This window comes from Massilia sp. Root133, from assembly GCF_001426525.1.
In the GTDB taxonomy this organism is placed as follows: domain Bacteria; phylum Pseudomonadota; class Gammaproteobacteria; order Burkholderiales; family Burkholderiaceae_D; genus Telluria; species Telluria orientalis.
The window spans coordinates 1-115,343 of the sequence record NZ_LMEW01000008.1 but is presented as its reverse complement, the minus strand read 5'-3'; the positions used below and the strand labels follow the sequence as shown (position 1 = coordinate 115,343).

The window sequence follows — 115,343 nt, the reverse complement described above, 5'->3', positions numbered from 1 at the left end:
AATCCACCGTTGCCGCCGCAGCTTATTGCGTGCGGCAGCGTGCCCGCGCGTCCGCGCGCTTCGCAACAGGAACACAACGACCATGATAGCCTTCGATATCGCGGCACTGCGCCGCATCGGACTCACCAACCCCATCGCCGCACGCCTCGCCCTGCACGACCGCGGACGACCCGCGCGCGTGGCGAGCGTGCACCGCACGTCGCTCGTCCTGCACGACGGCCTGCGCGAATTCCCCGCCCGGCCGCATCCATCCCTCGACGCCTCGCTTGCCGTCGGCGACTGGGTGCTGTTCGACCTCAACGAGCAAGACGAAGCGTGGGTCCACACGCTCGTCGACCCGCTGAATGAACTGGTCCGGCGCGATGCCCACGGCACGCGCCAGCGGCTCGCGGCCAACGTCGACACTGCCTTGCTGGTGATGGGCCTCGACGGCGATTTCAATCTGCGCCGGCTGGAGCGCTACCTGATGGTGGCCAGCTCCTGCGACGTGGCGCCCGTGATCGTGCTGACGAAGGGCGATCTCGTGCCCGACGCGGATACGAAAGCGGCGCAAGTGGGCGCGCGCCTGCCGGCGACGGTGCCCGTGGTGCGCGCGCATCCGCAGGAAGCCGGCGCGGCCGACACGCTGGCGCCATGGACGGGAGAAGGCCAGACGCTCGTCCTGCTCGGCACGTCCGGCGTGGGCAAGTCGACGCTCACGAACACGCTGACCGGCGCGCAGCAGCAGACGGGCGGCGTACGCAAGGGCGACGACCGCGGCCGCCACACGACGACGTCACGCTCGCTGCACCTGTGCGCGGGCGGCGCCTGCGTGATCGATACGCCGGGCCTGCGCAGCTGGCAGCCGGACGCCGACGAGGACGACGTCAACGCGGCGTTCGACGACATCGAGACGCTGGCGGCGCACTGCCGCTTCCACGACTGCACGCACGTGGAGGAACCGGGATGCGCGGTGCGCGGCGCCGTGGATGCGGACCGGCTGCGCAACTACCACAAGCTGTTGCGCGAGGTGCGGCATGCGGCGGCGACGCCGCTGGACCGCATCGCGGAGCGGGCCAGGTGGAAGGTGTTGAACAAGATGGCGAGGGCGCGGGCACAGGCAAAGCGTTAGCGCCACGTTAATACCGCTGCGTAAAAACGTCATCCCCGCGCAGGCGGGGATCCAAGCTCTGCATGCGCCGCGTTGACGCGTGCAACTTGGGTCCCCGCCTTCGCGGGGACGACGGATCGGAGGTCAACGCATCAATCGCAGCCCGTACAACCCACCCGCCATCGAGCCTTCCTTCGCGACGAACTTGACTTCCAGCTTGCCGTTCGCGCCCTGCACCAGCGCGGGCGGCAGCGCGAAGTCGCGCGTATAGAATTCCTGCGCCTCGCCGGCTGCCAGTTCCACTTCGGCGATCCGCTGCCCATCGACGACGATGTCGAACCTGCGGCCCGCGTCCCCGCGCGCGAACGTCAGGCGCAGCGCCTTCGCTTCGTGCCTGGGATCGTTCAACTGGTAGCTGAACCACTTGGTGGCATGGCGCCAGTGGCGGCCGTTGTTGAGGCCCGCGTCCGCGCCCTCGCCCTTGAAGCCGTGGTCCGATTCCGGCTGTTGCTCACCCGGCGCCACCTGGTCGATGGTCTGCGCGTCCAGCGCCAGGCGCTCCGCTTCGTTCGCCGCGTTCTCTTCTTTCATGCGGGCGAATTCGGCCGGGGTGCTCTGCTGCCAGTAGATCATGTAGCGCGAGTCGTGCAGGCGGAAGAACGGGATGAATTCCGTCGACGACCCCGCCCCGCCCTGCACGACGCCGGACGCCGTGAACGTCAGCGGCTTGCCTTTTACCGGCTTGAAGCGCCGGGTGAAATCCTTGCTGTCCGAGACGAAGGTCGGCGCCGCCTCCAGCGGGCATACCTGGCCGGACGGGCTGTGGCCCATGCGCGAATCGTCCGCGAGGAAGTTCAGGTGCTCGGTCGGGAACGGATTCGTCTTCGCGGCCAGCACGACGGGCCCGTACAGCACCGCGTAGTAATTCGACTTGTCCGGCATCTGCTCGAGGCGCATCGTCATCGGCAGGCTGACGTCGACGCGGTCGCCCTTCTTCCACGCACGCTCGATGCTGACGTAGCTGCCCGGTGCCGCATCGACCTTCACGGCCTTGCCGTTCACCTTAACGGCCAGCTTGCCCGGCGCGACCCAGGCCGGATAGCGGATCTTCAGCGCGAACCTGGCATCGCCGTCGACAGTGATGCGCGTGCTGGCCTGGTCGGGGAAGTTGTTCGCCTGCGTGACCTTGACGTTCTTCTCGCGCCAGTCGAGCGTCGACGGGATGAACAGGTTCACGAACAGCGCCGCCTTTCCATCCCTCTCTTCATGCGCGTAGATGAATTCGCCGTACTTCGCATGGCTCTCGATGCCGGAGCCCACGCAGCACCACATCGCCTGGTCCACCTGCGAATACACGCGGTATTGGTTCGGACGCATCGGCGTGAAGTACACGAAGCCGCCCGTGCCCGGGTGTTCGGACGCGAGGATGTGGTTGTACAGCGCGCGCTCGTAGTAGTCGGCGTAGGAGGCCTTGTCCGAGGTCTCGAACAGCATCTCCGTCAGCTTCAGCATGTTGTACGTGTTGCAGGTCTCCGGCCCCTCGACCTCGTTGATCATGGGGCTGAAATCTTTGTCGTCATGGAAGTGCTCCCTGACGCTGTTGCCGCCGATGGCCACCGTGCGGTGGTCGACGACGGTCTGCCAGAAGAACGCGGCGGCATCCGCCATGTCCTTGCGGCCTGTGAGTTCGCCGATGCGCTTGAAGCCGATGACTTTCGGGATCTGCGTGTTCGCGTGCAGACCCGTCAGCTTGTCCTCGTGCTGTTCCAGCGGCTGCAGGATGGCCTGGTGCGAGAACCTCAGCGCCAGGTCCATGTAGCGCGAATCGCCCGTCATCTGGGCGACGTCGGCCAGCACCTCGTTCATGCCGCCGTGTTCGGCCTTCAGCATCTGCTGCATCTGCTCGTCCGTCAGGCGGCTGGTCAGGCGCAGCGCCCAGTCGGCCATCGCGATCAGCATCGCCTTCGCATCTTCGTTGCCGGCATAGCGGTACGCGTCGCGCAGCCCCGCGTAGACCTTGTGCAGGTTGTACCACGGGACCCACTTGCCGTTGACGGAGAAGTTGTCCGCATGGAGCTTGCCCGCGGCGACATCGCGCCACGCGGCGCGGCCACCGGGCACGCCGCCCACGTAACCGTCGCCGTTGGCCGTCTGCGCGCGCTTCAGCTCCGCGACAAAATAATCGAGGCGCTTCTTGACTTCCGCATCGCCGGTCGACGCGTACATCAACGCCAGGGCCGACAGGTAGTGCCCGCCCATGTGGCCGTCCAGGCCCGACGATTCCCAGTTGCCGTAGCTGGGCTGCTTCGGCGTGAGCCCCGCTTCGCGCAGGAACGGCGCCAGCAGGCGGTCCGGCTCCATCGCCATCAGGTAGTTCAGGTCCGTCGTCTGGGCATCGAGGAAGGGGCTGGGCCCCAGGCGCACGGCCTGCAGCGGGAACAGGTCGGCGGCCTGGGCGCACGTCGCGCCCAGGGTGAACAACAGCGCGGCGATCCGGGTCAGCTTCATTTCAGTTCTTCGCTCACATACTTGTTGAGGTCTTTGGCGTCCACCGTGGGCCAGCCATCCTTGTCCCAGCGGATGTCCATCACTTTCAGCTTCTGCTTGTACTTGTCGGCCGTCTCGTAGGCGTGCAGCACGAGGTAGTCCTTGCCGTCGAACGTGTAGGCGCTGTTGTGGCCGAGGCCCTTCCAGTCCTTGTCGCCCTTGACGACGAGCGAGCCGCCGCCTTTCGCCATATCCTTGCCCTGGCGGTCGAGGTACGGCCCCTTGACGTCCTGTGCGCGTCCCACGACGACGTGGTACGTGCTCTTCGGCCCGCGGCAGCACAGGCCCCACGAGACGAACAGGTAATAGTAACCGTTCTTCTTGAAGATGAACGGTCCTTCGATCTCGGCCGGTGCCGCGTCCTCGTCCGGCGTGAACGCGGGACGCTCGCGGCGCGCGATCGTGTGCCATTCCTGCGGTTCGGCGAGCTTCGTCCAGCTGTCGTCCAGCTTCACGAGCTTGATGCCGCCCCAGAACGAGCCGAAGCTCATCCAGCCCTGCCCCTTGTCGTCCTCGACGACGTTCGGGTCGATGGCGTTCCACAGGTCGCGGCCCGGCACCGACTGCACCATCATGCCCTGGTCTTCCCAGCGGTAGTTCGGCGCGCGCGGGTCGAGCGTCGCATTGGCCGTCACGCCGATGCCCGACGTGTTCTTGCCGAAGCCGGACACCGAGTAGTACAGCAGCCAGCGGCCGTTGTGCTTGTGAACGTCCGGCGCCCAGATATGGTCGTTGAACGTAGGTGCCGCACGCTTCGCCCACGTGGGTTCGCCCGCGAACACGCGGCCTTCCGGCTTCCAGTGCAGCATGTCGGGCGACGAGTAGAACGTGATGCCGGGGCCGGTGCTGTACAGGTAGTACGTGTTGCCGTCCTTCGCCATCACGGGGTCGTGCACGCCGACCTGGGCGGCGTGGGCCGCCCCGGCCAGCAGCATCGTTGCCGCGATTGCGTGCACCTTCACGCGTCAGCCTTCCACAGCCACGACCAGCACCGACTTGGCCGGCACCTTGATCGTCAGCTTGCCGCCGCTGGCGGTGGCGCTGAACGGCACCGGCTTCACGGCGTCCTTGTGCTCGAAGGTGTTGTGGGCGTCCATCGCATCGGCCGTCAGCAGCTGGCCGCGCACGGCACCGACGTTCTGGCCGGCGACGTTCAGGACCACGTCGGTTGCCTCATGCGGGTTCGTGTTGACGAGGGCGACGTAGGTCTTGCCATCCTTCGCCTTCGCGGCGGACGCGCTGATGCCCGGCACGCCCTGGCCGTTCGAGCCGTAGGTCGTGTTGTTCGACAGCGAAACCGGCAGCGACGTCGCGCCCTGGAACGGCACGTACATCTTGAAGGCGTGGTAGGTCGGCGTCAGCAGCATCTTCTCGTTGTCGGTGATGATCATCGCCTGCAGCACGTTGACCATCTGCGCGATGTTCGTCATGCGCACGCGGTCGGCGTGGGCATGGAAGATGTTGAAGTTGAGCGCGGCCACGACGGCGTCGCGGATCGTGTTACGCTGGAACAGGAAGCCCGGGTTGGTGCCCTTCTCGACGTCGTACCAGGTGCCCCACTCGTCCACGTCGAAGCCGATCTTCTTCTCCGGGTCGTTCTTGTCGAGGATCGCGACGTTCTTGCGGACGAAGTCTTCCATGCGCAAAGTCTGCGACATCGTCGAGAACCATTCCGATTCCGGGAAACCGGTGGCGGCGCCCTTCACTTCCCATTTACCGGTCGGCAGCGTGTAGTAGTGGAAGCTGATGCCGTCCGTGCGGCCCTTCAGGTCGCGCGACAGGATGTCGGTCCATGCCGTGTCGTCGCCGGTGCCGCCGCTGGCGATCATCTTCGGACGCAGGTGCTGCGGCGCCTTCAGGAACGTGTTCCACTGGCGGTACAGGTCGGCGTAGTACTCGGGACGCATGTTGCCGCCGCAGCCCCACGACTCGTTGCCGATGGCGAAATAGGCGACCTTGAACGGCGCCGGATGGCCGTTCTTCGCGCGCAGTTCAGCCAGCGTCGACTTGCCTTCCGACGTCATGTACTCGATCCACTCGGCCGCTTCCTGCGGCGTGCCGGTGCCCAGGTTGCCGTTGACGTAGGCGTCCGCGCCCAGCATCTCGACGAGGTCGAAGAATTCATGCGTACCGACCGCATTGTTTTCCGGCACACCGCCCCAGTTCGTGTTGACCTTCACCGGACGCTTGTTGCGCGGGCCGATGCCTTCGCGCCAGTGGTATTCGTCGGCGAAGCAGCCGCCCGGCCAGCGGACCAGCGGCACGTGCATGTCCTTCAGCGCGCCGACGACGTCGTTGCGCCACCCTTTGGTGTTCGGGATCTTCGAATCCGGGCCAACCCACAGGCCGCCGTAGATGCCGGTGCCGAGGTGCTCGGCGAACTGGCCGTAGACGTCCTTGTCGATCACCGCGCCCGGCTTGGACGCGTCGACGGTGACGTTCACCTGGGCGAACGCGGCGCCGGCGCAGAATGCGGCGGCAAGGCCGAGGGCGAGAACTTTGGGTTGGAATGCCTTCATGTGGTCTCCGTTTGTTTTGGTCGTTAAGGTGATTGCATTAACAGCCGTCATTCCCGCGGAAGCGGGAATCCATAGGACACGTGCCGGAGAGGCTCAGTATGGATTCCCGCGTGCGCGGGAATGACGGTCTTGAAGGTAGTGACGGGATCGGAAATGCGACGGTATATCCGTCACACCCACCCGGCATCGACGATGAATTCCTGCCCCGTGCACATCTTGCTGTCGTCGGCGGACAGGAACAGCACCATCGCGGCGATATCCTCGGGCATCAGCTTGCCCGGCAGGCATTGCGAACGCGCGATCTCGGCCTCGCCCGCCTCGTCCAGCCACAGGTCGATCTGGCGCTGGGTCATCACCCAGCCCGGCGTCACGGTGTTGACGCGGATGTTGAATTGTCCCAGGTCGCGCGCGAGGCAGCGCGTCAGGCCGATCACGGATGCCTTCGTGGTCGCATAAATCGGGTAGTTCGGGTTCTTGGCGTGCCACGACATCGAACTGAAGTTGATGACGGAGCCGCCGCCGCGGCGCTTCATGCCTTCCAGCGCGGCCTGCACGGTGAAGAACATCGGACGCTGGTTGATGGCGATGCGCTCGTCCCAGTATTCGACCGACACGTCGCCGATCTGGTGGCGCTGGTCGTTGGCGGCGTTGTTGACGATGACGTCGAAGTCGCCCAGCTTGGCGGCCATCTCGGCCATCACGGCCTGCAGGCTCGGGATGTCGGTGATGTCGCAGTAGCGGTAGATCGGGGCCGTGTGGCCAGCCGCTGCCAGCCGCGCCACCAATGCCTCGCTGGCATCGCGCATGATGTCGACGAAGCCGACCAGCGCACCCTGCTCCACCAGCGCGGCGACGATCGCTTCACCGATCCCGCTGCCGCCGCCCGTCACGAATACCCGTTTGCCTTCGAGGCTACCGTACTTGGCTAAAGGTCCCATCGTCGTCTCCTAAATCTTATTGTAAGCGGCACCAGGATCCCCCCCGGCGCCGCCATCTTTCGTACTTATTCCTTGCCCAGCGCGCCGTCGCGGCGGCGCCAGATGCCGCGCGGGTTCTCGTCGCGCAGCACCGCCGGCAGCAGGGCCTGCGGCAGGTTCTGGTACGCCACGGGGCGCAGGAAGCGGAAGATCGCGCCCGTGCCCACCGAGGTGCTGCGGCCGTCCGCCGTGGCCGGGAACGGACCGCCGTGCACCATCGCGTGCGCCACTTCCACGCCGGTGCCGAAGCCGTTGGCCAGGATGCGGCCGACCTTGCGCTCCAGCGTCGGCAGCAGGACCTGCGCCGCTGCGATGTCGCCCTCTTCCAGGTGGATCGCGGCCGTCAGCTGGCCTTCCAGGTGCTCGACGATGGCGCGCATCTGCTCGACGTCCTTGCACACGACCAGCAGCGAGGCCGGGCCGAACACTTCTTCGTGCAGCTCCTTGCGGGCCAGGAAGGCATCGCCTTCCACGCGGAACAGCGCGGCGTGGCCCTGGTTCTCTTCGTGCTCCAGGCGCAGCAGCGTGGTCACCGCTTCGTTGCTGCCCAGCGCGGCGACGCCGCGGCGGAAGCTCGACGCGATACCGGCGGACAGCATCGTGGCTGGCTGCGTGTCGTTCAGCGCGGCCGTGGCGGCGGCGCAGAACGTGGACAGGCCCGGGCCGTCGATCGCCAGCACGAGGCCGGGGTTGGTGCAGAACTGGCCGACGCCCAAGGTCAGCGACGCGGCGAATTCGCGGCCGATGCGCTCGGCGTGCTGTTCCAGCGCCTGCGGCAGCAGGAACACCGGGTTAATGCTGCTCATCTCGGCGTAGACCGGGATCGGCTGCTGGCGGCCCGCGGCGACGGCCATCAGTGCGGTGCCGCCAGAACGCGAACCGGTGAAGCCGACGGCCTGGATGGCCGGATGCGCGACGAGCGCCTGGCCGATGCCGTTGCCCGTGCCGGTCAGCAGCGCGAACGTGCCGGCCGGCAGGCCGCACAGTTCGACGGCTTTCACGACGGCGCGCGCCACCAGTTCCGACGTGCCCGGATGGGCCGAGTGGGCCTTCAGGACGACCGGGCAGCCGGCCGCGAAGGCGGATGCCGTGTCGCCGCCGGCGACGGAGAACGCGAGCGGGAAGTTCGATGCGGCAAACACGGCGACAGGGCCGACGCCGATCAGGCGGCTGCGCAGGTCCGGACGCGGCGGCGTGCGCTGCGGCAGGGCCGGGTCGATGCGCGGATCCTGCCACGACCCTTCGCGCAGCAGGCTGGCGAACAGTTTCAGCTGGGTGCAGGTGCGGCCACGCTCGCCTTCGATACGGCCGCGCGGCAGGCCGGTTTCCGCCATCGCGCGCTCGACCAGGGCATCGCCCAGGGCCATGATCTGCTCGGCGACCGTGTCGAGGAACGCAGCGCGCTCGTCGTCGGTCGTGTTGCGGAAGACGTCGAACGCCTTGCCGGCCAGGCTGCAGGCCTGGTCGATCTGGCCGATGTCGACCATGTTGAAGGCGGGTTCGATGTGCGTGCGCGCGCCCGGATTCCAGGCCTTGAACGAGCCGCCGGCGCCGCGCTGGGCGACGCCGCCGATGAGGGCTTCGCCCGTGATTTGTGCGATGGTCATAACGTGTTAACTTTTGCGAATTGGGTGGACTGGACGGCGAGCTTGTTGCGCAGCGCGGGGCCGAATTGCGGCGATTCGACTTCGAACGTCTCGCCGGCCTGCACGCTGATATTGTCGGCGAAGCTCAGGGTCGCGGTGCCGAAGAAGTGGATGTGCACGTCGCCCGGGCGGTTGAACAGGCCGTACTTGAAGTGGTGGTATTCCAGGTTGCCGATGGTGTGCGACATGTTCTGCTCACCCGACACGAACGCTTTTTCCCAGCGCACGGCACCGTCGGCTGCGCGGATGCGCGACACGCCTTCGACGTGGGCCGGCAGTTCGCCGACCAGCAGCGCCGGGCCGACGCCGCAGTTGCGCAGCTTGGAGTGCGCGAGGTACAGGTAGTTCTGGCGTTCCGTCACGTGGTCCGAGAACTCGTTGCCGATCGCGAAACCGACGCGGTACGGCTGGCCGTCGTCGCCGATCACGTACAGGCCGGCGATCTCCGGCTCTTCGCCGCCGTCCAGCGAGAAGTCCGGCATTTCCATGTCCTGGCCGCTGGCGCGCACGATCGAGCCGTCGCCTTTGTAGAACCATTCCGGCTGCACGCCGGCCTTGCCCGCTTCCGGCTTGCCGCCTTCGACGCCCATGCGGAACATCTTCATGGAGTCCGACAGCGACTCGACGTCGCCGCCGATCTTCTTGTGCATGGCGTCGCGCGCGTCGGCGCTGCCCAGGTGCGTCAGGCCCGTGCCGGTGACGTAGGTGTGGGCGGCGTCCGGGTGGTCGATCGGGGCCAGCACGCGGCCTGCCTGCGCGATCGCTTCGTAGGAATCTTTGTCGCCGGTGGCGGATGCGTCGGCCAGCGCGGCGAGGCTCTTGCCCTGCGCGATGGCGGCCTTGGCCAGTTCCAGCGTGGTGGCGTAGCCGGTGATGGCGGTGACGGTGTCGCCGTTCAGGATGCCGACGCGGCGGTCGCCGGCGGCTGATTTGTATTGGATGAGCAGCATGGTGGAATCCGTTCGTTCAGAATGACATGGACGCGGGAACGGCCAAGCCGTTCACGCGTCCAGCGTCAAGCTATCAATGGGAATGCTTGGGCACGGCCGAACCGCGGCAGCCGACGAGGAAGTCGAAGTCGCAACCCTCGTCCGCCTGCAGCACGTGATCCAGGTACAGGCCCGCGTAACCGGTACGCGGCGCTTCCTTCTGGTTCTCGGCGCGGTCCGCGAGACGGGTCTTGATCTCGTCTTCCGGCACGTCCAGGTGCAGGCGGCCGGCCTTGCAATCGAGTTCGATGAAGTCGCCGTCCTTGACGATGCCCAGCGGGCCGCCGGCCATCGCTTCCGGCGCCACGTGCAGCACGACGGTGCCGTAGGCGGTGCCGCTCATGCGCGCGTCGGAGATGCGGACCATGTCGGTGATGCCCTTCGCCAGCAGCTTCGGCGGCAGCCCCATGTTGCCCACTTCGGCCATGCCCGGGTAACCCTTCGGACCGCAGTTCTTCATCACGAGGATCGAGTTCTCGTCGACGTCCAGGTCGGGATCGACGATGCGCGCCTTGTAGTGGTCGAAGTCCTCGAACACGACGGCCTTGCCGCGGTGCTTCATCAGGTGCGGCGATGCGGCCGACGGCTTCAGCACGGCGCCGCGCGGGGCCAGGTTGCCGCGCAGGATGCAGATGCCGCCGTCGTCGATCAGCGGGTTGTCGATCTTGCGGATCACTTCGTCGTTGTAGATCGGCGCGTCCTGGACGTTTTCCCAGATCGTCCTGCCGTTCACGGTCAGCGCGTCCTTGTGCGGCAGCAGGTTGCTCTCGCCCAGGCGGCGCAGCACGCCCGGCAGGCCGCCGGCGTAATAGAACTCTTCCATCAGGAAGCGGCCGGACGGCTGCAGGTCGACGATGGTCGGGGTGCCCTTGCCGACGGCGGTCCAGTCTTCCAGTTCCAGCGGCACGCCCATGCGGCCGGCGATGGCTTTCAGGTGGATCACGGCGTTGGTCGAGCCGCCGATCGCGGCGTTCGTGCGGATCGCGTTCTCGAAGTTCTCGCGCTTGAGGATCTTCGACAGCTTCAGGTCTTCGTTGACCATCTCGACGATGCGCATGCCCGACATGTGCGCCAGCACGTAGCGGCGCGCATCCACGGCGGGGATCGCGGCATTGTGCGGCAGCGAGACGCCGAGCGATTCGGCCATGCAGGCCATCGTCGACGCGGTGCCCATCGTGTTGCAGGTGCCGGCCGAGCGCGCATGGCCGGCTTCGGCGGCGAGGAAGTCGTGCATCGAGATCTGGCCGCCCTTGGCCTGCTCGTGCAGTTTCCAGACGGCGGTGCCGGAGCCGATGTCCTGTCCGTTCAGCTTACCGTTCAGCATCGGGCCGCCGGTGACGACGATGGCCGGAATGTCGACGCTCGCGGCGCCCATCAGCAGGGCCGGCGTGGTCTTGTCGCAGCCGACCAGCAGGACGACGCCGTCCATCGGGTTGCCGCGAATGGATTCTTCGACGTCCATGCTGGCCAGGTTACGGGTCAGCATGGCGGTCGGGCGCAGGTTCGACTCGCCGTTCGAGAAGACGGGGAATTCGACCGGGAAGCCGCCCGCCTCCAGGATGCCGCGCTTGACGTGCTCGGCCAGCTTGCGGAAATGGGCGTTGCAGGGCGTGAGTTCGGACCAGGTGTTGCAGATGCCGATGATCGGCTTGCCCTGGAATTCATGATCGGGGATACCCTGGTTCTTCATCCAGCTCCGGTACATGAAGCCGTTCTTGTCCTGGGTACCGAACCACGCTGCGGAACGCAGGGTGGGCTTCTTTTTTGTCTCGGACATTCTTCCTCCGTCGTTTTTGTAATCTGAGCGACCCTTGTCGTCGTCCAGCTCAGCGATGAAGGAAGTCTAAAGGCCGCTAAGATAACTTTCCAATCAATTTTTAGCAGCAATCGATATCGTTATCGACATCGCTGTTACCGCTATCGGCGCTGACCAGCGAATTTGACCTCTGCCAAGCCCTTAATTGTTAGCGATTTTGCAAACACACCGCCCGATTTTGGTGCATCCGCCAGTTGGCCGGCGCGCAGGCCGACTGTTGCGGAAGTGACATACAACATGTCCAGGCCGGGGCCGCCGAACGCCGGGCAGGTCGGCTGCGGCGCCGGCAGCGTCAATACACGGTCGACAGTACCGTCCGGGGCGAAGCGCACGACCTGCCCCGCGCCCCAGCGCGTGCTCCACAGATAGCCGTCCGCATCGATCGTCGAGCCGTCCGGATCGCCCGGGGCCGCGTCGGCCGCCGCGAATTCGCGCAGGTTAGCCACTGCGCCGGTGTCCGGGTCGTAGTCGCAGCAACGGATCTCGCGCGTGCCGGAGTCCGCGTAATACATCGTGCGGCCGTCCGGGCTGAAGCAGATGCTGTTGGCGATGGCGACGCCGCCCAGCGGCAGGCGCTCCAGCGACAGGTCGTGGTTCAGACGGTAGAAGCCGCCGATCGGCTCCTTCGGGTTCTCGGCCTGGTTGAACACGCCGAACACGAAGCGGCCCTGGCGGTCGGTACGGCCGTCGTTGAGACGCGTGGTGGGCAGGTCTGCCTCGACGTCGCAGATGCGGTCGAGGTCTCCGCTGGCGAGATCGAAGAACGCCAGGCCGGAGGCGAGGCCCAGCAGCAGGCGGCCGTCGTCGTGCGTCAGCGCCATCGAGCACAGGCGCTCGGGCAGCGGCCAGCGCTGCAACGCGCCTGTCGCGGGGGCGTGCGACCACAGTTCGCTGCCTTCGATATCGGTCCAGAACAGGTACGCGCCCTTGTCGTCCCAGATGATTCCCTCGCCGAGTACATTTCGGCCATCCACCGCCAGTTCCATCATGTAGCGTCTCTCCTGATTGACTTATTGCGCCACCGAGAAGCGGAAGCGCGATTCCGTTTCATAGACCTCGCCCGGACGCAGGATCGTGTTCGGGTACGTCGGCTGGTTCGGCGAATCCGGGTAGTGTTCCGGCTCGATGCAGAAGCCGCTGCGGAAAATCCAGGGATGGCCCTTGCCGCTCAGCGAGCCGTCGAGGAAGTTACCGCTGTAGAACTGCACGCCCGGTTCCTGCGTGAACAGTTCGAGCACGCGGCCCGTCGTGGGCTCGAACACGTGGACGGCGCGCTTCAGGCCCTTGTCGCCCAGGTGCTTGTTCAGCACCCAGCAATGGTCGTAGCCGGTGCCGTGGCGCAGTTGCTTGTCCGGTTGCGTGATGCGCTCGCCGATCGCGCGCGGCTTGCGGAAATCGAACGGCGTGCCCGTCACGGGGGCCAGTTCGCCGAACGGGATGGATTCCGCATCGATGGGCACGAATTTATCCGCGTCGATCGTGATCTCGTGGGCGAGGATGTCGCCCTGCCCTGCTCCGGCCAGGTTGAAATAGCTGTGCTGGGTGAGGTTGACGGGGGTCGGCTGGTCGGTGACGGCGTGGAAGCGCACGACGATCTCGTTGTCGTCGGTCAGCACATACGTGGCGGTGGCGTCGAGGTTGCCGGGATAGCCCTGCTCGCCGTCCGGGCTGTGGTAGCGCAGGACGAGGCTGTCGCCTTCGGCAGCGGCCGTCCACAACACCTTGTCGTAGCCCGGATCGCCGCCATGCAGGTGGTTGTTGCCGTTGTTGGTCGTCAGCTGGACCTCCTTGCCGTCGAGCGTGAAGCGGCCCTTGCCGATGCGGTTGCCGTAGCGGCCGATCAGCGCGCCGAAATACGGGCTGTCCTTGACATAGGGCCCGAGCGTTTCGAAGCCGAGCGCGACGTCGGCAAAGACGCCATCGCGGTCCGGGACGTGGATCTCGGTGATGATGCCGCCGAAGTCCAGCACCTTGACGACCATGCCGTTATTGTTCTTGAGCGTGTACTGGTTGACTTGCCGACCGTCGGGCAAGGTCCCGAACGGCGCTTGGGTAATTCCGTTTTGCACGTTGTTATTCCTCAGAGGGTAGATGGCCGCCCGAATACCGGCATGCCGTTCTCGTCCCAACGCAGCGGTTTGACGAAGGTATGGCGGTCCGGGTTCCACAACGGATCGCCGACGATTTCCGTATAAGTGCGCGCGTGGTAGACGAGCATGACGGTGTCGCCATCTTCAGCATAGGTAAAGCTGTTGTGGCCGGGTCCGTAGATGCCGTGATCGTAGCATGTACGGAACACGGGCTCGCGCGACTTTGTCCATACGGCCGGATCGAGCAGGTCCGCATTCTCGTCGGCCCACAGCAGGCCCATCGCGTAATTCTCGTCGGTGGCGCTGGCGGAATACGAGATGAAGATCTTGCCGTTGCGGCGCAGGACGGACGGGCCTTCGTTGACCCAGAAGCCGCGGATCTCCCAATCGTGTTCGGGCTTCGACAGCAGCACGGGCTTGCCTTCGATCTGCCACGGCGTCTTCATCTTCGCGATGTACAGGTTCGAATTGCCTTCGATCTCATTGTCCTTCTGCGCCCACAGGTAGTACAGCTGGCCGTTGTGGTTGAACGTGGTCGCGTCCAGGCAGAACGTGTCGATGCCCGTGTCGACCTGGCCCATGAATTCCCACGTGCCTTCGAGCGGATTCGCGTTGGTATTGCGGATCGCGTACATGCGGTGCTGGAACAGCTTGTACTTGATCTCGCGGCTCGGCGCGGCGGCGAAATAGACGTACCACGCGCCCATGTTGAAGTGCAGTTCGGGCGCCCAGATCAGCTCGCTGTACGGGCCCGTGTCCGGCTTGATCCACGCGTCGACGGTGGGCGCGGCGGCCAGTTCCGCGATCGTCTTCGCGCGGCGCAGCTCGATGCGGTCGTATTGCGGGACCGAGGCGGTGAAGTAGTAATAGCCGTCCGTGTGCTTGTAGATATATGGGTCGGCGCGTTGTTCGATGAGGGGTTTCAGTATGGTGTCTTGCATATTGGTCTCGCTGGTGAATCACGCGCTGGCGCGGAGGTCTTCCTTGACGGTAGAGTAATACTCATCGCTGATACGGTACTTGAACATCAGCGCCCCCATCAGGAAATGGAAGAAGCCGGGAATCACGGACAGCATCAGGGCGATGCCCTGCAGCGCCAGCGCGCTCTGTTCCTGGTTCGGCTGGTAGTGGAAATAATTCAGCAGCAGGCCGACCATGCCGCCCGCGAGTCCCATGCCGGCCTTCTGCGCGACCGAGATGCCGCCGAACGCGAAGCCCGACACGCGCTTGCCCGTTTTCACTTGGCCATAGTCGATGGTTTCGGCGATCGCGGACCAGAATACCGGCGCGTGCAGGTCGACGACGAGCGACAGCAGGAAGTACAGGAAGAAGGCCAGCGCCGTGTCGCCCGGCTTGACCAGGAAATAGATCATCACGGACAGCACCGCCACCATCAGCTGCGTGTAGCGGAACAGTTTGACCTTGCAATAGAACTTGGTCACCCACGTCGACACGACCATCGCGATGATCGCGGCCGCGACGCCCGTCGACAGGAAGGCGGACACGGTCTCCGTGTCGCCGTGCAGATAATACTTGGCATAATAGATCGCGACGGAGCCGCGGATCACGTAGCCGATGGTGCCCGTCACGCAGACCGCGCACAGGATCAGCCACTGGTCGTTCTGGGCCAGCACCGCGATCTGTTCCAGCAGCGGCTGGCGCTTCGTTTTATAGACGACGCGTTCGGTCGTCGTGAAGAACGTGAACAGGAACAGCACGACGCCCAGCACCGCCATCAGGGCCATCGCCGCCTGGTAGCCGGCGGCCTGGTTGCCGTGGCCCCAGCGCTGCGCGAGGATCGGCACGACGATCGTGACCATGAACGCGCCGACCTTCGCGAGGAACAGCCGGTAGCCGTTGGCCGACAGGCGCTCCTGCGGGTCGCTCGTCAGGCCGCTGATCAGCGAGATGTACGGCACGCCCACGCCCGACGTCATCAGCGTCATGATGACGTAGGTGGAATAGGCCCACACGAGCTTGGCGTCGTAATTCCAGTCCGGCGTGCTGAACACGGCGTACACGGACAGGCCGTACGGGATCGCGAGGAACAGGAAATACGGCCGATAGCGGCCCCAGCGGGACAGGAAACTGTCCGTCATCTGGCCGACGACCAGGTCGGACATCGCGCCCACGATCTTGACGAGCACGAACAGCAGCGCGAGGTCGGTCGTCTTGAGTCCATAGACGTCCGTGTAGAAGAAAGTGATGATCAGCATCATCGATGAGATCACCACGTTGAGCGCCATGTCGCCGGCGCCGAAGCCCACTTTTTCGAGCGTGGAGAGTTTCTGGGTGTGCATACGGACCTCTTTCCAAACGACAAAGGTGCTACCCGGATTCGTTCCGCGCAGCACCCTGATTATTGCCTAGTGATTAGAAACCTGAATCAGTGTTTCCAACGGAGGGCAAAGCCCACGATTCTGTCGTAACGGCCCGATGCAAAGGTGCGGGCGGCGGGCGCGAAACGGCCCGATGCGGAGGGTTCCATATCGTCTCCAATTTCCATATAAGTATTGTTATGTTTTCGAAGCCCTGAACGGCTTCTGAACTGGCATGCTCATCGGTAATGTTAGGCGCAACATCGAGAACGATCCAATCAATTTTTCCGCAACTTCGATATCGTTTTTTATATGTGTAGGCGCGGATCGGGCAGTATGACAACGATTTCACGTGGCACAATGCGAGGTATCCTCACTTTTGACAATTTCATGCAGGCGACCTTTTCCACGTTCCGCGACCTCATCCTGGACACCGATCCCGACCTCGCGACCACGCCCGCCCAGATCCCGGCCGGCTTCCTGCTGGCGCGCGCGGGCACCATCAGCGCGCACTACATCCCGTTCGATTACGTGAACCACGGGGCGCGGCTCGTCCTTGTCGGCATCTCGCCCGGCTTCGTGCAATGGAAGAACGCCGTGCGCGAGGCGCGGCGCCTGCTGGCGCAAGGTGCCGCGCAGGACGAGGTGCTGAAGGCGGCCAAGTACACCGGCGCGTTTTCCGGGGCGATCCGGCCGAACCTCGTCGCCCTGCTCGACCACGTGGGCCTGCAGCGCTGGCTCGGCATCGCCAGTTGCGCGTCGCTGTTCGGCGCGCACGCGCACCTGATGCACGTGACGGCCGTGCTGCGCCACCCCGTGTTCGTCAAGGACAAGAACTACAACGGCGCGGCGCCGAACATGCTGACGACGCCGCTGCTGCAGGCCCAGCTGCTCGACTATTTCGCGGCCGAAGCGGCGTCGCTGCCCGATGCGGTGTACGTGCCGCTGGGCCCGAAAGTCGGCCTCGCGCTCGACTGGCTCGCGGCGCGCGGCGTGCTGGATGCGGACCGGATCCTGCACGGCATCCCGCACCCGTCCGGCGCCAACGCCGAGCGCATCGCGTACTTCCTCGGCCGCAAGGACAAGGCCGCGCTGTCGCGCCAGACGAACGGCGCGCAGATCGATGCGGACCGGCTGGCGCTACGGGCGAAAATGGCGGCGCTTGGCGTGGATTGAACCGGTCCCATCCCATAGGCAACAACCTGCGGACGCCGCTGTCTTTCGTGCTGCATGCCGGCCTCAGGCGGCGTTACACTGGTAACGTCCAGCGCCAAGGTAGACGATCATGCAGAATTGTTCTCCCGAAGAAGTCCGCTCCCTCCTCGACAAGATCGAACAGTTGCCGGTGCCGTTCTTCAAGCGACTGATCGAGGCGAGCAACACGGGCATCATCATTTCCGACGCGAGCCTGCCGGACAATCCCATCGCCTACGTCAACCCCGCGTTCGAACGGATGACGGGTTACGCGCTGTACGAAGTCGTCGGCCGCAACTGCCGCTTCCTGCAGCGCGACGACCGCGACCAGCCCGAGATCGCGCTGATCCGCCACTGCGTCGAGCGCGCCGAGATCTGCACCGCGCTGCTGCGCAACTACCGCAAGGACGGCACCCCGTTCTGGTGCCGCATGCACCTGTTTCCCGTGCGCGAGAACGGGGACACGCCCACCCACTTCGTCGCCTTCCTGCAGGACGTGACGGAAGTCGTCGAAGCCGAGCAGGCCGCCGTGCAGGCGCGCGAACGCCTGAGCACCGTCCTTGAGAGCATCTCCGACGGCTGCGTGTCGCTCGACCGCGAGTGGCGCTTCACGTACGTCAACGCGCGCGGCGCGGCCTGGATCGACCGTCGCCCGGAAGACCTGGTCGGCAAGAACATGTGGACTGAGTTCCCGGAAGCCGTCGGCGGCCCGTTCTACGACGCCTACCAGCACGCGATGCACGACCGCGAAGTCGCCCGTTGCGAGAACTTCTACGCGCCGCTGGGCATCTGGCTCGAATTGCGCGTGTACCCGTCGCGCGAAGGCGTCACCGCGTTCTTCGCCGACGTCACCGAGCGCAAGGAAGCGGAGACGCGGCTGCTGCACCTGGCCACGCACGACAGCCTGACGGGCCTGCACAACCGCCTCAGTTGCCTGCGCGCGCTCGACGAGGCGCTGGCACGATCGGTCGAGGACGAGCGCCCGGTCGGCGTCCTGTTCGTCGACCTCGACCACTTCAAGGAAGTCAACGACGCCCATGGCCACCGCGCGGGCGACATGGCCTTGCAGGAAATCGGACGGCGCCTGGGCAGCCTCGCCGGCGCCGGCATCACGGTCGCGCGCATCAGCGGCGACGAGTTCGTGGTCGTCCTCGAAGGCATGAACGCCGATGGCGCGAAGGGTGTGGCCGCGGCCGTCCTGCAGCACCTCGCGACGCCCATCGCCGTCGACGGCCATTACGTGACGGTGGGCGGCAGCATCGGCATCGCGATCGGCAACGGCCGCGAGTATTCGGCCGACGAGCTGCTCAACAACGCGGACGCGGCGATGTACGAGGCCAAGGACAATGGCCGCCACACATACGCCATCTTCTCGACGGCCGCGCGCCACCTGCTCAAGCAGCGCCTGGAACTGCGCCAGGACGTGTTCTCCGCCCTTGAGCGCCGCCAGTTCGTGCTGTTCTACCAGCCGCAGGTGAGCGCCGTGAACGGCGCCGTCGTCGGTGCGGAGGCGCTGCTGCGCTGGGAACATCCGCGCCTCGGGCTGCTCGCCCCCGACCTGTTCCTGCCGATGCTGGAAGGCTCGCCCGCCATCACGGCCGTCGGCGCCTGGGTGTGCGAAGAAGCGTGCCGCCAGGCGCGCGAATGGGAATTGCTGGGCTACCGGCTGCGCATGGCGGTGAACGTCTCGCCGCGCCAGCTGACGGACGAAAACCTGCCGCCGCTGCTGAAGAACCTCGTCAACCGCTACGACCTGGACCCCGAGTGCATCAAGCTGGAAGTCACCGAGAGCATGCTGATGCAGGACATCGACAAGGCGGCGGCGGTGCTGCGCTCACTGCAGCGCGACGGTTTCCGCATCGCGCTCGACGACTTCGGCACCGGCTATTCGAACCTGTCGTACCTGCGCACGTTGCCGATCACCGCGATCAAGATCGACCGCTCGTTCGTGCGCGAGATCGAGCAGGACCGGCGCTGCCTGGACATCGTCAACGGTGTCATCGCCTTCGCCAAGTCGCTCAAGCTGGACGTGATCTGCGAGGGGATCGAGACGGAGCTGCAGAAGGAAGCCATCCGCTCGACCGGATGCGACGTGTTGCAGGGCTATTTGATCGGCAAGCCGATGCGGTCGGACGATTTCCGGGCGCTGCTGCTGGCGCAGACCGCGGCGCCAAACCAGGCCGGTCCAGGATGCAAGCCCTAGGACCATGAAAAAGGGCGTTGCGGGTATGAACCGAGCAACGCCCTGTCCGGCTGGCGGGGTCGTTCGACCCCAGGGTCTTACAACTTCCAGCGCAGGCCAACCGCGACCGAACGTCCAATCTGGAGCGTACCGAAATTGGTCAGCTGCGCGTTACCCGCGGTGCCGAAGTGGTAATAGGCCTGCTGCACTTCGTTGGTCAGGTTGACACCACTGATGTCGAGCGTCGTGTTGTCGTTGATCTTGTAGGAGATCTGCATGTCCACGCTCTTCTCCGGATGACGCCAGATACCGATCGGATTGGCAAACAACGCGGCTTCGTTGGAGGCCAGGAAGCCCGAGCGCCAGACCTGGGACAAGCGCGCGCTGATCGGGCCCTTTTCGTACGCCAGCGTGGCGTTGTAGGACTTGTTGGACACGCCGAAGAACGGTGTCTCGAGCTGCGAGACGATGACACCGGCATCATTAACCTCGGGCACGTTCTGCGACGAGGTGAGGCGCGTATAGCTGGCCTGGATGCCGAAGCCGTCCAGCGCGCTCGGCAGCCACTTCGGGAAGTAGATCAAGCCGAGCTCGGCGCCCTTCATGGTGCCGTCGGATGCGTTCGCCGGCGAGCTGATGACATAGTCATAGCCGTTCGTATGGTCGCCGCCTCCGGTCGAGTTGCGGAACGGGTCGTCCGCCGGATCGACGTGAACCTTGCGACGCGTATTCACGATCAGGCCGTCGATCTTGCGCTTGAACAGCGTACCGTAGAGTGCACTGTCCTTCTGGAAGTACCACTCAGCCGTCAGGTCGAGGTTCTTGGAGTGCGTGGGTTTCAGGTCGGGATTGCCGCCGCTGCCCGAGCCATAACCGACCCGCGAGACGTCATCACCGAGTTGATAGACAGGATTCAGATCACCGAAGCTCGGGCGGCGCAGGGTTTCACCATAGTTGAAGCGCAGCACGACGTCCTTGGATGGGTCGTAAATCAGGGTCATGCTCGGCAGGAACTTGTTGGTCGACTTGCTGGCGCTGGACGCCGTGACCGCCTTGGTGGTCGCATCCACCTTGTAGAAGTTCATGTCGGTCTTGACCTTGACGTAGCGCACGCCGAAATTGCCGCGCAGGCGATGGCCGAACAGGTCGTTCTGGGTATTCCCCATCAGGAACAGGTTGGTCGTCTTTTCATCGACGTCGAACGTCTTCTGCAGGCTCAGTTTGTCCGACGTCAGGAAGTTCGCATCGACCGAGTTATAAAGCTTGCGCCAGTCATCGATATGGTCACGGATGTAGTAGGCATTGGCCTCCACCCATGAGCGCGGAACGTCCGAGATCGCCGTGCCGAAGTTCGAGTTGACGGAGGCATACTCCGGCCCCAGGGAGGCGAGGCTGCGGCCCAGGAAGGCCGATTGCGCCCGGTTGGCCTCCGACGCCTTGCGGTCGTCGAAGCGCGCGCCGAACTGGAGCGTCTGCAGCGCACCCCAGTCGGCATCGAAGACGCCCGCCAGGCTGGCCGTCGCGGCGCTGCCCTTGTTGCGGTTGGCGTTATCGTAGAACTGCGCGACATTCCACTTGCTCGGGTCGGTCAGGTCGGCATCGTTGTTGAAATGGAACGCCGTGTTGTTGTTGCCGTCATTAAACTTGACGTTGATGGACGGCGCAACGCGATCGATGCGGGTGGCGGTGAATTCCGAGTGATAGGTACTCGTCTGGTACGACACGTCACCTTCCAGCTTCAGGCGGTCGCCAAGGTCCCATTTGCCGTTCAGGGCATACACGTAGGAATCGGTTGCCGACGTGGTGTAGTCGCCGCTGTTGAAGCCATAGACGTTGTTGACCGTACGGCTCTGGATGATGTTCGTTCCCGGGAACGTCGTGATCGACCCCGCGGGGTTGGCGCCGAGATCGCCCCACCAGTCGACGAAGCTGAACAACAGCTTGTTGAAGGTCTTGTTACGATAACCGTTGTACATCGATTCGAAGGTGTAGATCGAATCGCTGTTCGGTTTCCACTGCAGGGCGATGTTGGCGGAAGGACGCTCGCGCTCGCCCTGAAGGTCGTTCTGGAAAATGGCGTCACGCGACAGGTAGTACGGATACGCCTTGCCGTTGAAATCCAGCGTCGAACCCGCCGCGCTCGGCAAGCCGGGACGCGTACCAGGCGTCCAGATACTGGTATCGGTGATGCGCTGCAAGGGCGTATAACCGGCGGGGTCTTCGGCGGCATTGGGGCTGACGAACGGCACCATCGCACCCGGCGCCACGCTTTCATTGCGGTATTTCGTCTTGGTATCCGACAGATTGACCAGGGCGCCGAATTCGCCGAAGCCGGTTTGCCAGCGGTTGCTCAACATGCCGCTGAGCTGCGGGTTCCCCTTCTTCGCGGGATCGAGATAGGTTTCACGCGCCGACAGCGACACCTTCGAACCCTTGAAATCGAACGGCCGCAGCGACTTGACGTCAATCTGGCCTGCGATACCGGTTTCCAGCTGGCTGGCATCGCGCGTCTTGTAGACGTCGATCTGGCGCACCAGGGTCGACGGAATGTCCTGCAGCGCGACCTGCGTGCCGGAGGCGGTAAAAATGGTGCGGCCGTTCCAGGTGGTCTGCACGTCGGGCATGCCGCGGATGGACAGGGTGCCGACTTCGCCGCCGGCGCGGTCGGTGACCTGGATGCCCGTCACGCGCTGCAGCGCTTCGACGACATTGTTATCTGGCAGCTTGCCGATGTCGTCGGCAACGACCGATTCCACGACCTGGTCGTTGGTGCGCTTGATCGCCAGGCTCTTGATCAGCGATGCCTTGACGCCGGTGACCACCACGGTCTCGACCGGCTCTGTCTTTTCGGGGGCCGCTTGCGCCCATACCGAGGCGCTGGTGAGCAGGCCGGCGCCCATCAACGCAGTCACGGACACCTTCAGGGCCAAAGGACGTGCAGATAATTGCGATTTCATACGTCTCCTGTGTTTCTAGTTATAGAAATATTGACTTCTCAACTGGCATGTTTTGAATGTTAGAGACCCGGCAATGATCGATCCAATGATTTTTTCTGGGTTTCCCATATCGGTTTTGATATCAAACCAAACTTTGTGACAACAAATTGAAAGTCGATTTTGCGCGCCATCAAATGGCGCAAAAGTCGGTTTCCCATAGGGAAAACGCGGTGGGATGAGCGGAAAAAGGGAGACGATCCGCCGCACATGGGGCAGCGGTGACGAGGCGGCACAGGGAATGCCGCCATCAGGGCGGGATAGGTCAGAACGTAGCGGATCAGCAACAAAGATGTTTTTGCAGATCCGTGAAGCAAGTCAAATCAACTCGTGCGGCCGGGCCGTCCAGGCCGCGCCGGCGGTCTTTTCCACCTGCCGCTTGAACGCATGCAGGCTCACCACCATCAGCACGATCGGCACGAGCGTCAGGTAGAACGCGAAGTGCCCGTTCACGTGCCCGAACACATACCCCGTGATCAGCGACCCCGTGGTGCCGCCGAGGGCCGAGAAGATCACGAGCAGGCCCGTCATCGGTGCGTGCTGGTGGCGCGGCAGGGAACTCAGCATCACGGAATTGATGCCCGGGTAGATCGGCGCCATGAACAGGCCGATGAGCGGGAACAGGAAAGCGGCGACAGGTGCCGTCGACCACGTCACGTTCGGATCGTGATTGACGCCGTGCGTGAGCGGCAGCGTAAGAAGAACCGTCGCGCCCATCGCCAGCATGCACGCGGTCAGCACGGGATACCAGTTCAGGCGGCGCATCACGACGCCGGCCAGCAGGCGTCCCACCGCGAGGCAGCCCGCGAAGATGCTCGTCACCTGCACGCTCATCGTGGCGGGCAGCATCAGGATCTCGTTGTTGAACGTGGGGAGCCAGGAGCCGATCGCCTGCTCGACGAGGACGGACAGGAACGCCGTCAGCACGAACACGTACACGAGCGGCCGCACGAACAGGCGCAGCATCTGCAGGAAGTCGGCCGCCGGCCCGCGGCTGTCCGGCGGCGCGGCACCGACTTCGTCGAAGGTCGTCGCCAGCACGAGCGCAAACGTGGCCGCGCACAGGACGGACAACAGCCAGTAGACGTTCAGCCAGCTCGTCGACGCGGGATGCTCGGCATCGATGAAGAAGCCGAAGATCCAGTACGCCGACAGTACGCCGACCATGAAGAAGCCCTCCAGCATGTTCGTGATGCCCGCATGGTGCTTGCGGTCGCGCGCGACGAGGCCGATGGTCGAGTACACGGACACCTTCACCAGCGCGAACGCGACGCCCACGCACAGGAACAGCAGTTTCGCCGTCGCGAAGGCCGGGATCAGCGGCATCGCGAGCGTGGCGGCGGCGACGATCGCCAGCGCCACCAGCATCGCCTTCTTGTAGCCGAAGCGCGGCAGGGTCGACGCGACGAAGAACGACACGATCGCGATCGGCAGGTCCTTGAACCCTTCCAGCACGCTCGCCGCGCCCTTGTCGACGCCGTAGGTGTGAATGACCTGCAGGATCACCGTCCCCACGCTGTTGAGCAGGATGGCGAACACGAAATAAATCATGAACAGGGCGAGCAGGATGCGTCGTTGGTTCATGTTGTCTCCAGTTTTATAGTGGTTTTTTTAGTAGTCCTGCAGCCGGAACGCTTCCATCGACGGTATCACACGGTCGGCGCGATGCAGCACCGCGGGACTGCCGACACCGACGGCGAACATGCCCGCATCCTTGATCGACGCGACGCCCGCCGCGGCATCTTCCACGCCCAGGCAATCCCCGGGATCGACGCCCAGGTGCGCGGCCGCGGTGAGGAAAATCTCGGGATCGGGCTTGCCGTTGACGATGGTCGCGGCGTCGACGACGTCGTCGAAGCGGTCGCGTATGCCCAGGCGGTCCAGCACCGTGAACGCGTTGCGGCTGACCGACGCGAGGCCGATCTGGAGTCCGGCCGCGCGCACCTCTTCCAGCGCGCGCAGGGCGCCCGGCAGCAAATCGTCCGGCGTCATCGTCGCGATCAGTTCCTGGTAATGCGTGTTCTTCGCATCGGCCAGCGCGCGCTTTTCCTCGGGCGTGTACGTGCGCGGTGCGCGCGCGAGGATCAGGTCCAGGGAACCCATGCGGTCGACGCCCTTCAGTTGTTCGTTGAACGCTTCGTCGAAGGGCGCATCGACGCTGTCCGCGAGGCGCTTCCACGCCAGGTAGTGGTAGTGCGCCGTGTCGGTGATGACGCCGTCGAGGTCGAAGATGACGGCTTTGAATCGTGAAGTCATTGTGGGTTCTCCATGCGGATGTGGGCGCGCTGCGCGTCCAGGGCGATCGTGGTGCCGGCGTGCGCGAAGGTGAGACCGGCGCCGCGCAGCAGGCGGTAGTCGGTGCCGGTGCCGTCGACCGCGACTTCCAGCAGCGCACCGCGCACCTGCGCCTTGAAGCGGTAGCCCGTCCACCGGTCGGGAAGCGTCGGCGCGAAGCGCAGGCCCGCGTCGTCGAGGCGCATGCCGGCGAAGCCGTAGGCGACGCCGAGCCACGTGCCGGCCATCGCGGCCGTGTGTACGCCGTACTGCGTGTTCGCGTGCGTGTTGTCGAGGTCCAGGCGCGCCGTCTCCATGAAGTAGCCGTACGCCTTGTCGCGGTAGCCGATCTCGCTCGCGACGATGCTGAAGATGCACGAGGACAGTGAGGAATCGTGCGTCGTCACGCCCTCATAGAAATCGAAGTCGCGGCGCTTGTCGTCGAGCGAGAACTGGTTCGACAGCAGCAGCAGCGCCAGCACGACGTCGGCCTGCTTGCACACCTGGTGGCGATAAATCACCAGCGGGTGGTAGTGCAGCAGCAACGGGTAATTCTCCTTCGGCGTGTTCGCGAAATCCCACGGTTTCTTGGACAGGAAGCTGTCGTCCTGCTCGTGGATGCCGAGCGCGTCGTCGTACGGCAGGCGCATCGCGGCGCTGGCCGCGCGCCAAGCCTGGATCTCGGCGTCCTCGAGGCCGATGGCGTGCGCCACGCGCGCGTAGTCGGCTGGACGCTCGGCACGCAGGCGCTCGGCGACGTCCGCCGCGAACGTCATGTGCATGCGCGCCATTGCGTTCGTGTAGTAGTTGTTGTTGACGATGGCCGTGTATTCGTCCGGTCCCGTCACCGCGTTGATGCAAAAGCGGTGCGCGCGGTCGTAGCTGCCGATGCCCGTCCAGATGCGCGCCGTTTCCAGCACGATCTCGGCGCCCTGCTCCGCCATGAAGTCGAAGTCGCCGGTCGCCAGCAGGTATAAACGGATCGAGTACGCGACGTCCGCGTTGATGTGGTATTGCGCCGTCCCGGCCGGGAAGTAGGCCGAGCATTCCTCGCCCGCGATCGTGCGCCACGGGTACAGCGCGCCTTTCGCATGCGCCATCTGGCGGGCGCGCTCGCGTGCCTTCGGCAGGCCGTTGTAGCGGTACTGCAGCAGCGCGCGCGCGATCTCGGGACGCGAGTACAGGAAGAACGGGAAGACATAGATTTCCGTGTCCCAGAAATAGTGGCCTTCGTAGCCTTCGCCGGTCACGCCCTTGGCCGCGATATTCGTCTTGCCGTCGCGGCCGACCGATTGCAGCAGGTGGAACTGGTTGAAGTGCACGCCCTGCTGCAGGGCGTCGTCGCCGGCGATGGCCACGTCGGCGTCTTCCCAGAAGCGCGCGAGGTACCCGGCCTGTTCGCGCGCCAGCGCATCGAAGCCGGCGGCGCGGGCCTGCGCCAGCTCGGCGTGCGCGTGCGGGCCGACGGCGTCGGCCGCCATGTCGCGCGAGCTCGCGTAGGCGACGTATTTGTGCACGGTGAACGTGGCGCCCTGCGCGACATCGGCATCGAACGCGTGGCCCAGTCCGACCTGCTCGACGCGGGCGGCGCTGGACGGCACGGCATCCGTCGCCGTGGCCAGCGTAAAACCGCTGTGGCGCGTGCGCTGCAGCAGCAGCACGTCGTGTGCGCCGGGCTCGCTGCCCACCTTGCGCTGCGTCTCGATCAGCGACGCCCCCGTCAGCGCGGAACCGACGCGCGGGTCGTCGCCGGCCTGCAGGTTCGTCACGTCCGCATCGATGTCGGCGACGATGCGCACGGCGCCCGAGAAATTCAGCGGCGTGACGGCGTATTCGATCGCGGCGACGTGCTTGCGGCCGAGGGACACGAGACGGCGGCTGGCGATGCGCACGCGCTTGCCGCTGGCGGTCTCCCATTCGACCGTGCGCTCGAGCAGGCCGGTGCGGAAGTCGAGCGTGCGTTCCCACGCGAGCACGTTGCAGGCGTCCAGCGCAAAGCGTTCGCCATCGATGACGGCCGCGATGCGCTTGGCGTTCGGCACGTTCAGCATGAATTCGTTGATGCGGGCCAGGCCGTAGGCGTTTTCCGGATAGCGGATGGCTTCGGTGTCGTGGAAGCCGTTCAGGTACGTGCCTTCCAGGGTGTCGCCCGCACCGCCGACGGTGCCCTCGTCCGGCGTGCCGCGCATGCCGATCCAGCCATTCCCCAGGGTGAACAGGGTCTCGTGCAGGAAGGCGCGCGAAGACTCCAGCGTATCTTCGCGGATGCGCCACGGTTCGGCCGCCAGTCCGTTATTGTTATCGATGTCATTGGTGTTATCGATGTCATCTTTCACTTCAGTTTCCTCGTCTCGTGCGCGGAGCGCGTTCTTCAAGCTTATGGGTGATGTAGCGTGATCAGGTGTGGCGTACGATCAGCGTGGTCGGCAGCATTTCCGATTGCGCCGGCTGGCCTTCGATCATGGCCAGCATTTTTTTCGCGAGCAGCACGCCGCCGTCGCGCAGGTATTGGTGGACGCTCGTGAGCGGCGGCACGAAGCTGGCGGCGCCCGGCGTGTCGTCGTAGCCGATCACGGAAATATCGTCGGGCACGCGCAGGCCCGCTTCCGTCAGCGCGCGGATGGCGCCCATGGCCAGCAGGTCGCTGGCGGCGAACAGGCCGTCGATGCTGTGGCCGTTCTTCTTTTTCAGGATCGACGTCACGCAGTCGAAGCCCGCTTCGAACGTGAACGCCTTCGGACGCAGGATGTGCACGGTGGCGCGGCCGGACAGCGCGTCGATGAAGCCGGCGCAGCGTTCCTGCACCTCGGCGTGGTCGACGTCGCCGACGAAGATCAGCTTGCGCCGGCCCTGCTCCAGGAAGCGCTCGGCGACGCTGGCGCCGCCCTTGCGGTTGTCGGAGCCGACGACCGTGTACGTGGCGCCCTCTTCCGGCGCGCCCCATACGACGAGCGGCAGCGTGGTCTGCTGCAAGGCCTTCACCGCCTCGCCGTGCGAGCCCTGGCCCAGCAGGATCAGGCCGTCGGCGCCCTGTACCGGGGCCGTGTCGAGCAGCTGCTTGGACGTGAGCACGACGCTGTAGCCGGCGGTGGTGAGTTCCTGGGTGATACCGCCCAGGAGTTCGAGCGGATACGGGTCGGACATCGGCCGGCCCTTCACGGGCGTCATCTCGACGACGACGGCGACGGAATACGACCGGCGCATGCGCAGGTTGCGGGCGCTGATGTTGAAGCGGTAGCCCTGCTCCTGCGCGATCTTGCGGATCTTTTCCCGCGTGTTTTCCGTCACGAGCGGACTGTCGCGCAATGCCCGCGACACCGTGATCGTGGAGACCCCGGCGATCTTCGCCAGGTCTTCCATCGTCACGGCGGTATCGCCGGGCTGGTTTTTTTTCGCTTGCGCCATGTCGTTCGTGAGCAATAGGTCGTGAGAAATAAGCTTGGGGTAGCGGTAACAGATTACTTGAGCGGGATGGATTATGACAGATTTTTTTGTCGTGTCGACAAAAAATGACATCGATAGCATTTTGATTGACATCGATGTCAATCCGATGTTTCAATGGCCGCAGTTTCCTTGTCGAACCATCAATCGCCAGGAAAACCGGGGAGGAGACGCCCCGCAGCCGGTTCCCAATCACAAGAGAGCACAACATGAAAAACACCATGCAGTTCCCGCAACCGTCAGCAATTGCCCTCGCTGTCCTCGCCCTCGTTGCCCAGTCCCAGGCGGTCGCTCAGGACAATGTCCAGAAAGAAATCCAGCAAGTCGTCGTCACCGGTACGGCATCGGCCTCCGGCACGCGCAAGATCGACACGAGCTTCTCGATCACGACCGCGACCGAAGAACAACTGAAGCAGGCCGCGCCGTCCAGCACGGCCGACGTGCTGAAGATCGTGCCGGGCGTGTATGCCGAAGCGACGGGCGGCCAGTCCGGCGCCAACATCGAAGTGCGCGGCTTCCCGTCGGGCAGCGACTCGCCGTTCGTCTCCGTGCAGATGAACGGCAACCCGATCTTCCCCGTGCCCGTGCTGTCGTTCTTCGAAGGCTCGTCCGCGTTCCGCCTGGATGACACGATCGAGCGCGTGGAAGTGCTGCGCGGCGGTCCGAGCACGATTTACTCGAGCGGCCAGCCGGGCGCCACGATGAACTTTATCATGAAGAAAGGCGGCGACGAGCCGGAAGGCAGCCTGCGCTTCACGACCGGTACCGGCAGCCTGCGCCGCTTCGACGGCGTCTACAGCGGCAAGATCGCCGACGGCTGGTACGGCATGATCGGCGGCTTCTACCGCACGACGAACGGCGTGCGCGACGCCGGCTTCCCGGCCGACGACGGCGGCCAGCTTTCCGCCTCGCTGACCCGCAAGCTGGACCAGGGCGAACTGACGGTCTACGCCCGCTCGACGTCGGACAAGAACGCCTTCTACACGGGCGTGCCGCTGATCTCGTCGAACAACGGCCACACGATCTCGTCGTTCCCCGGCTTCGACCCGCTGCGCGGCACCCTGATGAGCAACGAGATGCGCAACTTCACGGTGGAAGCGGGTCCGGGCAAGACCCTGACGTACGACCTGGGCGACGGCCGCGGCCTCTCGTCGAACCTGGTCGGCGCGGACTTCCAGCAAAAGCTCAACGGCTGGGACGTGTCGAACAAGTTCAACTACTTCAAGGGCGACCTGAACACGATCGCCATGTTCACGGGTAACAACCCGCTGAGCGCGGCCGACTACGTGAGCCAGGCCATCACGTCCGCCAACGGCAATGCGGCCGTGGTCGCGGCAGCAGGCGCGCCGGCTACCAGCGGCGCCATCACCTACACGAACGGCGGCGGCACCGTCGCGGGCAACCAGCAGGTGGTGCAGGCGGGCCTGTGGGCCGTCGAGAAGAAGCTGCGCTCGTTCACGGACGAGTTCCGCGTCTCGAAAGACATCGGCAACGACAACACGATCACCGCCGGCGCTTACATCGCGAACTACTCGTCGCACGACGTCTGGTATCTGGGCAACAGCCACCTGATGACGGCGACGCCGAACGCGCGCCTCATCGACGTCAAGCTGAACAACGGTGCCGTCGTCTCCAAGAACGGCACGGACGGCAACGTGTTCTACGCGCCGATCGCCTCGTACGACGGCCGCAACACGGCGGTGTTCATCGCCGACGAATGGCGCATCAACGACCGCATCAAGGTCGACGCCGGCATGCGCCACGAGAAGCAGCACATCTCGGGCTCGATCTCGAACCTGACCTCGGTCGATCCGGACAACAATGCGCTGACGGTCTACAACAACGGCACATCGACGCCGAGCGGCAGCTTCACGGGCCTGTCGCGCGACGACACCGCGAACTCGTTCACCGCGGGCGGCCTGTACAAGCTGACCAAGGATTCCAGCGTGTTCGTGCGCGCCAACCAGGGCCACACGTTCATCTACTTCGACGACCTGCGCAACGCCGGCACGCAGGATGTCGTGAACGATCGCAATCGCGTCCCGACGCCGAAAGTCACGCAGTACGAGATCGGCTACAAGACGGCGACGCCGCTGTACAGCGCCTACGTGAACGCATTCTTCACGGACTTCACGGGCATCTCGTTCCAGCAGATCACGACGTCGGGCGTGCTGTATTCGGTGAGCGGCTCGCACGGCAAGGGCGTGGAATTCGAACTGGCCCTCCGTCCGCTCAAGGGCCTGCAACTGCAGCTGACGGGCGACTGGCAGGATTCGACGTACAAGGACAATCCGACCATCGCCGGCAACCAGGTGCAGCGCCAGCCGAAGTTCCAGTACCGCTTCTCGCCGAGCTACCGCCTGCCGATCGGCGACTACGCGCTGCGCTTCTACGGCACCTACTCGCACATCGGCGCGCGCTGGGCGGACCAGCAGAACACCCAGTACCTGCCGTCGTATAACACGCTGGACCTGGGCATCCTGGCCGAGCTGTCCGACAAGCTGGAATTCCGCGTCACGGGCACCAACGTGAACAATTCGCTGGGCCTGACGGAAGGTAACTCGCGCCTCGTCGGCGCCAGCACCGGCCCGATCAACGCCCGTCCGATCTTCGGCCGCGCGTGGGAGGCGTCGCTGACCTACCGCTTCTGATGTAACGCTTTACCTCCTCTTCTGCTGTACCCTCTTGGCGGGACTTCGGTCCCGCCCTTTTTATGGCTGCGCGCCCCGGCAATAAGTCCGAGGCAGTTATCGTGCAGGCTGAAAAGCCCGTTGGCTTTCATGAGCATCCATGCTCGTTTGCCAGATTGCGTCGAAGCGTTTTTGCGCGCGTGCGATTTCATCCGGGCTGAGATTTGCAAATTGATTCGTGTTGCCGCCCCATACTGGGTTATTGCTATCGCCGACTTTTTCCGCTACCAGCCGCCAGGCGTAAGCTTCCACAAGATCGTTCTCGTCAAAACTGTGTTTCGCGAGTACAGATGCAGCGCGGCTGAAACCAGCGCCAAAGGCATCGGTCAAATACTGCTTGGCGATGGCTTTTGGATCCCCGTTCTTCGGAAACTCGGGATCGGAATAGATGATATTTGCCTCGTTATAATATTGCTCAGCGAGCTGCAGCATGGCGTCGCCATCGTGCAGCTTGGCCAGCTTTTTTAACGTCTTCAAATCCATCTCGTAGTATTCGGGGGGCGACCCATATCCAAGGCTTTCCATTTTCTTTTGGCGGGCGTGGATATGAGCGGGTTGCGGTGGTGCGCTCGTTGCATCGGCCTGGCCGAATCGTTCGTCCAACCAGGCCAGCGATCCATGGTCTGTCGAACGTGGCTGCTCGACATTGCGTGGGGCTACCGCTGCGATATCCGCATCGGCAGCGGCGCGTTGCGGCGCGTGCGTCCCATGAAAGAACCATGCGATAAGTGCTACGAACAGGGCGCCTGCACAATAGATTTTCTTTGATGTCATGGCGGTTTGACACATGTGTTGCAAACGGCAGGCCACATGGCAATCGCCGGGCCTGCATCGTCGATCTGACCGCGAGCGGGTCGTAGATCAGTGGCACGTCCCCATCACGGCACCGGCGTTCACAAACTGGCTGGCCAATACTTGCGCCTGTGCATAGGTACATGCGTAGACATAGCTGTTGGACTGATAATTCGTCCCTGGACGCATGCAGATCGGGTAAGCCGTCTTGGCATTACCGTCCGGACACACAGTACTGTCCCCAGGCGTGGACCAGTAAGGCACGCCCTGCGAAGTCGATGTCATCAGCGTCAGCTTTCCGTCCGGCCAAATCGTCAATCGTGCACTGGGGTCGTTGACGCCCGCTTGGGCCGTGCCGGATGACCATGCCGCCGTCCCAAAAGCCGGGTAAGGACCGCTATACACGACAAAATTCTTGTCGGTCTGAACGACGGCCCAGGCGCCAGCGCCGGCCGGCTTTCCGGTCGTCCAGATCACTTTCCCGTCCGCCTTGCGGTAGACGACCAGGTTGCCGTCCGTGCCCTGCATGACGAGCATGTATTTTCCGTTCCCGGATTCCAGCGTTTGACCAGCCGTCAGGGGGACGAGCGCACTCAGCGAATCACCTGCTTGAGCAAAACCGGTAGCGGCCATGGCAGCGGCGAAAACGCCCCCCAAAATTAAGCGTTTCATAAATCTCACTTTCAAATCGCGGTTGAATAAATGTGTCCAGTCCGACCAAAGTCGGCGCCGAGATTGTTACACAAAAATATGAATTTCGTCCGCAATTTGATTCATGGATTTTACGTTTTTATTCGCTATCCGCGATTATTTGTGATATTCAAGAATACCTTTTTCAATCTGAATTTCACATTATCCAATAGCACAGGCGCGATTATCGACTACAGCGACATTCACAAATAGTTTCAGTTGCCAGACAAATGGGAACACAGCCTTTTTTTGTCTTTCAGGATTCGCGCGTCAGCGCCACGGCTGCGGCCAGCACGACGATCGCCGCCACCGCATACGGCGCACTCGCCGCGACGCCGTACAGCCAGGCCGACGCCAGCGGACCCGCCGTCCGGGCGATGGCCTGCTGCGCCTGGTTTGCGCCCTGCACTTCGCCCTGCCGTTCCGCCGGCGCGGCATTGGCGATCAACGCGCTCGCGGATGGCTGGAACAGGCCGTCGCCGAACGTGAAGATCGCGATCCCGGCCGCGAGCAGCGGCACGATGGCGTGCAGCGGCAGCAGCGCGACGATGGCGAGGCCGAGTCCATTGATCGCGAGGCCGGCAGCGGCGACGCGGCGCTCGCCGAAGCGGGTTTGCAGCCGCGGCGCGGCGAAGCCCTGGCTGACGATGTCCATCACGCCGACGCCGGCCAGCACCAGCCCGATGCTGCCGGGCTGGAAGGCCAGCAAGTCCTTGAGCAGCACCGTCAGGTTCGCCTGCAGCACCGTGCCGCCCAGCGCGAAGCAGAACACGACCGCGAACAGCAGGCGCAGGCGCGTTTCGCGCAGCGCGCGCAGCAGTTGGCCCACGGCGTTGAACTGGCCCCAATGCAGGCGTACGCTGCGGCGCGCGTGCGGATGGCTTTCCGGCATGCAGAACCAGACGAGCACACAATTCAGCAGCGCCACGGCGGCAGCGCCATACAGCGGCGCCGCCAGCGACACCTGGCCGAGCGCCCCGCCGAGGATGGGCCCCACCATGAATCCAAGGCCCCCGGCAGCGCCGAGCATGCCGAACGCCGGGCCGCGTTCGGCGGGGCCGTGGGTGTCGGCGACATACGCATACAGTGCCGAGATGCTGCCGGCCGTCAGGCCTTCGATCACGCGGCCCAGCACCAGAACCCATAACGCCCCGCCGACGCCGAACACGGCGAATCCCAGCGCGGAACCGCACAGCGACACCAGCATCACCGGCCGCCGCCCGAAGCGATCGCTCAGCGCGCCGAGCACGGGCGCGGCGACGAACGAACAGAGCGCGTACAGGGCGAGGATCAGCGACACCCACCAGGCGACGTCCGGTGCGGCGACGTAGCGCGCCACCGAAAACGGCAGCACGGGAATGATCAGGGTAAAGCCGGCGAAATTGAAGAAGACGGACACGGCGATGATGCCGGTGCGTCCGGTGAAACGAGGGATGATTGAGGATGACGATGCGTCCATGGACTGCTCCTTGATCGTCTGTTCGACCGGAGCAGTGCATCGACATGACGACCACACGGACGAACAGTTGGCGCCAACCGGCGCCAGTGTTCGTCGAGGGTTCGCATGCGCGGACGCATGAAACAGAGCTTTCGTTTCCGAAAGGACTTGGGCCTACCTATAACCAAGTCTGCCTTTTCCGACTCTGCGAGTCTAACGTGGTTTTGCTTACCCGGCAATCAGAAGCCGACCTTCACCCCCGCCGACCACACGCCCGCGCGCGCGCCGAAGTCCTTGCGCTTGCCGTAGTTCTCGTACTCGCCGACGAGGGACAGCGTGTCGTTCAGCTTGTACTGCGCGCCCACGCCGGCATACACGTCGTTGTCGTTCTCCGTTGCCGAGTAGCCGATGTCGTTGTTCCACTTGCGCTGGCTGTGCGCGAGGCCCAGCTTGCCGTACGCGGAAAAGCGGTCGGTGATGGGCACCGTGTACTTCGCGGCGACGTACGCGCCGTATCCCTTCGTCGTCGTCTTCACGCCGCCCGGGACGCCCGTCAACGCTTCCGAATACTGGCGGTCGCGGCTGGAGAAATTGACGTAGCCCGCTTCCACGCCCAGGTTGTTCGAGAAGTCCACGCCGCCGAAGATTTTCGCGTCGGCATTACGGCTGTCGGTATCCCGGTTGCTGGTGCTCGCGACGCCCGCGCCGATATACGGCCTGAACGTCGTCGACTGCTGCGCGTGGGCGGCGGTGCCGGCAACAAGCGTGGCAGTGGCGAGGGCGAAGGTCAGTGCTTTCATTGCTATCTCCTGTGGTGGTGTGAGGCCGCCACGATAGCAATGTGTTCAAGAACGAAATATTGGGGATTGGTAAGGATCTGTTACCGCTGTGCATATAGATGACCCGCAGATCAAATATGCATGCAGACAAGCAAAAGTGCGTTGCAAGCCGTAGCGCGGCGTTGGCTGCACGATCCCAGCCATACGCCGACGCTACTTCTGTTTCACTTGCTTACGATTGTGAGGATCATTTAACGCCATTGCTCACGTTGATGAACGGGACCGCGCCACCGGCCACGCTGGGCAGCTTGCCATCCCACTTCTCGATGGCCATGCGCTGGTTTTCCATCTCGCGCAGGCGGATCAGTTCCGGCGTCACCTGCTGGCGCTGCACGGCCAGCGATTCGGCTTCGGCCCTGGCCTGGGCGACGCGCTGCTTCGCCTCCACCTCGATGCGCTGCAGGTCGCGTTCCGCCTTCAGCTTGAGCTGTTCGGCCGTCGTCTTCGCTTCGATCGCCTCATTGAACGAGCGCGAGAAATTGAAGTTCACGATCGAGAACTCGTCCACCACGATGCCGTGGCGCGCCAGCCGTTCGCGCAGCTGGGTGACGATCTGGTCGCGCACCTCGGTACGCTTGGCGATCAGTTCCTCGGCCGTGAAGCGGGCCGTGACGGCCTTCACCGCTTCCTGCACGGCGGGGATGATGATGCGCTGGCCCGGCTCGTTGCCCAGGTCGCGGAACACCGTCATCGCGGCATCCGGACGGACATGGTAGTTCAGCGCCACGCGGGTGTGCACGGTCTGCAGGTCGCGCGAGGCGGCATCGCCATCGCCTTCGCCCTTCTGGATCGAAACGTTGACGAGGTTGAGCTTCTGCGCGATCGGCACGCGGAAGTGGATGCCCTCGCTCAGCACCTGGTCGCTCGGGCTGCCGAACGTCGTCATCACGCCGCGATGGCCGGCCGGCACCGTCCCGAACGGCGCCAGCGCGAACAGCAGGATCAGCACGACGACGGCGATGACAAGCTTCACGCCCGCGTTCAATGACACTCGATTCATTTCAATTCCCTTTCAGCTCTGGTTCCGCCGATCGACTCTGGATCGGCAGGTCGTCTTATATTGACGACGGACAAAGTGTAAAGCTGTCAGAGGAACAATAGAATCAGAAATATCAGAAGCAGAAGTTCGGGAAAGCCGAAGCGCTGGATTCAGGCCGCCGCGATGGCAGCGGCGAAGGCGCGATAGCTGCGCAGCGGACGGCCCAGCAGCGCGGTCAGGCGTGCGACGTCGCCGGCTTCCGGCACCATGCCGTCGGTGGCGAAGCGCTCGCTCATCAGGCGCATGTCGTAGGCCATCCAGGCCGGCATGAACTGGCGCAGGTTCTGTTCGAAGGCGGCCGTGTCGTCGCCGCCGTACGCGATCGGACGCTGCAAGACGTCGGACCAGATCGCGGCGATGTCGGTCCCCGTCAGCGTGTCCGGGCCGACGACGTTGATGCGTTCGAGCGGCAACGGCTGCGCGGCATCGTGGCGGCGGATCAGCTCGATGGCGGCCACCTCCGCGATGTCGCGCGCATCGACCATCGCGAGGCCCCTGGCGCCGACCGGCATCGGATACACGCCGTAGCCCAGCACCACGTCCTTGATCGTGACGTCGTTGTCGATGAAATAGGCCGGACGCAGGATGGTGGCGGCAAAGCCCATCTGCTCGATCATCCGCTCGACGCCGAATTTACCGGCGAAGTGCGGCACGTTCACGTACAGGTCGCTGTGGATGACGGACAGGTAGACGACGCGCTGCACGCCCGCTTCCCGCGCCACGTTCAGCGTGACGAGCGCCTGCGTGAATTCGTCCGGGACGACGGCATTCAGCAGGAACAGCGTCGATACGCCGTCGAATGCGCGGCGCAGGGCATCCACGTCGAGGAGGTCGCCCTGGACGACGTCGACGCCGCTCGGAAAGTCGGCCTTGGCGGGATTGCGGACGAGTGCGCGCACGGGGGCGCCGCGCTGCACGAGCTGGTTGACGACGTGGTGGCCGATGTTGCCGGTGGCGCCGGTGACGAGAATGGTCATGATGTGTGCTCCTGTTGGGTTGTGAAAAGTGTCGGTTGACGCTTCACAGATTAGCCATCCCGCAGGCGGACCGATAGACGGTAATATTGGACATCCCGTCTCACAGGTGGAACACATGGACTTGCTTGCCCTCGCCGATTTCAATCTCGTCGCCCGCCACGGCGGCTTCGGCCGCGCCGCCCGGGAGACGGGCCGGCCGAAGGCGACCCTGTCGCGCCGCGTCGCGGAGCTGGAAGCGGATCTCGGCCTGCGCCTGTTCGAACGGGGCGCGCGCCTGCTGAAGCTGACGCAGGAAGGACGCGCGCTGTACGAGCGGACCGGGGCACTCCTCGCGGAGATCGACGAGACGGCGGCGGCCCTCGCCTCGGGCGGCGACCGGCCGCGCGGCCGGCTGCGCATCAGCGCCCCGCTGCTGTTCTCGCAGACGGCGATGGGCACGCTGGCCGCAGGCTTCGCGCGGGCGTATCCCGACGTGCGGCTGGAGGTGACGACGGAAGACCGGCCGGTGGACATGGTCGAGGAAGGCTACGACCTCGTCATCCGCGTGAATCCCGATCCGGACGAAAACCTCGTCGGCCGCATCTTCCTGCGCGACCGGCTCGTCGTCGTGGCGGCACCGCATCTGGCGCGGCCGGCCGATGGGGCGCCCGTGCCCGCCGTCGTGCGGCCCGTGGGCGACCAGGCGACGTGGCAAGTGGCGGGCGCGCCGGACATCGCGATCGACCCGATACTGCGCCTGTCGTCGCTCGTCATGGTGCGCGACGCGGTGCGGGCCGGCGTCGGTGCGGGCTGTTTGCCCGCGTCGGTCGTCAGTCACGATCTCGCGGCGGGGCGGCTGGTGCGCTGGGGCGACGTGGCCGGGCCCGAGATCGCGCTGTGGGCGCTGTACCCGTCGCGCAGGCTGCTGAGCGCGCGCGTGTCGGCCTTCCTCGATTTTCTGAAAGCGGCGTTTCCGAAAGGGACGCCGGACGAGCTGGCTGCCTATCTCGCGCCGTGATCAGCGCACGAGCCGCGGTGCCACGCCTTCGTTCGTCATGACCACGGGCCGGATCGTGCCGTCGTCGTTGAAGTAGAGGCGCTCGACGGCCAGCTCGCGATGGTTGCCGTCGGTCTCGCCCAGCGGGCGGCGGTGGTAGGCGATGTACCACTCGTCGGTGCCGGGCACGTTGACGATCGAGTGGTGGCCCGCGCCACGCGCGATCTTGCCATCCTGCGCGAGGATCGTGCCGATGCGCTTGAACGGTCCGAATGGCGACGGGCCCATCGCATACGCGACGCGGTAGTCCGGCCCGGTCCACTCCCCTTCCGACCACATGAAGTAGTACACGCCACGGCGCTTGGCCATGAACGGACCTTCCACGTAGTCCGGATCGGGCGTGATGTCCTTGTACGTGGTCCCGTCCGGGAGCGGCACGACACCGAGCAGGTCCGGCGCGAGTTTCACGACGTTGGCGTGCTTCCAGCCGCCGTAGACCATGTACGCCTGGCCGTCGTCGTCCTTGAATACCATCTGGTCGATCGGCTGCGCGCCATTGTGGATCCGGCCGATCAGCGGCTTGCCGAGGGCATCCTTGAACGGACCATCGGGCCGGTCGCTGACGGCCACGCCGATGCCGCCCAGCTGGTCGTTGCTCTTGATGTCGTTCGCGCCGAAGAACAGGTAGTACTTGCCGTCGTGCGCGATGGCCGACGGCGCCCACACGGCGTACGCGGCCCAGGCCACGTGCGCGACGTCGAGCACGCGCTCGTGCCGCGTCCAGTGCACGAGGTCGCGCGACGAGAACGCGTCGAAGAAGGTCTGCTTCAGGAACGGCGCCCAGATCAGGTCCGAGCGGGCCCGCATCCGCTGCTGGTCCGGCGTGAAGGCCGTCGGCCGCGCCGGTTGTTCGTAGTCCGCGGAATACGTCGGATAGATCCAGTACGTGTCGCCGAACAGGCGGATTTCCGGATCGGCATACCAGCCCTTGACGATCGGGTTGGCCGCCTGCGCGTGCAGCGCGACGGCGGCGGCCGTGGCCAGCAAGGCGCGCTTCATCGCGGCAGCGTGAAGCGGAACGTGGGTTCGATGCCGCGCGCGTGCAGGACGCGCACGATGTCTTCCAGCGTCGCGTCCTCCAGCAGCAGGCCGTCGGCGGCAAGAGGCGGCGGCGCGGCGGCAGGTGCCGCGGGGGTCTCGAGCCGCGCCAGCGCGGCGCTGAACTGGCCGGGCGCGATGCTGTCCAGGCTTTCCAGGAACGCGACCTGCCCCGTCGCGGGCGGCGCCATGTCGAGCCCGGACTCGTCCGCGAACGACGCGCCCATGCCCGGATGGATGAACGCGGCCCACGTCCCGGCCGCCGCGTTCGGGCACGGCGGCAGTTCCACGGGGACGCCGATGGTGTCGGCGGGCGGCAGCGTGTCCGGCCACAACCGGCCCAGGCCGGCGACAAAGCGGCGCGCGTCGGCGACTGGCACGGGCGCCGCCAGCGACAGCCACAGCATGAAGCCGCCGGTGCTCGTCACGCTCACCGCGGGGGCCGGGAAGCCGAAGTCGGCCTGCAGTCCGTTCGCGACGGTGCACAGGCGTTCCCAGTGCTGGGCGTCCGCGCCGGGCGCCTTGCGGAACGGGATCGCGATGGCGCGCACGAGGCCCGCGCCGGAGACGAGGTCCGCGGCCGGGCCGGGGCCGCGCTGCGCCGCCGGGCTGTCCGGCAGCAGGTACAGGCGGTTCAATTCAGAGAGCAGTTTATCCATGCCCGCGATTGTGACACAGGCTCAGAAACCCATCTTGAACTTGGCCTGCAGGCCCGAGTTATTGGTCTCGCTGCCCCATTTCTTCGCGCTGTTGCCGTACTGCTCGTAGCCCGCCGTCACGGACGCCTTCTCGCTGACCTTGTAGCGCGCGCCCATGCCTACGTACGGGCCGACGTCCGTGTCCGACACGGTGTTGCGGAGACTCTTGTCGTGGGCCACCCGCTCGCTGACGGCGACGCCCAGCTTGCCGTAGGCGGAGAACTGGTCGTTGACGGGCACGTTGAGCCGCGCCGCCAGGTAGCTGTTGGCGCCCTTGGTGCCGAGCGCGCCGTTCACCTCGTCGGGCCGGGCGTAATCGGCGAAGTGGAAGCCGCGCGTGTACAGGTTCGCGTAGCCCGTCTCGATGGCGAAGTTCGGCGCCAGGTTGACGCCCGCGAACAGCTTGGGATCGGAGACGTAGACGCCGAACGCGCTCTTGTCCTGGTGGCGCAGGCCATCGGTTTCCGCCGCATTGCCCATGTACGTGCGCGGGACGGGCTGGATCTTCGCGAACGGCGGGGACAGCGTGCGCGTGGCCGACAAGTCCTTCGATGCCGCCGCGCTGTCCAGCAGCTGCGCGTGCGCGCCGCCAGCGGCGAGCAGCCCAGCGGCCAATGCGAGATGGATGGTGTTCATGCGTGTCCCCTTTGTCATGGAAGCCTCCGATCAGGATAGCAGTCCGTGTTCAAGATCGCATCATCCGGCGCGTAAGCGTTTGTGACTAAAAATATGCATTATTCAAGGGTGGTCGGCCAGTTTGCCGCGCAGCATGTCCAGCTGCCGCTTGAGCGCAGCGAGATCGGACGGTTCGCACGTGGTGGCGCACAGCACGCCGTCGTGGATCGCGGCGGCTTCCTGCTCCAGCGCGCGGCCGGCGGGACTCAGAGCCACGACGACCTGCCGTTCGTCGGCGGCGGAACGGGTCCGGCTCACCAGGCCGGCCGCCTCCAGCCGCTTGAGCAGCGGCGTCAGCGTGGCCGAGTCCAGGAACAGCCGGGCGCCGATCTCGGACACCGTCTGCTCGTCCTTTTCCCACAGCACCAGCATGACGAGGTATTGCGGGTAAGTCAGGTCCAGCTTGCGCAGCAGCTTGCGGTACACCTTGTTCATCGCCAGACCGGTCGAATACAGCGCAAAGCACAACTGGTCGTCGAGCAGCGGGGTCCGCTTGCCTTGCTTGGTCGATGTGTCGTTCGCTTCCATGGTTTGCCTATCGGATCGAGGCAGCCTCCACATCAGTGTAGACCTTTTACGGCCGGCCAGCGCACGGCATCACGCGGCCGCCTCGTGTCCCTCGCGCGACACGACGCGGTTGCGGCCGGCATCCTTGGCCTCGTACAACAGTCGGTCGGCCACGTCGACCCAGGCCAGCGGATCGTCGCGCTCGGCCAGCGCCGGATGGCCCACGTACAGGCCCATGCTGAGGGTGACGCGGCCGGTCGGGTTGTCCGCGTGGCGCAGGTCCAGGTCCACCACGGCCGCGCGGATCGTGTCGGCCACCGCGTTGGCGCCGGTGAGGTCGGTGTCGGCGAGGATGATGGCGAATTCCTCGCCGCCGTAGCGCGCGGCCAGGTCGCCCGGCCGCCGCGCCCCGCTCTCGATGGCACCGGCCACCTTGCGCAGGCACTCGTCGCCGGCGGCGTGGCCGTAGCGGTCGCTGTACTGCTTGAAGTGGTCGACGTCGGCCAGGATGAGGGCGAACGGCGCCCCGCTGCGGCGCGCGCGCTCGTATTCGCGCACGAGGCGGTCTTCGAACAGGCGGCGGTTGGCCAGGCCCGTCAGCGCATCGCTGTCGGCCAGGTTCTGCAGCGACGCGTTGTGGCGCCTGAGCGAGACGCCCACGCGGATCAGGTCGCGCTCGAGCCGTTCGCGGACGCGGATCTGGCGCACGAGGATCACGCCGCCGCACGCCAGCAGGAGCATTGCCGCCGCGCCCAGGATCGCCGTCTGCACCGTGGTGCGGCGCCATCCGGACAGGACCTCGTCCGTCGCCTGCCCGCTGGCGACGAACAGCGGATAGCCCACCAGGTGCCGGTAGCTGTACAGGCGCTCGACGTTGTCGATCCGGGGCGTCGCCACCATCGAGCCGGCCTGGCCGTCGCGCTGGATCTGCTGCCAGATGGTGCCGTTGCGGATGTCCATGCCGACCTGGTCGTCGTGGAACGGCCGGCGGTAGATCAGCGTGCCGTTGTCGAGCGCGAACAGGATCGTGCCGTTCTCGCCGACATCGAAACTGTCGTAGAAGCGGCCGAACCACGCCAGGTTCAGCGTGGCCAGCACCACGCCGGCAAAGCTGCCGTCGGGTGCTTCGAGGCGGCGCGACAGTGGCAGGATCCACACCCCGGTCGACCGGCTGCGCACGGGCACGCCCACGTGCGTCCCGCGCCCGCTGTGCAGCAGGTGGAACTGGAAGTATTCGCGGTCGAAATTATTGCCCTGCATGGGGCGCGGCAGCGACGATGTCAGCCACTTGCCGTCCGGCCCGTACACGAACAGGCCGTGCAGTTCGCCCATGTCGTGCGTGATCGCGCGCAGCCGTCCCGTCAGGCGTGCCGTGGCGGCCTCGCCCAGGCCATCGTGCTCGACGCGCTCGACCATCTCGGTCAGCACGGCGTCCCCCAACCGGATCGACGTCTCCGCATGCGTCGCGAGCGCCCGCGCCATATTGGCCGTGGCGACGCGGCTGTCTTCCCGTTCGGCCTCATAGGCATGCCAGGCGCTCCAGCCCTGCAGGCCGCCCAGCAGCAGGCAGAAGCAGGCGAGCAGCCCGACAGCCAGCGCGACCAGCGGCCGGCGCTGGCCGTCGGGCGCGGACAATCCCTGGCCGTCGTGGTCGGCGGCGCTGTGGTTGGCATCGTGCATGGTGCGGACTCCCCTCCGGCTCCAGCTTATCCGCGTCGGCGCCCGCCGTCCACATTCGCACGAGCGGCGCCGCTAGATTTCCACCTGCGTGCCCAGCTCGATGACCCGATTGGTCGGAATGCGGTAGTAGTCGGCGGCATCGCGGGCGTTGCGCTGCATCGCGACGAACAGGTGCTCGCGCCACGGCGCCATACCCCCGCCCGGCGTCGAGATCACGGTCTGGCGCGCGACGAAGAACGAGGTCTGCATCATGTCGAACGCCAGGCCATGCGCCGCGCACTGGTCGAGGATGCCGGGGATGTCCGGCTCGTCCTTGAAACCGAATTTCACGTCGACCTGGTGGCAGCCGTGTCCAAGATCGGTAATGCGGATCCGGGACGCCGCATCGACGTACGGCTCGTCGGCGATGTACACGGTGAGAAACACGACGCGCTCGTGCAGCACCTTGTTGTGCAGCAGGTTGTGCAGCATCGCATGCGGCACGCCATCGCTTTCGCCGCGCAGGAAGATGGCCGTGCCGGCGACCCGCGTCGGCGGCGCGATAAACAATGATTCGAGGAAAGCGTCGAGCGGGATGGCGTGCTTCTGCAGGTTCTCGAACATCTGCGCGCGGCCGCGGCGCCACGTGAGCATCAACGTGAACAGCAGCACACCCAGCGTCAGCGGGAACCAGCCGCCGTGCAGCAGTTTCAGCACGTTGGCCGAAAAGAACGCCGCGTCGATCACGAAGAAGAAGCCGGTCGCGCCCAGGCACAGCAGCAGATTCATGCGCCAGCGGTAGCGGATCACGAAGTAAGTGAGGATCGTCGTCGCCAGCATCGTCGCCGTGACCGCGATGCCGTAGGCGGACGCCAGCGCGTCGGACGAGCCGAACCCGACGACGGCCAGCAGCACGGCGATCAGTTGCAGCCAGTTGATGACGGGGAGATAAACCTGGCCGATCTCGCGCTCCGACGTGTGCACGGTGCGCATGCGCGGCAGGAAGCCGAGCGCGATCGCTTCCTTCGTCATCGAGAACGTGCCCGAGATCGTCGCCTGCGACGCGATCACGGTGGCGATGGTGGACAGCACGACGAGCGGATAGACGCTCCAGCTGCCCAGTTGCTGGTAGAACGGATTGGCGATCGCGTCCGGCCGCGCGAGCAGCAGCCCGCCCTGGCCGAGATAGTTCAGCGCGAGGGCCGGAAAGGCGACGGCGAACCACGCGAGCCGGATCGGTGTCCTGCCGAAATGGCCCATGTCCGCATACAGCGCCTCGGCGCCCGTGAAGGCCAGCACGACCGCGCCCAGCGCCAGGAAGCCGAGGCCGCGGTTGTCGAGGAAGAAGCGCACCGCGTGCCACGGATTGAGCGCGACGAGGATGCCGGGATTGCGCACGATGTTCAGCACGCCCATCGCCGCCAGCGCCGCGAACCACACCAGCATGACGGGGCCGAACCAGCGGCCGATGCCGGCCGTGCCGTGGCGCTGCGCCGCGTACAGGCAGATCAGGACGACGATCGTCAGCGGCACGACATAGGGCTGCAGCGCCGGGGTCGCGACTTCGAGCCCCTCGATGGCGGACAGCACCGAGATCGCGGGCGTGATCACGCTGTCGCCGTAGAACAGCGACGCGCCGAACACGCCGATCAGCAGCAGCCCGAGGTGCATCCGCCTGCGGTCGCCGACGGCGCCCAGCGCGAGCGCCAGCAGGGCCATGATGCCGCCCTCGCCGCGGTTGTCGGCGCGCAGCACGAGCGTCACGTACTTGAACGAGACGATGACGGACAGGCCCCAGAAGATCAGCGACACGACGCCGACCAGGTTGGCGGGCGTGAGGGGCAGTCCGTGCGCCGGGTCGAAGACGGTCTTCAGCGAATACAACGGACTCGTGCCGATGTCGCCGTACACGATGCCGACGGCGGCCAGCGCGAGGCCGGCGATGTTCTTGTTCTGCGTATCCAACCAGGTTCTCCAGCAATGATCGTGCTGGCATCGTACCGGCGGGGCCGTAAAGATTTTGTAAAAAGGGCGCCGCCCAGCCTAATGCCGGTCAGTTAGGCGCTGCTGAATCGATCGCAGGGTGGACTCCCGAGCCCATAAAGCGCATGCGATCCGCAAACGTGTGGCGGGCACGGGGTGCCCACCCTACGGCTCTTCTTAACTGACTGGCATTGGCCGCCCAGCCCCATAAACGACGCCTTTATCCAGACCCGTCGTCTTTTTAGAAAATTTTTACGTGGCGTTTTCTACACTTCCTGCATCGCAATCGACGCCCAAGGAGCTCACATGCACGCCGTGCGGTCCAACGTGGACAGACATCCGATCGGAGCGCCACGGCCATGAACGTCACGATCGTTCCCGCCGCTCTGCGCGCCGTACGCGGCCCCGGTTTTTCCGCAGAAGGAGAGCGCATCGCCCCGTCCATGCCGCGGGACGGGTCGCTATTGGAAAAATAAGACAAGAACAAGGAATCAACGTCAATCATGAAAAACATAGTCTTCACCCTGGCTTCGCCATTCATCCTCGCGGCGCTGGCGGCACCGCTGCACGCCCAGGAAACCCAGGCGGCCCGGACTGCCCAGCCGGACGACACCGTGACATTCAACGCCGCGCTCACGTCCGATTACCGCTACCGCGGCATCTCGCAGACGCGCCTGCAGCCCGCGCTGCAGGGCGGCGCGGACTGGACGCACGATCCGACCGGCGTGTACGCCGGCACGTGGCTGTCCACCATCAAGTGGACGAAGGACGCGGGCGGCGGCGGCGACGTCGAGTGGGACTTGTATGCCGGCAAGCGCGGCCAGCTGACCACCGACGTGAGCTACGACGTCGGCGTGCTGGGCTACGTCTATCCGGCCAACGGCCTGAAGGACGTGCCCGGTTCGGCCGACGCGAACACGGCGGAACTCTACGGCCAGCTCGGCTACGGTCCCGCGTACGTGAAGTATTCGTCGGCGCTCACTAACCTGTTCGGCTTCACCGACAGCCGGCATAGCGGCTACCTGGACGTCGGCGCCAACGTCGACCTGGGCAACACCTTCACGCTGAACCTGCACGCCGGCCGCCAGGACGTGCGCCACCACGACGCCGCCAGCTACACGGACTACAAGATCGGCGTCACGAAGGACTTCGGCATCGCGAGCGTGACGGCGGCCCTCGTCGGCACGAACGCCGGCGAGGCGGCCTACGCGTCGCCCGCGAACGGCAGGTTCCTCGGCCGGAAGGCGCTCGTCGCCAGCGTCGGCAAGACATTCTGATCAACCCACACGAGGTCACCATGGATATCGTCTTCATCGGCGCGATCGTCCTGTTCGCCGTGCTGATCGCCGGCATGGCGAACGGCTGCGCCAAACTGGGAGAACGAAAATGACACTGTTCTACTTGATCGGCGCGCTCGCATCGGGCGCGCTGCTCGCGTACCTGCTGTACGCCATGTTCTGCGCGGAGGATTTGTGATGGACATGCATTCGCTGGCGCTATTGGCGCTGTTTTTCGTGATCCTGCTTGCCCTGTCGTGGCCGCTCGGCATCCTGCTCGCGCGCGTGGCCGAAGGCGGTCGCGTGCCCGGCGTCGGCTGGCTGTATCGCATCGAGGCCGCCTTGTACCGCGCCGCCGGCGTCGCCGCGGGCACGGGCATGCACTGGAAAACCTATGCGCTGTCCCTGCTCGCATTCAACGCGCTCGGCACGCTGGTCGTCTACCTGCTGCAGCGGGTCCAGGGCTGGCTGCCCTTCAATCCCCAGGGCCTCGCCAACATCGGCCCCGATTCGGCGTTCAACACCGCCGTCAGCTTCGCCAGCAACACCAATTGGCAGGGCTATGGCGGCGAACAGACGATGAGCTACCTCACGCAGATGCTCGCCTTCACGTGCCAGAACTTCTTCTCGGCCGCCACCGGCATCGCCGTCGTGTTCGCGCTGATCCGCGGCTTCTCGTCGAAGTCGGCGCGCGCCATCGGCAATTTCTGGGTCGACCTCGTGCGCACCACCCTGTACGTGCTGCTGCCGCTGTCGCTCGTGTTCGCCGTGTTCCTGATGGGCCAGGGCGTCATCCAGAATTTCTCGGGCTACCAGGAGGTGCAGTTGCTCGAACCGCTCACCTACACGCAGCCGAAGGCGGGCACGCACGGCCAGCCCGTGCTCGATGCGCAAGGCCAGCCCGTGACGGAGTCCGTGACCACGACGACGCAGACGATCGCGATGGGCCCGGTCGCCTCGCAGGAAGCGATCAAGATGCTGGGCACGAACGGCGGCGGCTTCTTCAACGCGAACTCCGCGCACCCGTATGAAAACCCGACCCCGCTGTCGAACCTGTTCCAGATGGTGTCGATCTTCCTGATCCCGGCCGCCCTGTGCTTCGCGTTCGGCCGCCTCGTCGGCGACCGCCGCCAGGGCTGGGCGATCCTGGCGGCGATGACGGTGCTGTTCGTCGTGATGACGGCCGGCGTGATGACGGCCGAGCACCAGGCCCACCCGGCGCTGGCCGCGCTGGGCGTCGACCAGAACGCCGGCGCCCTGCAGGCGGGCGGCAACATGGAGGGCAAGGAAACGCGCTTCGGCATCGACGCCTCCGCGCTGTTCGCCGCCGTCACCACGGCCGCGTCGTGCGGCGCGGTCAACGCGATGCACGACTCGTTCACGCCGCTGGGCGGCGCGGTGCCGCTCATGCTGATGCAGTTCGGCGAGGTCATCTTCGGCGGCGTCGGCTCCGGCCTGTACGGCATGCTGGTCTTCGCGATCATGGCCGTGTTCATCGCCGGGCTGATGATCGGCCGCACGCCGGAATACCTCGGCAAGAAGATCCAGGCCTACGAGATGAAGATGACGTCGGTCGCCATCCTCGTCACGCCCGTGCTGGTACTGGCCGGCACCGCCATCGCCGTGCTGGCGGCCGCGGGCAGGGCCGGCGTCGCCAATCCCGGCGCGCACGGCTTCTCGGAAATCCTGTACGCGTTCAGCTCGGCCGCCAACAACAACGGCAGCGCGTTCGCGGGCCTGTCCGCCAACACCCCGTTCTACAACTGGATGCTGGCGATCGCGATGTGGTTCGGACGCTTCGGCGTGATCGTGCCGGTGCTGGCGATCGCCGGTTCGCTCGCGGCCAAGCAGCGCCTGCAGACGACGGCCGGCACCATGCCCACGCACGGCCCGATGTTCGTGGGCCTGCTGGTCGGCGTGGTCGTGCTGGTCGGCGTGCTCAACTACGTGCCGGCGCTCGCGCTCGGCCCCGTCGTCGAACACCTGCAACTGTTTACCAAATAACCCGGAGTCGCCATGAACCAAATGAAATCCCCGGCGACGGCGCCCATCGCCGCGCCGGCCGACGCGGCGCCGGGCCGGCACCTGTCGATGTTCGACACGACGCTGGCCGGCCCCGCCCTCGTCGACGCCTTCAGGAAGCTCGGCGTGCGCACCCAGCTGCGCAGCCCCGTCATGTTCGTTGTGTACGTCGGCAGCATCATCACGACGCTGCTGTACGTGCAGGCCCTGGCCGGCACGGGCGAAGCGCCTTCCGGCTTCATCCTCGCCTGCGCCGTGTGGCTGTGGTTCACGGTGCTGTTCGCGAACTTCGCGGAAGCGCTGGCCGAAGGCCGCAGCAAGGCCCAGGCGGCCTCGCTGCGCGGCCTGAAGGAAGCCGTCACGGCGAAGAAGCTGGCGGTGCCGAAGCACGGCACCACATGGCTGCCCTGCCCCGCCGGCGACCTGCGCAAGGGTAACCACGTGCTGATCGAAGCCGGCGACGTCGTGCCCATCGACGGCGAGGTCGTCGAAGGTGTCGCATCGGTGGACGAGAGCGCGATCACGGGCGAATCCGCCCCGGTGATCCGCGAATCCGGCGGCGACTTTTCCGCCGTCACGGGCGGCACCCGCGTGCTGTCCGACTGGCTCGTCGTGAAGGTGACGACGAACCCGGGCGAGACCTTCCTCGACCGCATGATCGCGATGGTCGAAGGCGCCAAGCGTAAGAAGACGCCCAACGAGATCGCGCTGACGATCCTGCTGGTGGCGCTCACCATCGTGTTCCTCGTCGTGACGGTGACCCTGCTGCCGTTCTCGCTGTACGCGGTCGACGTCGCCAAGGCCGGCACACCGGTTACGATCACCGTGCTGATCGCGCTGCTCGTGTGCCTGATCCCGACGACCATCGGCGGCCTGCTGTCGGCCATCGGCGTCGCGGGCATGAGCCGCATGATGCGCGCCAACGTGATCGCGACGTCGGGCCGCGCCGTGGAAGCGGCCGGCGACGTCGACGTCCTGCTGCTCGACAAGACCGGCACCATCACGCTCGGCAACCGCCAGGCGGCCGCGTTCCTGCCCGCTACCGGCGTGGCCGAGCGCGACCTGGCCGACGTGGCGCAACTCGCGTCGCTGGCGGACGAGACGCCGGAAGGCCGCAGCATCGTCGTGCTCGCCAAGCGCTTCGGCATCCGGCAGCGCGAGCTGGAAAGCCTGCACGCCGTGTTCGTGCCGTTTTCCGCGCAGACCCGCATGAGCGGCGTCGATTGCGGCGAGCGCCGCATCCGCAAGGGCGCCTACGACGCCGTGCGCCGCCACGTCGAATCGCTCGGCGAAACGTTCCCGGCCGACGTCGTGCGCAGCGCGGAAGACGCCGCGCGCCGCGGCAGCACCCCGCTCGTCGTGGCCGAGGACGGCCGGGTGCTGGGCGTCGTGGAGCTGAAGGACATCGTCAAGGGCGGCATCAAGGAACGCTTCGCGGAACTGCGCCGCATGGGCATCAAGACCGTCATGATCACGGGCGACAACAAGCTCACGGCCGCCGCCATCGCCGCCGAGGCCGGGGTCGACGACTTCCTCGCCGAGGCCACGCCGGAGGACAAGCTGAAGCTGATCCGCACTTACCAGTCGGAAGGCCGCATGGTGGCGATGACGGGCGACGGCACCAACGACGCCCCGGCGCTCGCGCAGGCCGACGTGGCCGTGGCGATGAACTCGGGCACGCAGGCGGCCAAGGAAGCGGGCAACATGGTGGACCTCGACTCGAATCCGACCAAGCTGCTGGAGATCGTCGAGATCGGCAAGCAGATGCTCATGACGCGCGGCGCGCTGACCACGTTCTCGATCGCGAACGACGTGGCCAAGTATTTCGCGATCATCCCCGCCGCCTTCGTCGGCACCTATCCGCAGCTGCGGGCGCTCGACGTGATGCACCTCGCGAGTCCGGCGTCGGCGATCATGTCCGCGCTGATCTTCAATGCGCTGATCATCGTGTTCCTGATCCCGCTCGCGCTGCGCGGCGTGCGCTTCCGCGCGATCGGCGCCACCGCCCTGCTGCGCCGCAACCTGCTCGTCTACGGCGTCGGCGGTATCATTCTGCCGTTCATCGGCATCAAGCTGATCGACATGCTGCTCGCGGCGCTGAACCTCGTCTGAACCTGGAGACCACCATGACCTCCCTGTTTCGTCCCACGCTCGTCCTGTTCGGCGCCCTGACGCTGCTGTGCGGCGTGCTCTACCCGGCCGCCGTCACCGGTATCGGCCGCGCCGTCTTCCCGCACCAGGCCGGCGGCAGCCTGATCGAAGCGAACGGCAAGGCCGTCGGCTCGACCCTGATCGGCCAGCCGTTCTCCGCGCCCGGCCATTTCTGGGGCCGCCCGTCGGCCACTGCGCCGATGGCGGACAATGCGGCCGGCTCCGGCGGCTCCAACCAGGGGCCGACCAATCCCGCGCTGCTGGACGCCGTCAAGGCCCGCATCGACGCGCTCAAGGCGCTCGCCCCCGGCAACCATGCGCCCATCCCCGTCGACCTCGTCACCGCGTCCGCCAGCGGCCTCGATCCCGAGATCAGCGTGGCGGCCGCCGAATACCAGGCCGCGCGCGTCGCCGCGGCGCGCAGGCTGCCCGTGGCGCAGGTGCGCGCCCTGATCGACCGCTACCGGCAAGACCCGGCCCTGGGCTTCCTCGGCGAGGCGCGCGTCAACGTGCTGGCGCTGAACCTCGCTCTGGACGGCAAGGCACCATGAGGACGAAAGCGTGAGCGTGCCCGGGGACGAGGTGCGGCGCGATCCGGACGCGTTGCTGGCCCGCGTGCAGGAAGAAGAACTGCGCGCGGCGCGCGGCCGGCTGCGCATCTACTTCGGCGCGTCGGCCGGCGTCGGCAAGACGTACGCGATGCTGTCCGCGGCGCGCCAGCTCGCCGCCACGCGCGCCGTGCTGGTCGGCGTCGTCGAGACGCATGGCCGCGCCGAAACGGAAGCGCTGCTGGACGGCATGGAGGTCCTGCCCCGCCGCCAGATTGCCTACCGCGGCAAAGTGCTGCCGGAATTCGACATCGACGCTGCGCTGGACCGGCGCCCGGCACTGGTGCTCGTCGACGAGCTGGCGCATTCGAACGTCCCCGGCTCGCGCCATCCGAAGCGCTGGCAGGACGTCGACGAGCTGCTGGCCGCGGGCATCGACGTGTTCACGACGGTGAACGTGCAGCACCTGGAGAGCCTGAACGACGTGGTCGGCGGCATCACGGGCGTGCGCGTAGGCGAGACGGTGCCGGACTCCGTGTTCGACGCGGCCGACGAGGTCGTGCTGGTCGACCTGCCGGCGGACGAGCTGCTGGCGCGCCTGAAACTCGGCAAGGTGTACCAGCCGGCGCAGGCCGAGCGGGCGGGCCGCAATTTCTTCCGCAAGGGGAACCTCATCGCGTTACGCGAACTGGCGTTGCGGCGCACGGCGGAGCGCATCGGCGACGACGTGCGCGCCTACCGCGTCGAACAGTCGATCGATGCCGTGTGGCGCACCGGGACGGCATTCCTCGCCTGCGTCGGCCCCGGACCGGGCGCGGAAGGGATCGTGCGCAGCGCCGCGCGCCTCGCGGCCCAGTTGGGCGCCGACTGGCACTTGGTCTACGTCGAGACGCCGGCCCTGCAACGTCTCGACGCGGCCCGGCGCGAGCGCATCCTGGACACGTTCAAGCTGGCGCGCAGCCTCGGCGCGGTCACCGCGGTCCTGTCGGGCGACAGTGTGGAAGCCACGGTCGTCGACTACGCGCGCGACCACAACCTGGCCCGCATCGCGCTCGGCCGGAGCCAGGCGCGCTGGCCGTGGCAGGTCGCGTGCGGCCGGCGCATCGCCCGGCTGGCGCCCGACGTCGAACTGCTCGAAGTCGCCGTGCTGCCGGCACCGACGCCGGACACCGTCCGGCCGGTCCCCGTCGCGCGTTCCGCCGACGTCCGCGCCGCCGTCGCGGCCCATGGCGCGGCGGTCCTGTCCAGCCTCGGCATGGCGCTCGCGTTGACGCCCGCCGTGGGCCACCTGGACCTGGCCAACATCGCCATGCTGTTCCTGCTCGTCGTGCTGCTGGTGGCGGTGCGCCTCGGACGCGGTCCGTCCGTCACCGCGACCTGCGTCAGCGTGGCCTGCTTCGACTTCTTCTTTGTCCCGCCGCGCTTCACGTTCGCGATCTCGGACATCCAGTACCTGGTGGCGTTCGGCGTGATGCTGGCGGTCGGCCTGATCACGGGACACCTCACGGCCGGCTTGCGCTTCCAGGCGCACGTCGCCGCGCGGCGCGAAAGCCGCACGCGCGCGTTGTACGAATTCGCCCGTGCCCTGTCCGGCGTGCTGCAGACGGAGCAGATCCAGGAGGCGACGCGCGACGCCATCGGACGCACGTTCGGCGCACGCACGGTCCTGCTGGTGCCGGACGCGGCCGGTCGCATGACCGTGTCCGGCGGCGACGCCATCGCGGCGCTCGACACCGGCATCGCGCAATGGGCGTTCGACCACGGCGCCAGCGCGGGCATGGGCACCGACACCCTGCCCGGCAGCCCCGTCTTCTACATGCCGCTGGTCGCGCCCATGCGCACGCGGGGCGTGCTCGCGATCGAGGCGACCACGCCGCACTGGCTGACGGCGCCGGAGCAACGCCAGCAGCTCGACACGTTCGCGGCGCTGGCCGCCATCGCGCTGGAACGGGTGCACTACATCGAGGTCGCTCAGGACGCGCTGGTCCGCATCGAATCGGAGCGGCTGCGCAATTCGCTGCTGGCGGCGCTGTCGCACGACCTGCGCACGCCGCTCACGTCGCTGATGGCGCAGGCCGAGGCGCTGGCGGGCTCCGCGCCACCGCTGGCGCCCGGACAGCGCGCGATGGCGGACGCGTTGCGCGAGGAAACGGTGCGCATGGGGCGGCTCGTCACGAATCTGCTCGACATGGCGCGCATCGAGAGCGGCGACGTGAAGCTGAGGCTCCAGTGGCAGCCGGTCGAGGAAGTCATCGGCAGCGCCCTGGCGGCCAGCCGCGGCGCGCTGGCCGGCCGCGTCGTGGAAACGCACGTGCCGGCCGACCTCCCGCTCGTGCAGTACGATGCCGTGCTGGTCGAACGCGTGCTGTCCAACCTGCTGGAAAACGCGGGCAAGTACACGCCACCCGGCAGCACGGTGGCCGTGTCCGCGGAACGGCACGGGCAGTGGCTGAACGTCGCGGTGACGGACGACGGCCCGGGCCTGCCGCCCGGCCAGGAGGACGCCGTGTTCGAGAAATTCACGCGCGGCGAACGGGAATCGGCCAAGCCCGGCGTGGGGCTCGGCCTGGCCATCTGCCGTGCGATCGTGGGCGCGCACGGCGGCACGATCCGCGCGGCCAACCGCCCCGGAGGCGGCGTCGCGTTCACGTTCGCGCTGCCGCTCGGGACGCCCCCGGCACTGCCGCCGGACGACGACATGGAGGACGGCGATGAGTGATTTTACCGGCACGGCCCTGCTCGTGGAAGACGAGCCCCACATCCGCCGCTTCGTGCGCGGCGCGCTGGAACGGGAAGGCTGGCAGGTGCACGAGGCCGCGACGCTCGAACGCGGCCTGACGGAGGCCGGCACGCGCAAGCCGGACGTGGTCATCCTCGACCTCGGCCTGCCGGACGGCGACGGCACCGACTTCATCGCCGACCTGCGCAAGTGGTCGGGGGTGCCGGTCATCGTGCTGTCGGCCCGCGTGAACGAGGACGAAAAGATCCGTGCGCTCGACCGCGGCGCCGACGACTATCTGACGAAACCGTTCGGGGTCGGCGAACTGCTGGCGCGCGTGCGCGCGTCGCAACGGCGCCTGCGCGGCCCCGCGACGGGCGGCGACGGCAAGGTGAGGTTCGGGGATGTCGTGGTGGACGCGCAGAACCGGCGCGTCACGAAGGGCGGCGCCGCCGTCAGATTGACGCCGACGGAGCATCGCCTGCTGGCCGTCCTCGTGGCCAACGCGGGCAAGGTCATGACGACGCCGCAGCTGCTGCGCAGCGTGTGGGGACCGAACCAGTCCGACCATGCGCACTACCTGCGGATCTACATGGGCCACCTGCGCCACAAGCTGGAAGACAATCCGGCCCAGCCCCGCTACCTCGTCACCGAGACCGGCGTCGGCTACCGGTTCCAGCTGCCGTGATTCAGGCGCCCGCGACGAGCACCGACGCCGTATCGCGTCCCGCATGCTTCGAGCGGTACAACCCGTCGTCCGCCGCATGGGCCATTGCGGCCTGCTCCGGCCGCGCGCTCCACGCGATGCCGATGCTGCTCGTGACCGAAAGCAGATGCCCGTCCAGCGCGAACGGGGCGCGGATCGCGTCGAGCAGCTTGGCCGCGATGCGCTCGCACTCCAGCGGCGAGCCGACCTGCTCCAGCACGATGACGAATTCGTCGCCGGCCAGGCGCGCCACCGTGTCCGTGGCGCGCACCGTGGCGCCGAGGCGGCGCGCGAACTCGCGCAGCACGGCGTCGCCGACCGCGTGGCCGAGGCTGTCGTTGATCTGCTTGAAGTGGTCGATGTCGAGGTAGGCCAGCGCCAGCGGCGCGGCGCCGCGGCGCGCGCGCGCGATGGCCTGCGCGAAGCGCTCCTCGTAGCTGCGCCGGTTCGGCAGGCCGGTCAGGTGGTCGGAATGGGCGAGCGCGTGCAGCTGGCGCTCGTATTCGCGCGCGGAGGTCGCATCCGTCGACAGCACGTAGATGCCCTGCACGATGCCGTCGCGGATGTGCGGCAGATAAGTCGAGCTGATCACGCGCGTGCGGCCGCGGCGCTGTTCCTCGATCTCCAGGTGCGACGCGTGCCCGGCCAGGCAGCGCTCCAGCGCTTCGCGGCGCGGTGCGTAGAACCCCTCTCCCATCGCGTCCAGCACCGTCCTGCCGATCATGTCGCTGGTCTTCACGCCGAACCATTCGCGATAGCGTTCGTTGGCGAAGCGGTAGCGCATGTCGGTGTCGACGTAGGCGATCAGCGCCGGCACGTTGTCGGCGATGGTGCGCAGCCATTCGCCGCTTTCGGCCAGGCGTGCGCGCGACGCATCCAGTTCCGTCACGTCCTTCATCGCGACGACGGCGCCCAGCGGCTCGCCGGTGGTGCCGTGCAGCGCGCGGCCGCTCGCGAGCAGGCGGCGCGGCGCCTCGCCCGCCACGTGGATCGTCATGCCGGCGTCCTTCACGCGCTCGCCACGCAGCGCGCGCACCAGCGGGACGTCGTCCGCTGCCAGCGGCGTGAGGCCATCCTCGCCGTACAGATCGTAGTGCGCGGGCCAGGCGGCCTGCGGCAACGCGCTGTCCGCGTCGAGGCCGTGGAAAGCACGCGCCGCGCGGTTGAACAGCATCAGGTGGCCGTCGGCGTCGCACGCGACCACGCCCACGTCCACCGTTTCCAGCACGGCGTCCAGCAATTCCTGCTTCTGGCGCAGGGCCTGCTCGGCCGTCTCGCGCAGCCGCATCGTCAGTTCGAGCGTGGCGTTCTTGTCCTGCAGTTCGCGCGTGCGGTTGGCGACCAGCACGTCGCGGTTCAATTCGTCCTGCACCAGTTGCGCGAGGTCGCGCAGCATGCGCCGGTCGGCGTCGCCGAAGGTGCGGGGACGCCTGTCGATGATGCACAGGGTGCCGAGCGGCTGGCCGTCCACGCTGTGCAGCGGCTGGCCGGCATAGAAGCGGATGCGGGGCGCGCCCGTCACGTGCGGGTGCGCGGCGAACCGCTCGTCGAGGAGCGTGTCCGGCACGACCAGCATGTCGTTCAGGGCGATGGCGTGGCTGCAGAAGGCGAGCGAGCGCGGCGTCTCGCAGTAGTCGAGGCCCGCCTGCGACTTGAACCACTGGCGCTCGCGGTCGACGAGCGACACGAGGGCGATCGGGACGTCGAACGCGGCGGTGGCGAGGCGGGTGAACCGGTCGAACCGGTCTTCGCGGGGCGTGTCGAGCAACCCCAGCGCGTGAAGGGCCTGGAGGCGTGCTTCTTCAGCGAGATCTTGTTGACTGAGCATGGGCATCCTTGATCGGCGAAGCACGCAGCCTGTGCAGCAAATTCTATCCGATTATCACCAATCTGTGCGGTAGAGCCACATCCGTTGCATTCCGGGTACATCCCGTGCCGCTGTAAAATTTTGAAAACATTCTACTTCGAAATAATTGATGAGAATTCACCTTTTATGCAAAAACCATGCTGACTGCTGCACAAATGACACACCACATTTCCAGATCGATCATATTGTGTGTGACCTAACCGAACGGTGGTGGCCGGAACCGTAAGGTGTGGCCTTTGCCCCGACAAGGACGGCCATGGACGCTTACCGGCAGTACCCCATCCGCCTGCGCATCAACGGCGAAGACCGCGCATTCGACGTCGAATCCACGGTGACGCTGCTCGACCTGCTGCGCGACCGCGCCGGCCTCACCGGCACCAAGAAGGGCTGCGACCACGGCCAGTGCGGCGCCTGCACGGTGCTGCTGGACGGCCGCCGCATCAACGCCTGCCTCACCCTCGGCGTCATGCAGAACGGCCACGAGGTCACGACGATCGAGGGCCTGGCCGACGGCGACACGCTGCATCCGCTGCAGCAGGCCTTCATCGACCACGATGCCTTCCAGTGCGGCTACTGCACGCCCGGCCAGATCTGTTCGGCCGCCGGCCTCGTCGCCGAGGGCCAGGCGCAGACGGTCGACGACGTGCGCGAACTGATGAGCGGGAACGTGTGCCGCTGCGGCGCGTATCCGCAGATCGTACAGGCCGTGTGCGAAGTGATGGGGATCGCCAAATGAATCCGTTCGACTTCACCCAGCCCGCCGACGTCGACGCCGCGCTGGCCGCCCTCGCCGCGCCGGGCGCGCGTCCCATCGCCGGCGGCACCAACCTGCTCGACCTGATCAAGGAGGGCGTCATGCAGCCGTCCGGCCTCGTCGACATCAACCCGATCGCGGGCCTCGACACGATCGAGGAAGACGGCACGGGCCTGCGCCTGGGCGCCCTCGCCCGCAACGCGGACACGGCCTGTCACCCGCTCGTGCGCGAACGCTATCCGCTGCTGGCCGCCGCGATCCTGGCCGGCGCGTCGCCCCAGTTGCGCAACATGGCGACGAACGGCGGCAACCTGCTGCAGCGCACCCGCTGCGTCTATTTCTACGACGTGGGCACGCCGTGCACCAAGCGCGAGCCGGGTACGGGCTGTCCCGCCAAGGCCGGCATCAACCGCCAGCTCGCGATCCTCGGCACGAGCGCGCAGTGCATCGCCACGCATCCGTCCGACATGTGCGTGGCTCTGCGCGCGCTCGACGCGACCGTGCACGTGCGCGCGGTGAACGGCGAGCGGACGATCCCCTTCGCCGGCTTCCACCGCCTGCCGGGCGACACGCCCGACGTCGACACGACGCTGCAGCCCGGCGAACTGATCACGCATATCACCCTGCCCGATGCGCGCCGCTTCGCGCAGCGCTGCGAGTACGTGAAGGTGCGCGACCGGCTGTCGTATGCGTTCGCGCTCGTCTCGGTGGCCGCCGCGCTGGACCTCGCCGCCGACGGCACCGTGCGCGCGGCCCGCATCGCGCTGGGCGGCGTCGCGCACAAGCCGTGGCGGGTCGAGGAAGCGGAAGAGCTGCTCGTGGGCCGCCCCGCCGGCGAGACCGCGTTCGAACAGGCCGCGGAGCGCATCCTGCGCGGCGCGCGCGGCTACGGTCAGAACGATTTCAAGATACCGTTGGCGCGGAACGCCATCGTCCAGGCGTTGACGAACGCCGCGAGGAAGGGAGACAAGCCATGACCGACCTGATCCCCGACCTGCGCACGCCGACGGCCCCCGAAGGCACGGGCCGCGTGCACAGCGGCATGGCCGTGTCGCGCACCGACGGCCGCGCCAAGGTGACGGGCACCGCGCACTACGCGGCCGAGATCCCGGCGCCGGACCTCGCGTATGGCGTCGTCGTCAGCGGCACCGTCGCGCGCGGCCACATCAAGGCCATCGATACGGAAGCGGCACGCGGCGTGCCCGGCGTGATCGACGTGATCACGCACGAGAACCGGCCTAAGATGCGCGGCAACGACCTCGCGTACAAGGACATGACGGCGCCCGGCGGCTCGCCGTTCCGTCCCCTGTTTTCAAGCCGCGTGTTCTGGAGCGGCCAGCCGGTCGCGCTCGTCGTGGCCGAGACCTTCGAGGCCGCACGCTACGCGGCGAGCCTCGTGCGCGTCACGTACGACATCGAGGAGCACGACACGAACCTGCTCGCGACCTTGAACAGGGCCTACAAGCCGCGCCCGATGAAGGCCGGATTCACGCCGCCAGGCTCGAAAGGCGACGCGGACCAGGCGTTCGCCGCGGCGCCCGTAAAGATCGAGGCGGAGTACTACAACGCCGTCGAGCACCACAGCCCGATGGAGATGTTCGCCTCCACCGTCGTCTACGGCGAGGACGGCCACCTGACCATCTACGACAAGACCCAGAGTTCGCAGAACAGCCGCTGGTACGTGTCGCACGTGTTCGGGCTGTCGAAGAACAAGGTCACGGTGCGCAACCCGTACGTGGGCGGCGCGTTCGGGTCCGGGCTGCGTCCGCAATACCAGTTGCCGCTCGCGGTGATGGGCGCCTTGAAACTGAAGCGTTCCGTGCGCGTCGTGCTCACGCGCCGGCAGATGTTCAGCTTCGGCCACCGGCCGGAGACGTGGCACAAGATCAAACTGGCGGCCGACAGGGACGGCAAGTTGCAGGCGGTGTGGCACGAGGCGATCCAGGAGACATCGCGCCTGGAAGATTACGTGGAGGTCGTCGTCAACTGGTCCGGGCAGCTGTACGCGTGCGACAACATCCACCTCGGCTACCAGCTCGTCGAGCAGGACCGCGCGACGCCCATCGACATGCGCGCGCCGGGCGCCGCGCACGGCGTGCATGCGCTGGAAGTGGCGATGGACGAACTGGCGTACGAACTGCGCATGGACCCGCTCGCGTTCCGCCTGAAGAACTACGCGGAGCACAACCACCTGGAGGACAAGCCGTTCTCCAGCAAGGAACTGCGCCAGTGCTACCGGCTCGGGGCCGAGCGCTTCGGCTGGAAGGACCGGCCCGTCGAGCCCCGTTCGATGCGCGACGGCGATGAACTCGTCGGCTGGGGCATGGCGACCGGCATCTGGGATTCGCTCGTGATGATCGCGCGCGTGTCGGCCGTGCTGCATGCGGACGGGCGCCTCGTCGTGTCGAGCGCGGCATCCGACATCGGCACCGGTACGTACACCGTGATGGCGATGATCGCGGCGGAGCGTCTCGGCCTGCCGCTCGAACGGGTGACGTTCCAGCTGGGCGATTCCACCCTGCCGCTCGCCCCCGTGGAAGGCGGCTCGTCGCACGTGACGACGGTAGGCGGCGGCGTGGCCGGCGCCTGCGACAAGCTGAAAGCCACGCTGCTGAAGCTCGCACAGAAGGCCCCTGCGTTCAAGGGCCTCAAGTTGAAGGACGTCGAATTCAACGACGGCCGCATCCACCCGCACGGGCAGCCGGAGCAAGGCATCCTGCTGTCCGACCTGCTGGCGCAGGCGGGGCGCGAGCGCATCGAGGAAAAATACCTCATGACGCCGCAGATGCTCAAGCAGCGCAAGTTTTCGCGCGCCGTGCACTCGGCCGTGTTCGTCGAGGTGCGCGTGAACGAGCGGCTCGGCATGGTGCGCGTCACGCGGGCCGTGTCCGCCGTCGCGGCCGGCCGCATCATCAATGCGAAGACGGCCGCGAGCCAGGTCAGCGGCGCCGTCGTGTGGGGCATCAGCCAGGCGCTGCACGAGGAGACGTTCACGGACCACCGCCTCGGCCGCTTCATGAACCATAACTACGCCGAGTACCACGTCGCGGTCAACAAGGACATCCCCGCCATCGAGGTGATCTTCGCGGACGAGGAAGACCGCATCGTCAGCAAGCAGCTCGGTGCCAAGGGCGTGGGGGAAATCGGCATCGTGGGCGTGGCGGCGGCCGTCGCGAACGCCGTGTTCCACGCGACCGGCAAGCGCCTGCGCACGACGCCGATCACGCCCGACAAAGTGCTGCTGGGGGATCACGAAGTGCCTGTCGGCAAGTAAAAATTTTCCACTCGGAATTTGAATCGTCGCATCGGCAACACGGGGCAAACGAAATCTCACGAAAACTCATCTTTCGCTTGCCCAGCGAAACAATCTGACCCTATTCTTCCCGTTCGCGGTTCAGCCGCGGAGAGTCTGCCCGGAATGACAACGGACGAGAAGACATGACGCATAACGACACGGGCAATGTCGAGGTGACCCTCGACGAAGTCTTGATCACGCACGAACTCGCACGCCGCCCGGTGCGTGCACCCGATCACCGCGCGGAGAGCCGCGCCCTCACGCTGCTCGGCCAGGAGCTCGTGACCCATCCGCGCGGCGTCGTGCAGCGGCTCGCCGAACTCGCGTTGCAGCTGTGCCGTGCCGGCACGGCCGGCGTCAGCGTCCTGGAGTCCGGTCCCCATGGCGACGTCTTCCGCTGGCACGCGCTGGCCGGCGCGCACGCCGCTGCGCTCGGCGGCGCGGTGCCGCGCGGAGACAGCCCGTGCGGCGTCGTCATCGAACGCAATACGACCTTGCTGTTCGATGGGCCGGCACGCCGCTTCGCCTCTTTGCGCTGCGACGGCCCGCCGCTGCTCGAATGCCTGCTCGTGCCCTGGGCGATCGACGACCAGCCGATCGGCACCGTCTGGGTCATCGCCCACGATCCCGAGCGGCGGTTCGATGCCGAGGATGCGCGCCTGCTGGCGGAACTGTCGTCGTTCGCCGCGGCCGCGCACCAGGTCGTGAAGGCGCTGGACGAGGCGCAGCCGGCAAGCCAGGTCGAGCGCGGCCTCGCGACGCTGCGCCATCACGTCGAGACGCGCGCCGGGGGCACCGCCGAAGCCGCGCTGCTGGCCAGTCCCGCAATCCTGCGACCGCTGCTCGAACTGCACGTGGCGCCGCCCAGCGAGGCCGACCTGCCCGCGGCATTGGCCCCGGTGCTGAACCGCGCCTGCGCGCTGGCGGGCGCCGCCTACGGCCGCATCGAACTTGCCGCCGGCGCGGATGCGGGGCGCTCCATCGTGGCGCAGCGCACGCACGGCGCCGCCGCCGGCTACCGCAACGAAGTCGTGCCCGGCGCGCGCGCCGCCGCGACGGATGCGCCGTATGCGCTCCCCCTGATAGCCCACGACGGCACCGTGCTCGGCACCTTGCGCCTCGCGCTCGTGCGGCCGCCCGCGGCGGACGGCACGGGCCTGCTCGACCTGCTCGTGCGCACGGCGGCCGGCGCCATCGAACGCCACCGCAGCCAAGCGGCAAGACGTGACGACGAGCGGCGCCAGGCCTTCCTGCTGCGCCTGAACGATGCCCTGCGCCCGCTGGCCGACCCGCGCCGCATCCAGGAAGAAGCCGCGCGCGTGCTGCGCGCCCATCTCGGCGTCGACCGGATCGGCTATGCGGCCGACTGCGGCGACGGCGAGCACCTGATCGTCACCCATGCGGACGGCTCGAGTGCGTCCGCGTTCGGCAGCAAGATGCGCTACGCCGACTTCGGTCCCGGCCTGCTGGCCGCGCTGCGCAAGGGCCGGCCGGTCGTGCGGCCGGATATCCTGTCCGATCGCGAGCTCGACGCGGCCGCACGCGACGCGCATGCCGCGCTCGGCGCCCTCTCCGTGGCCGACGTGCCGCTCGTGAAGGACGGCCGCCTCGTCGCGATCCTGTTCGCGCACCACGGCCAGGCGCGCGCCTGGAGCGTCCCCGACCTGGCCGTCATGCAGGAGACGGCCGAGCGCACCTGGGCCGCCGTCGAGCGCGCGCAGGCGCAGGCCGAGCGCGAGGCCGCCCACGCGGAACTGATGCGCCAGTCGCGCTTCGTCGCGACGACGATGGATGCGCTGCCCGACTTCGTCTACGCGTTCGACCGCGCGCACCGCTTCGTCTACGTCAACCGCGCGATGGAAGAACTGTACGGCATGGCAGTCGGCGCGCTCGTGGGCCGCAGCTTCGCCGACCTGGACTTCCCGTCCGACCTGGCCGCGCGCCTGGACGGCCACCTCGACACCATCTTCCGCACCGGCGTCACCATCCAGGACGAGGTGTATTTCACGAGCCCCACCGGCACCAGCGCCTATTTCCAGTTCCGCTGGGGGCCCGTGCTGGCCGAGGACGGAACGGTCGAGCAGGTCGTGGGCGTCTCGCGCGACACGACCGGCCGGCGCATGCTGGAAGCGCGTCTGCGCGAGAGCGAGGAACGGGCGGCCTTCCTGCTGCGCCTGTCCGACGCGATGCGCTCGCTGGACGATGCCGACGCGATCGAGACGACGGCCACGCGCATGGTGGCCGCGCACCTGGGCGCAAGCCGCGTGCTGATCGGCGAATTCGAGGAAGGCCGCGTCCACATCCGGCGCGACCACGTGGAGGGCGTCGCGTCGCTGGCCGGCACGTATCCGATGCCGTCGCTGGGCGCGCGGGCGCTCGCCGCGTTCGAGCGGGGCGAACCCTTCATCGTCGAGGACACCGCGCGCGACCCGCACACGGACAGCGCCACGCGCGCCGGCTGGATCGGCGTCGGCATCGCATCCCACGTCGGCGTCGGGCTGTATTCCGGCGGGCGCATCGCCGGCGTGTTCTGCGTGCACCACGCGGCGCCGCGGCACTGGAACGCGGCCGAAGTGAACCTCGTGCGCGAAGCGGCCGAACGCACGTGGGCCGCGATCGAGCGCGTGCGCGCCGAGCAGGCGCTGAAGGACGCGGACCGGCGCAAGGACGAATTCCTGGCCACGCTGGCGCACGAGCTGCGCAATCCGCTCGCGCCGATCAGCAACGCGATCCAGCTGATGCGCCGCGCCGACAGCCGCGATGCCGCCGATCGTCTCACGGGCATCGTCGAGCGCCAGGTGCGGCAGATCGTCAAGCTCGTCGACGACCTGATGGAGATCGCGCGCATCTCGCGCGGCAAGATCGAACTGGACCGGCGCGCGCTGGCGCTGGCCGACATCGTGCGCGACGCCGTCGAGGCGAGCCGCCCGCAGATCGAACGCGCCGGCCACGTCCTCGACGTGACGGAGCCCGACGCATCCCTCGTCGTGCACGGCGACGCCGTGCGCCTCACGCAGGTGCTCACGAATTTGATCAACAACGCCGCCAAGTACACCGGCGCGGGCGGCCGCATCGACCTGCTCGCCCGGCGCGAAGGCAGCGCCGTCGCGCTGCGGGTGCGCGACAACGGCCGCGGCATCCCGGCCGCGCAGCTGCCCCACGTGTTCGACATGTTCGCGCAGCCGCACCTGGGCGACCGGGGCGATGGCGACGGCCTGGGCATCGGCCTCGCCATCGTGCGCAAGCTCGTCGAGATGCACGACGGGACGGTGGAAGCCCACAGCGCGGGCCCGGGCTGCGGCAGCGAATTCGTCGTGCGGCTGCCCCTGCTGCACGACACGGCGCCGGACGGCGAGGCGGGGACGACGTGCGCGGCGCTGGCCGGCCACCGCGTCCTCGTCGTGGACGACAACGCCGACGCGGCCGACACGCTGGCCCAGCTGCTGGACATGCACGGGGCGCGGGCACGGGCCGTGTACGGCGGCCCGGCCGCGCTGGCGGCGCTGCCGGCGTTCGCGCCCAGCGTCGTGCTGCTCGACCTGGGCATGCCGGAGATGGACGGTTTCGACGTCGCGCGCGCCATCCGCGCGGAAGGCCATGCGCATGTGCGCATCGTCGCCCTCACGGGCTGGGGCCAGCAGGCCGACCGCGCGCGCACGCGCGCTGCCGGGTTCGATCATCACATGACCAAGCCGGTCGATCTGGCGGCGCTAGCCGCGTGGCTGGGCGCGTAACTCGTCCATCAGCTGCGCGTGCAGGCGCCGGTCGCCGCACGCCAGCACCGTGCCGCCGTGCTGCACGTCGCCGCCATCCCACGCCGTGATCACGCCACCCGCCCCTTCGATGATGGGCACCAGCGCCTGCACGTCCCACGGCTGCAGGCCCGCCTCGACGACGGCGTCGACGAGGCCGGACGCCAGCATGCAATAGGCGTAGCAGTCGCCGCCATAGCGCAGCAGCCGCGCGCGGCTTGCGACGGCGTCGAACGCGATGCGCTGGGCGGGATCGAAAATGTCGGGCGACGTGCACATCACGTGCGCGTCCGCCAGCTGCGCGCACGGGCGCGTGTGCAGCACGTGGCCGCCGTTCCACGCGCAGTGCGCCGTGCCGACGAAGCGCTCGCGCGTAAAAGGCTGGTTCATGAGACCCAGTACCGGGCGCGTGCCGTCGTTCAGCGCGATCAGCGTGCCCCACAGCGGCAGGCCGAGGAGGAAGGCCCTGGTGCCGTCGATGGGATCGAGCACCCACGTCAGGCCCTCCCCCCGCCCGCATTGACTCTCTTCCTTGCCCTCCTCTTCACCGAGGATGCCGTGGTGCGGGTAGCGGGCGCGGATCAGCGCGCGCATCACGCGCTCGGCGCCGCGGTCGGCCGCGGTCACGGGATCGAAGCCGTGCGCGCTCTTGTTCTCGGCGCCGCTGCCGGCGCGGAAATGCGGCAGGATGGCGCCGGCGGCCGCGTCGGCCAGCTCGTTGGCGAACTGCAGGTACTCGTCGAATTCGGTGGCATCGATGGGCATCGGCTATCTCGCAGCAAGGCGGCACGGCGCCGCCTCCGCCATCCTACCGCGAACCCGCGGCGGCTTGGTGAAATACGCACGCTTCGCCATCGTCGGGCACGCGCACCCGCGCCACCAGGTCGTGCGTCTCCACCCACGCCCGCAGCTCGGCCCGCGACAGCATGCAGTGATTCACGGCCTCCAGGTGGCTCGCGACGATGGCCGCCCGCGGCGCCGCCTTCACCACACTGGCCACGTCGTCCAGGTCCATGATGATCGGCCCCAGGCCCGGCACCTGCGCGTCGCCGCAGTTCAGCACGACGACGTCCGGATCGTACGTTTCCAGCGCGGCCGCCACGTGCACGTTCCACACCGTGTCGCCGGCGATGTACAGCGTGGGCTCGTCCGGATGACGCAGCACGAGGCCGCTCACTTCGCCCATGCGCGCGCCGATGGCGGCCATGACGCTGTCGCTGCCGTGCTGGCCGCGCGTCTGGGCGATGCGGATGCCGTCGAACGGCGTGTCGCCTTGCGCCGACAGCGTGCGCACATCCGTGAAGCCGTCGGCGCGGATGGCCTGCGCATCGGCGTCGTTCTGCGCGAACACGGTCAATGCGCGCGGCAGCTCGCGCCGCGCGGCGTCGTCCCAGTGGTCGGCGTGCAAGTGCGTGACGAGCACGGCGTCCACGTCGAACAGCGTCGCCAACGGCACGGGCAGGTCGACGAGCGGATTCGCCAGGTGGCTGTTGGCCGTGCCGGCAAAGCCGGGGTAGGCGCCCTTGTCGGCCAGCAGCGGATCGACGAGGAAAGTCTTGCCGGCGTATTCGATGAGCAGGGTGGCATTGCGGATCTGGGTCACTTGCATGGTGTCTCTCCTTGGTGTGTGTGACGCCATTCTCGCGGTGCGGACGGTTGCCCGACAGTGGCCCGGAGGACAACCTTCGATATAATCGGGCCATGTCCCGAACCGAACCGTCCACCTGGCGTGTCGCCGTCATTGCCTTCGACGGCATGACGCCCTTCCACCTGTCCGTGCCCTGCCTCGTGTTCAGCGGCCGTCCCGGCGCGGATGCGAGATCGCACTTCGCGCTGACGGTGTGCGGCGCCGGCACGGATGCGCCGCTGGCCACGAGCGCCGGCTTCGGCATCGTGCCGAGCCACGGCCTGGAAGCGCTGCGGGATGCCGACATCGTCGTCATGCCCGCCTGGTACGACGACTGCCGCCCCGCGCCGCCCGCGCTGCTGGACGCGCTGCGTGCGGCGCATGCGCGCGGCGCCTGCATCGTCGCGCTGTGCCTCGGCGCGTTCCCAGTGGCCGAGGCGGGCCTGCTGGACGGCCGCACGGTCGCCACGCACTGGGCCCTCGCCGCCGAGCTGGCGCGGCGCCACCCGCGCGTGAAAGTCGATCCGGACGTGCTGTACGTGGACGATGGCGACGTGCTGACGTCGGCGGGCGTGGCGGCGGGCATCGACTGCTGCCTGCACCTGATGCGCCGGCTGTGCGGTGCGGACGCGGCGAACCACGTGGCGCGCATGCTCGTCGTGGCGCCGCACCGGCAAGGGGGCCAGGCCCAGTTCATCGAACGGCCGCTGCCCGCGTCGCCCAGCGACGGCCGCCTGTCCGCGGTGCTGGAGTGGGTGACGCGCCACCTCGGCGAGGAACACGGCATCGACGACCTGGCCCAGCGCGCCGCCATGAGCCGGCGTAACTTCACGCGCCACTTCCGCCAGGCGACGGGCACGTCGTTCAAGCAATGGCTGCTGGCCCAGCGGCTGGCGCACGCGCGCTGGATGCTGGAGACATCGGATGCGGCCGTCGAGGTCGTGGCGCAGGAGGCCGGCTTCGGCTCCGCGCTGTCGCTGCGCCAGCACTTCCGCGCCGCGCTGCAGACGTCGCCGGCGGCGTACCGCAAGGCCTTCCGGCGTGGTGCGGACGGCTAAGTGATTTCTGCTGAAACGAACATCGCGCGTTCTCTCGCGGGTATCGCTTCATGGCTGACCTGTACAAGTCGCCGTTACCGTCCATGCACTGGGCTTGCGTGACTTGATTTCCCGGGTTTGCTGCGTACAGTTTACGTCTTCGGGCGCCAGCCGAATAAACCACGACTCTTTTCCGTGGCCCTCCATGTATTGTCCCCATTCGTGCCCGTCGTGGAAACGGCCCTTGATTCGCTTATGCGAGCCGTACTCACAGACGAGCCAATTCGGCTCTGGAGGCTCAGAAAGACCGTAAAGGATGTCGATGCCGTCCTTGGCGGGGCGATCGTCCCCCCTCAACCAGCCGCTTGGATAGATTGTTCCGTCAGTAGGTCTCTCGCCCCACATCATCATTGCGCTAGTGAGCGGAAGTCCCGGCGACTCCTTGCCGGGGTAGGTCGAAGGGCACTTGTAGACGCCAGCATGGGCGGTGGCGGAAGTCGACAGGATGAGTGCTGCAATGAGGTTTCGTTTCATGGGACGAGCACCACGTAGAATTCTTCCGCCCTGTCGCATGGTTGCCTTGGCGATGGTGCAGATTGCGCCTTCACCCACCGAGGGCTAGGCCATTTTCCCTCGCCACTGCGCCACTGGTCGAACATCTGGATGCGCAACGCCTTGCCGCCGCTGTACGAGTCCGCTCCCATGAATAAAGCGGCATGGTGTCCATGCACGATGGCGGGAGGGCGAGGATAGTGCCACTTTCCGTCGATGAGCTTGAAATTCGCAATAACGGTCCCCGGCTTGAGCGTCTTTGCGACATCAATGACGCGGTCACCCCGTTGCCATCGTCCAGTCCAGCCAACACTCGTTAATCCTTGCGGCAGAGCTACACATTCGCCGTTTCCGATCCTCAGGTGTTTCAATCCTTCTGTTCCCTGTTCCTTGAACGTCTGCCTCCACTTACCTTCCCACTCCTTGACTAGCGCGTTCATGTCGCCAGTGTAGACAACCGGATGCGGCATGGTGGCCTCCCATCAGGCGCAGATTCGATTCGCTGCTGAATCCCAGCCTCCCGCCGTGCTACCACCAGCACCGCCGCCGATCTTCTGCTGAATGTACGTGCATTTGAACTCGGACGACGCCAAGTGAACCTTTTCCGTGATGATTCCGCCATTTCCGCTAGTCGGGAGGACGCTGGACAGCATCACATTCTCAAGTTCGATTTCGAAGTATTTGACGCGGGAACCGTCGCCGTCGGCCCTGAAGAAATGAAACGTGGCTTTGGGTAGCGTCTTTCCTGCCGCACAGGTTTGGAAGAGGACAGGTGAGGCGATGTCGGCCAGCTTGTCAAAAACGACTTCGTGAACCTCAGCCTTGCCGCTGGTGTGTCCACCGGCCGTCGATATGGCCGTGGCTCTCGGCTGAGTTACACCCGACGAAACGTTGTGGACTTCTATCCACTGGCGATGCTTATCGTCCATCGATTCGCCCTTGATGTCCCCGATTTGCAAATAAGCGTCAAGCATGTGTTCCTCCGTTGCGAGTGAAACGGGGATTTTTGCTCTACGGCGCGGCACCGACGTTGGCTGGAGTCAGTGTATTGAAGGAGGCAAATCAACAGTCCTGCCACATCGCAGCTAGAGGGGAAATCTATTAAGGGTGAACGGGTGCTTAACGGCTGGCCGGGGTGCGGAGGCACCTACGCACGGCCCGCGCCGAGCCACGCGTGCAGCACGTTCAGGTCGACCGGCTTGGTGAGGTGAAAATCGAACCCGGCCCCGCGCGTGCGTTCGCGGTCGCTCTCCTGCCCCCACCCCGTCAGCGCGACGATGCGCACGCCGGACCAGGCGGGATCGGCGCGGATGCGGCGCGCCACTTCGAGGCCGTCCATGTCCGGCATGCCCAGGTCGAGCAGCACCGTGTGCGGCCGCAGGACCGGCAACGCGGCCAGCGCGGACGGGCCGTCGTACACGGCGCGCGCCTTGGCGCCGTCCGCGTCCAGCAGCATCGCGAGCGTGTCGGCGGCGTCCTGGTTGTCGTCCACGACGAGGATGCGCTGCCCCGCCAGCGGCGCCGCGCCCGCCCCCGCGGCGGCGCCGTCGTGGGCGGCGTCGGGCGGTTCGGCCAGCGGCAGGCGCACGATGAATTCGCTGCCCAGCCCCGTCCCGGCACTCTTCGCCTCCACGGTCCCGCCATGCATCAGCACGAGGCTGCGCACCATCGCGAGGCCGATCCCGAGCCCGCCCTGCCCGCGCCCGGCCGCGCGGTGCGCCTGCGTGAACATGTCGAACACCGCGGGCAGGTGGCCGGCCGGGATGCCGATGCCGTTGTCGCGCACCGCGATCTCGACTTCCAGGCCGTCGCGCCGCGCCTCCAGCGCGATCCTGCCGCCCTGGTCCGTGTACTTGGCCGCGTTGTTCAGGAGGTTCGCGAGCACCTGCGTGAGGCGCACGCTGTCCGCGTTCAGCGTCAGCGCTTCGTCGGGCAGGCGCACGTCCAGCTGGTGGTGGTGCTGGTCGATCAGCGGCCGGCTCGTCTCGACGGCGCCGTGCACGACGTCGGCCAGCAGCAGCGGCTGCCGGTGCAGCTCGATCTTGTCGCGGGTGATGCGCGAGATCTCGAGCAGGTCGTCGACGAGCTTGATCATCTGGCGCACCTGGCGGCCCAGCATCTCGACGAGGCGGTCGGCGCGGCGGCGGCCGTCCGGGTGGCGCAGCAGGTGCACCGCGTTGCTGATCGGCGCGAGCGGGTTGCGCAGCTCGTGCGCCAGCACGGCCAGGAATTCGTCCTTGCGGCGGTCCGTTTCCTTCAACGCCTGCTCGGCCAGCACGGCGTCCGTGATGTCGAGCGAAGCGCCGACGTGGCCCGCGTAGCTGCCGTCCGGCGCGAACAGCGGCTGCGCGTAACTGTCGAACCAGCGCCACTGGCCGTCGTGGCGGCGCACGCGGTCGACGTTGCGCCAGGGCCGGCGCGTGCGCACGGCATCCATGTAGTCGGCGATGTACGCGGGCGCGTCGTCCGGATGCACCAGTTCGTGCCAGCCCATGCCCATCACGTCCTCGAATGCCTTGCCCGTGAAATCGAGGTAGTACTGGTTGACGAACACGTTGCGGCCTGCTTCGTCGTTCTGCCAGATCAGCACGGGCACGGTATTCGCCAGCGTGCGGAAGCGCTGTTCCGACACCCGCAGCTCGTCCTCGACGCGCTTGCGCGCCGTGATGTCCTGCACGATGTTGACGGCGCCGGCGATACGCCCCGCATGGTCGCGCAGCGGCGTGATGTTGAGCAGGACGTCGATGCGGCTGCCGTCCGGCCGTTCGATCGTCAGCTCGCGGTCGACGACGGAATGTCCCCCGGCCAGCACCTCGCGCAGCGGCGCCGTGAAGTTTTCCAGCCGGTGGCCGTTGTGCGCGCACGCCTCCGGCCCCCAGCATGCGGGCGCCTCGCCGGGCGGGCCGCCGCACAGCGCGTCGGCGCAGGCGTTGTGGAACACGACCGTTCCCGCCGCATCGCAGGCGACGACGCCGGCCGGGATCGCGCCGATCAGGTCGCGGTAGCGCTGCTCGCTGGCGCGCAGCGCGTCGTCGGCCTGGCGGCGCTGCGCGATCTCGTGTTCGAGCATGCGGTTGTGCCCCGCCAGCACGCGCGTGCGTTCCTCGGCCGCCTGCATCAGTTCGCGCCGGCCCTCGGCCGTTTCCTCGAGCGCGACGATGGTCTGGTAGGCGGCGGCCGCGAAGTCGGCCAGGTTGCGCAGCACGCGCGCATCCTCGGCATCGAATTCCCGGTCGGGGCGATGGCTGATCACCCACACCGTGCCCACCGCGCGGCCCTGGGCCGTCCACGGCACGAGCAGGTTTTCGATCATCGGCGGGTCGAAGCCGGCCATCGCCGCGAAGCAGCGCTCGCCGTACCGCATGAGCATGGTTTGATTGCGGTCGACTACGACGCCGCACGGGCTGACGTCGAAAGCGATCGTGCCGCCAAGATGCTCCGCGAACAGCCCCGCCGCCGCGTGCCAGCGGAAATAGCGGCCCCCGTCCTGTTCCTCGAGGAGGCTGATGCCGGCCGAACCGGCATTGCACAATTCGAGCACCAGTTCGGCGAGTTTCTGCGGAACACCGTGCGGATCGGCGGCCAGTTGCCGGGCGAGCGCAGCCATCGCGCGATTTTCGGCCGCGTAGTCCGGCGCCCGGCGCGGACGCCGCGCCAGTTCCTCCGTGATGAGCACGTCGTCCACGCAGGAGGCGGCAGGGGTTGGGATCTCCATCGGCACGGTATCGCTCGTATTGACACCCCATGCTACCGAAAAGCACGCCGCCGTGGCGCGCTAATGCATTGCAGGTGCAATCAAGCTGTGCCGGGTTTCTCCGGACTCAACAACCGCTGGTATTCGCCTTGACGGTGGGGACGCCGGTGCCGTCATACGAATACTGCACGGAACATTGCGTGGGATTCGGCGCGCTCTCGATGCGCCATCCGGCATCGCCGTTCGGGATCTTGTTGTTGCCGTAGCCATAGAACGTGTAGCCGTCGGCCTCGACCGCCGCCGAGGACAGGTAGCAGCCGTTGGCCGGCACCGTCAGGCCTTGCACCACCGAGCCGATGCCGTCGCACCACCGGTCGGGGTAGCCGCTCCAGACACGGATGTTGGTGCCGTCCATGTCGACGTTCGTCAGGTTCGCGATGGCGAGCGGCGTGCCGGCGCCGCGGATCGCGGTCAGCGACTTGACCAGCTTGATGCCCGTGTTGACGGAGCCGGTCAGCGCCTGGATCGACGCCTTGCGGCTGTCGCCCCCGAGGTCGGCGAATTTCGGCAACGCGACCGCGGACAGGACGCCCAGGATGACGATGACGACGATCAATTCGATCAGCGTGAAGCCCCGGGTCCGTCCGGCAGTCGGGACGTGAATTCCATTTTGATGTCGATACATGGCGCGCGCTCGATAGATAAGCTGGTTACATTCTTTTCCACAAAGAATCGTTTCAGTATATCAATACACTCGCCCCATTTCTATCATTTGGTTGGCCGACCGTTGTAACCTTGCGTCTCTACGGCTTGGCCAGGCCCATCTTGGCCAGGGTCAGCGTCTCGTCCGCCCTGCCCCAGCCGCCGTCGGCGACCTCTTCCACCAGCACCATCGAATAAGGCCGGGCCTGCTCGCCGAAATACTCGACGAACATGGCCGTCGTGCGGTGGATGATCTCTTCCTTGCGCGCCGCGTCGACGACGCCTGCGGGGAATTTGAAATTTGCGAATGGCATGATCTCTCCTTGTCGTGAATGGCGACGGATGTCGCCGATGCACGCATTGTCGGCGTTCGCGCCGATGCGATAAACGTGGAGAAATGGCGAAGTCCGTTCAACCTCGCCCAACAATGATGCTCACAGGGCCGCGTCCAGCGCGAGCCGCAGCGGTCCCGGCGTGATGCCCGTCCAGCGCTTGAACGAACGGCGGAAATTGGCGGCGTCGTGGAAGCCCAGGTAGGCCGCGGCCGCTTCATTGTCGAGCCGGCGGGCCTGGAACAGCCACAGCGCGACGTGCGTGCGCACCTGGTCCAGCTCGGCCTGGAAATGCGTGTGATGGCGCAGCAGCTGGCGCTTCAGCGTGGCCGGGCTGACGCCGAAATCGTGGGCCGTGCGCTCCAGCGTGGGCGCGGCGCGCACCCGCTCCAGCAGGTAGTCGTACAGCGCGGCCAGCAGGCCAGGCGGCCGTTCGGGTTCCGCGGCGGCTGCCGCCTGCGCGAGGCCGGCCGCGACGCCGTTTCCGCGCGGCCAGGGGCGGTCGAGCCAGGCCGCATCGATCAGCATGGCGTCCAGCTGGCAGTCGAACCGCAGCGCGCTCCCCAGGTGGACGTGGTGCTGCTCGACGTGACGCGGGGCCGCGCGGTTGAAGCAGAAGCGCCACGGCAGCCTGTCCCCGCCGAGCCAGCGGCACAGCGCGACGACGGCCGTCATGTGCATCTCGACCAGCGCGGGACGCAGCCCCGGCGCGCCGTGACTGTCCACCCAGTACAGCAGCGCCACGTCGCCCCACGTCTCCAGGCGCGGACGCAGCAGGGGCGTGAGGCGCGCATGCCAGCGGCACAGCGTCTCGAGCAGCGCGCGCAACGTGGGCGCCTGCACGAGCGCGTGGCTGGCCGCGCCGTCGTGGCCCGGCAGCAGCAGCTGGCCCAGCATGAACGACGTGTCCGGGCTGTCCAGTGCGCGCAATGTGTTCGCGAGCAGGCGCAGGAGCTGGCTCGCCGACACCGGCGCCGCCCGGTCGAGCGGATCGGCCAGGCCCGTGTCGCGCAGCAGGACGGCGTCGTCCGCATCGGCCGCGCGGCCGTATTCGAGCACGAGAGCCGGCTGCAGATAGCCCGGGATAGCCGGGTCGGCCGCCGCGCACCAGGCGATCACGCCGCGTCCATCCGGCGGCACAGGTCCGCCAGCAGGATCTCGGGCGCGCCGTCGGCCGGCGCGCACTCGTGGCGCAGGCTCAGTGCCACGCGGCGCGCGCCCGCATGATGACGCATGGCGCCGACCATCGCGCACAGGTGGCGCGCGGCGTCCGCGGCGGCGTCCACGGCGAGGTCCGGCATCAGCACGGCGAAGCGGTCGCCCGCGTAGCGGCACAGCAGGTCGTCGTTGCGCAGGTTCAGCAGCAGCATGTGCGCGACGGCCTGCAGCACCCGGTCGCCTTCCGCCCTTCCGTGCTCGCGGTTGATGCGGTGGAAGCCGTCGATGTCGAGCAGGACCACGGTCCCTGTCGTGCGGCGCAGCTGCTCGCGCAGGTAGCCGGCGTCGGCCAGCTGCGTGACGCGGTCGAACGGCCGGTGGCTGCGGAACAGGCGCTCGCGCTTGCGCAGGTGGTCCGCCAGCAGCGCCTGCTCGCGGCGCCAGTAGTACAGCCCCGCCGTCAGCACGAGCATCCCGAACGGCACGAGACCTTCCAGCGCGTTGTCCCACAGCGCGTCCTTGTCGATGCGCCAGAACTCGTCCAGGCAGTCGGCCCACGAGCCGAGCGTGATGCACGCAAGGCCGCCGGCCAGCAGCCGCGTCACGCGTCCGTCCGGCCGGCTCGCCAGCACGATCAGGCACCACACGAGCGCCATCAGCGCGGTGCCGCCCTCGTCGACGATGTCCATCCAGTGCCAGCTCGCGAACGGTTTAAACGTCCCGGCGGACGCGTACATCGCGGCGAATGCGGCCAATGCGCAGGCGAGGACGAGGAGCGGACGGACGAAGGCAGGCATGGCGGCGCGGTTGCGAAAAATGACGGCCGAAGGTAGCGCGGGCGTGTGACAGGTTGATGACAGGCGCACGGGTCCGAACGGCTCATGCCGCACGCGTTTCCCGAGCGCCGCGGACGGTCTGGCCGCGGGCGTGCCGGGTCAATTCGGCTCATTCCGCGGTCGTACGGCCTGGCGCGGCGCCGGACGTCACCGACCCGTCATATTCGGTGCCGAGAATGCGCCGCATTCCAACCACGTCCTGACAGAACAACAATGCGACCTCTCGATCTTCCCAAGACTTTGACAGCGCTCGGCGCGGGCCTGCTGGCCGCCGGCGGCGTCCACGCGGCCGACACCGTCGTCGTGACCGGCCAGCGCGCCAGCCTCGCGCACGCCATCGCGGCGCAGGAAAAGGCCGACAACATCGTCTCCGTCGTCAGCAGCGACGACATCGGCGGCCTGCCGGACAAGAACGCCGCCGAGGCGCTGGCCCGCCTGCCGGGTGTCGCCGTGCAGCGCGACCAGGGCGAAGGCCGCTACGTCGTCGTGCGCGGCCTGGATGCCGACTACAACAGCGTCACCATCAACGGCGCGACCGTGCCGTCGCCGGAAGCGTCGCGCCGCGCCGTCGCGCTGGACGTGCTGCCGGCAGGCCTGATCCGCGAACTGGCCGTCACCAAGACCCTCACGCCCGACCAGGACGCGAACGCGCTGGGCGGCAGCATCGACGTCAAGACCCTGTCCGCGTTCGACCTGCCGGGCCGCCTGCTCAGCGTGGGCGCGGCCGCCAGCCACGACGACCTCACGCACCGCACCAGCCCATCCGCCAACGCGCTGTGGGCGCAGCGCTTCACGGGCGGCACGCTCGGCATCGCGGCCGGCCTGTCGGGAGAGAAGCGCAGGTTCGGCTCGGACAACGTGGAGACGGGCGGCGCGTGGAGCGGCAACCGTTTGTCCGGCTTCGAATTGCGCGACTACCTGCCGGCGCGCACGCGCCGCGCGGGCGCGCTGAACGTCGACTGGCGTCCCGATGCAGGCACCAGCGTCGCGCTGCGCAGCTTCCTGTCGCGCTTTTCGGACGACGAGGTGCGCGACCGCCTGACCGTCGGCAACGTCAAGGGCGGCGCGCTGGCCGAAGGCGCGACGGATACGGCCCGCGTGGAACGCCGCATCCGCCAGCGCAAGTACACGCAGGAGATCCGCTCCGTCAGCCTCGCCGCCGATCACCGCATCGACGCGTGGAAGATCCACGCGGAAGCGGCCGGCACGCGCGCCAGCGAAGACACGCCCGAATCGCTGAACGACGGCCGTTTCCGCGGCACGTCCAGCTTTGCCGGCATCGGCTTCACGGACGGCATGCAGCCGCACCTGATCGCGCCCGCGGCCGTGTTCGATCCGGCCAGCTATGCGCTGAACGCCATCACGCTGCAGCAGCGTTATTCGTCCGACCGCACGCACCAGCTGCGCGTGGACCTCGCGCGCGACGTCGACGCGGGCGACTGGCGCGGCACCGTGAAATTCGGCACCAAGGCGATCCGGCGCGACAAGGACAACGACACGAACCAGTGGGCCTACAGCAGCAACAAGGCCACGAGCGGCAATTACTGGGGCCCGGGCTCGACGTCGATGTCCGCGTTCACGAGCGGCGCCAGCGTGGACCATGCGCCGGGCACGATCGGCGCCGCGCTCGATCCGGTGCTGATCCGGGCCCGCGTGGCGGGGCTCGATCGCGCCGCGGCGCGCCTGGTCGCCGAATCGGCACTGAACGACTACGGCATGCGCGAAGACATCGATGCCGGCTATGTGCAGGCGAGCTTCATGCGCGGTCCGTGGACGATCCTGGCCGGCGTGCGCGCCGAACGGACGCGCTTCGCGGCCGACGGCAACGAGGTGGCAGGCAGCACGATCACGCCGCGCCACGCAGATCGCAATTACACCAACTGGCTGCCCGGCGTGCAGCTGCGCTACGACATCGACCGCGCCACGAGCGTGCGTGCCGCGTGGACGAACGCCGTCGTGCGCGCCAACTTCAGCCAGCTGGCGCCCGGCATCAGCCTGGCCAGCGCCACCGAGGCGACGATCGGCAACCCGGACCTCGCGCCGCTGAAGGCCCACAATCTCGACATCGGCATCGAGCGCATCCTGGGCAGCGGCGGCGTCGTATCGGCCTATGCGTTCTACAAGGACATCCGCAATTTCACGTATGCCGCCAACCTCGCGGGCACCGGCCGGTGGGTGGGCTATACGACCGCCACATCGTATGCGAACGGCGACGACGCCGACGTGCGCGGCGTCGAACTGGCCTGGCAGCAGCCGCTGCGCATGCTGCCCGCGCCGTTCAACGGCCTGCTCGTCGGCGCCAACGCGACGCTCACATCGTCCAGCGCGGACATCGGCGGTCGCAGCATCCGCATGCCGGGCCAGGCGCAGCGCATGGCGAACGTGATGCTGGGGTACGAGGCGGGTCCGCTGTCCACGCGCATCGCCGTCAACTACAAGTCGCCGTATCTGCTGGAGCTGGGCGGGGACGTGAGCGACCCGATGCAGGACCATATCGTCGACGCGCAGAAGCAGGTCGACTTCTCGCTCGCCTGGCAACTGGGCAAGCGCTGGCAGCTGTCGTTCGACGCCGCGAACTTGAACAACGAAACCTATTACGTGTACCAGGGCGTGAAGGGCCACAACGTCCAGTACGAACGCTACGGCCGCACGTACAAGATCGGCCTGAAAGCGAGCCTGTTCTGATGAAAGCAATCTTCCTGTACGCCGTCCTGGTCGCCACGACGGCCCACGCGCAAGTCATCCCGCCCGCGCTGCACGGTGCGAACGAGCTGGCCGCGCTGCCCGGCGGCGGCTGGCTTGCGCTGGACAAGCACGCGCTGCGCCTCGTCGATGGCAGCGGTAACGAGCGCGCCGGCGTCGCCGTGCGCGGCCGCCAGTTCGACGTGCGCGACGGCCTGGCGCTCGTCGTCGATGCGAACGCCGAACGCGCGGTCCCCGTCCGCATCGATGCGAAGGGCCTGCACGCCCTGCCCCCGCTGCCCGAGACCGGCTTCGGCATCGAAGCGGCCTGCCTGTACCGCGACGCGCAGCACCTCGACCACGCGTTCCTGATCGCGAAGGATGGCCGGGCGCAGCAATGGCTGCTGGGCGAGCCGGCCCGCCTGGTGCGCCACATGGCGCTGCCGCCGCACGTGAAGCACTGCCGCGTGGACGATACGGAGGCGACGCTGTACGTGGCCGAAAGTGGCCTGGGCCTGTGGGCCTACGACGCCGCTCCGGAAAGCGCCGGCGCCCGCGTGCCGGTCGCACTGGCGGCGCCGTTCGGCAAGCTGGCCAAGGGTGCGGGCGCCATCGCCGTATTGCCCGGCGGCGTGGCCGCGCTGGACGGACGCGGCACGCTGCACGCATGGCGCCGCGCGGGCGACACGTGGCGCGAACAGGCTGCGCTGCCTTTGAATGCACACGCGCTGGCATCCGGCGCGCGCCTGCTCGCGCGCACGGACGCCGGCTGGAAGGATGCCGGCCTGGCATGGAAAGCGTCGGCATCGAAGCAGGCGGCGCTGCCGATCGTGCTGCCGCGCGCGCAGACTGCGCCCGTCGCGCGCGCCGGCGACGCCGCCGACGATCCCGCGCTCTGGATCCACCCGGCGGACCCGGACGGCGCGCGCATCCTCGGCACGAACAAGAAACAGGGCCTGCTCGTGTACGACCTCGCGGGCCGCCAGACGCAGCTGCTGGAAGCGGGCCGCCTGAACAACGTGGACGTGCGCCAGGACCTCGCGTTCGGCGCCGGCGTCCGCGTCGATCTCGCGATGGCCACGCAGCGCGACGAGAACGCGATCGTGCTGTTCGCCATCGACGGCAACGGCACCGTCAAGGAAGCCGCGCGCCTGCCCACGACGCTGTCCGACATCTACGGCGCCTGCCTCTATCGCACGCCGCAAGGCGGGCTGGATGCCATCGTCAACGACAAGGACGGACGCTTCCAGCAATACCGAATCACGCGTACGGACGGCCAGTTCGGCGCGACCCTGGCGCGCAGTTGGCGCCTCGCGAGCCAGCCGGAGGGTTGCGTGGCGGACGAACGCACCGGCTTGCTGTTCATGGGCGAGGAAAAGCGCGGCCTGTGGGTGGCGGATGCCGACGCAGCGAAGCCGATGACGCCGCGCCTCGTGCTGCCGGTGGGCGGCCTGCTGCATGCGGACGTCGAAGGCATGGGCGTTTATCACGGCAAGACGGGCAGCTGGGTCGTCGTGTCGAGCCAGGGCAACGACAGCTATGTCGTGCTCGATGCCACGGCGCCGTTCACGGTGCGCGGCGCGTTCCGGATCGGCATCGACGCGGCCAGGAGTATCGACGGGACGTCCGAGACGGATGGACTGGACGTCACGTCCGCGCGCTTGGGCGGGCCGTATGGCAAAGGCCTGCTCGTCGTGCAGGATGGCCACAAGCGGCTGCCGGACGGGCCGCAGAACTTCAAGCTGGTGGCGTGGGAGGACGTCGCAAGAGCGTTGAGGCTCGGCGACTGAAGTGACCGTCGTCCCCGCGCAGGCGGGGACCCATACTGAGGCGATCAGGACGCTCTGCATGGGTTCCCGCTTCCGCGGGAACGACAGTATTACATGGTCATGACGTTTGCGCTACCATACAGTCGAGAGCGACTCACGACGACCGCATGGAACTCGAACTGATCACGCGCCGCCCGGCGGCGCCCCGTCCGGACAGTCCGCGCCTGCTGCTGGTGCACGGCATCTGCGTGGGGGCCTGGGTGTGGGACGAACACGTCCTGCCCTGGTTCGCCGACGCCGGCTTCGAAGTGCATGCGCTCAGCCTGCGCGGCCATGGCGGCAGCGGCGGGCGCGAACGGCTGAACGACTGGCGCCTGGCCGACTACACCGAGGACCTGCGCACGACCATCGCGCGGCTGGGCGACGGGCCGCTGGTCGTCGTCGGCCACTCGCTCGGCGGCGCCGTCGTGCAGGACTGGATCCGCAGCGGCGGGCACGCGGCCGGCGTCGCGCTGCTCGCGTCCGTGCCGCCGTGGGGCCTCGCGTATTCGGCGTGGCAGATGATGCTGTCCTCGCCCGACCTGTTCCAGCAACTGGCGCGCCTCTCCTTGGCCGAACCGCGGACGCTCGACCCGGACGTCATGCGCCGCCACCTCTTTTCCGACGACCTGCCCGATGCCGACTATGCCCGCTTCGCGCGCCGCGTGCAGGGCGAGTCGCGCCACGTGGGCATCGAACTGCAGGGCTGGCGGCCGTTCGCGCCGATGCCCTGGCAGGCGCCGCCCGTGTTCGTGCTGGGCGGCGAGGACGACCGCTTCATCCGTCCCGACGCCGTGCGCGGCACCGCGACCTACTTCGGCGTGAAACCGCACCTCGTGCCGCAGCTGGCGCATGCGCTGATGCTCGATCCGCACTGGGAAGACGCGGCCCGGCCGCTGCTGGACTGGATCCTGAAGCTGCCTGCATGATAAAACCATGACCCACCCGCTCGACAACATTTTCTGGAACTGCCTCGACGGCCCGCACCGCCATCTTTCCACCGGCACCGACCGGGCGCGCCGCTATGCGTCCGGATTGTCGCCCATCGTCGGATTTCCGGATCCCGAGCGGCCCGATTTCGCCGCGCTGCGCCCGTTCTGTACGCCCGGCGAGCAGTTCTATTGCGACGTCTGGTCCGGTCCCGCGCCGGACGGCTGGCGCATCGAGGTCGATGCGAAGATGTTCCGCCTCGCGTGGGATGGCCGCCCGGGCCCGGCCGACGATCCCGCGCCGGACGCCCTGCCGCTGGGCCCCGCCCACGCGGAAGAGGCACTGGCGCTGGCCCGGCTGACGCGTCCCGGCCCGTTCGGCCTGCGCACGATCGAGATGGGCGAATACTTCGGCTGCTTCGAGAATGGCCGCCTCGTCGCGATGGCCGGCGAACGCACGACGGCCGGCCGCTATCGCGAGATCAGCGGGGTCTGCACGCACCCCGGCCACCAGGGCCGCGGCTACGCGAAGCGCCTGATGCAAAAGCTCATCATGCGCCAGCTCGCGCGCGGCGAGATCCCGTTCCTGCACGTGATGAGCGCCAACCAGGCCGCCCACGACTTCTACCTGCGCATGGGCTTCCGCGACTATGGCGAGACGGTGGTGCGGGTCGTCACGCCCGTCTGAGTATTGTCTTTTTGCTGTCATCGAACGGTAGTTTTCGTTTGTTTTAATGCATGAGCACGTGCCATCCCGGCACGCAAACCGGCCGCGAAGTGCCGGTGCAATCCATCCCTATGGAGAAAGCTCAGCATGACTCACAACGACATCTCGCCGTCGCGACGCAACCTGCTCAAGGGCATGGGTACGTTACCGTTCGTCGGCGCCTTCGCCGCCCTGCAGGCGCGCGAAGCACTGGCCGCGGGCGGCGCCAGCGCCCTGATCGACAGCCCGTACGGCCCCATCGCCCCCGTCAACGACCTGACCACCGGCCTGCCGCTGCTGCAGCTGCCGGCCGGCTTCACGTACAAGAGCTTCGGCTGGACCGGCGACACCATGACCGACGGTAAACCCTGCCCCGCCGCGCACGACGGCATGGGCGTCGTCCTGGCGCGCAAGGTGGGCCGCAGCACGGAGCTCGTCCTGATCCGCAACCACGAGGCGCATGCCGTCAGCCCGAACAAATTCATCAACGCGTTCGGCGCGTACGACACGGGCGCGAGCAGCGCCGGCGCCAGCACGGTGCTGGGCGGCGGCACGACGAACCTGCTGTTCCGCGACGGTGCCTGGGTCAGCGTGACCCCGAGCCTGGGCGGCACGGACGGCAACTGCGCCGGCGGCATCACGCCGTGGGGCACGTGGCTGTCGTGCGAGGAGATCGGCTCCGACAACGTCACGGCATCGGGCAAGAAGCACGGCTATGTGTTCGAAGTGTCGCCGGACACCACGCAGACGACGGGCCAGCCGATCGTCGGCATGGGCCGCTTCGCGCACGAGGCGGCGGCCGTCGATCCGGCCACGAGCATCGTCTACATGACGGAGGATTCGTCGGGCAAGTCGGGCTTCTACCGCTACATCCCGGACGATAAAAATGGCGGCTACGGCGCGCTGGCGCGCGGCGGCGTGCTGCAGATGGCGCGAGTCAAAGGCACGCCGAACGCCAACGTGGCGGGCGCGCTGAAGGGCGATGCCTACGTGCTGGAATGGGTCCCGATCGCCAATCCCGACCAGAACCGCGGCAACGCGACGGGGCCGTCCGGCACGACGATCAACAACGCGGCCGGCCCGTTCGTGCAGGGCTGGCTGCAGGGTGCGCTGCGCATGAACCGCGGCGAAGGCATCTGGTACGCGCAGGGCAAGATGTACGTGATGGACACGTCGGGCGGCAGCGTGGCGCGCGGCGCGATCTGGGAACTGGACCTCGCCACGCAGGTCTTCCGCTGCATCTATTCGAGCCCGAACACGACGGTGGGCAATATGGGGGACAACCTCACGGTCAGCCCGCGCAACGCCATCCTGATCTGCGAGGATGCGTCCACGGCCACGACCGACGCCTTCGGCTACGGCCAGCGCCTGATGGGCATCACGCAGGGCGGCGACGCCTACATCTTCGCCAAGAACAACGTGCAGCTGACGACGTCGCAACTGAATGTGGCCGGCAAGCTGGATGCGCTGGCGGGCGACCACCGCGGCAACGAGTTCGCGGGCGCCTGCTTCGACCCGACGGGCCGCTACCTGTTCGTGAACATCCAGACGCCGGGCATCACGTTCGCGATCTCCGGTCCGTGGGCCAAGGGCCCGCTCTGATCCGCCATCGAAAGGAACCGACATGAACAACAAACTGATGGGCGCATTCGCCCTGGCGGCCGCGCTGGCACTGCCGCAATTGTCCCAGGCCGCGATCCTGACCGGCACCACGGGATCGAATACCGTGACGGATTACAGCGGCGCGGGCCTGGCCTCGTTCGACCTCGACCTCGCCACGTTCACGCCGACGACGTTCAGCTTCGTGCTGGAAGCCGGCGACCTGGCCGGCCCGCTCGCCTTCAACGCGCTCGTGCGCAACCTGGCCGGCACCGCGCTCGATGAATTCAGCTTTTCGTTGAACGGCATCGCCTTCTTCGCGGCAGGCAGCGTGACGCCGGCGTTCGGCACGGTCGGCTCGACGACGTCCGGTGCGCACACGGCGAACGTCGTGTTCAGCGCGCCGGAGTGGGCCGAGTTCCAGTTCGGGAATGCGCTGGGCGTGCCGGGTGCTGCCGACTGGCTGCTGGATACGAACGGCCTGCGCGCGGGCGACACGTTCACGATCACCGCGGCCACCGTGGCGGCGGCCGAGGTGCCGGAGCCGTCGACCGCATTGCTCGCGATGACGGCGCTGCTGGGCATGGCGGCGGCGTACAAGCGCAAGCGCGGCTGAGCGTCATCCCCGCGAACGCGGGGATCCATGCTGAGCTGAATTCTGATGCTCAGTATGGGTTCCCGCTTTCGCGGGAACGACGAGTCATACAAGTCCCGTGACGTAATAAAACGCGATCACGAAGAACACCGCCAGCGTCTTGATGACGGTCACCGCGAAAATCTCGCGATACGATTCCTTGTGCGTCAGCCCCGTCACCGCGAGCAAGGTGATGACGGCGCCGTTGTGCGGCAACGTGTCCATGCCGCCGCTCGCCATCGACACCACGCGGTGCAGCACTTCCAGCGGGATCTGCGCGGCCTGCGCGCCCTTGATGAACAGGTCCGACATCGCGGCCAGTGCGATGCTCATGCCGCCCGATGCGGACCCCGTGATGCCGGCCAGGGAGCTGACCGACACGGCCGCGTTCACGAGCGGATTCGGGATGCTTTTGAGCGCATCGCCGACCACGATAAAACCCGGCAGCGCGGCGATCACGCCGCCGAAGCCATACTCCGACGCCGTGTTCATCGCGGCCAGCAGCGCGCCGCCGACAGCGGCTTTCGAGCCGTCCGCGAAACGGGCGCTCACGCGCCGGAACGCGGTCAGGATCACGACGACGATCCCCAGCAGCAGCGCCGCTTCCACCGCCCAGATCGCGACGACGGTCTTGATCGTGGCCGTCACCGGCGTGTGCACGCCCGGCAGGATCTCGGCCGGCACCGTGAACGAATCGCCATACCATTGCGGGATCATGCGCGTGAGGACGAAGTTGGCCACGCCCACGACGATCAGCGGCAGGATCGCCAGCGCCGGATGCGGCAGCGACGTCGCCGGCGTGCGTTCCGGCTCGTTGACGAGCGACGTGCCGTAGCCCTCGCCACGCGCCAGCGCCGCGCGGCGGCGCCACTCCAGGTACGACAGGCCCACGACGATGATGAACAGCGAGCCGACGGTGCCCAGCACGGGCGCGGCCCACGACGTCGTTTTGAAGAACGTCGTCGGGATGATGTTCTGGATTTGCGGCGTACCCGGCAGCGAATCCATCGTGAACGAGAACGCGCCCAGCGCGATGGCGCCCGGCATCAGCCGTTTCGGGATGTTGCTCTGGCGGTAGAGCTCGGCCGCGAACGGGTACACCGCGAACACGACGACGAACAGCGACACGCCGCCATAGGTCAGCAGCGCGCACACGGCCACGATCACCGCGTTCGCGCGCGAGCGGCCGATGTAGCGGATGGCGGCATTGACGATCGATTCCGAAAAGCCGGACAGCTCGATCACCTTGCCGAACACGGCGCCCAGCATGAACACGGGGAAGTACAGCTTGACGAAGCCGACCATCTTTTCCATGAAGATGCCGGTAAATACGGGTGCGACGGCGTCCGGCGCGGTGAGCAGCACCGCGCCCAGGGCGGCGATCGGGGCGAACAGGATGACGCTGTAGCCGCGGTAGGCGGCGAACATCAGGAACGCCAGCGCGGCGAGAACGATCAGAAATGACATAGGCCTCCTCTTTCTTCTTGATGCAGCCGATTATTATTGATCGGGCAAATCTTTGAAATACGTAAAATTACTGTTACAGAATTCAGGGGTGACGTTGCGTTGCCACATATGGAAAGGTTTGCATTTCCACTTCCCTCGTTCAGCGTCGCCAATCGGTGTACATACATTAGGAATTTCGCAAAAGAAATGATATTTTGTAAAACACCCATCGATGTATTGCGGAGACCGACGTGCCTGTTGTCAGTGCAGAACTGCTGTTGATGTTGATGCCGCTCGCGGCAGTCATCGCCATCCTGCTGGGATGGCAGCAGCAGCGTCTGGCCGACGCCCGGCGCGACAGCCTGGACACGCACCGCGCCATCCTGACCCTGGAAGCCGCGTTCGCCCACGTGCCGGTCGGACTGGCGGTGCTGGACCTCGACCTGCGCTTCATGCGCATCAACCGCCAGCTCGCCGAGATCAACGGCCTGCCGGCCGAGGACCACATCGGCAAATCGATCCACGACGTCATTCCCGACATCGCCCCCGCCGCCGAAGTGCGCATCCGCCAGGTCATGGCGCGCGGCGCGCCCCTCCTCGGTTTCGTGTTCGAAGGCGCGACGCCGGCCCAGGCGCATGTACGCCGCGTATGGCGCGAAAGCATCTACCCGGTCGTCGACCGCCACGGCGCCATGCTGGGCGTGACCGTGGTCGTCGAGGAGATCACCGAACAGCAGCGCCTCGCCGGCGCCCTGAAGGACAGCCAGCGGCGCGAACAGCGCCGCACGAACGAGCTGGAAGGTTTGATGAAGGCGGCGCCCGCCGCGCTGTTCGTCGCCAGCGACCGCGAATGCCGGCGCATCAAGGCGAATCCCGCCGCCGAGCGCCTGCTGCGCCTGCGCCGCGGCGAGAACCCCGCGGCGGACGCGCCCGGCCACCGCGCCTTCGCCGTGTATGCGGGCGGCACGCTGCTGGCCCTCGACCAGCTGCCGCTGCAGCGCGCTGCCGCCACCGGCGAGGAAGTGCGCGACGAGCCGCTGACGGTGCGCTTTGCCGACGACGAGCGGCTGCACGTCGTCATCAACGCCCTGCCCCTGCGCGACGAAGCGGGCGAAGTCGTGGGCGCCGTCGCCGGCTTCGTCGAGGCACCCGCCGCCGCGGCAAACGCGGAGATTGACGGGTAAACCGGACGATGTTCAGTAAATGAAACGGCAAGCTTGCGGCGATAATACCGAGCCATGACGACCACCATTTCATCGAGGACGACGGCGAACGCCAACCAGGGCCTGGCCGACCTGTATGGCGCCGCCGTGAAGTCGCTGAGCGCCCGCAACACGGGCCTGCAGGGCATCGACGCGCAAATCAAACGCGACGACGCGCGCCTGTCCACGCTGGGGCGCCTGGCCAACGTGCTGGACGACGTCAGGTCCGTCGCCGGCACCCTCGCCGCGAGCGGCCTGAAACTCGCGACGCAGGTCGACGGCAAGGTCCTCGACGCGCGCATCACCGCTTCCGGCGCGGCCGCCGGCACGCACAAGATCGACGTGAAGCAGCTGGCCCAGGCCCAGCAACTGGTCACGATCCGGGTGCCGACGGCCACGACGACGATCGGCAGCGGCGCGCCGACCGTCGTCAGGATCGAAGCGGGCGGCAGCACGCAGACCATCCGCATCGGCGCGCCCGACAACACGCCGGACGGCATCGCCGCCGCGTTCAAGGCGGCCGGCATCGATGCGAAGCTCGTCTCCGACGACAAGGGCGTCGCGCTGAGCCTCACCAGCCAGCCCGGCGCCGGGAATGCCATGCGCATCGGCGTGTCCGGCGACCCGGCCCTGCAGGCGCTGCTGTCTTACCAGCCGGGCACGCGCAGCGCGGTGACGCAGGCGAGTGCCGCGCAGGATGCGGTCGTCAACGTCGACGGCAAGACCGTCACCAGCGGCAGCAACAAGCTCACGGGCGCCATCGCCGGCGTCACGCTCGACCTCAAGGCCAAGGGTGCCGGCACCGTGACGCTGGCCGGCGACAACACGGCCATCGCGAAGAACGTCAAGGCGTTCGCCGACGCCGTCAACGCGCTGCCCGGCCGCCTGGCCGCGCTGAAGACGGGAGACCCCGCCTCCGACCGCACGCTCGCCCAGATCCAGGACCAGGTCACGCGCCTCGTCGGCGGCGTCGATCCGGCCGCGTTGGCGGCCATCGGCGTGAGCGCGAAGAACGGCAAGCTGGCGGTCGACGCGGCGAAGCTGGACGCCGCCATCGCCGCCGACCCGGACCGGGTGGCCAAGCTGTTCGCGAACGGCGGCTCGGGCCTCGCCGACAAGGTGGGCGCCGGCATCGCGCAGCAGCTGGCGACGGGCGGCACGCTGGCCGGCCAAGCCGCGGCCGTGGCGAAGGACCGCGACACGCTCGCCGACAAGAAGACGCAAATGACGCAGGCGGTCAACGCGCAGGCCAGCAGCCTGGTGCAGCAGTACGCGAATGCCGGCAGCAATTCGCTGTTCGGCCTGATGAACGGCGGCCGCCCGATGTCCGCGTTCGACTTTCTCGCCTGACGTCCAGGCGACCGCAGTTCAAGCGACAGTACGCAGGGCGAACTCCGCGAGCCAGTGCTCGAACTGCGCCGCCGTCATCGGCCGGCCGATACCGTAGCCCTGCGCGATGTCGCAGCCGTGCTCGCGCAGCCAGCGCAGTTCCGCCGGCGTTTCCACGCCTTCCGCGACGACCGTCAATCCCAGTGCGTGGCTCAGCATGATGGTCGATTCGACGATGGCCGCGTTGCGCGGCGACTCCGTGATCGCGGTGATGAAGCTGCGGTCGAGCTTCAGTTCGTCCACGGGCAGGCTTTTCAGGTAGGCCAGCGACGCCTGGCCCACGCCGTAGTCGTCGATCGACAGCTTGATCCCGAGGCCCGCCAGTTCGTCGAGGTGCGCCTGCGCCAGCGCCGGATCGTCCATCAGCGCGCTTTCCGTGATCTCCAGGCACAGGCGACGCGCCGGCACCGCATGCGCCTCCAGCAGGTCGCGCACGCGCCGGCCCAGGTGCGGATCGAGCAGGTCCAGCGTCGACAGGTTCGCCGACACGGCGATGTCCAGCCCCGCCGCATGCCACGCGGCGGCCTGGCGCACCGCGGATTCCAGCACCCACGGCGTGATCTCGCGGATGAAACCCGTCTGCTCGGCGAACGGGATGAAGCGTGCCGGCGCGATGCTGCCGCGCTCCGGATGCTGCCAGCGCAGCAGCGCTTCCACAGCCACGATGCGCCCGCTTCCCAGCGCCAGTTTGGGTTGATAAGCGAGCGTGAATTCGCCGGCCGCCAGCGCACGGCGCATGTCGCCGATCAGGGACAGCTGCTCGTGCGCGGGCTCGCCGCCGGTCTCCTGCGCGAACGCGATACCGGCATGGCGCCGCTTGGCGGTGGCCAGCGCCAGCTCGGCACGGCGCAGCAGCGTGGCCGCATCGAGGCCGTCGTCCGGAAACAGCGCGATGCCGACGCTGGCCCCGATGTCGAGGCGCTGGCCGTCCAGCGTGACCGGGTCGCGCAGCGCAGCCAGCACGGTGTCGGCGAAGCGGCGCGCGGCCTGGGGGCCGGCGCTCTCCAGCAGGAACGCGAACTGGTCGCCCCACAGGCGCGCCAGCATGCCGCCCTCCGGCACCAGCGGCTGCAACTGGCCCGCGACGGCGCGCAGCAGGCGGTCGCCGACGACGTGGCCCAGCGCATTGTTGATGAGGGCGAAGCGGTCGACGTTCACGACCAGTACGGCGCCGCCCGCGCCCGGCGAGAGGCGGCCGAACGCTTCCAGGAAGCGCGTGCGGTTGGGCAGGTCCGTCAAGGCGTCGACATAGGCCAGCCGGGCGATGCGCTCCTCGCGGCTCGCGATCTCCGTGCGCATCTGCTCGAAACTGCCGGCCAGCTGGCCGATCTCGTCGCGCGGCGCGGGTGGGAGCGGCTGCGCGTAATCGCCCTGCGCGATGCGGCGCGCGGCGGCGGACAATTCATGCAGGGGCCGGACGATGCGCCCGGCCAGCATCACGCTGCCCGCCGCGAACACCGCGACGGCCGCGACGATCACGCCCAGCAGCCGTCCCTGCAACTGTTCGAACGGCGCCTGCACCTGCGCGACGGGCAGCCGCAGCACGGCCTGCAGGCCGCCGTCCAGCGGCACCTCCACGGACGCATCCTGCGTGCCGACGGATGCGCCGGAGGACGCGAGCACGCCGGGCGCCCCGGTCCGCACGATCTGCACGCCGAGGCCCGTGATGCCGGCCATGTCGGCCGCCCAGCGGTCGTCCACGTGGAAGCCCATCGCCACCCAGGCGATGCGCGTGGGCGCCTGGATCGGCACGAGTACGACTTGATAAAGTTGGCCACTGAGCTGGCCGTTGCGCATCTGGCGCAATCCCGCGCTCCGTCCGGACACCTCGGCGGCGGCGATAAGGTCGGGGAACGGGAACGGATCGCCCGCCGCGCTGGCGCGCTGCGTGGTGGCGATCAGCCTGCCGTCGGTGCCCGCGACCATCATCACCTGCGCGTGGATGCGCTGGCCGTGGTTGCGGATCACGGAGCGCACGGTGGGCTGGTCCTGCGTGGCGATCGCCTCGCGGAACGCGAAGTCGGCGGACAGCACGGCCGCTGCCGTCTCGAGCTGGCGCTGGTTCTGTTCGAGCAGGCGCTGGAACACCTTGGCGCCGACGGCCAGTTCGCGCCGCGTCTCGCGCTCCACGATGCGCTTGCTGCTGTGGTGGACGAGCGCCAGCACGAGCCCCATGACCAGCACGAGCAGGCCCACGAAGACAATGGCGATCCGATGCCGCAGCGATCTCGATGACATGTCAGTAACGGTCCGGGTCGTCCTCGGCGTGCGGCTTCGGTTGACGGGCGCGCGCGTCCAGCACGAGCGTCATGCGCACCGGCGCCTCCTCGATCTCGATGTCTTGCGGCGCCACGGCCGCATTCTGCAGTGGATGCCACGGCCGCACGCGATAATGGCCCGCCGGGACATTCGTGACGGCCGCACGGCCGTCCGCGCCCGTGCGGGCGAAGTATGGCGTGTCGACGACCAGCACGTGCGCCTCCATCCAGTCGTGGATATTGCAGCCGATGTCGACCTGGCCCGGCTTGTCGAACACGACGGGCTGGCCCGGCTTGCCGGCATACAGCTTGATCTCGAAGCGCTTCGGCTCGGAGAACGAATACACGTGGTGGCGGATCGTATCGTTGTTGGGGAAGTCGACGCTGGTGCCGGTCTGCACGACGGTCATCCACGGGATGAATTCGCGGCCCCGCTGCTCGATTGCTACCCCTTTCGCGGCAGGGGCGCGTGCACGTGGGCGCGCCGGCGTGCCATCGAGGGGCTCGACGAGCACGGCGGCGTCGGCCAGCGGCGTGCCGGCCGGCGTCTGCACGAGCACCTCGACGGTCGCGGCGCGCGCGCTACCCGCCGCCAGGGCCGCTGCGAACGACAGCGGCAGCAGCACGCGTCTCACGGTTCGATCTGCAGCGCGGGCGCGATCTGCCATACCTCGGTGGTCAAATCGCCGTCGCGGTAGGTCAGCGCATGCCAGACTTTCACGGGAACGGTGCCGCCGTAGTCGGCCTTCGCCTGCAACGACGTGCCGCGCGGATTGCCGAGCGCCGTCAGCTTGCCGAACGACGCGGGACGGGGCTTGCCGGCATTCGCCGCGATGAACTTCTGCCAGACGGCGCGGATCGCGGCCTTGCCGCGGTAGCGGCCGTCGAGCGGTCCGCCGACCCACTCCATATAGGCGTCATCGGCATAGTCGCGCATCAGCGCTTCCAGGTCGCCGGCGGCGACGGCATCGAGGTGGGCCTTCGCCTTCGCCTCGTCCAGCGGTCCGGCCACGGCCTGGCCGCCGCACACGGGCAGCAATGCGCATGCCAGCAGCAGGGATGCAACCTTCGTCTTGCGGATCATGGTGTCTCCTCCACGTGTATTTATTGCCGGAGCAAAAGTTTCCTGTCCGAAAATCATAATTACATGGAAACCCAGCCGTGGCAACACGGAAGAAGAACGGTGTGGCGGATCAGCTTTCGACGGTGCCCAGCTTGCCGAGGCAGCGGCGCTGGAAGTTGTCCAGACCGTCGGTGACGAAATCGTCGTCGTCGTCGATCACATGGCCGTCGATCAGCATGCGCAGCTTGGCGATGCGGTCGCCCAGCGCGAGCGCCTGCGCCAGGTTCTCCTCGCCCGGATCGCCCGCGTGCGCGATCGCGTCGGCGACCTCCTGCGGGAAGTCCCAGTGCTTCGCGATGGCGGCCGACAGCAGGCGGCCTTCGGCCAGCAACTGCGCCCCGAATTCGCTGGAACCGGGCACCTTGTTCTCTTCGCACAGGCGGTCGGCCAGGCGGAAGCCGACGACGAGCCCCAGGTTCTGCATCAGGCCGGACAGATAGGCTTCGAACGGCCCGGCCGTCAGGCCCGGCGCCATCAGGCTCGCGGCCAGCGCGCATTTCTCGGACTGGGCCCAGACGTGCGGCGCCGCCAGGCGCGTGAAACCCGTCGTCTGCAGCTTGATGATCGGGCGGAAGGCGATACGCGCCAGCAGCATGCGCAAGCCGTTCTGGCCCAGCATCATGAGCGCCGCTTCGACCGTCTTCACGGGCGACATCGGCCGGTAATACGCGCTGTTCGCCTCGCGGATCACCTCGGCCACGAGGACGACGTCCTGCGCGACCTGGCGCGCCAGCTCGGCGTTCGACGCTTCGTCCTGGAGGCTGCGCAGCAGTTGCGGGATCACTTCCGGCACGCGCGGCACCAGCTCGGCCGCACTGGCCGGATCGCGCGCGAGCGCGCGCACCTGGTCGAGGATCGCCGCCTGGACGGCGTCCGACGCCTCGTAGCCGGAGGACGCCGTCAGCCAGCGGTAATACGTGGCCTCGATTTCGGCGGGAATGCCGCCCGGGTGTTCGTCCGCCTCCGCCGCGGGAGCGGGTTTCGTGTCGGCGGTATTGTCGGCACCGCCACGGAGGCGGCTGATCCAGTTTTTCATAGGCGTTGGGACTGCGCTGCGATGATGGCTTCATTGTAGCCTGACGGGTGTCATCCAGGCGTTGCGGGCACGATGATTTTTCCGCAGCCGCCCACTCCGGGAATGCCCTCCCATGTGAAAAAAACAAATATTGACTGTCGCAATCGATCTCGCATGAACAACTCGTGCGTCGTCATCGGGTGCACTTGTGTTAATTTTCACACCGACAGAGGGCTGCGGAGTTTATTCGATGAAAATAATTCTCGGCATAATCGGAGTCGGTAGCGCGTTCCTGGCATGCCACGCGCACGCTCAGGCAACAGCGGCGGACCGTATTCCCGATACGATGGAAGCGCGGGTGCAGGCTTGTACCGGATGCCATGGCGCCCAGGGCCGCGGCGTGGAAAACGTCTATTTCCCGCGCCTCGCGGGCAAGCCGGCCGGCTATCTCTACAACCAGTTGGTGGCATTCCGCGACGGCCGGCGCAAGTACGTGCCGATGAATTACCTGCTGGCCTACCTGCCCGACGACTACCTGATGCGCATGGCCGAGCACTTCGCGTCGCTCAATCCGCCGCCCCTCGTGCAACCGGCGGTGCAGCGGTCGCCGGAGCAGGTGCGCGCCGGCCAGCGCATCGTCACGCAGGGCATCCCCGCCAAGAAGATCCCCGCCTGCGCCACGTGCCACGGCGCGGAACTGGGCGGCCGCGAACCCGGCATCCCCGGCCTGCTGGGCCTGCGTGCGGACTACGTCAGCGCGCAGCTGGGCGCGTGGCGTTTCGGCGTGCGCACGGCGCTGGCGCCGGACTGCATGCAGCTCATCGCCTCCAGCCTCTCCGAGCCGGAAGTCGCCGCCGTGTCGGCGTATCTCGCCTCGCTGCCCGTCACCGCGGCCCGTCCGCTGCGCCAGCCCGGCATGAAGCTGCCGCTCGCGTGCGGCAGCCAGCCGCAGAAAGGAGGCCAGCCATGAACGCCGTGATCCGCAGGATCGCGCTCGCCGCCGTCCCCTTGGCGCTGCTCGCGGCGGCCGCGTGGGCGCAGACCAATGCGGCGAAAGCACCCGCGCAACAGTCGATCGTGGAACGGGGCCGCTACCTCGCGCAGGCAGGCGACTGCATCGCGTGCCACACGGTCCCGGGTGCGAAGATCTTTTCCGGCAACCGGGCGATGCCAACGCCGTTCGGCACCCTGTACGCCCCGAACATCACGCCCGACCGCGAAACGGGCATCGGCAGCTGGAGCGCGGACGACTTCTACAACATGATGCACACGGGCCGCTCGCCGAAAGGCTATCTGCTGTATCCGGCGATGCCGTTCGCGTCGTACACCAAGGTCACGCGCGCCGACAGCGACGCCATCTTCGCCTACCTGCGCTCGGTGCCGCCGGTACGCCTGGCGTCACGCGAGCACGACCTGCGCTTCCCGTACAACAACCGCTCGCTGCTGATCGGCTGGCGCACCCTGTACTTCAAGGAAGGAGAGTACCAGCCGGACCGCAGCAAGTCGGTCGAATGGAACCGCGGCGCCTACCTCGTGCAGGGCCTCGGCCACTGCGCGATGTGCCACACGCCGATCAACGCGCTGGGCGGCTCGTCGCAGGAAAAGGCATTCCAGGGCGGCCTGATCCCGATGCAGAACTGGTACGCCCCGTCGCTGACGTCGAACCGCGAGGCGGGCCTGGGCGACTGGGCGCTGCAGGACATCGTCGACCTGCTGCAGAAAGGCGTGTCGAACCGCGGCACCGTGTACGGGCCGATGGCCGAGGTCACGTTCAACAGCCTGCAGTACATGACGGACGACGACGTGCGCGCGATGGCCGTCTACCTGAAGAGTCTTCCGGCCGACCAGGGCCCCGCGTCCGATCCGGCCGGCGCGCCCGCGCGCGCCGACGTGGGCCAGGCCTTCACGGAAGGCCGCCGCATCTACGCCGCGCGCTGCGCGTCGTGCCACGGTGCGGAAGGCCGCGGCAAGCTGCCCCACTACCCGCCGCTGGCGCGCAACCAGTCGATCGGCATGAGCTCCGCCGTGAATCCGATCCGCATGGTGCTCAACGGCGGCTACCCGCCCGGCACGAAGCGCAATCCGATGCCGTACGGGATGCCGCCGTTCGCGCAGGACCTGAACGACAACGAGATCGCATCGGTGGTGACGTTCATCCGCACCGCGTGGGGCAACCGGGGCGCGCCCGTGACGGCACGCGAAGTCAACCAGCTGCGCTCGGCCACGGTCGAGTAAAAGGGAGAGCCATGTTTCTGGAACCGACAGACCAAGACCTGGACGGCGGGGAGCAGCAGCGCCGCGTCGACGCCATCGTCGCGCGCGGCTCCGGCGGCGCATTCGCCCTGGCCGGTATCGCGGTGGCGATCGTGATGGCGATCTGGCTCGCCTTCTACTTCCTCGTGTTCGTCGCACGCGGAGGCGATTGACATGGCAGGTACCGCACACGACATCGCCGCGAAAGCGGAAGCGCGCTGGGCGTGGATCGTCGGCGGCATCATCGCCTTCCTCGTCGCGATGATGGCGTACATGAGCCTCCACTGGGCCGCGATGCCGCCCGTGCGCACGGAAACCATCGACCCGACCACGCTGCACATTGCCGGCGAATTCGTCGAGACGAACCTGGGCAGCGCCGCGGAGCCGGACGGCTCCGTCACGGTGCGCGTGCTCGCGAACCAGTACTCGTTCACGCCGCAATGCCTCGTCGTCCCCGCCAACACATGGCTGCACTTCCGCGGCACGGCGGCCGACGTCGTGCACGGCTTCTCGGTCAGTCACAGCAACGTGAACCTGATGCTGATCCCGGGGTACATCTCGAACTTCCAGACGCGGTTCGAAACGCCCGGCGAGCACGTGATGCCGTGCCACGAATTCTGCGGCAACGGCCACGCCGCGATGTGGGCCCATGTGCAGGTCATCCCGCGCGAAGAATTCATGCGCAGGGCGAACTCCCAGCCAGGAAGGAGGTTGAGCTGTGTTCAGTAACGATTCCCGCCGCCTCGTGCTGGCCCACTTCTGGGTCGCCTTCGCCGCCTTCTTCGTCGCCCTGCTGCTGGGCGAATGGCAGATGGTGATCCGCAGCCCGCTGATCGACTGGATCGGCAACCCGGAGCTGTACTACCGCTCCGTCACCGCGCACGGCTCCGCGATGGGCTATGTGTTCCCCACGCTGGTGGCGATGGGCTTCGGCTACGCCATCGTCGAACTCGCGCTGAAGCAGCCGCTCGCGGGCAAGCGCTGGGCCTGGATCGGTTTTACCCTCGTCGTCCTCGGCACGATCGTCGCGATGATCCCCGTCTCGCTGGGCAAGGCCTCGGTGCTGTACACGTTCTACCCGCCGCTGATCGCGCACTGGGCCTACTACATCGGCATCGTGCTGGTCGTCGTCGGCTCGTGGATCTGGGTCGCGCTCATGTCGATCAATCTGCGCGTGTGGAAGAAGGCGCATCCCGGCGCAGCCGTGCCGCTGCCGATGTTCGCCAATCTCGCAGGGGCGTATTTGTGGGCATGGACGTCGGTCGGTGCCGCCGTCGAGATCCTGTTCCTGATCCTGCCCGTGGCCCTCGGCTTCAAGTCGACGATCGACGCCGGCCTGTCGCGCGTGTTCTTCTCGTGGACCCTGCACGCGATCGTCTACTTCTGGCTGATGCCGGCCTACATCGCCTTCTACACGCTGGTGCCGCGCGCCATCGGCGGGCGCCTGTACAGCGACGTGATGGGCCGCATCTCGTTCGTGCTGTTCCTCGTGTTCTCGATGCCGATCGGTATCCACCACCTGTTCCAGGACCCGCAGGTCGGCGCGGGCGTGAAGTTCCTGCACGCCGTGTTCACCGCGATGGTCTCGGTCCCCACCTTGCTGACCGTCTTCACGATCACCGCGTCGGTCGAGATCGCGGGACGCTTGCGCGGCGGCACGGGCGCCCTCGGCTGGGTGAAGGCCCTGCCCTGGCATAACCCGATGATGCTCGCCGTTGCGTTCTCCTTCATCCTGCTGGGCTTCGGCGGCGCGGGTGGCCTCATCAACATGAGCTACCAGCTCGACTTCGCCATCCACAACACGCAGTGGATCACCGGCCACTTCCACCTGATCTTCGCGGGCGCCATCGTCATCATGTACTTCGCCGTCGCGTACGACCTGTGGCCGCACCTGACGGGCCGCACACTCGTCCAGGGCGGCATGATGAAGGCGCAGCTGTGGCTGTGGTTCGTCGGCATGATCATCCTGACGTTCCCGTGGCACGTCGTCGGCGTGATGGGCATGCCGCGCCGCATGGCCTATTTCGACTACACCAACCCGGAGATCGCGCCGCAGGCAATCACCGTGATCCTCAGCGCCATCGGCGGTTTGCTGCTCGTGATCTCGGGCGTGCTGTTTTTGCTCGTCCTGCTGCGCGGCCATCGCGGCAGCCTCGTCGAGCTGCCCGAGTTCCGCTTCAGCCAGCCTGTGCACGCCGTCGCGCGCGTGCCGGTCGCCCTGAACAGCTACGCGCTGTGGCTCGCGCTGATGATCGGCCTGTCGCTCGTCAACTACGGCTACCCGATCGCGCAGCTGATCGCGCTGAAGCAGACGTCCGTGCCCGCCGTCCCGATCGGAGGTACGCCATGAACGAGCCCCTGTTTTCGACGAAGAACCGCTGGTTCACGATCAGCGTCGCGGCCGTCGTGATCATCGCCGCCGCCGCCGCCGCCGTCGGCTTCGTGTGGCTCCCGCGCGCCCACGCGCGCGACGCGATGGCGTCGATCTGGGAATCGATCTGCAGCGCGGCCGGCGCGCCGGCGCCCTACCGCAGTCCGGACCAGCCGGACGAGAAGGCCGTCTACCCGACGAGCGTGATCGTGAGCAGCGAATTCACGGGTCCGATCGACAACGTGGCCGTCGGCCGCGGCGCCACGCTGGCCCTGCAATGCAGCATGTGCCACGGCGCGCGCGGCACGGCATCGGCCGGCACGAACGCGCCGCACCTGGCGGGCCAGCCCCCGTCGTCCACCTACAAGCAGCTGCGCGACTTCAAGTCCGGCCACCGCCCGAGCGCCGTCATGCAGCCGCTGGCGACGAATCTCTCCGACCAGGACATGCGCGACCTGGCCGCGTTCTACTCGCAGCAGCAGCGCGAGACCCTGGTGGCCCATGCGGGCATCCAGGTCGAGGTGCCGCGCATCGTCAGCAACGGCTCGCCGATGCGCAACGTGGGGGCATGCGCGACCTGCCACAGCCCGGGCGTGGCGCGCGTGGCGACGCCCATCATCGACGGGCTGCCGGCGGCGTACATCGTCGACCAGCTGAATGCTTTCAAATCGGGGCGGCGCGCCAACGACATCAACCAGCAGATGCGCAATGCTGTGCATGGGCTGACGGACCAGGAGATCGAGGTGGTGGCGAAGTATTACGCCAGCCGCTGATCAGAGCGACGCCGCCAGCGCCTCGGCATCCGCCCCGGCGGGAATGCGCATCGGCGCCGCGGGATCCGTCACGGCCTGCCAAACGCCCCGTGCGACGTCCTGCGCCTGCGTGACCGGTCCCGGCTCGCGCATGCGCTTGAACACGTCGTCCATCAGCGGCGCGTACTCCGCCGGAATCTCGCCCTGCATGAGCGGGCGGGCGTTCTCGCCGAAGCGCGTGTCCGGCGCGCGGCCCGGCAGCACGAGGCGCGTCCGGATACCCAGCGGTGCCAGTTCCAGCGCGAGCGATTCCGTGAACGCGTTCACGGCTGCCTTGCTGGCCCTGTAGACCGACAGTAGCGGCAGCGGCACGAGCGTGACGGTCGACGTGACGTTCACGATCACGCCCGCGCCCCGCGCGCGCATCGCCGGCAGCACGGCCTGCGTCATGGCGATCGTGCCGAGCGTGTTCGTCTCGAACACCGCACGGACCGTGTCCGTCGACACGGCTTCCAGCGGATTGATCAGGCCGATGCCCGCATTGTTGACGAGCGCATCGATCGGGCCCGCGGCGGCGATGGCCGCGCGGACGCTGTCCGCGTCCGTCACGTCCAGCGCGACGACGCGCAAGCGACTTGACGCCGGCAGCAGGTCGGTGCGCGGCGTGCGCATCGTGGCGACGACCTGCCAGTCGCGGTCGAGGAAATGGCGGGCGATTTCGAGGCCGAAGCCGGACGAGCAGCCGGTGATCATGACGGTTTTCATGTGAACTCCTGTGTGGGTTGGCGATACCGTTACGATAGCGGCCGACGCCCGGACGCGCTACAATCGTCAGTCCACATATCTTTTGCGATAGTCCGAAATGATCGATCCCCTGGCCGACGTGGTCGGCCTGCTGCGGCCGGGCGTGCGCTACACGAAGATCGTCGGTGCGGCGGGCCGCTGGGGCGTGCGGCGCACGGAAACGGGCGAACCGTCGTATTGCGTCGTACTCGACGGCGCCTGCCTGCTCACGGCCGCGGACATGGATCCCATCGCGCTCGAACCGGGCGACTTCGTGCTGATCCCTGCCACGTATGACTTCTCGATGTCCAGCCTGCGCCCGCCGCCCGCACGCGACTTCGACAAGCCGCCCGCACAGGTCGCGCCCGGCGAAGTCCGCCACGGCACGCGCGACGGCTCGCCGGACGTGCGCTTCCTCATCGGCCACTGCGAGTTCGCGGCGCCCGATGCGGCCCTGCTCGTGTCGCTGCTGCCGCGCGTCGTGCACGTGCGCGGCGAGGCACGCTTGGCCACACTCGTGCAGTTGGTGAACGACGAAGCGCGCGCTGGGCGTCCCGCACGCGACGTCGTGCTGGCGCGCCTGCTGGAAGTGCTGCTGATCGAAGCGTTGCGCGGTGCCGGCGGCACGGACGCGTCTCCGGGGCTCGTGCGCGGTCTCGCGGACCCGCGCCTGGCGCACGCGTTGCGCGCGCTGCACGCGGCGCCGGAACGCGCGTGGACGGTGGCTGACCTCGCGCGGGAAGCGGCCCTGTCGCGCTCCACGTTCTTCGAGCGTTTCAGCCGCACCGTGGGCGTGGCGCCGATGGCCTACCTGCTGACCTGGCGGATGGCGCTGGCGCAGGACCTGCTGCGCCGCGGCGCGGGCAGCATCGCCGAGGTGGCCGAGCGCGTGGGCTACAGTTCGGCGAGCACGTTCACCGTCGCGTTCGCGCGGCATGTGGGGGAGCCGCCGGGGCGGTATGCGCGGGCGGCATGATCGGATTCGAACCGACTTACCGCATGCCTACCGCTGCTTCATCGTGTTTCTTGTGCACGAGATCCCATTGCTGCTGCAAGGCAGACACCGCTGGATGCTGGGCGGGATGCGATGGATGCTTCAGCGGTTGTCCCGACAGCATACGATAAGTCGGATCGTCGACGTCGGGGCTGACCCATACCTCACCTGTATCGGGCTCGACGGCCAATAAGCCCAAGTCCCATAACGTATGGATGTCGGCACGCAGCAGTATGCCATTCTTGATCGTGTTGGTATCCGGGCCGAGATAGGGCGTAATATGCGCAGCTTCCAACAGGGGGACCACGGGACAGCCCGTGATCGCGCAGCGGCCGCCATACGCTTCAAGCAGCTTCTCTCTGAACTTGCGCTGTCCGCGTCGCTGGACGACGTCGCGCAGGACACGCGTGCGCGCGTCCTTGAGGCCGGTCGGATCGAACGGCTCGTCGGTGTCCGCTGCGAGTTCTTCAACTTGCTGTCGATACGGCCCGTAATCGTTCGGCTTTCCATGATATTGGGCCTGCAGGTATTTTTGGTAGTTGCTGAGGGCTGCAGCGTGCATGCCCTTCCCTGTCGCGTTCCGATTGATGAACTCGGTGGTTCGGCTTAGCCGCTCGATGAGGACAGTGAGTTCGTCCACATCCGAGATGTCGGAAATCGGTTTCGTCGTCAACTTGTGCCTGATCGCCCAGTTGGTCAAGCTTCCCTTGATGGCGTTGAGGTAGTTATTGGCCGACTTTTCGGATAAGCCACTTGCTCGCATCCATTCCACGAAATCCATATCGCCTCTTCAATAGATATTGAACAGGCAAGATAGCATTGATTTTGAACAGAGAGATCTGGACGGGGCGCCTTTTAGTGGGGCGTAACATGACACCCTTGTACAGCCGAGAATCCTTGCTATAATAGGCGGCTTCGCGAGCAACTGGCTCGCGAACCCATCAGGAGAGATGGATGAGTGGTTTAAGTCGCACGCCTGGAAAGCGTGTATAGGTTCATAGCCTATCGGGGGTTCGAATCCCCCTCTCTCCGCCAGAACACGAAAGATAGGCCACCTCGAGTGGCCTATTTTTTTGTGCCCACCGCCGTAATTGTTGCGCGACCACAAAGGTTAAGTTTTCGTTAGCAAAAGTCACGCCGTTAGTGATATTGTTGCCGCGATATAACTTTTTCAACACCGCCGTGAAACGCAAAGCCCTTTACCTCGTCATCTTCGCCATCGCCGCAGCCGGCGCCGCCAGCGGCACCTGGCTCGCCAACCGCAAGCCGGCTCCACCACCGCAGGCAGCCCAGGCCACGGGGCCGACTAAAGAAGCCACCGCCATCGCCGCCGACATGCAGCAGGTGCTGGCGGCCTACCGCAAGATGATCGTGCTGACCCAGAACGAAGCCGGGCTCTCCTCGACAGGCCAGGACGAGGTCAACCGCGTCGGCCAGCAGCTGTTCCATGAAAACCAGGAGCGCATCAACAAGATCGACGATGCGCTGGCAAGCCTCGTCGGGTCGCAGGATCCGCGCCGCTTCGAAGCGGTCGGCAGCCTGCTCGATGTCGTCGAGTCGGGCGAAGGCCTGTACGACGCGGACCGTCTCGCGTTCCGCGAACTGATGCAGTCGCTGCTGGCCAGCGTGGCGAAGGATTCGTCGCTCCCGGCCATCAAGCTGCACAAGCGGATCTCGGAAGACGTCGACGCGCTGGCCGAAATCGAGCGCAATTACGAGAACGAGATCCGTGCCGTCTTCGGGCGCTTCGAGACGCGCTCCATCACGCTCAAGCGCGAGAAGTGGGACAGCTACGTCGCCTACCTGAAGACGCTCTACCAGCGCGACCGCATCCTCAAGGATTACGGCGTCGTGCTGCCCTACCCCGCCAAGCCGGAACCGCCGAACCAGGACAACAGCCCGACCGCGCAAAAGGAAGAGGACGAGATCTTCGGCAAGGGCCTGCCCAGGAAGACGATCGTGCTGACCTTCGACGACGGTCCGCATCGCCGCTACAGCGAGGAGATCGCCGCGATCCTCAAGCAGTACGACGCGCCGGCCGTGTTCTTCAGCGTCGGCCGCAACCTCGGTACGCTCGACGCGCACGGCGCCGCGCGGCTCAATGCGGGCGCGGAAGTCAGCCGCAAGCTGAAGGCCGCGGGCTATGTGCTTGCGAACCACAGCTTCTCGCACGCGCAGTTGTCGAAGGAGAGTGGCGCCAGCCTGAAGGCCGAGATCCTCGATACGGACACGCTGCTGAAGGCCGTCGATCCGCAACGCTCCGCGCTGTTCCGCTTTCCCTACGGCGCGCGCAACAAGGAGGGCATGCACCTGCTGGCCGACGCGCACCTGAAGTCCGTCATGTGGAACATCGATTCGCTGGACTGGGCCGATCCGGTGCCCTCGTCCATCGCCGATCGCGTGCTGCGCGCGGTCGACAAGGAAGGCCGCGGCATCATCCTGTTCCACGACATCCACGAGCGCACCGTGAAGGCGCTGCCGGCGATCCTCGACCGGCTCGTCGCCGAGGGCTACCAGTTCGCCGGCTGGGATGGCAATACGTTCCGCGTGAGCGGCGGCGCGCATGCGGCGCCGGCACCCGTCGCACGTGCGGCCGCGACCGGGTATGCGTCCTCGTGGGCGATCGTCGTCGGCGTCGACGGTTATCCGAAATGGCCGCGCCTGCAGTACGCCGTGCGCGATGCGGAAGGCGTCGGGCAGGCGCTCGTGCAGAAGTTCGGATTCGCGCCCGATCACGTGGTCACGCTGAAGAACGAGCAGGCCACGCGCCGCGGGATCCTCGCCGCGTTCCACGATCTCGTCGGCCATGGGGGCACGAGCGGCCTGCAGCCGAACGACCGCGTGTTCGTGTTCTTCGCCGGCCACGGCGCCACGCGCAAGCTCAGTTCCGGCCGCGATCTGGGCTACATCGTGCCGTACGATGCCGATCCGGAGAATCTCGCCAGCGACGCGATCCCGATGACGGAAATCCAAAATATCGCCGAGAGCCTGCCCGCGAAGCACGTGCTGTTCGTGATGGACGCCTGCTACAGCGGCCTCGGGCTGACGCGCGGCGGCGCCAATGCGGCCTTCCTGCGCGATAACGCGAAGCGCCTCGGCCGCCAGATGCTGACGGCGGGCGGCACGGACCAGATGGTGTCCGACGGCGGCCCGAACGGCCATTCCGTGTTCACGTGGACGCTGCTGCAGGGCCTCGGCGGCAAGGCCGACCTGAACGGCGACGGCCTGATCACCGCGACGGAGCTGGCGGCGTACGTGGCGCCGGCGGTGGCCAGCGTGTCGCAGCAGACGCCCGCCTTCGGCAGCCTGCCCGGTTCCGAAGGCGGCGACTTCGTGTTCGAACTGCCAGAGGAAAGCGAATTCCTGAATACGAACACGGCGCAGCTGTCGAACGATGCCATCGCGCTCAACACGAAGCTGGACGCGAAGGCGTCGGCGCCGACCGCGCCCGTCGTCGTGAAAGACCTGCAGGGCGGCGAGCAGACGATCAAGGCGCCGGCCGCGGTGCCGGTGTCGAGCCGCCAGCAGGCGCAGCGCGCCAACGACCACGGGCTGCAGCTGTACAAGGAAAAACAGTACGCGCAGGCCGAGGCGCAGTTCACCGAAGCGCTGAAGCTGCGGCCGAACTTCGCGCTGGCGGCGAACAATCTCGGTTTCGTCTTCTACAAGCAGGACAAGTTTGCCGAGGCGGCGCGCTGGTTCGAGAACGCGATCAAGATGGACCCGTCGCGCGCGATCGCGTACATGAACCTGGGCGACGCGTATGCGCGCGCGGGAGATGGCGAGAAGGCGAAGGCGGCGTACAAGACTTATCTCGAGCTGGCGCCGAGTGGGGCGGGGGTCGGATATGCGAAGGGGCAGATCGAGAAGCTGTAGACACCAACCGTCATTTCCGCGCAGGCGGGAATCCAAGTCAGGCCGGCACGCTGCTTAAACTTGGGTCCCTGCCTTCGCGCACTGCTTCCCGGCATTGCCGGAAACGACTTCCCGCGAAAGCGGGAACCCATGCTGACTGCTCGAAGTCGACTCTTTGTAGCCAACGAGGTGGAAATGAAGAACGCAGTTAGCATACTCAGTATGGATTCCCGCTTGCGCGGGAATGACGATGCTATTTCTGACGGTTTTTGAAAACAATATTCCGGACACTAGTGCGCCTTCGCGGGGACGACGGTGTTAAGGTTGCGGGCCGCCCTCATACGCCCCCAACCTTCGCTGCTCATCCTCGCTGAACATGCGATTGCGCAGCGCCGTCACGGCCGCCTCGTCGTTCAATCCGAGGCGCTGAACCAGATACGCATCGATCCGCCGTCTCCACGCCGCCTCCTCCCGATCCACTTCCGCCAGCCGCTGCGCCGCATCCACACCAAACGCGTCCGCGCGCAGGCGGAAGACATCTTCCTCGCCCGCGCCGCCGGCCCGCAGCCGTTCCGCCTCCTCCTGCACGCGCACGATTTTCAGAGGCTCCTCGCGCGCCGCACGCACATCGGCCGGCAGGCCGGCATCCAGCGCGGCCAGGCGCGCCCGCTTCTCCTGCGCGTCCAAGGTGCGGTCGTCGCGGATCTCCATGCGTGCCAGGGCCTCCGCATTGGCGGCATCCTCGCGGCCGAAGATCGCGGCGATCTCGCGCTGGCTGAAATACTGCGCACGCAAGCCGCGCAGCGCGTCGAGCCGGCGCTTCAGGGCCGCGGCGTCCTGACCGGCCAGCCTGCGGTCGGCGCCGACGCCCGCCAGCGCCAGCCGGTACGCGCTGTAGCGCGTCAGCACGCGCTTCGCTGCCGCGGCGGCGGCCGGGCGCAAGGTGCGGTCCAGTTCACGCTCGATTTCCGCCCGCACCGCGGCGGGCGATTTCTCGCCCACGGTGCTCAGGTAGTAGTCGAACAGTTCGATCAGCTGGGCGTCCGCGACGATGCTGTCGTCCGGCGCCACGTGCACGGCGCCGTCCGGCCGCGTGCCCTGCAGCGATGGCGCGAACGCCTTCGCTGGCGGGGTGACGGTCACGGTTTGCAGTGCCGGTGCTGGCCGCCCGGCCAGCATGGCCAGCCACAGCGTGCCCGCCGCGCCGAGCGCCAGGACGATGGTCGGACTGCGGTTCACAGGCCCATCTCGCGCAGGCGGTTGGCGTGCTGGCGGTACAGCGTGACGGGATTCGTCTCGAACAGGTTGACGAGGCCCGCGACCTGGTTCACTTCGTCCAGGTGGTTCAGCGCGTAGTCGTCGCGGATCACGCGGCCCAGGTGGCTGGAGCAGCTGCCGACGAGGCCATCGTTCTTCTCGCCGCGGAACGCCAGCGACACGAGGCTGAGCGGCGCGTCGATCGGGTCGAGCAAATTCGTGAACGGCTGCGCGCCGCTCCACGAGAAGTAATACACGCCGCGGGCCTGCCAGGCGCCTTCGCCGCACGCGGTCGTCGGCACGCCTTCCGGATGCGCCGCGTTGAATTTCGCGGCGCCGGCGGTGGTCAGCGAATCCAGCGCCGCCGTCGACACCTGCGCGCTGCTGTCCCCGGACAGGAAGGCGATGGTGCCGGCCAGCCCATCGACGATGGAGCCCAGCACGGCCTCCGACAACGTCCCCGGCGCGACCGTGCCGCGGATGACGTCCGCCACCGCCGAACCTTTATTGACGCCGCCGACGCTCGTCACGGACGCGACGAGGTTCGGCGCCACCGAGGCGACGTAGCGGATGGTCGGACCGCCGTGGCTGTGGCCGATCAGGTTGACCTTCTGGGCGCCGGTCGCGGCCAGCACCTGCTTGACGTAGCTGAGCAGCTGTTCGCCGCGCACTTCCGTGCTGTTGGCGGCGCTCACCTGGGCGACGTAGACCTGGGCGCCGTCGCGGCGCAGCGCGTCCGTGATGCCGAACCAGTAATCGAAGGGGCCGATGCTGTCCCAGCCGAGCAGGCCGTGCACGAGCACGATCGGGTAGCGGGTCTGGGTATAACCGGCGGCGGATGCGGACAGCGGCAGGACCGACAGCGCGAACAAGAGTGCGGCGAGCCAGCGGGAGAAACGTTTCATCGGTGGGTCTCCTTTTTAATGATTGTCGTACGGCTGAGCCAGAGTACGTACAAGCGGAGGACGCAACAAGGCGCGCACGGCCGCACAAGACAGATTGGCTTGCCGAATCAGGTGAATGTCCCAATAATCCATGCATCGTCAGGGGAGAAAACCACACATGGACATGAAACGCATCAACGCGGGCAAGCTGCGCGCGATCGGCTACGACGCGCGCGAGCGCATCCTGCGCGTGGAATTCGACGACGGCAGTACGATCGATTACTCGGGGGTCGGCAGCGAAGTGTGGCGGCGCTTCTCGACGTCGGGCGCGGCCTGGAGTTTCTATCGCGATAATATCGAGGAAGAGTTTGCGGGCAAGCGCGGCCGCGCGGCCGTGGACAGCAAACGGGCGGAGCTGGAAGCGTTGTTCAGGCAAGCCGGCGAGCAATGACGGCGCCAGGACGCATGCTGGGCTACAATAGGTCTCTTCGGTCTCATCCATGAACCTGTTCAGCATACTCATCGCCGACCAGCCGCCCGATGCCCCGCCGCGCCTGCCGCCGGCGGTCGCACGCAACATCGGCTCGTTCAAGGAACACCATCCGGGACTGCCGCATCGCCTGTACGACCAGCCGGCCATCCGCGCCTTCCTGCGCGCGCACATGGAAGCGGACGTGTGCCGGGCCTACGAGGAACTGCTTCCGTACGCATACCGGGCCGACCTGGCGCGCCTGTGCCTGTTGCACGAGTTCGGCGGCGCCTATGCCGACCTGTCCGTGTTCTTCCATGAAGGGCTGCCGCTCGAGTCCGGCAAGCTCGTCGTGTTTCGCGACCGCGCGGTGGATGCCCCGTGGATCGTCAGCAACACGATCATCGCGGCGCCCGCCCGCCTGCCCGCGTTCGAAGCCGCGATCCGCATGATCGTCGCCCATTGCCGCCGGCGCTACCGCGGCGTGTCGTCGCTGTGCCCGACCGGTCCCGTCCTGTTCGGCAAAGCCATCGCGTTGCACTGCGAGCCGGAGCAGATCCACCTGGGCGAGGTGATCAACGTCGCCCAGCGCGAGACGACCGAGACGCTCGCGTTCGTCGACGCGACGAACGGCAGGCTGGTCGCGTACCGCGCCAAGTCCGCAGCCGGCCTGGACGTCCTCGGCATGGACGCGGGCGTCAACAACTACAACGACTTCTACAACGCCCACCTGGTGTACGCCAGCGACTTTCCGGTCATCATCAAAGCGGACTTCCTCGCCGCCCATGGCGCGCCCGGCGGCCGGCTCGAGGGCACGCATTGGCTCCTCGCGCGCGACGGGGGCGACGGCGTGCTCGCCGCCGCCGGCCGGTGTCGCCTGCCGTTCCCGTTCGCGGCCGGCCGCCACCGCGTGCTGCTCGACCTGGCCTGGGCGACGCCCGGCGAAGTGGGCCTGGCCGCCACGGCGCACGGCTCCGGGGCGACGCTGGCCTGCGCGCGCCGGCGCATCGACGCGACCGGCCCGGCCAGCGTGACGCTCGACCTCGATGTCGAAGCGAGCCGCAAGGACATCGTCGTCGCCATCCTCGCCGCGCCCGGCGCCCGCGTCGCGGTGGCCGGGCTGCGCATCGAGCGGTTGCAAGGAGACATACCGACATGATCAAGTATATTTCCTATGGCGACACGACCGGCTATGGGCTGGCGGGACTCGCCTACCTGCGCGGCCTGGTGAACCTCGGGCTGGACGTCCACTGGCAGCCGATGTTCTGGGGCGCCGACGGCCTGCAGCGCTGGCTGCCGGCCATGTCCCCGCAACTGCTCGAGGTCGTGCGCGCCGCCGGCGCCGACCCCGCGCTGCGCGATCTCGGCCCGCTGCTGCAGCGCACCGCCGCCCCGCGCGACTACCGCATCGTCGTCGCCCACCTGGTGCCGGAATACCTGCCCGCGTGCGTGGAACCCGGCAAGGCGAACTTCGCCTACTGCACCTGGGAATCGGATCGCATACCGGCGCACTGGCCGGCCATCCTGAACCGGTTCGACGGCGTCCTGGTACCGTCGACGTTCAATGCCGAGGTGTTCCGGGCCGGCGGCGTGACCGTTCCGCTGCATGTGGTGCCGCATATCCGCCGCCACGCGCACGACGACGTCGCGCCCGGCCAGCTCGACGACATGCGCCGCCAGCTCGGCATCCCCGCCGGGCACCACGTGTTCTACACGATCGGGGCCTGGATGCTGCGCAAGGACTTGCCGCGCCTCATCGAGGCGTTCGTCGAGGAATTCGACGCCGACGAGCCGGCCGCGCTCTGCATCAAGACCTCGACCCGGCCCGTCCATTTCCCGCTGCCGCACGAAGCCGGCAGGACGTCGCTGCAACTCGTCGAGGCGCAGCTGGCGGCCCTGCGCGCGCGACTCGGGCGGCCCCGCCTGCCGCCCGTCGCGGTGCTGGCCGGCGACGGCATCAGCGGCGCCTGGATCGATCGCCTGCACCGGCTCGGCGACACCTATGTCTCGCTGACGCGGGCCGAAGGCTGGGGCATGGGCGCGTTCGACGCCGCCGCGCTCGGGCGTCCGGTACTCATGACCGGCTGGAGCGGCCACCTGGACTTCCTCGGGCGCGACCACCCCGGCCTGATCGGCGGCACGCTGGCGCCGATCGACTGGCCCGGCACCTCGTACGGCCCCGACCACCACTGGGCCGTCGCCGACGTCGCCGACGCGCGCAGCAAGATGCGCTACCGCTTCGTGCACCGCGGCCAACCCGATCCGCACGCCCGCCTGCTCGGCGAACGGATCGCCAACCTGTACGCCGAGGGGCCGGTGATGCGGCGCTTCCGGCACGCGATCGGAGCATGAGCATGGTGCCGCGCCTGTTTCACTTCGTATTCGGCCTGAAGGAACAGACCGAGCCCTTCCACCTGGCGCATTACCTGTGCCTGGAATCGTGCCGCCGGATCAATCGTCCGGACGCGATCTGGTTTCATTACGCCAACGAACCCCATGGACCGCTGTGGGAACGGATCAAGCCGCACCTGACGCTGCGCCCGGTGGCCCGCACCGCGCTGCCGCTGGCCGCCTATGCCGCCTCGGAAGAAGGCCGCGGCATCGCCGCCGCCGGCTGGAGCTATGCGCACGAGGCCGACTTCATCCGCCTCCAGGTCCTGCGCGAGCATGGCGGCGTGTATGCCGACATCGACACGCTGTTCGTCGCGCCCATGCCCGACCACCTGTACGGCCACGCCTGCGTGCTCGGCGACGAAGGCGCGCTGCCCGACGAACGCGGCATCCTGCGGCCGTCGCTGTGCAATGCGCTGATCCTCGCCGCGCCGGGGGCGCCGTTCGTCGCGCGCTGGCTCGACGCCTCGTACGGCGCGTTCGACGGCAAATGGACCAGCCACTCCTGCCAGCTCGCGAGCCGCCTGTGGGAACGGCATCCGGAACTGCTCCACGTGGTGCCGCGCCAGTACTTCTACCGCCACCCCTGGACGCCGGACGGCATGTGCAACCTGTTCGAGCGGCTCGACCCGGACGTGCGCGACGTCTTCAGCCTGCACTTGTGCAGCCACCTGTGGTGGAGCGCGGAACGCACCGATTTCACCCGCTTCCACGCCGGCCTGCTGACCGAGGACTACGTGCGCGCCGGCGCCACCACCTACGCCATGCTGGCGCGGCCGTTCCTGCCATGAGCGGCGCCGCCCTGGCCGACTTCCTGCCGCAACCCGGCCGCGGCGTCGACTTCAGGCTGGGGCAGGACGGCGTCCTGGTCCAGCAAGGCCGGCTCGACCTGGTGGCGTTTCCGCAGCGGCCGCTCGTGTCGTGCCTGATGGTCACGCGCGGCCGCCTGTTCCCGGCGCGCTTCGCCGTCGACGCCTTCCGCAGCCAGACGTGGCCGGAGCGCGAACTGGTGCTCGTCTGCGACGCGCCGGGCACGCCGATCGAGGCGCATTGCCGCGCGCTCGACGATCCGCGCATCCGCGTGGTGACGCCGGACCGGCCTGCCGGCAGCCTGGGCGAACTGCGCAACCTCTCGCTCAGGGCCGCGCGCGGCGACTGGATCTGCCAGTGGGACGACGACGACCTCTACCACCCGCAGCGGCTCGAACTCGGCATGCTCCTGCTGCAGTCGATGCAGGCCGACGCCATGTTCCTCAGCCGCTGGCTGCTGTGGTCGCCGGGGGCGCGGCGCCTCGGCGTGTCCGGCGCGCGCGAATGGGAAGGGTCGATGCTGGCGCGGCGCGCCGCTGTCCCCGACTATCCCGGGCTGGCGCGCGGCGAGGACACGGAAGTGATGCACGCCATGCTGCGGCGCGGCCGCATCGCGCTGGTGGACGCGCCCTGGCTGTACACCTACGTGCAGACCGGCGCGAACACATGGACGGCCCGGCATTTCGAGGCAATCTGGGAAGCGGCAACGCTGGTGGAAACGGCAGCGCGCTACGACGCCGCGCTGGCCGCCCTCGAGACCCAGGGCCCGTATCGCGCGTACGCGACGGCGGCCGCGCAGCGGCCGGACTAGGCGCTGCGGCTCGAGCCGGCCTTCGGCGCGACGTGGGCCTCGACGCCGTGCGCGCGCATGAATTCGACGCGGCGCGCATGCAGCGCATCGTTCGGGTCGAGCGCGCAACACACGGTCGCCGCCCCGGTGCAGCCGTGTGGCTCGCGACGCAACTGTTCGAACACCAGCCGGTCCTCACCGTCGCCGCTCGCGAACGCCGCGCACGACCACAGGTGCACCACGTGCAGCAGCTCCAGCTTGTCGATCGCCAGCCCGCTCGGGCGCACGAAGCCGCCGAAGGCCTCGGCGTAGATGCCGCGCCCGACGCCCACGCTCTCGAGCCCGTCCACGCAGAGTTCCTGTCCGGTATTGCCGTCCGCGTAGATCGAATACGAGTACGCCCATTTCTTGCCCTCGATCGCTTGCAGGATGCGGGCGCAATGGTCTTCCTTCAGCCAGTCGTCGTCGTCGAGGTAGACGACCACGCGGCTGTCGGCGAGCAGCGTCAGCGCGGAGCGCAGCGAGCCGCCGTAGTACGAGGCGTGCGGTCCGCCGTGGCGCTGCGACGTCGAGTAGCCGAGGTTGATCAGCGTGACCGTCACGTGCGGCGGGCATTCGGGCGCCAGCTCGTCCAGCAGCGCCGCCAGGCGCCCGTCCGGGTCGCAGTCGACGCCCAGCAAGACCTGGATGCGGCCGCCCTGCCCGTCCGCGAGACGTTGGCGGAACACCGAGCGCACCGCGCGCGCCAGCGAGGCGCGGCAGGTGGTGACGATCGCCACGGCGACGGCATGGCGGCTCGGGTTCATAGCGGCCGCCGGGCGAACGGATAGGCGTCCGCGCCGGCGCGCCGGGCAACGCGCAGGCGCACGTCCTCGGCGCCCTGCGCGCCCGGCCGGTGATGGGTCTCGTCGCGCTGCGGGGCGTGGGTCGAGGCCAGCCCGACGTCGTTGAAAAACAGCGGCAGCGTGGCCGTATAGCAGATGGCGCGGCGGTACAGCAGGTGGTCGGCCACCAGCTTGCCGCAGGCATGCACGCCCGTCAGGTCGAGGGCGACGCCGTCCGGGCAGTAGCGCGCCAGCAGGGACTGCATGCCCCGGCGCGACACCACGTAGGCGCCCGCCGAATAACATGCCGGCTCCCATTCGTGCCACAGGATGCCGTGCCGCAGGTACAGCTCGCCCAGCGCCAGCACGACCGGCGCATGGCTCACGTGCAGTTGCAGGATCTCCCAGTCGGGCGGCGCGCTGGCAAGCAGGGCGGCGCCGTCGAACAGGTGGTGCGAGCGGACGTCGTCCTCCAGCACCAGCGCAGCGGCGGCGCCCGCGCGGTACGCGGTGCCGACGGCGCGCAGGTGCGACGCCATGATCGCCAGCTCCGGCAACGAATTGACGAAGGGTTCGCGCACGCGCACCGGCGGCAGCGTGTCGGGCGTCACGGCGTCGATGCGCGCGTGGACGACGTCGGCGCGGTCCAGGAACGCCTGCGCCAGCGCGCGCCGCTGCGCGTCGGCGGCGCGGTTGATCCAGAAATGCGGTAGTCCTTCGAGCATGCGCAGCAGTCTATCCCAAATGCGCCGCCCGCTGTCAGAACACCGCGCGCACGCCGGCGTTGCCGCCGACCTGGTAATAGCCGCCGCGGCCTTCGCCAGTGACGCCGTAGTACAGGTAAGCGCCCTTCCCGACGTGCAGCGTGCCGGTCACGCCGCCCTGCACGAAGGCGCGGCCCACGCCCGGCGCGCCGATGGCGATGCGTTCTCCCGCCAGCCAGGCCGACTGGGTCGGCCGCAGCAGGCCGCCGGTATCGACGCCCGCGCCCAGGTTGACGCGATAGGTCGAGGCCCGCAACGGATCGGCGTTGGCGGACGCCGCCGCCAGGCCCGCCTGCACGCGGGTGCCGGTCGCGGTGTCGCCGTCCACCGTCAGGGCCGCCGCCGATGCCGGCGTTTCCGCCAGCCCGTCCCGTTCGACCCGCTGCACGGTCAACCGGGCGAACGGCTCCACCTTGGCGCCCAGGAGTTCGCGCTCGGCGCGCACGCCCACGCCGAGCAGCGCCGCATTGCCGCCGGCATGCGCGCTCAGCCCGGACGCCGTGGCCAACGGATCGGCGCGCCGGCTGTCGGCCTTGTCGCGGCCGACGCTGCCGATGCCGTCGAACGTCAGGCCGTCGACGGTGGTTTCGCCATACACGAATACCTTGTTCTGGCGCAACTTACCCGTATCGTCGCCGGCCGACACGTCGGTATGCGCGTAGCTGGCGCCGACACCGAGGCGATAATCGGCGCCGCGCAGCACGTCCAGGCCCGCGGTGACCTGCAGGCGATCGGCCTTGAAACCCGAGGCGTCGGCGTCGCCGCTCCACTTGCCGCGGGTGCCCGCGAGGTCGAGCCAGAGCGCGCGCTCGCCATCGTCGGCGGTGTGCTTGAGCACGCTGCGCTGCAGGTTCCAGCCGGCCTGCGGCGCCGCGGCGGCCAGGCTGCCGTGCACTTCGCCGGACAGCCCGCGCAGCAGGCCGCCGAGCCGGTCCGCGGTCGCGGAACCGACCTGGTACAGCAGCAGGTCCTGCCGTTCGCCGGCGCGGCCCGACTGGTCGAGGTCGACGATCCGGTCGAGCGCGCCCGCCACCGCGCGGCTGTTCGCGTTGCCGCCACGGCTCCAGTCCGCGTACGACGCCGGCAGCACCTTCAACTCGATGCTGTTGCTGCCGCCGACGTTGTAGAACGCGGCCATGCGGGTACCGTCCATGCCTTCCGGCTGCGCCAGCGTGTCGAAGCGCCCGGCGATGCCGCCGTCGGCGGTCACGATGCGGAAGCTCTGGCCCAGTTCGGGCTTGAGCGGCGCCGAACCATAGCCCGCCTCGTCGGCCGAATACAGGTTCTTCAGCGTCGGCGCCAGCGTGGCGCCCGGTTCGATCGTGAAGCGCTTGCCGCCGACGACGTGCAGGTAGGAGTAATACCCGGACGCGCCGACCGGCGACGTGGGCGTGGCTTGCGCGGTGCCGCCGATGTCTTCCTTGTACGTGCTGCCGGCGGCCATCGTGATATTCGAATCGGCCGTCAGCATGCCCGGCGAATTGCCCGGCGAGAGCGTGCCCTGCACCAGCAGGTCGCCCTTGACGGTGCCGCTGCCGCCCAGCGTGGCGCCGTGCGCCACCGTCACTCGACTGTTGAAGAGGCCGTTCGCGAGCAGCTTGCCTTCCAGGACGCAGGTGGCGTCGATATTGGCGTTGCCGGTGACGTTCAGCGTGCCCTGGCCGGTCTTGGTGAAGCAGCCGTCGCCCGCGCCGGTCGACAGCAGGTCGCCCGCCAGCGTGGTCGTGGTGTTGGCCTCGGTGTTGATGTTGGTCGAGCGGCCCATGCGGATGTCCTGGCCGGTCGCGATATCGACGGTCGCGTAGATCGTGCCGGCGTTGAACGTCATCACGCTGCCCCATCCGAGGCCGTAGGCGTTCGTCACCTTCACCAGGCCGTCGTTGATGGTCAGGCCGCCGGTCCATCCGTCGCCCGGCGCGTTGGCGCTGCCCTGGCCGCCGCCGTTGTCGCCGCCGAGCACCAGCGTGCCCTGGCCTTCCTTGACCAGCCGGCCGTCGCCGCCGATGTTGCCGTTCAGCGTGACGACGCTGTCGGCGCCCTCGGCGTCGAGCACCCCGTTGCGCGTCGTGATCGTGAAGGCGCGGTCCGACGTCATGCTGCCGGTGGTCTGCACCGTGCCGCCGTCGAGGACCAGCCGGTTGCCGGCGGCGCCCAGGTTGGCGTCGCTGTCGATGCGCAGGATGCCATCGCGCGACACGGCCGTATCGCCGGTATAGGTGTTGGCCGCGTGGAGCGCCACCGTTCCATGCTCCACCTGCAGGCCGCCGTTGGCGAGCACGCCGCGCAGGATCAGCGTACCGGTGCCCTGCTTGACCAGCGTGCCGCTGCCGCCGACCATACCGTTCTCGGTGGTCACGGTGCCGGCGTCGACATCGACCGTACCCCGGCCCGTCAGCGCCAGGCCGCGCGCGTGCGTCAGGTCGGCGCCGGTCTGCCAGGTACCGTTGTCGAGTTCGAGTGCGGCGCTCCCCTTGCCGAGGTTGGCGTCGGCATAGGTCCGCAGCGTGCCGCCGCTGACCACCGTCTTGCCGGTATAGTCGTTGGCGCCGTCGAGCGTGAGCGTGCCGCCTGTGACCTTCAGGCTGCCGCTGCCGGCAATATTGCCGCCGAAGCGGCCGTCGGCGGCGGTGACGGTCAGGTCGTTCGCGCCCAGCAGGACGCTGCCCGAGCCGCTCAGGCCCTTGATCGCCACGCCGTGGGCCGCGCCCGAGACGTCGAACACGCCATCGTCGCGCACCGCGCTGCCGGCAATGCTGCCGGCGCCGGACAGCGCCAGCGCCGCCCCGCCGGCGATCGAGGTCGTGCCGGTGTATTCGTTGACGCCGCCGAGCGACATGCTGCCGCCGTCGACGGACAGGCCGCCCGCGCCGACGATGGTGCCGGCAAAGAGGCCGGCCGCCCGGCTCAGTGCCAGCATCTGCGCGCCCAGATAAATGGTGCCCGCACCCGAGACGGTGCTGACCGTGGCCCCGTGGTCGGTGCCGCTGATGTCGAACCTGCCGTCCACGTTCACGCCGCTCGAGCTGGCGACGCTGCCCTGCCCGCTCAGCGCCAGCGTGGCGCCGCCGCCGATGTAGGTGGCGCCGCGGTAGGTATTGTTCCCGGCCAGGGTCGCCGTGCCGCCCGTGAGATTCAGGGCGCCGTCGCCGGCGATCGTGCCGGCGAAAACGTCGCGGGCGGCGGTCAGCGTGAGCGTCTGGCTGCCGAGCTGGACCAGGCCACCGCCGGCCAGCGACTGGATGGTCGCGCCGGCGTCAGCCACATTCAGCGTGCCGTCCGTCACGACCCGGCTCGATGCGGCGATCAAGCCATTGCCCGCCAAGGTCAGCGTGGCGCCCGCCCCGATCGAGGTCGCGCCGGTGTAGGCCTGGGTGGTCGTCAGCGCCTGGCTGCCGCCGGCGATGGCGATACCGCCCGAGCCGCTGATGCGGCCGTTGAAGGTGCCGGCGGCATCGGTCAGCGTCAGGGTCTGGCCGCCCAGCAGCACGGCGCCGGAGCCGCCGAGGCTCTGGACCGCCGCGCCGCCCGTGCTGGCCGATACGTCCAGCGTGCCATCGGTCTGCAGGCGGCTGTTGCCGATGCTGCCGTTGCCGGCCAGGACCAATGCCGCGCCTTGCGATACCGCCGTGGTGCCGCTGTGCGTATTCACGCCCGTCAGGGTTTCGGTGCCGGCCGCGATCGTCAGGCCGCCCGAGCCGTGGATACTGCCGGCGAACGTATCGCCGGCATGGGTCAGCGTCAGGGTCTGGCCGCCCAGCAGAACGGCGCCGGAGCCGCCGAGGCTCTGGACCGCCGCGCCGCCCGTGCTGGCCGATACGTCCAGCGTGCCATCGGTCTGCACGCGGCTGTTGCCGATGCTGCCGTTGCCGGCCAGGGCCAATGTCGCGCCTTGCGATACCGCCGTGGTGCCGGTGTGCGTATTCACGCCCGTCAGGGTTTCGGTGCCGGCCGCGATCGTCAGGCCGCCCGAGCCGTGGATGCTGCCGGCGAAGGTATCGCCGGCATGGGTCAGCGTCAGGGTCTGGCCGCCGAGCAGCACGGCGCCGGAGCCGCCGAGGCTCTGGACCGCCGCGCCGCCCGTACTGGCCGATACGTCCAGCGTGCCATCGGTCTGCACGCGGCTGTTGCCGATGCTGCCGTTGCCGGCCAGGACCAATGTCGCGCCTTGCGATACCGCCGTGGTGCCGGTGTGCGTATTCACGCCCGTCAGGGTTTCGGTGCCGGCCGCGATCGCCAGGCCGCCCGAGCCGTGGATGCTGCCGGCGAACGTATCGCCGGCATGGGTCAGCGTCAGGGTCTGGCCGCCCAGCAGCACGGCGCCGGAGCCGCCGAGGCTCTGGACCGTCGCGCCGCCCGTGCTGGCCGATACGTCCAGCGTGCCATCGGTCTGCACGCGGCTGTTGCCGATGCTGCCGTTGCCGGCCAGGACCAATATTGCGCCTTGCGATACCGCCGTGGTGCCGGTGTGCGTATTCACGCCCGTCAGGGTTTCGGTGCCGGCTGCGATCGCCAGGCCGCCCGAGCCGTGGATGCTGCCGGCGAATACGTCCTGCGCATCGGTCAACGTCAACGTCTGGCCGCCGAGCAGCACGGCACCGGAGCCGGACAGCGAGCGCACTTCGGCGCCGTTGTTCGTGGCCGTGATGTCGAACACGCCGTTGTTGGCTACACCGCTGGATGGCGCGATACTGCCCGAACCCGCCAACGCGAGGCCGCCGCCCTGGTCGATCAAGGTGGTGCCGGTATAGGTATTGGTACCAGTAAGAGTTTCGGTACCGCCCGCGATTGTCAGACCGCCCGACCCGTGGATACTGCCCGCAAACGTATCGCCGGCATCCGTCAGCGTCAGGGTTTGGCCGCCGAGCAGCACGGCACCTGAGCCGGACAGCGAGCGCACTTCGGCGCCGTTGTTCGTGGCGACGATGTCGAGCACGCCGTTATTTGCTACACCGCTGGACAGCGCGATGCCGCCCGATCCGGACAGCGCCAGTGCGCCGCCCTGGTCGATCGACGTGGCGCCAGTATAGGTATTGGTACCGGTTAGAGTTTCGGTGCCGCCCGCGATCGTCAGCCCGCCCGAGCCGTGGATACCGCCGGCGAATACGTCCTGCGCATCCGTCAACGTCAACGTCTGGCCGCCCAGCAGCACCGCACCGGATCCGGACAGCGTGCGCACTTCGGCGCCGTTGTTCGTGGCCGTGATGTCGAGCACACCGTTGTTGGCCATGCCGCTGGACAGCGCGATGCTGCCCGAGCCGGACAGCGCCAGCGCGCCGCCTTGGTCGATCGAGGTGGCGCCGTTATAGGTATTGGTACCGGTCAGCGTTTCGATGCCGCCCGTGATCGTCAGTCCGCCCGAACCATGGATGCTGCCGGCGAACGTATCGCCAGCATCCGTCAGTGTCAGCGTTTGGCCGCCCAGCAGCACGGCGCCGGAGCCGCCGAGGCTCTGGACCGCCGCGCCGCCCGTGCTGGCCGATACGTCCAACGTGCCATCGGTCTGCACGCGGCTGTTGCCGATGCTGCCGTTGCCGGCCAGGACCAATGCCGCGCCTTGCGATACCGCCGTGGTGCCGGTGTGCGTATTCACGCCCGTCAAGGTTTCGGTGCCGGCCGCGATCGCCAGGCCGCCCGAACCGTGGATACTGCCGGCGAACGTATCGCCGGCATTGGTCAGCGTCAGAGTCTGGCCACCCAACAGCACGGCACCCGAGCCAGACAGCGAGCTCACTTGGGCGCCGTTGTTCGTGGCGGCGATGTCGAACACGCCGTTGTTGGCCACGCCACTGGACAGCGCGATGCTNGGCACCCGAGCCAGACAGCGAGCTCACTTGGGCGCCGTTGTTCGTGGCGGCGATGTCGAACACGCCGTTGTTGGCCACGCCACTGGACAGCGCGATGCTGCCCGAACCGGACAGCGCCAGCGCGCCGCCCTGATCGATCGATGTGGCGCCTGAATAGGTATTGGTACCGCTCAGGGTTTCGATACCGCCCGCGATCGTCAGCCCGCCCGAACCGTGGATGCTGCCGGCGAATACGTCCTGCGCATCGGTCAACGTCARCGTCTGGCCGCCCARCAGCACGGCACCSGARCCRGACAGCGAGCGCACTTCGGCACCGTTGTTCGTGGCCGCGATGTCGAACACACCATTATTGGCGACGCCGCTGGACAGTGCGATACTGCCCGAG

General features: G+C 67.5%; 89 protein-coding genes, 1 tRNA gene and 1 pseudogene. 39 read left to right on the top strand and 52 right to left on the bottom strand.

Going from position 1 to position 115,343, the window contains the following annotated elements:
• Positions 1-82 precede the first annotated feature (82 nt).
• Complete coding sequence (rsgA, locus tag ASD28_RS08655) at positions 83-1,111, top strand: ribosome small subunit-dependent GTPase A (RefSeq protein ID WP_056126374.1); 1,029 nt, start codon at positions 83-85, stop codon at positions 1,109-1,111.
• A 123-nt stretch (positions 1,112-1,234) separates the two neighbouring features.
• On the opposite strand, the gene ASD28_RS08650 is transcribed toward rsgA, so the two are convergent.
• The 11 genes from ASD28_RS08650 to ASD28_RS08600 form a co-directional block, all read right to left on the bottom strand.
• The gene (locus ASD28_RS08650; RefSeq protein ID WP_056126372.1) at positions 1,235-3,598 is read right to left on the bottom strand and encodes a glycoside hydrolase family 127 protein; all 2,364 of its coding nucleotides are present in this window, start codon (positions 3,596-3,598) and stop codon (positions 1,235-1,237) included.
• On the bottom strand, positions 3,595-4,599 hold the full coding sequence (locus tag ASD28_RS08645; RefSeq protein ID WP_307167801.1) for an arabinan endo-1,5-alpha-L-arabinosidase: 1,005 nt from the start codon (positions 4,597-4,599) through the stop codon (positions 3,595-3,597). The genes ASD28_RS08650 and ASD28_RS08645 overlap by 4 nt, the downstream gene beginning before the upstream one ends.
• Positions 4,600-4,602: 3 nt before the next feature.
• On the bottom strand, positions 4,603-6,156 hold the full coding sequence (locus ASD28_RS08640; RefSeq protein ID WP_056126370.1) for an alpha-N-arabinofuranosidase: 1,554 nt from the start codon (positions 6,154-6,156) through the stop codon (positions 4,603-4,605).
• Positions 6,157-6,326: 170 nt separating this feature from the next.
• Positions 6,327-7,094 carry an SDR family NAD(P)-dependent oxidoreductase gene (locus ASD28_RS08635; RefSeq protein ID WP_056126368.1) on the bottom strand — a complete coding sequence of 256 codons (768 nt, stop codon included), beginning with the start codon at positions 7,092-7,094 and terminating at the stop codon, positions 6,327-6,329.
• Between the two features lie 65 nt (positions 7,095-7,159).
• On the bottom strand, positions 7,160-8,740 hold the full coding sequence (locus tag ASD28_RS08630; protein ID WP_056126365.1) for an aldehyde dehydrogenase (NADP(+)): 1,581 nt from the start codon (positions 8,738-8,740) through the stop codon (positions 7,160-7,162).
• Positions 8,737-9,729, bottom strand: a complete 993-nt coding sequence (araD1, locus tag ASD28_RS08625; protein ID WP_056126363.1) for an AraD1 family protein — start codon at positions 9,727-9,729, stop codon at positions 8,737-8,739. Before araD1 ends, ASD28_RS08630 begins: the two co-directional genes overlap by 4 nt.
• A gap of 73 nt (positions 9,730-9,802) precedes the next feature.
• Positions 9,803-11,545 (bottom strand): IlvD/Edd family dehydratase, encoded by a 1,743-nt coding sequence (locus tag ASD28_RS08620; protein ID WP_056126361.1) that lies wholly within the window; start codon positions 11,543-11,545, stop codon positions 9,803-9,805.
• Between the two features lie 140 nt (positions 11,546-11,685).
• Positions 11,686-12,573 (bottom strand): SMP-30/gluconolactonase/LRE family protein, encoded by an 888-nt coding sequence (locus ASD28_RS08615; protein WP_056126359.1) that lies wholly within the window; start codon positions 12,571-12,573, stop codon positions 11,686-11,688.
• 21 nt (positions 12,574-12,594) lie between these two features.
• Positions 12,595-13,653: an aldose epimerase family protein gene (locus tag ASD28_RS08610; protein WP_056126357.1), complete on the bottom strand. Its 1,059-nt coding sequence runs from the start codon at positions 13,651-13,653 to the stop codon at positions 12,595-12,597.
• Between the two features lie 11 nt (positions 13,654-13,664).
• The gene (locus tag ASD28_RS08605; protein WP_056126356.1) at positions 13,665-14,615 is read right to left on the bottom strand and encodes a glycoside hydrolase family 43 protein; all 951 of its coding nucleotides are present in this window, start codon (positions 14,613-14,615) and stop codon (positions 13,665-13,667) included.
• An 18-nt stretch (positions 14,616-14,633) separates the two neighbouring features.
• Positions 14,634-15,974, bottom strand: coding sequence for an MFS transporter (locus ASD28_RS08600; protein ID WP_056126353.1), 1,341 nt, complete (start codon positions 15,972-15,974; stop codon positions 14,634-14,636).
• Between the two features lie 408 nt (positions 15,975-16,382).
• Between ASD28_RS08600 and ASD28_RS08595 the strand changes: the two genes are divergently transcribed.
• Together ASD28_RS08595 and ASD28_RS08590 are read left to right on the top strand one after the other, a co-directional pair.
• A complete protein-coding gene (locus ASD28_RS08595; RefSeq protein WP_056126351.1) occupies positions 16,383-17,168 on the top strand; it encodes a hypothetical protein in 786 nt (261 codons plus the stop codon).
• A gap of 109 nt (positions 17,169-17,277) precedes the next feature.
• Entirely contained in the window at positions 17,278-19,389 is a 2,112-nt protein-coding gene (locus ASD28_RS08590) for a GGDEF and EAL domain-containing protein (RefSeq protein ID WP_056126349.1), read from the top strand.
• 77 nt (positions 19,390-19,466) lie between these two features.
• On the opposite strand, the gene ASD28_RS08585 is transcribed toward ASD28_RS08590, so the two are convergent.
• The 5 genes from ASD28_RS08585 to ASD28_RS08565 form a co-directional block, all read right to left on the bottom strand.
• Positions 19,467-22,325 (bottom strand): TonB-dependent receptor, encoded by a 2,859-nt coding sequence (locus tag ASD28_RS08585; RefSeq protein ID WP_056126345.1) that lies wholly within the window; start codon positions 22,323-22,325, stop codon positions 19,467-19,469.
• Between the two features lie 354 nt (positions 22,326-22,679).
• Positions 22,680-23,945, bottom strand: coding sequence for a sugar MFS transporter (locus ASD28_RS08580; RefSeq protein ID WP_056126343.1), 1,266 nt, complete (start codon positions 23,943-23,945; stop codon positions 22,680-22,682).
• 27 nt (positions 23,946-23,972) lie between these two features.
• Complete coding sequence (pgmB, locus tag ASD28_RS08575; protein ID WP_056126341.1) at positions 23,973-24,617, bottom strand: beta-phosphoglucomutase; 645 nt, start codon at positions 24,615-24,617, stop codon at positions 23,973-23,975.
• The gene (locus ASD28_RS08570; protein ID WP_229412384.1) at positions 24,614-26,971 is read right to left on the bottom strand and encodes a glycosyl hydrolase family 65 protein; all 2,358 of its coding nucleotides are present in this window, start codon (positions 26,969-26,971) and stop codon (positions 24,614-24,616) included. Before ASD28_RS08570 ends, pgmB begins: the two co-directional genes overlap by 4 nt.
• Before the next feature lie 61 nt (positions 26,972-27,032).
• Entirely contained in the window at positions 27,033-28,040 is a 1,008-nt protein-coding gene (locus tag ASD28_RS08565; protein ID WP_056126339.1) for a LacI family DNA-binding transcriptional regulator, read from the bottom strand.
• A gap of 245 nt (positions 28,041-28,285) precedes the next feature.
• Here ASD28_RS08565 and ASD28_RS08560 point away from each other — a divergent pair, with 245 nt between their 5' ends.
• Complete coding sequence (locus ASD28_RS08560; protein WP_056126338.1) at positions 28,286-30,727, top strand: TonB-dependent siderophore receptor; 2,442 nt, start codon at positions 28,286-28,288, stop codon at positions 30,725-30,727.
• A 96-nt stretch (positions 30,728-30,823) separates the two neighbouring features.
• Here the strand turns inward: ASD28_RS08560 and ASD28_RS31730 are convergent, their stop codons facing one another.
• From ASD28_RS31730 to ASD28_RS08530, 6 genes are all read right to left on the bottom strand, one after another.
• Entirely contained in the window at positions 30,824-31,540 is a 717-nt protein-coding gene (locus ASD28_RS31730) for a hypothetical protein (RefSeq protein WP_156403956.1), read from the bottom strand.
• An 87-nt stretch (positions 31,541-31,627) separates the two neighbouring features.
• Complete coding sequence (locus tag ASD28_RS08550) at positions 31,628-32,230, bottom strand: hypothetical protein (protein ID WP_056126333.1); 603 nt, start codon at positions 32,228-32,230, stop codon at positions 31,628-31,630.
• A gap of 274 nt (positions 32,231-32,504) precedes the next feature.
• Positions 32,505-33,707 carry an MFS transporter gene (locus ASD28_RS08545; protein ID WP_200949012.1) on the bottom strand — a complete coding sequence of 401 codons (1,203 nt, stop codon included), beginning with the start codon at positions 33,705-33,707 and terminating at the stop codon, positions 32,505-32,507.
• 218 nt (positions 33,708-33,925) lie between these two features.
• Complete coding sequence (locus ASD28_RS08540; protein WP_056126331.1) at positions 33,926-34,486, bottom strand: porin family protein; 561 nt, start codon at positions 34,484-34,486, stop codon at positions 33,926-33,928.
• Positions 34,487-34,712: 226 nt separating this feature from the next.
• Positions 34,713-35,525 (bottom strand): prohibitin family protein, encoded by an 813-nt coding sequence (locus ASD28_RS08535; RefSeq protein WP_056126330.1) that lies wholly within the window; start codon positions 35,523-35,525, stop codon positions 34,713-34,715.
• A gap of 149 nt (positions 35,526-35,674) precedes the next feature.
• Positions 35,675-36,541 carry an SDR family oxidoreductase gene (locus ASD28_RS08530; protein WP_056126329.1) on the bottom strand — a complete coding sequence of 289 codons (867 nt, stop codon included), beginning with the start codon at positions 36,539-36,541 and terminating at the stop codon, positions 35,675-35,677.
• A 115-nt stretch (positions 36,542-36,656) separates the two neighbouring features.
• Here ASD28_RS08530 and ASD28_RS08525 point away from each other — a divergent pair, with 115 nt between their 5' ends.
• Complete coding sequence (locus tag ASD28_RS08525) at positions 36,657-37,538, top strand: LysR family transcriptional regulator (RefSeq protein ID WP_056126327.1); 882 nt, start codon at positions 36,657-36,659, stop codon at positions 37,536-37,538.
• On the opposite strand, the gene ASD28_RS08520 is transcribed toward ASD28_RS08525, so the two are convergent.
• The 6 genes from ASD28_RS08520 to ASD28_RS08495 form a co-directional block, all read right to left on the bottom strand.
• On the bottom strand, positions 37,539-38,576 hold the full coding sequence (locus ASD28_RS08520; protein ID WP_056126325.1) for a glycoside hydrolase family 43 protein: 1,038 nt from the start codon (positions 38,574-38,576) through the stop codon (positions 37,539-37,541). It lies immediately after the preceding gene.
• The gene (locus ASD28_RS08515) at positions 38,573-39,274 is read right to left on the bottom strand and encodes a hypothetical protein (RefSeq protein WP_056126323.1); all 702 of its coding nucleotides are present in this window, start codon (positions 39,272-39,274) and stop codon (positions 38,573-38,575) included. Before ASD28_RS08515 ends, ASD28_RS08520 begins: the two co-directional genes overlap by 4 nt.
• Positions 39,275-39,295: 21 nt before the next feature.
• The gene (locus tag ASD28_RS08510; protein WP_056126321.1) at positions 39,296-39,949 is read right to left on the bottom strand and encodes an outer membrane beta-barrel protein; all 654 of its coding nucleotides are present in this window, start codon (positions 39,947-39,949) and stop codon (positions 39,296-39,298) included.
• Between the two features lie 102 nt (positions 39,950-40,051).
• The gene (locus ASD28_RS08505; protein ID WP_056126319.1) at positions 40,052-40,516 is read right to left on the bottom strand and encodes a MarR family winged helix-turn-helix transcriptional regulator; all 465 of its coding nucleotides are present in this window, start codon (positions 40,514-40,516) and stop codon (positions 40,052-40,054) included.
• 69 nt (positions 40,517-40,585) lie between these two features.
• A complete protein-coding gene (locus ASD28_RS08500; protein WP_056126317.1) occupies positions 40,586-42,175 on the bottom strand; it encodes a GGDEF domain-containing protein in 1,590 nt (529 codons plus the stop codon).
• Between the two features lie 72 nt (positions 42,176-42,247).
• Positions 42,248-44,119, bottom strand: a complete 1,872-nt coding sequence (locus ASD28_RS08495; protein WP_056126315.1) for a potassium transporter Kup — start codon at positions 44,117-44,119, stop codon at positions 42,248-42,250.
• 521 nt (positions 44,120-44,640) lie between these two features.
• Between ASD28_RS08495 and ASD28_RS08490 the strand changes: the two genes are divergently transcribed.
• From ASD28_RS08490 to kdpE, 7 genes are all read left to right on the top strand, one after another.
• Positions 44,641-45,414 (top strand): TorF family putative porin, encoded by a 774-nt coding sequence (locus ASD28_RS08490; RefSeq protein WP_056126313.1) that lies wholly within the window; start codon positions 44,641-44,643, stop codon positions 45,412-45,414.
• Between the two features lie 109 nt (positions 45,415-45,523).
• Positions 45,524-45,613 carry a potassium-transporting ATPase subunit F gene (locus ASD28_RS08480; protein WP_056126308.1) on the top strand — a complete coding sequence of 30 codons (90 nt, stop codon included), beginning with the start codon at positions 45,524-45,526 and terminating at the stop codon, positions 45,611-45,613.
• Entirely contained in the window at positions 45,613-47,418 is a 1,806-nt protein-coding gene (gene kdpA, locus ASD28_RS08475) for a potassium-transporting ATPase subunit KdpA (protein ID WP_056126306.1), read from the top strand. Before ASD28_RS08480 ends, kdpA begins: the two co-directional genes overlap by 1 nt.
• A gap of 21 nt (positions 47,419-47,439) precedes the next feature.
• Complete coding sequence (kdpB, locus tag ASD28_RS08470) at positions 47,440-49,548, top strand: potassium-transporting ATPase subunit KdpB (protein ID WP_056126304.1); 2,109 nt, start codon at positions 47,440-47,442, stop codon at positions 49,546-49,548.
• A gap of 14 nt (positions 49,549-49,562) precedes the next feature.
• On the top strand, positions 49,563-50,138 hold the full coding sequence (gene kdpC, locus ASD28_RS08465) for a potassium-transporting ATPase subunit KdpC (protein ID WP_056126302.1): 576 nt from the start codon (positions 49,563-49,565) through the stop codon (positions 50,136-50,138).
• A gap of 10 nt (positions 50,139-50,148) precedes the next feature.
• Entirely contained in the window at positions 50,149-52,854 is a 2,706-nt protein-coding gene (locus ASD28_RS08460; protein WP_056126300.1) for a DUF4118 domain-containing protein, read from the top strand.
• The gene (gene kdpE, locus ASD28_RS08455; protein ID WP_056126299.1) at positions 52,847-53,542 is read left to right on the top strand and encodes a two-component system response regulator KdpE; all 696 of its coding nucleotides are present in this window, start codon (positions 52,847-52,849) and stop codon (positions 53,540-53,542) included. Before ASD28_RS08460 ends, kdpE begins: the two co-directional genes overlap by 8 nt.
• Before the next feature lies 1 nt (position 53,543).
• On the opposite strand, the gene ASD28_RS08450 is transcribed toward kdpE, so the two are convergent.
• Positions 53,544-55,388, bottom strand: a complete 1,845-nt coding sequence (locus tag ASD28_RS08450; protein ID WP_160410595.1) for a diguanylate cyclase domain-containing protein — start codon at positions 55,386-55,388, stop codon at positions 53,544-53,546.
• Between the two features lie 295 nt (positions 55,389-55,683).
• Between ASD28_RS08450 and ASD28_RS08445 the strand changes: the two genes are divergently transcribed.
• The 4 genes from ASD28_RS08445 to ASD28_RS08430 all read left to right on the top strand — a co-directional run bounded on the left by ASD28_RS08445 (position 55,684) and on the right by ASD28_RS08430 (position 63,210).
• On the top strand, positions 55,684-56,163 hold the full coding sequence (locus ASD28_RS08445) for a (2Fe-2S)-binding protein (protein WP_056126295.1): 480 nt from the start codon (positions 55,684-55,686) through the stop codon (positions 56,161-56,163).
• Complete coding sequence (locus tag ASD28_RS08440; protein ID WP_056126293.1) at positions 56,160-57,158, top strand: xanthine dehydrogenase family protein subunit M; 999 nt, start codon at positions 56,160-56,162, stop codon at positions 57,156-57,158. Before ASD28_RS08445 ends, ASD28_RS08440 begins: the two co-directional genes overlap by 4 nt.
• A complete protein-coding gene (locus tag ASD28_RS08435) occupies positions 57,155-59,455 on the top strand; it encodes a xanthine dehydrogenase family protein molybdopterin-binding subunit (RefSeq protein ID WP_056126291.1) in 2,301 nt (766 codons plus the stop codon). Before ASD28_RS08440 ends, ASD28_RS08435 begins: the two co-directional genes overlap by 4 nt.
• Before the next feature lie 164 nt (positions 59,456-59,619).
• The gene (locus tag ASD28_RS08430; protein WP_056126289.1) at positions 59,620-63,210 is read left to right on the top strand and encodes a GAF domain-containing protein; all 3,591 of its coding nucleotides are present in this window, start codon (positions 59,620-59,622) and stop codon (positions 63,208-63,210) included.
• On the opposite strand, the gene hisN is transcribed toward ASD28_RS08430, so the two are convergent.
• Both hisN and ASD28_RS08420 read right to left on the bottom strand, forming a co-directional pair.
• On the bottom strand, positions 63,187-63,993 hold the full coding sequence (hisN, locus tag ASD28_RS08425) for a histidinol-phosphatase (protein WP_056126287.1): 807 nt from the start codon (positions 63,991-63,993) through the stop codon (positions 63,187-63,189). The two genes, ASD28_RS08430 and hisN, sit on opposite strands and share 24 nt — an antisense overlap.
• Before the next feature lie 43 nt (positions 63,994-64,036).
• The gene (locus tag ASD28_RS08420) at positions 64,037-64,837 is read right to left on the bottom strand and encodes an MBL fold metallo-hydrolase (RefSeq protein WP_056126285.1); all 801 of its coding nucleotides are present in this window, start codon (positions 64,835-64,837) and stop codon (positions 64,037-64,039) included.
• A 92-nt stretch (positions 64,838-64,929) separates the two neighbouring features.
• Between ASD28_RS08420 and ASD28_RS08415 the strand changes: the two genes are divergently transcribed.
• On the top strand, positions 64,930-65,913 hold the full coding sequence (locus ASD28_RS08415) for a GlxA family transcriptional regulator (protein ID WP_056126283.1): 984 nt from the start codon (positions 64,930-64,932) through the stop codon (positions 65,911-65,913).
• A 48-nt stretch (positions 65,914-65,961) separates the two neighbouring features.
• Here the strand turns inward: ASD28_RS08415 and ASD28_RS31725 are convergent, their stop codons facing one another.
• From ASD28_RS31725 to ASD28_RS08385, 8 genes are all read right to left on the bottom strand, one after another.
• Positions 65,962-66,426 (bottom strand): hypothetical protein, encoded by a 465-nt coding sequence (locus ASD28_RS31725; RefSeq protein WP_156403957.1) that lies wholly within the window; start codon positions 66,424-66,426, stop codon positions 65,962-65,964.
• Positions 66,423-66,914, bottom strand: coding sequence for a BPSL0067 family protein (locus tag ASD28_RS31720; protein ID WP_156403958.1), 492 nt, complete (start codon positions 66,912-66,914; stop codon positions 66,423-66,425). The genes ASD28_RS31725 and ASD28_RS31720 overlap by 4 nt, the downstream gene beginning before the upstream one ends.
• A gap of 12 nt (positions 66,915-66,926) precedes the next feature.
• The gene (locus tag ASD28_RS08410; RefSeq protein WP_056126282.1) at positions 66,927-67,418 is read right to left on the bottom strand and encodes a type VI secretion system tube protein Hcp; all 492 of its coding nucleotides are present in this window, start codon (positions 67,416-67,418) and stop codon (positions 66,927-66,929) included.
• Positions 67,419-67,591: 173 nt separating this feature from the next.
• Positions 67,592-70,159 (bottom strand): PAS domain S-box protein, encoded by a 2,568-nt coding sequence (locus ASD28_RS08405; protein WP_082577589.1) that lies wholly within the window; start codon positions 70,157-70,159, stop codon positions 67,592-67,594.
• A gap of 106 nt (positions 70,160-70,265) precedes the next feature.
• Positions 70,266-70,823: a type II secretion system protein gene (locus ASD28_RS08400; protein ID WP_082577590.1), complete on the bottom strand. Its 558-nt coding sequence runs from the start codon at positions 70,821-70,823 to the stop codon at positions 70,266-70,268.
• A 118-nt stretch (positions 70,824-70,941) separates the two neighbouring features.
• Positions 70,942-71,154 (bottom strand): tautomerase family protein, encoded by a 213-nt coding sequence (locus tag ASD28_RS08395; RefSeq protein ID WP_056126276.1) that lies wholly within the window; start codon positions 71,152-71,154, stop codon positions 70,942-70,944.
• A 120-nt stretch (positions 71,155-71,274) separates the two neighbouring features.
• The gene (locus ASD28_RS08390; RefSeq protein WP_229412280.1) at positions 71,275-72,312 is read right to left on the bottom strand and encodes an AraC family transcriptional regulator; all 1,038 of its coding nucleotides are present in this window, start codon (positions 72,310-72,312) and stop codon (positions 71,275-71,277) included.
• Positions 72,288-73,127, bottom strand: a complete 840-nt coding sequence (locus tag ASD28_RS08385) for a GGDEF domain-containing protein (protein ID WP_056126275.1) — start codon at positions 73,125-73,127, stop codon at positions 72,288-72,290. The genes ASD28_RS08390 and ASD28_RS08385 overlap by 25 nt, the downstream gene beginning before the upstream one ends.
• A 252-nt stretch (positions 73,128-73,379) precedes the next feature.
• Between ASD28_RS08385 and ASD28_RS08380 the strand changes: the two genes are divergently transcribed.
• From ASD28_RS08380 to ASD28_RS08355, 6 genes are all read left to right on the top strand, one after another.
• Positions 73,380-75,851, top strand: a complete 2,472-nt coding sequence (locus tag ASD28_RS08380; RefSeq protein WP_056126273.1) for a TonB-dependent receptor — start codon at positions 73,380-73,382, stop codon at positions 75,849-75,851.
• The gene (locus ASD28_RS08375) at positions 75,851-77,638 is read left to right on the top strand and encodes a phytase (RefSeq protein WP_056126271.1); all 1,788 of its coding nucleotides are present in this window, start codon (positions 75,851-75,853) and stop codon (positions 77,636-77,638) included. The genes ASD28_RS08380 and ASD28_RS08375 overlap by 1 nt, the downstream gene beginning before the upstream one ends.
• Positions 77,639-77,784: 146 nt before the next feature.
• The gene (locus tag ASD28_RS08370; RefSeq protein WP_056126268.1) at positions 77,785-78,585 is read left to right on the top strand and encodes an alpha/beta hydrolase; all 801 of its coding nucleotides are present in this window, start codon (positions 77,785-77,787) and stop codon (positions 78,583-78,585) included.
• A 7-nt stretch (positions 78,586-78,592) separates the two neighbouring features.
• Positions 78,593-79,273 carry a GNAT family N-acetyltransferase gene (locus tag ASD28_RS08365; protein ID WP_056126266.1) on the top strand — a complete coding sequence of 227 codons (681 nt, stop codon included), beginning with the start codon at positions 78,593-78,595 and terminating at the stop codon, positions 79,271-79,273.
• 126 nt (positions 79,274-79,399) lie between these two features.
• Complete coding sequence (locus ASD28_RS08360) at positions 79,400-80,893, top strand: PhoX family phosphatase (RefSeq protein WP_056126264.1); 1,494 nt, start codon at positions 79,400-79,402, stop codon at positions 80,891-80,893.
• Positions 80,894-80,915: 22 nt separating this feature from the next.
• A complete protein-coding gene (locus tag ASD28_RS08355) occupies positions 80,916-81,506 on the top strand; it encodes a PEP-CTERM sorting domain-containing protein (RefSeq protein ID WP_056126262.1) in 591 nt (196 codons plus the stop codon).
• 84 nt (positions 81,507-81,590) lie between these two features.
• Here the strand turns inward: ASD28_RS08355 and ASD28_RS08350 are convergent, their stop codons facing one another.
• Positions 81,591-82,991, bottom strand: coding sequence for a GntP family permease (locus tag ASD28_RS08350; RefSeq protein ID WP_056126260.1), 1,401 nt, complete (start codon positions 82,989-82,991; stop codon positions 81,591-81,593).
• A gap of 230 nt (positions 82,992-83,221) precedes the next feature.
• On the opposite strand from ASD28_RS08350, the gene ASD28_RS08345 reads away from it, so the two are divergent.
• Positions 83,222-84,154: a PAS domain-containing protein gene (locus ASD28_RS08345; protein ID WP_156403959.1), complete on the top strand. Its 933-nt coding sequence runs from the start codon at positions 83,222-83,224 to the stop codon at positions 84,152-84,154.
• A gap of 54 nt (positions 84,155-84,208) precedes the next feature.
• Entirely contained in the window at positions 84,209-85,522 is a 1,314-nt protein-coding gene (gene fliD, locus ASD28_RS08340) for a flagellar filament capping protein FliD (RefSeq protein WP_056126256.1), read from the top strand.
• 18 nt (positions 85,523-85,540) lie between these two features.
• Here fliD and ASD28_RS08335 read toward each other — a convergent pair whose 3' ends face one another.
• The 4 genes from ASD28_RS08335 to ASD28_RS08320 all read right to left on the bottom strand — a co-directional run bounded on the left by ASD28_RS08335 (position 85,541) and on the right by ASD28_RS08320 (position 89,978).
• Positions 85,541-87,799: a bifunctional diguanylate cyclase/phosphodiesterase gene (locus ASD28_RS08335; protein ID WP_082577591.1), complete on the bottom strand. Its 2,259-nt coding sequence runs from the start codon at positions 87,797-87,799 to the stop codon at positions 85,541-85,543.
• Between the two features lies 1 nt (position 87,800).
• Positions 87,801-88,454 carry a methylamine utilization protein gene (locus tag ASD28_RS08330; protein WP_156403960.1) on the bottom strand — a complete coding sequence of 218 codons (654 nt, stop codon included), beginning with the start codon at positions 88,452-88,454 and terminating at the stop codon, positions 87,801-87,803.
• The gene (locus tag ASD28_RS08325; protein WP_082577593.1) at positions 88,451-88,903 is read right to left on the bottom strand and encodes a nuclear transport factor 2 family protein; all 453 of its coding nucleotides are present in this window, start codon (positions 88,901-88,903) and stop codon (positions 88,451-88,453) included. The genes ASD28_RS08330 and ASD28_RS08325 overlap by 4 nt, the downstream gene beginning before the upstream one ends.
• A 109-nt stretch (positions 88,904-89,012) precedes the next feature.
• Complete coding sequence (locus ASD28_RS08320) at positions 89,013-89,978, bottom strand: HDOD domain-containing protein (protein WP_056126252.1); 966 nt, start codon at positions 89,976-89,978, stop codon at positions 89,013-89,015.
• Between the two features lie 229 nt (positions 89,979-90,207).
• Here ASD28_RS08320 and ASD28_RS08315 point away from each other — a divergent pair, with 229 nt between their 5' ends.
• Genes ASD28_RS08315 through ASD28_RS08290 form a run of 6 tightly spaced genes read left to right on the top strand, consistent with a single transcriptional unit; the run spans position 90,208 to position 95,354 of the window.
• Complete coding sequence (locus ASD28_RS08315; RefSeq protein WP_056126250.1) at positions 90,208-90,927, top strand: c-type cytochrome; 720 nt, start codon at positions 90,208-90,210, stop codon at positions 90,925-90,927.
• Positions 90,924-92,192, top strand: a complete 1,269-nt coding sequence (locus ASD28_RS08310; RefSeq protein ID WP_056126248.1) for a cytochrome c — start codon at positions 90,924-90,926, stop codon at positions 92,190-92,192. Before ASD28_RS08315 ends, ASD28_RS08310 begins: the two co-directional genes overlap by 4 nt.
• 11 nt (positions 92,193-92,203) lie before the next feature.
• Positions 92,204-92,383, top strand: a complete 180-nt coding sequence (locus tag ASD28_RS08305) for a hypothetical protein (protein ID WP_056126246.1) — start codon at positions 92,204-92,206, stop codon at positions 92,381-92,383.
• A 1-nt stretch (position 92,384) separates the two neighbouring features.
• Positions 92,385-92,939, top strand: coding sequence for a cytochrome C oxidase subunit II (locus ASD28_RS08300; protein ID WP_156403961.1), 555 nt, complete (start codon positions 92,385-92,387; stop codon positions 92,937-92,939).
• 16 nt (positions 92,940-92,955) lie between these two features.
• Positions 92,956-94,560 (top strand): cbb3-type cytochrome c oxidase subunit I, encoded by a 1,605-nt coding sequence (locus tag ASD28_RS08295; protein WP_082577597.1) that lies wholly within the window; start codon positions 92,956-92,958, stop codon positions 94,558-94,560.
• Positions 94,557-95,354, top strand: a complete 798-nt coding sequence (locus ASD28_RS08290; RefSeq protein ID WP_056126241.1) for a cytochrome c — start codon at positions 94,557-94,559, stop codon at positions 95,352-95,354. The genes ASD28_RS08295 and ASD28_RS08290 overlap by 4 nt, the downstream gene beginning before the upstream one ends.
• Here ASD28_RS08290 and ASD28_RS08285 read toward each other — a convergent pair whose 3' ends face one another.
• The gene (locus tag ASD28_RS08285; protein WP_056126239.1) at positions 95,355-96,098 is read right to left on the bottom strand and encodes an SDR family oxidoreductase; all 744 of its coding nucleotides are present in this window, start codon (positions 96,096-96,098) and stop codon (positions 95,355-95,357) included.
• Positions 96,099-96,195: 97 nt separating this feature from the next.
• Between ASD28_RS08285 and ASD28_RS08280 the strand changes: the two genes are divergently transcribed.
• Positions 96,196-97,092, top strand: coding sequence for an AraC family transcriptional regulator (locus ASD28_RS08280; protein WP_056126237.1), 897 nt, complete (start codon positions 96,196-96,198; stop codon positions 97,090-97,092).
• A 16-nt stretch (positions 97,093-97,108) separates the two neighbouring features.
• On the opposite strand, the gene ASD28_RS08275 is transcribed toward ASD28_RS08280, so the two are convergent.
• Positions 97,109-97,891 carry an HNH endonuclease gene (locus tag ASD28_RS08275; RefSeq protein ID WP_056126235.1) on the bottom strand — a complete coding sequence of 261 codons (783 nt, stop codon included), beginning with the start codon at positions 97,889-97,891 and terminating at the stop codon, positions 97,109-97,111.
• A gap of 163 nt (positions 97,892-98,054) precedes the next feature.
• On the opposite strand from ASD28_RS08275, the gene ASD28_RS08270 reads away from it, so the two are divergent.
• Together ASD28_RS08270 and ASD28_RS08265 are read left to right on the top strand one after the other, a co-directional pair.
• Positions 98,055-98,145, top strand: a tRNA-Ser gene (locus ASD28_RS08270).
• Positions 98,146-98,292: 147 nt separating this feature from the next.
• Positions 98,293-100,986 carry a polysaccharide deacetylase family protein gene (locus tag ASD28_RS08265; protein WP_229412281.1) on the top strand — a complete coding sequence of 898 codons (2,694 nt, stop codon included), beginning with the start codon at positions 98,293-98,295 and terminating at the stop codon, positions 100,984-100,986.
• A gap of 297 nt (positions 100,987-101,283) precedes the next feature.
• Here the strand turns inward: ASD28_RS08265 and ASD28_RS08260 are convergent, their stop codons facing one another.
• Together ASD28_RS08260 and ASD28_RS08255 are read right to left on the bottom strand one after the other, a co-directional pair.
• On the bottom strand, positions 101,284-102,204 hold the full coding sequence (locus ASD28_RS08260; RefSeq protein WP_056126233.1) for a lipase secretion chaperone: 921 nt from the start codon (positions 102,202-102,204) through the stop codon (positions 101,284-101,286).
• Complete coding sequence (locus tag ASD28_RS08255) at positions 102,201-103,127, bottom strand: triacylglycerol lipase (RefSeq protein WP_056126231.1); 927 nt, start codon at positions 103,125-103,127, stop codon at positions 102,201-102,203. Before ASD28_RS08255 ends, ASD28_RS08260 begins: the two co-directional genes overlap by 4 nt.
• A 157-nt stretch (positions 103,128-103,284) precedes the next feature.
• Here ASD28_RS08255 and ASD28_RS08250 point away from each other — a divergent pair, with 157 nt between their 5' ends.
• From ASD28_RS08250 to ASD28_RS08230, 5 genes are read left to right on the top strand one after another with little or no spacing between them, the layout of a single operon-like run.
• Positions 103,285-103,557 (top strand): KTSC domain-containing protein, encoded by a 273-nt coding sequence (locus ASD28_RS08250; RefSeq protein WP_056126229.1) that lies wholly within the window; start codon positions 103,285-103,287, stop codon positions 103,555-103,557.
• Positions 103,558-103,606: 49 nt separating this feature from the next.
• Positions 103,607-104,734, top strand: a complete 1,128-nt coding sequence (locus ASD28_RS08245) for a glycosyltransferase family 32 protein (protein ID WP_056126228.1) — start codon at positions 103,607-103,609, stop codon at positions 104,732-104,734.
• Positions 104,731-105,927, top strand: a complete 1,197-nt coding sequence (locus ASD28_RS31715; RefSeq protein ID WP_056126226.1) for a glycosyltransferase family 1 protein — start codon at positions 104,731-104,733, stop codon at positions 105,925-105,927. The genes ASD28_RS08245 and ASD28_RS31715 overlap by 4 nt, the downstream gene beginning before the upstream one ends.
• A 2-nt stretch (positions 105,928-105,929) precedes the next feature.
• Positions 105,930-106,757, top strand: coding sequence for a glycosyltransferase (locus tag ASD28_RS31710; protein WP_056126224.1), 828 nt, complete (start codon positions 105,930-105,932; stop codon positions 106,755-106,757).
• The gene (locus tag ASD28_RS08230; protein WP_056126222.1) at positions 106,754-107,587 is read left to right on the top strand and encodes a glycosyltransferase family A protein; all 834 of its coding nucleotides are present in this window, start codon (positions 106,754-106,756) and stop codon (positions 107,585-107,587) included. The genes ASD28_RS31710 and ASD28_RS08230 overlap by 4 nt, the downstream gene beginning before the upstream one ends.
• Here ASD28_RS08230 and ASD28_RS08225 read toward each other — a convergent pair.
• From ASD28_RS08225 to ASD28_RS32695, 4 genes and pseudogenes are all read right to left on the bottom strand, one after another.
• On the bottom strand, positions 107,584-108,372 hold the full coding sequence (locus ASD28_RS08225) for a hypothetical protein (protein ID WP_056126220.1): 789 nt from the start codon (positions 108,370-108,372) through the stop codon (positions 107,584-107,586). The two genes, ASD28_RS08230 and ASD28_RS08225, sit on opposite strands and share 4 nt — an antisense overlap.
• On the bottom strand, positions 108,369-109,115 hold the full coding sequence (locus ASD28_RS08220; RefSeq protein WP_056126218.1) for a hypothetical protein: 747 nt from the start codon (positions 109,113-109,115) through the stop codon (positions 108,369-108,371). Before ASD28_RS08220 ends, ASD28_RS08225 begins: the two co-directional genes overlap by 4 nt.
• A gap of 34 nt (positions 109,116-109,149) precedes the next feature.
• A complete protein-coding gene (locus ASD28_RS33315) occupies positions 109,150-114,858 on the bottom strand; it encodes an autotransporter-associated beta strand repeat-containing protein (protein ID WP_373994855.1) in 5,709 nt (1,902 codons plus the stop codon).
• 100 nt (positions 114,859-114,958) lie between these two features.
• Positions 114,959-115,343: pseudogene (locus ASD28_RS32695) on the bottom strand (autotransporter outer membrane beta-barrel domain-containing protein); the annotation flags it as partial.

Excerpts from the sequence above, each read along its gene's own strand:
- ASD28_RS08510 (WP_056126321.1), bottom strand. The coding sequence starts at position 39,949 with ATGAACACCATCCATCTCGCATTGGCCGCTGGGCTGCTCGCCGCTGGC.
- ASD28_RS08490 (WP_056126313.1), top strand. The coding sequence starts at position 44,641 with ATGAAAAACATAGTCTTCACCCTGGCTTCGCCATTCATCCTCGCGGCG.
- ASD28_RS08430 (WP_056126289.1), top strand. The coding sequence starts at position 59,620 with ATGACGCATAACGACACGGGCAATGTCGAGGTGACCCTCGACGAAGTC.
- ASD28_RS08250 (WP_056126229.1), top strand. The coding sequence starts at position 103,285 with ATGGACATGAAACGCATCAACGCGGGCAAGCTGCGCGCGATCGGCTAC.
- ASD28_RS08520 (WP_056126325.1), bottom strand. The coding sequence starts at position 38,576 with ATGAAGCGCGCCTTGCTGGCCACGGCCGCCGCCGTCGCGCTGCACGCG.
- ASD28_RS08620 (WP_056126361.1), bottom strand. The coding sequence starts at position 11,545 with ATGTCCGAGACAAAAAAGAAGCCCACCCTGCGTTCCGCAGCGTGGTTC.
- ASD28_RS08585 (WP_056126345.1), bottom strand. The coding sequence starts at position 22,325 with ATGAAATCGCAATTATCTGCACGTCCTTTGGCCCTGAAGGTGTCCGTG.
- ASD28_RS08500 (WP_056126317.1), bottom strand. The coding sequence starts at position 42,175 with ATGCACGATGCCAACCACAGCGCCGCCGACCACGACGGCCAGGGATTG.
- ASD28_RS08380 (WP_056126273.1), top strand. The coding sequence starts at position 73,380 with ATGCGACCTCTCGATCTTCCCAAGACTTTGACAGCGCTCGGCGCGGGC.
- kdpC (WP_056126302.1), top strand. The coding sequence starts at position 49,563 with ATGACCTCCCTGTTTCGTCCCACGCTCGTCCTGTTCGGCGCCCTGACG.
- pgmB (WP_056126341.1), bottom strand. The coding sequence starts at position 24,617 with ATGACTTCACGATTCAAAGCCGTCATCTTCGACCTCGACGGCGTCATC.
- ASD28_RS08530 (WP_056126329.1), bottom strand. The coding sequence starts at position 36,541 with ATGACCATTCTCGTCACCGGCGCCACCGGCAACATCGGCCACCACGTC.
- ASD28_RS08435 (WP_056126291.1), top strand. The coding sequence starts at position 57,155 with ATGACCGACCTGATCCCCGACCTGCGCACGCCGACGGCCCCCGAAGGC.
- ASD28_RS08405 (WP_082577589.1), bottom strand. The coding sequence starts at position 70,159 with ATGGAGATCCCAACCCCTGCCGCCTCCTGCGTGGACGACGTGCTCATC.
- rsgA (WP_056126374.1), top strand. The coding sequence starts at position 83 with ATGATAGCCTTCGATATCGCGGCACTGCGCCGCATCGGACTCACCAAC.
- hisN (WP_056126287.1), bottom strand. The coding sequence starts at position 63,993 with ATGCCCATCGATGCCACCGAATTCGACGAGTACCTGCAGTTCGCCAAC.
- ASD28_RS08280 (WP_056126237.1), top strand. The coding sequence starts at position 96,196 with ATGATCGATCCCCTGGCCGACGTGGTCGGCCTGCTGCGGCCGGGCGTG.
- kdpB (WP_056126304.1), top strand. The coding sequence starts at position 47,440 with ATGAAATCCCCGGCGACGGCGCCCATCGCCGCGCCGGCCGACGCGGCG.
- ASD28_RS08365 (WP_056126266.1), top strand. The coding sequence starts at position 78,593 with ATGACCCACCCGCTCGACAACATTTTCTGGAACTGCCTCGACGGCCCG.
- ASD28_RS08275 (WP_056126235.1), bottom strand. The coding sequence starts at position 97,891 with ATGGATTTCGTGGAATGGATGCGAGCAAGTGGCTTATCCGAAAAGTCG.
- ASD28_RS08230 (WP_056126222.1), top strand. The coding sequence starts at position 106,754 with ATGAGCGGCGCCGCCCTGGCCGACTTCCTGCCGCAACCCGGCCGCGGC.
- ASD28_RS31720 (WP_156403958.1), bottom strand. The coding sequence starts at position 66,914 with ATGCCGCATCCGGTTGTCTACACTGGCGACATGAACGCGCTAGTCAAG.
- ASD28_RS08395 (WP_056126276.1), bottom strand. The coding sequence starts at position 71,154 with ATGCCATTCGCAAATTTCAAATTCCCCGCAGGCGTCGTCGACGCGGCG.
- ASD28_RS08375 (WP_056126271.1), top strand. The coding sequence starts at position 75,851 with ATGAAAGCAATCTTCCTGTACGCCGTCCTGGTCGCCACGACGGCCCAC.
- fliD (WP_056126256.1), top strand. The coding sequence starts at position 84,209 with ATGACGACCACCATTTCATCGAGGACGACGGCGAACGCCAACCAGGGC.
- ASD28_RS08550 (WP_056126333.1), bottom strand. The coding sequence starts at position 32,230 with ATGAAACGCTTAATTTTGGGGGGCGTTTTCGCCGCTGCCATGGCCGCT.
- ASD28_RS08315 (WP_056126250.1), top strand. The coding sequence starts at position 90,208 with ATGAAAATAATTCTCGGCATAATCGGAGTCGGTAGCGCGTTCCTGGCA.
- ASD28_RS08290 (WP_056126241.1), top strand. The coding sequence starts at position 94,557 with ATGAACGAGCCCCTGTTTTCGACGAAGAACCGCTGGTTCACGATCAGC.
- ASD28_RS08325 (WP_082577593.1), bottom strand. The coding sequence starts at position 88,903 with ATGATCCGCAAGACGAAGGTTGCATCCCTGCTGCTGGCATGCGCATTG.
- ASD28_RS08545 (WP_200949012.1), bottom strand. The coding sequence starts at position 33,707 with ATGGACGCATCGTCATCCTCAATCATCCCTCGTTTCACCGGACGCACC.
- ASD28_RS08480 (WP_056126308.1), top strand. The coding sequence starts at position 45,524 with ATGACACTGTTCTACTTGATCGGCGCGCTCGCATCGGGCGCGCTGCTC.
- ASD28_RS08445 (WP_056126295.1), top strand. The coding sequence starts at position 55,684 with ATGGACGCTTACCGGCAGTACCCCATCCGCCTGCGCATCAACGGCGAA.
- ASD28_RS08580 (WP_056126343.1), bottom strand. The coding sequence starts at position 23,945 with ATGAACCAACGACGCATCCTGCTCGCCCTGTTCATGATTTATTTCGTG.
- ASD28_RS08540 (WP_056126331.1), bottom strand. The coding sequence starts at position 34,486 with ATGAAAGCACTGACCTTCGCCCTCGCCACTGCCACGCTTGTTGCCGGC.
- ASD28_RS08635 (WP_056126368.1), bottom strand. The coding sequence starts at position 7,094 with ATGGGACCTTTAGCCAAGTACGGTAGCCTCGAAGGCAAACGGGTATTC.
- ASD28_RS08615 (WP_056126359.1), bottom strand. The coding sequence starts at position 12,573 with ATGATGGAACTGGCGGTGGATGGCCGAAATGTACTCGGCGAGGGAATC.
- ASD28_RS08515 (WP_056126323.1), bottom strand. The coding sequence starts at position 39,274 with ATGGATAAACTGCTCTCTGAATTGAACCGCCTGTACCTGCTGCCGGAC.
- ASD28_RS08220 (WP_056126218.1), bottom strand. The coding sequence starts at position 109,115 with ATGCTCGAAGGACTACCGCATTTCTGGATCAACCGCGCCGCCGACGCG.
- ASD28_RS31715 (WP_056126226.1), top strand. The coding sequence starts at position 104,731 with ATGATCAAGTATATTTCCTATGGCGACACGACCGGCTATGGGCTGGCG.
- ASD28_RS08245 (WP_056126228.1), top strand. The coding sequence starts at position 103,607 with ATGAACCTGTTCAGCATACTCATCGCCGACCAGCCGCCCGATGCCCCG.
- ASD28_RS08565 (WP_056126339.1), bottom strand. The coding sequence starts at position 28,040 with ATGGCGCAAGCGAAAAAAAACCAGCCCGGCGATACCGCCGTGACGATG.
- ASD28_RS08335 (WP_082577591.1), bottom strand. The coding sequence starts at position 87,799 with ATGTCATCGAGATCGCTGCGGCATCGGATCGCCATTGTCTTCGTGGGC.
- ASD28_RS08300 (WP_156403961.1), top strand. The coding sequence starts at position 92,385 with ATGGCAGGTACCGCACACGACATCGCCGCGAAAGCGGAAGCGCGCTGG.
- ASD28_RS31725 (WP_156403957.1), bottom strand. The coding sequence starts at position 66,426 with ATGAAACGAAACCTCATTGCAGCACTCATCCTGTCGACTTCCGCCACC.
- ASD28_RS08360 (WP_056126264.1), top strand. The coding sequence starts at position 79,400 with ATGACTCACAACGACATCTCGCCGTCGCGACGCAACCTGCTCAAGGGC.
- ASD28_RS08640 (WP_056126370.1), bottom strand. The coding sequence starts at position 6,156 with ATGAAGGCATTCCAACCCAAAGTTCTCGCCCTCGGCCTTGCCGCCGCA.
- ASD28_RS08440 (WP_056126293.1), top strand. The coding sequence starts at position 56,160 with ATGAATCCGTTCGACTTCACCCAGCCCGCCGACGTCGACGCCGCGCTG.
- ASD28_RS08285 (WP_056126239.1), bottom strand. The coding sequence starts at position 96,098 with ATGAAAACCGTCATGATCACCGGCTGCTCGTCCGGCTTCGGCCTCGAA.
- ASD28_RS08320 (WP_056126252.1), bottom strand. The coding sequence starts at position 89,978 with ATGAAAAACTGGATCAGCCGCCTCCGTGGCGGTGCCGACAATACCGCC.
- ASD28_RS08385 (WP_056126275.1), bottom strand. The coding sequence starts at position 73,127 with ATGCCTGCCTTCGTCCGTCCGCTCCTCGTCCTCGCCTGCGCATTGGCC.
- ASD28_RS08535 (WP_056126330.1), bottom strand. The coding sequence starts at position 35,525 with ATGAATCGAGTGTCATTGAACGCGGGCGTGAAGCTTGTCATCGCCGTC.
- ASD28_RS08370 (WP_056126268.1), top strand. The coding sequence starts at position 77,785 with ATGGAACTCGAACTGATCACGCGCCGCCCGGCGGCGCCCCGTCCGGAC.
- ASD28_RS08350 (WP_056126260.1), bottom strand. The coding sequence starts at position 82,991 with ATGTCATTTCTGATCGTTCTCGCCGCGCTGGCGTTCCTGATGTTCGCC.
- kdpE (WP_056126299.1), top strand. The coding sequence starts at position 52,847 with ATGAGTGATTTTACCGGCACGGCCCTGCTCGTGGAAGACGAGCCCCAC.
- ASD28_RS08355 (WP_056126262.1), top strand. The coding sequence starts at position 80,916 with ATGAACAACAAACTGATGGGCGCATTCGCCCTGGCGGCCGCGCTGGCA.
- ASD28_RS08600 (WP_056126353.1), bottom strand. The coding sequence starts at position 15,974 with ATGCACACCCAGAAACTCTCCACGCTCGAAAAAGTGGGCTTCGGCGCC.
- ASD28_RS08560 (WP_056126338.1), top strand. The coding sequence starts at position 28,286 with ATGAAAAACACCATGCAGTTCCCGCAACCGTCAGCAATTGCCCTCGCT.
- ASD28_RS08505 (WP_056126319.1), bottom strand. The coding sequence starts at position 40,516 with ATGGAAGCGAACGACACATCGACCAAGCAAGGCAAGCGGACCCCGCTG.
- ASD28_RS08420 (WP_056126285.1), bottom strand. The coding sequence starts at position 64,837 with ATGCAAGTGACCCAGATCCGCAATGCCACCCTGCTCATCGAATACGCC.
- ASD28_RS08410 (WP_056126282.1), bottom strand. The coding sequence starts at position 67,418 with ATGCTTGACGCTTATTTGCAAATCGGGGACATCAAGGGCGAATCGATG.
- ASD28_RS08590 (WP_056126349.1), top strand. The coding sequence starts at position 17,278 with ATGCAGAATTGTTCTCCCGAAGAAGTCCGCTCCCTCCTCGACAAGATC.
- ASD28_RS08595 (WP_056126351.1), top strand. The coding sequence starts at position 16,383 with ATGCAGGCGACCTTTTCCACGTTCCGCGACCTCATCCTGGACACCGAT.
- ASD28_RS08400 (WP_082577590.1), bottom strand. The coding sequence starts at position 70,823 with ATGTATCGACATCAAAATGGAATTCACGTCCCGACTGCCGGACGGACC.
- ASD28_RS08650 (WP_056126372.1), bottom strand. The coding sequence starts at position 3,598 with ATGAAGCTGACCCGGATCGCCGCGCTGTTGTTCACCCTGGGCGCGACG.
- ASD28_RS08225 (WP_056126220.1), bottom strand. The coding sequence starts at position 108,372 with ATGAACCCGAGCCGCCATGCCGTCGCCGTGGCGATCGTCACCACCTGC.
- kdpA (WP_056126306.1), top strand. The coding sequence starts at position 45,613 with ATGGACATGCATTCGCTGGCGCTATTGGCGCTGTTTTTCGTGATCCTG.
- ASD28_RS08450 (WP_160410595.1), bottom strand. The coding sequence starts at position 55,388 with ATGCTCAGTCAACAAGATCTCGCTGAAGAAGCACGCCTCCAGGCCCTT.
- ASD28_RS08255 (WP_056126231.1), bottom strand. The coding sequence starts at position 103,127 with ATGAAACGTTTCTCCCGCTGGCTCGCCGCACTCTTGTTCGCGCTGTCG.
- ASD28_RS08605 (WP_056126356.1), bottom strand. The coding sequence starts at position 14,615 with ATGCAAGACACCATACTGAAACCCCTCATCGAACAACGCGCCGACCCA.
- ASD28_RS08415 (WP_056126283.1), top strand. The coding sequence starts at position 64,930 with ATGTCCCGAACCGAACCGTCCACCTGGCGTGTCGCCGTCATTGCCTTC.
- ASD28_RS31710 (WP_056126224.1), top strand. The coding sequence starts at position 105,930 with ATGGTGCCGCGCCTGTTTCACTTCGTATTCGGCCTGAAGGAACAGACC.
- ASD28_RS08305 (WP_056126246.1), top strand. The coding sequence starts at position 92,204 with ATGTTTCTGGAACCGACAGACCAAGACCTGGACGGCGGGGAGCAGCAG.
- ASD28_RS08630 (WP_056126365.1), bottom strand. The coding sequence starts at position 8,740 with ATGACCATCGCACAAATCACGGGCGAAGCCCTCATCGGCGGCGTCGCC.
- araD1 (WP_056126363.1), bottom strand. The coding sequence starts at position 9,729 with ATGCTGCTCATCCAATACAAATCAGCCGCCGGCGACCGCCGCGTCGGC.
- ASD28_RS08310 (WP_056126248.1), top strand. The coding sequence starts at position 90,924 with ATGAACGCCGTGATCCGCAGGATCGCGCTCGCCGCCGTCCCCTTGGCG.
- ASD28_RS08525 (WP_056126327.1), top strand. The coding sequence starts at position 36,657 with ATGGACTTGCTTGCCCTCGCCGATTTCAATCTCGTCGCCCGCCACGGC.
- ASD28_RS31730 (WP_156403956.1), bottom strand. The coding sequence starts at position 31,540 with ATGACATCAAAGAAAATCTATTGTGCAGGCGCCCTGTTCGTAGCACTT.